This is a genomic window from Kineosporia sp. R_H_3 (genome assembly GCF_002198675.1).
Classification (GTDB): domain Bacteria; phylum Actinomycetota; class Actinomycetes; order Actinomycetales; family Kineosporiaceae; genus R-H-3.
Window position 1 is genome coordinate 1 of sequence record NZ_MWLL01000247.1, and the last position, 112,476, is coordinate 112,476.

Annotated in this window: 99 protein-coding genes, 4 pseudogenes and 1 riboswitch (1 of these 104 only partly in view); of the genes and pseudogenes, 63 read left to right on the forward strand and 40 right to left on the reverse strand. The window is 75.4% G+C overall.

Translation table 11 applies throughout. From position 1 onward, the window contains the following. From ECOMGDLI_RS31055 to ECOMGDLI_RS31075, 5 genes and pseudogenes are all read left to right on the forward strand, one after another. A partial coding sequence (locus ECOMGDLI_RS31055; RefSeq protein ID WP_233153698.1) for a thiamine pyrophosphate-dependent enzyme occupies positions 1-756 on the forward strand: 756 nt, incomplete at its 5' end. 257 nt (positions 757-1,013) lie between these two features. Next, positions 1,014-2,114 (forward strand): Fic family protein, encoded by a 1,101-nt coding sequence (locus ECOMGDLI_RS31060; RefSeq protein WP_198955340.1) that lies wholly within the window; start codon positions 1,014-1,016, stop codon positions 2,112-2,114. Positions 2,115-2,171: 57 nt separating this feature from the next. After that, positions 2,172-3,743, forward strand: a complete 1,572-nt coding sequence (locus ECOMGDLI_RS31065) for a DUF3375 domain-containing protein (protein WP_088320692.1) — start codon at positions 2,172-2,174, stop codon at positions 3,741-3,743. Beyond that, positions 3,740-4,546, forward strand: a complete 807-nt coding sequence (locus tag ECOMGDLI_RS31070; protein WP_088320693.1) for a DUF4194 domain-containing protein — start codon at positions 3,740-3,742, stop codon at positions 4,544-4,546. The genes ECOMGDLI_RS31065 and ECOMGDLI_RS31070 overlap by 4 nt, the downstream gene beginning before the upstream one ends. Before the next feature lie 254 nt (positions 4,547-4,800). Continuing rightward, positions 4,801-7,863 (forward strand): annotated as a pseudogene (locus tag ECOMGDLI_RS31075) (ATP-binding protein); the annotation flags it as partial. Positions 7,864-8,027: 164 nt separating this feature from the next. Here the strand turns inward: ECOMGDLI_RS31075 and ECOMGDLI_RS37090 are convergent. Then, complete coding sequence (locus tag ECOMGDLI_RS37090) at positions 8,028-9,815, reverse strand: phospholipase D family protein (RefSeq protein ID WP_088320694.1); 1,788 nt, start codon at positions 9,813-9,815, stop codon at positions 8,028-8,030. 111 nt (positions 9,816-9,926) lie between these two features. On the opposite strand from ECOMGDLI_RS37090, the gene ECOMGDLI_RS31085 reads away from it, so the two are divergent. The 7 genes from ECOMGDLI_RS31085 (at position 9,927) to ECOMGDLI_RS31110 (ending at position 19,564) form a co-directional block, all read left to right on the forward strand. Continuing rightward, positions 9,927-11,303 (forward strand): alpha-amylase family protein, encoded by a 1,377-nt coding sequence (locus ECOMGDLI_RS31085; protein WP_088320695.1) that lies wholly within the window; start codon positions 9,927-9,929, stop codon positions 11,301-11,303. Between the two features lie 97 nt (positions 11,304-11,400). Then, complete coding sequence (locus tag ECOMGDLI_RS31090; RefSeq protein WP_158221223.1) at positions 11,401-14,112, forward strand: diguanylate cyclase domain-containing protein; 2,712 nt, start codon at positions 11,401-11,403, stop codon at positions 14,110-14,112. 53 nt (positions 14,113-14,165) lie between these two features. Beyond that, complete coding sequence (locus ECOMGDLI_RS31095; protein WP_088320697.1) at positions 14,166-14,822, forward strand: NAD(P)H-binding protein; 657 nt, start codon at positions 14,166-14,168, stop codon at positions 14,820-14,822. A gap of 67 nt (positions 14,823-14,889) precedes the next feature. Continuing rightward, the gene (locus tag ECOMGDLI_RS34165; protein WP_158221224.1) at positions 14,890-16,431 is read left to right on the forward strand and encodes an integrin alpha; all 1,542 of its coding nucleotides are present in this window, start codon (positions 14,890-14,892) and stop codon (positions 16,429-16,431) included. A 112-nt stretch (positions 16,432-16,543) separates the two neighbouring features. Then, entirely contained in the window at positions 16,544-17,497 is a 954-nt protein-coding gene (locus ECOMGDLI_RS31100; RefSeq protein WP_158221225.1) for a MerR family transcriptional regulator, read from the forward strand. A gap of 145 nt (positions 17,498-17,642) precedes the next feature. Beyond that, on the forward strand, positions 17,643-18,494 hold the full coding sequence (locus ECOMGDLI_RS31105; protein ID WP_198955342.1) for a bacteriorhodopsin-like: 852 nt from the start codon (positions 17,643-17,645) through the stop codon (positions 18,492-18,494). A gap of 26 nt (positions 18,495-18,520) precedes the next feature. Beyond that, positions 18,521-19,564 (forward strand): beta-carotene 15,15'-dioxygenase, Brp/Blh family, encoded by a 1,044-nt coding sequence (locus tag ECOMGDLI_RS31110; RefSeq protein WP_088320700.1) that lies wholly within the window; start codon positions 18,521-18,523, stop codon positions 19,562-19,564. Here ECOMGDLI_RS31110 and ECOMGDLI_RS31115 read toward each other — a convergent pair. Together ECOMGDLI_RS31115 and ECOMGDLI_RS31120 are read right to left on the reverse strand one after the other, a co-directional pair. Continuing rightward, the gene (locus ECOMGDLI_RS31115; RefSeq protein WP_158221226.1) at positions 19,539-20,621 is read right to left on the reverse strand and encodes a PP2C family protein-serine/threonine phosphatase; all 1,083 of its coding nucleotides are present in this window, start codon (positions 20,619-20,621) and stop codon (positions 19,539-19,541) included. The genes ECOMGDLI_RS31110 and ECOMGDLI_RS31115 overlap by 26 nt on opposite strands. Positions 20,622-20,693: 72 nt before the next feature. Further along, entirely contained in the window at positions 20,694-21,605 is a 912-nt protein-coding gene (locus ECOMGDLI_RS31120) for a DMT family transporter (RefSeq protein ID WP_088320702.1), read from the reverse strand. A 69-nt stretch (positions 21,606-21,674) separates the two neighbouring features. Between ECOMGDLI_RS31120 and ECOMGDLI_RS31125 the strand changes: the two genes are divergently transcribed. Beyond that, complete coding sequence (locus ECOMGDLI_RS31125; protein ID WP_088320703.1) at positions 21,675-22,553, forward strand: LysR family transcriptional regulator; 879 nt, start codon at positions 21,675-21,677, stop codon at positions 22,551-22,553. 12 nt (positions 22,554-22,565) lie between these two features. On the opposite strand, the gene ECOMGDLI_RS31130 is transcribed toward ECOMGDLI_RS31125, so the two are convergent. Next, a complete protein-coding gene (locus tag ECOMGDLI_RS31130) occupies positions 22,566-23,234 on the reverse strand; it encodes a cyclase family protein (RefSeq protein WP_088320704.1) in 669 nt (222 codons plus the stop codon). 79 nt (positions 23,235-23,313) lie between these two features. Between ECOMGDLI_RS31130 and ECOMGDLI_RS31135 the strand changes: the two genes are divergently transcribed. The 5 genes from ECOMGDLI_RS31135 (at position 23,314) to ECOMGDLI_RS31155 (ending at position 27,714) form a co-directional block, all read left to right on the forward strand. Beyond that, positions 23,314-24,789 (forward strand): hypothetical protein, encoded by a 1,476-nt coding sequence (locus ECOMGDLI_RS31135; RefSeq protein WP_198955343.1) that lies wholly within the window; start codon positions 23,314-23,316, stop codon positions 24,787-24,789. A 68-nt stretch (positions 24,790-24,857) separates the two neighbouring features. After that, on the forward strand, positions 24,858-25,058 hold the full coding sequence (locus tag ECOMGDLI_RS35655) for a hypothetical protein (RefSeq protein WP_088320705.1): 201 nt from the start codon (positions 24,858-24,860) through the stop codon (positions 25,056-25,058). A gap of 75 nt (positions 25,059-25,133) precedes the next feature. Further along, positions 25,134-26,117 (forward strand): ATP-binding cassette domain-containing protein, encoded by a 984-nt coding sequence (locus ECOMGDLI_RS31145; protein ID WP_088320706.1) that lies wholly within the window; start codon positions 25,134-25,136, stop codon positions 26,115-26,117. Beyond that, the gene (locus ECOMGDLI_RS31150) at positions 26,114-26,950 is read left to right on the forward strand and encodes an ABC-2 family transporter protein (protein ID WP_158221227.1); all 837 of its coding nucleotides are present in this window, start codon (positions 26,114-26,116) and stop codon (positions 26,948-26,950) included. Before ECOMGDLI_RS31145 ends, ECOMGDLI_RS31150 begins: the two co-directional genes overlap by 4 nt. Beyond that, positions 26,947-27,714, forward strand: a complete 768-nt coding sequence (locus ECOMGDLI_RS31155; RefSeq protein WP_088320708.1) for an ABC-2 family transporter protein — start codon at positions 26,947-26,949, stop codon at positions 27,712-27,714. Before ECOMGDLI_RS31150 ends, ECOMGDLI_RS31155 begins: the two co-directional genes overlap by 4 nt. A gap of 21 nt (positions 27,715-27,735) precedes the next feature. Here the strand turns inward: ECOMGDLI_RS31155 and ECOMGDLI_RS31160 are convergent, their stop codons facing one another. Next, positions 27,736-28,761 (reverse strand): FkbM family methyltransferase, encoded by a 1,026-nt coding sequence (locus tag ECOMGDLI_RS31160; RefSeq protein ID WP_143448052.1) that lies wholly within the window; start codon positions 28,759-28,761, stop codon positions 27,736-27,738. Positions 28,762-28,956: 195 nt separating this feature from the next. Between ECOMGDLI_RS31160 and ECOMGDLI_RS31165 the strand changes: the two genes are divergently transcribed. Further along, positions 28,957-31,671 (forward strand): glucosidase, encoded by a 2,715-nt coding sequence (locus tag ECOMGDLI_RS31165; RefSeq protein WP_088320709.1) that lies wholly within the window; start codon positions 28,957-28,959, stop codon positions 31,669-31,671. Positions 31,672-31,698: 27 nt separating this feature from the next. Here ECOMGDLI_RS31165 and ECOMGDLI_RS31170 read toward each other — a convergent pair whose 3' ends face one another. The 3 genes from ECOMGDLI_RS31170 to ECOMGDLI_RS31180 form a co-directional block, all read right to left on the reverse strand. Then, positions 31,699-32,079, reverse strand: a complete 381-nt coding sequence (locus tag ECOMGDLI_RS31170) for a hypothetical protein (protein WP_088320710.1) — start codon at positions 32,077-32,079, stop codon at positions 31,699-31,701. A gap of 454 nt (positions 32,080-32,533) precedes the next feature. After that, the gene (locus ECOMGDLI_RS31175; protein ID WP_088320711.1) at positions 32,534-33,346 is read right to left on the reverse strand and encodes a DUF4184 family protein; all 813 of its coding nucleotides are present in this window, start codon (positions 33,344-33,346) and stop codon (positions 32,534-32,536) included. Between the two features lie 92 nt (positions 33,347-33,438). Beyond that, entirely contained in the window at positions 33,439-35,166 is a 1,728-nt protein-coding gene (locus ECOMGDLI_RS31180) for an alpha-glucosidase (protein ID WP_088320712.1), read from the reverse strand. Between the two features lie 92 nt (positions 35,167-35,258). On the opposite strand from ECOMGDLI_RS31180, the gene ECOMGDLI_RS31185 reads away from it, so the two are divergent. Further along, entirely contained in the window at positions 35,259-36,767 is a 1,509-nt protein-coding gene (locus ECOMGDLI_RS31185; protein ID WP_088320781.1) for an NAD(P)/FAD-dependent oxidoreductase, read from the forward strand. Positions 36,768-36,903: 136 nt separating this feature from the next. Then, entirely contained in the window at positions 36,904-37,074 is a 171-nt protein-coding gene (locus ECOMGDLI_RS35660) for a hypothetical protein (RefSeq protein ID WP_198955344.1), read from the forward strand. Positions 37,075-37,106: 32 nt separating this feature from the next. Here the strand turns inward: ECOMGDLI_RS35660 and ECOMGDLI_RS31190 are convergent, their stop codons facing one another. Continuing rightward, entirely contained in the window at positions 37,107-37,754 is a 648-nt protein-coding gene (locus tag ECOMGDLI_RS31190; protein WP_158221229.1) for an ACT domain-containing protein, read from the reverse strand. Between the two features lie 123 nt (positions 37,755-37,877). Between ECOMGDLI_RS31190 and ECOMGDLI_RS31195 the strand changes: the two genes are divergently transcribed. The 5 genes from ECOMGDLI_RS31195 to ECOMGDLI_RS31215 all read left to right on the forward strand — a co-directional run bounded on the left by ECOMGDLI_RS31195 (position 37,878) and on the right by ECOMGDLI_RS31215 (position 42,173). Continuing rightward, positions 37,878-39,110, forward strand: a complete 1,233-nt coding sequence (locus ECOMGDLI_RS31195; RefSeq protein ID WP_088320714.1) for an MFS transporter — start codon at positions 37,878-37,880, stop codon at positions 39,108-39,110. A gap of 72 nt (positions 39,111-39,182) precedes the next feature. Then, entirely contained in the window at positions 39,183-40,367 is a 1,185-nt protein-coding gene (locus tag ECOMGDLI_RS31200; protein WP_088320715.1) for a VIT1/CCC1 family protein, read from the forward strand. 141 nt (positions 40,368-40,508) lie between these two features. After that, positions 40,509-40,736 (forward strand): hypothetical protein, encoded by a 228-nt coding sequence (locus ECOMGDLI_RS31205; protein WP_088320716.1) that lies wholly within the window; start codon positions 40,509-40,511, stop codon positions 40,734-40,736. 28 nt (positions 40,737-40,764) lie between these two features. Beyond that, complete coding sequence (locus ECOMGDLI_RS31210) at positions 40,765-41,631, forward strand: DUF72 domain-containing protein (RefSeq protein ID WP_088320717.1); 867 nt, start codon at positions 40,765-40,767, stop codon at positions 41,629-41,631. After that, positions 41,628-42,173, forward strand: coding sequence for a metallophosphoesterase (locus ECOMGDLI_RS31215; protein ID WP_088320718.1), 546 nt, complete (start codon positions 41,628-41,630; stop codon positions 42,171-42,173). Before ECOMGDLI_RS31210 ends, ECOMGDLI_RS31215 begins: the two co-directional genes overlap by 4 nt. Here ECOMGDLI_RS31215 and ECOMGDLI_RS31220 read toward each other — a convergent pair. From ECOMGDLI_RS31220 to ECOMGDLI_RS31235, 4 genes are all read right to left on the reverse strand, one after another. Further along, a complete protein-coding gene (locus ECOMGDLI_RS31220) occupies positions 42,133-42,348 on the reverse strand; it encodes a DUF3072 domain-containing protein (protein ID WP_088320719.1) in 216 nt (71 codons plus the stop codon). The genes ECOMGDLI_RS31215 and ECOMGDLI_RS31220 overlap by 41 nt on opposite strands. A gap of 158 nt (positions 42,349-42,506) precedes the next feature. Then, on the reverse strand, positions 42,507-43,088 hold the full coding sequence (locus tag ECOMGDLI_RS31225) for a hypothetical protein (protein WP_088320720.1): 582 nt from the start codon (positions 43,086-43,088) through the stop codon (positions 42,507-42,509). 319 nt (positions 43,089-43,407) lie between these two features. Beyond that, a complete protein-coding gene (locus tag ECOMGDLI_RS31230) occupies positions 43,408-44,661 on the reverse strand; it encodes an FAD-dependent oxidoreductase (protein WP_158221230.1) in 1,254 nt (417 codons plus the stop codon). A gap of 105 nt (positions 44,662-44,766) precedes the next feature. Next, the gene (locus ECOMGDLI_RS31235; RefSeq protein WP_088320722.1) at positions 44,767-45,951 is read right to left on the reverse strand and encodes a glutathione-independent formaldehyde dehydrogenase; all 1,185 of its coding nucleotides are present in this window, start codon (positions 45,949-45,951) and stop codon (positions 44,767-44,769) included. 278 nt (positions 45,952-46,229) lie between these two features. Here ECOMGDLI_RS31235 and ECOMGDLI_RS31240 point away from each other — a divergent pair, with 278 nt between their 5' ends. Next, positions 46,230-46,664, forward strand: coding sequence for a hypothetical protein (locus ECOMGDLI_RS31240; RefSeq protein WP_198955346.1), 435 nt, complete (start codon positions 46,230-46,232; stop codon positions 46,662-46,664). A 146-nt stretch (positions 46,665-46,810) separates the two neighbouring features. Here the strand turns inward: ECOMGDLI_RS31240 and ECOMGDLI_RS31245 are convergent, their stop codons facing one another. Together ECOMGDLI_RS31245 and ECOMGDLI_RS31250 are read right to left on the reverse strand one after the other, a co-directional pair. Continuing rightward, entirely contained in the window at positions 46,811-47,530 is a 720-nt protein-coding gene (locus tag ECOMGDLI_RS31245) for a DNA alkylation repair protein (protein ID WP_198955347.1), read from the reverse strand. A gap of 228 nt (positions 47,531-47,758) precedes the next feature. Next, positions 47,759-48,730 carry a magnesium transporter CorA family protein gene (locus tag ECOMGDLI_RS31250; protein ID WP_198955348.1) on the reverse strand — a complete coding sequence of 324 codons (972 nt, stop codon included), beginning with the start codon at positions 48,728-48,730 and terminating at the stop codon, positions 47,759-47,761. A gap of 134 nt (positions 48,731-48,864) precedes the next feature. Between ECOMGDLI_RS31250 and ECOMGDLI_RS31255 the strand changes: the two genes are divergently transcribed. Then, positions 48,865-49,698, forward strand: coding sequence for a MerR family transcriptional regulator (locus tag ECOMGDLI_RS31255; protein ID WP_088320723.1), 834 nt, complete (start codon positions 48,865-48,867; stop codon positions 49,696-49,698). Between the two features lie 21 nt (positions 49,699-49,719). Here ECOMGDLI_RS31255 and ECOMGDLI_RS31260 read toward each other — a convergent pair whose 3' ends face one another. Further along, positions 49,720-52,284, reverse strand: coding sequence for a penicillin-binding transpeptidase domain-containing protein (locus tag ECOMGDLI_RS31260; RefSeq protein ID WP_088320724.1), 2,565 nt, complete (start codon positions 52,282-52,284; stop codon positions 49,720-49,722). A gap of 270 nt (positions 52,285-52,554) precedes the next feature. Here ECOMGDLI_RS31260 and ECOMGDLI_RS31265 point away from each other — a divergent pair, with 270 nt between their 5' ends. Continuing rightward, complete coding sequence (locus ECOMGDLI_RS31265) at positions 52,555-52,953, forward strand: YccF domain-containing protein (RefSeq protein ID WP_088320725.1); 399 nt, start codon at positions 52,555-52,557, stop codon at positions 52,951-52,953. A 24-nt stretch (positions 52,954-52,977) separates the two neighbouring features. Here ECOMGDLI_RS31265 and ECOMGDLI_RS31270 read toward each other — a convergent pair whose 3' ends face one another. Next, positions 52,978-53,490, reverse strand: a complete 513-nt coding sequence (locus ECOMGDLI_RS31270) for a phosphoribosyltransferase (protein WP_088320726.1) — start codon at positions 53,488-53,490, stop codon at positions 52,978-52,980. Between the two features lie 181 nt (positions 53,491-53,671). Between ECOMGDLI_RS31270 and ECOMGDLI_RS31275 the strand changes: the two genes are divergently transcribed. Together ECOMGDLI_RS31275 and ECOMGDLI_RS31280 are read left to right on the forward strand one after the other, a co-directional pair. Further along, a complete protein-coding gene (locus tag ECOMGDLI_RS31275; protein ID WP_088320727.1) occupies positions 53,672-54,493 on the forward strand; it encodes a PadR family transcriptional regulator in 822 nt (273 codons plus the stop codon). 201 nt (positions 54,494-54,694) lie between these two features. Then, positions 54,695-55,681 (forward strand): NAD-dependent epimerase/dehydratase family protein, encoded by a 987-nt coding sequence (locus tag ECOMGDLI_RS31280; protein WP_198955349.1) that lies wholly within the window; start codon positions 54,695-54,697, stop codon positions 55,679-55,681. A 205-nt stretch (positions 55,682-55,886) separates the two neighbouring features. Here the strand turns inward: ECOMGDLI_RS31280 and ECOMGDLI_RS31285 are convergent, their stop codons facing one another. The 4 genes from ECOMGDLI_RS31285 to ECOMGDLI_RS31300 form a co-directional block, all read right to left on the reverse strand. Beyond that, positions 55,887-56,906 (reverse strand): BadF/BadG/BcrA/BcrD ATPase family protein, encoded by a 1,020-nt coding sequence (locus ECOMGDLI_RS31285; RefSeq protein ID WP_158221231.1) that lies wholly within the window; start codon positions 56,904-56,906, stop codon positions 55,887-55,889. Next, positions 56,903-58,105, reverse strand: coding sequence for an ROK family transcriptional regulator (locus ECOMGDLI_RS31290; RefSeq protein ID WP_088320729.1), 1,203 nt, complete (start codon positions 58,103-58,105; stop codon positions 56,903-56,905). The genes ECOMGDLI_RS31285 and ECOMGDLI_RS31290 overlap by 4 nt, the downstream gene beginning before the upstream one ends. A gap of 259 nt (positions 58,106-58,364) precedes the next feature. Then, positions 58,365-58,985, reverse strand: coding sequence for a response regulator transcription factor (locus ECOMGDLI_RS31295; protein WP_088281891.1), 621 nt, complete (start codon positions 58,983-58,985; stop codon positions 58,365-58,367). After that, positions 58,985-60,490, reverse strand: a complete 1,506-nt coding sequence (locus ECOMGDLI_RS31300) for an ATP-binding protein (RefSeq protein ID WP_088320730.1) — start codon at positions 60,488-60,490, stop codon at positions 58,985-58,987. Before ECOMGDLI_RS31300 ends, ECOMGDLI_RS31295 begins: the two co-directional genes overlap by 1 nt. Before the next feature lie 170 nt (positions 60,491-60,660). Here ECOMGDLI_RS31300 and ECOMGDLI_RS31305 point away from each other — a divergent pair, with 170 nt between their 5' ends. The 3 genes from ECOMGDLI_RS31305 (at position 60,661) to ECOMGDLI_RS31315 (ending at position 62,812) form a co-directional block, all read left to right on the forward strand. Next, the gene (locus ECOMGDLI_RS31305) at positions 60,661-61,362 is read left to right on the forward strand and encodes a hypothetical protein (protein WP_088320731.1); all 702 of its coding nucleotides are present in this window, start codon (positions 60,661-60,663) and stop codon (positions 61,360-61,362) included. Positions 61,363-61,470: 108 nt separating this feature from the next. Next, complete coding sequence (locus tag ECOMGDLI_RS31310; protein WP_143448053.1) at positions 61,471-61,812, forward strand: hypothetical protein; 342 nt, start codon at positions 61,471-61,473, stop codon at positions 61,810-61,812. A gap of 73 nt (positions 61,813-61,885) precedes the next feature. Then, the gene (locus tag ECOMGDLI_RS31315) at positions 61,886-62,812 is read left to right on the forward strand and encodes a proteasome assembly chaperone family protein (protein ID WP_088320733.1); all 927 of its coding nucleotides are present in this window, start codon (positions 61,886-61,888) and stop codon (positions 62,810-62,812) included. 27 nt (positions 62,813-62,839) lie between these two features. Here ECOMGDLI_RS31315 and ECOMGDLI_RS31320 read toward each other — a convergent pair whose 3' ends face one another. Together ECOMGDLI_RS31320 and ECOMGDLI_RS31325 are read right to left on the reverse strand one after the other, a co-directional pair. Further along, entirely contained in the window at positions 62,840-63,907 is a 1,068-nt protein-coding gene (locus ECOMGDLI_RS31320) for a phosphotransferase family protein (protein WP_088320734.1), read from the reverse strand. 42 nt (positions 63,908-63,949) lie between these two features. Continuing rightward, positions 63,950-64,378, reverse strand: a complete 429-nt coding sequence (locus tag ECOMGDLI_RS31325) for a pilus assembly protein CpaE (RefSeq protein ID WP_088320735.1) — start codon at positions 64,376-64,378, stop codon at positions 63,950-63,952. Positions 64,379-64,566: 188 nt separating this feature from the next. On the opposite strand from ECOMGDLI_RS31325, the gene ECOMGDLI_RS31330 reads away from it, so the two are divergent. Beyond that, the gene (locus tag ECOMGDLI_RS31330; protein WP_088320736.1) at positions 64,567-66,408 is read left to right on the forward strand and encodes a diguanylate cyclase; all 1,842 of its coding nucleotides are present in this window, start codon (positions 64,567-64,569) and stop codon (positions 66,406-66,408) included. Positions 66,409-66,431: 23 nt separating this feature from the next. On the opposite strand, the gene ECOMGDLI_RS31335 is transcribed toward ECOMGDLI_RS31330, so the two are convergent. After that, positions 66,432-66,827 (reverse strand): hypothetical protein, encoded by a 396-nt coding sequence (locus ECOMGDLI_RS31335; protein ID WP_088320737.1) that lies wholly within the window; start codon positions 66,825-66,827, stop codon positions 66,432-66,434. A gap of 69 nt (positions 66,828-66,896) precedes the next feature. Between ECOMGDLI_RS31335 and ECOMGDLI_RS31340 the strand changes: the two genes are divergently transcribed. Beyond that, positions 66,897-67,898: an alpha/beta hydrolase gene (locus ECOMGDLI_RS31340; protein ID WP_088320738.1), complete on the forward strand. Its 1,002-nt coding sequence runs from the start codon at positions 66,897-66,899 to the stop codon at positions 67,896-67,898. Between the two features lie 141 nt (positions 67,899-68,039). Here ECOMGDLI_RS31340 and ECOMGDLI_RS31345 read toward each other — a convergent pair whose 3' ends face one another. Genes ECOMGDLI_RS31345 through ECOMGDLI_RS31360 form a run of 4 tightly spaced genes read right to left on the reverse strand, consistent with a single transcriptional unit; the run spans position 68,040 to position 71,717 of the window. After that, on the reverse strand, positions 68,040-69,062 hold the full coding sequence (locus ECOMGDLI_RS31345) for a YihY/virulence factor BrkB family protein (protein WP_088320739.1): 1,023 nt from the start codon (positions 69,060-69,062) through the stop codon (positions 68,040-68,042). Then, complete coding sequence (locus tag ECOMGDLI_RS31350; RefSeq protein ID WP_088320740.1) at positions 69,059-70,174, reverse strand: diacylglycerol kinase family protein; 1,116 nt, start codon at positions 70,172-70,174, stop codon at positions 69,059-69,061. The genes ECOMGDLI_RS31345 and ECOMGDLI_RS31350 overlap by 4 nt, the downstream gene beginning before the upstream one ends. Then, on the reverse strand, positions 70,171-70,980 hold the full coding sequence (locus ECOMGDLI_RS31355) for a phosphatase PAP2 family protein (protein ID WP_088320741.1): 810 nt from the start codon (positions 70,978-70,980) through the stop codon (positions 70,171-70,173). The genes ECOMGDLI_RS31350 and ECOMGDLI_RS31355 overlap by 4 nt, the downstream gene beginning before the upstream one ends. Further along, positions 70,977-71,717: a phosphatase PAP2 family protein gene (locus ECOMGDLI_RS31360; RefSeq protein ID WP_088320742.1), complete on the reverse strand. Its 741-nt coding sequence runs from the start codon at positions 71,715-71,717 to the stop codon at positions 70,977-70,979. Before ECOMGDLI_RS31360 ends, ECOMGDLI_RS31355 begins: the two co-directional genes overlap by 4 nt. Positions 71,718-71,818: 101 nt before the next feature. Here ECOMGDLI_RS31360 and ECOMGDLI_RS31365 point away from each other — a divergent pair, with 101 nt between their 5' ends. Next, positions 71,819-72,046 carry a hypothetical protein gene (locus ECOMGDLI_RS31365; protein ID WP_088320743.1) on the forward strand — a complete coding sequence of 76 codons (228 nt, stop codon included), beginning with the start codon at positions 71,819-71,821 and terminating at the stop codon, positions 72,044-72,046. Positions 72,047-72,083: 37 nt separating this feature from the next. Here the strand turns inward: ECOMGDLI_RS31365 and ECOMGDLI_RS31370 are convergent, their stop codons facing one another. The 4 genes from ECOMGDLI_RS31370 to ECOMGDLI_RS31385 all read right to left on the reverse strand — a co-directional run bounded on the left by ECOMGDLI_RS31370 (position 72,084) and on the right by ECOMGDLI_RS31385 (position 78,774). After that, a complete protein-coding gene (locus ECOMGDLI_RS31370; RefSeq protein WP_088320786.1) occupies positions 72,084-73,643 on the reverse strand; it encodes an ATP-dependent DNA ligase in 1,560 nt (519 codons plus the stop codon). A gap of 13 nt (positions 73,644-73,656) precedes the next feature. Next, the gene (locus ECOMGDLI_RS31375; RefSeq protein ID WP_088320744.1) at positions 73,657-75,867 is read right to left on the reverse strand and encodes an ATP-dependent DNA helicase RecQ; all 2,211 of its coding nucleotides are present in this window, start codon (positions 75,865-75,867) and stop codon (positions 73,657-73,659) included. Then, entirely contained in the window at positions 75,864-77,519 is a 1,656-nt protein-coding gene (locus tag ECOMGDLI_RS31380; protein WP_088320745.1) for an ABC-F family ATP-binding cassette domain-containing protein, read from the reverse strand. The genes ECOMGDLI_RS31375 and ECOMGDLI_RS31380 overlap by 4 nt, the downstream gene beginning before the upstream one ends. 70 nt (positions 77,520-77,589) lie before the next feature. Continuing rightward, the gene (locus tag ECOMGDLI_RS31385) at positions 77,590-78,774 is read right to left on the reverse strand and encodes a DUF4432 family protein (RefSeq protein WP_088320746.1); all 1,185 of its coding nucleotides are present in this window, start codon (positions 78,772-78,774) and stop codon (positions 77,590-77,592) included. A gap of 135 nt (positions 78,775-78,909) precedes the next feature. Here ECOMGDLI_RS31385 and ECOMGDLI_RS31390 point away from each other — a divergent pair, with 135 nt between their 5' ends. From ECOMGDLI_RS31390 to ECOMGDLI_RS31425, 8 genes are all read left to right on the forward strand, one after another. Further along, on the forward strand, positions 78,910-80,001 hold the full coding sequence (locus ECOMGDLI_RS31390) for a class I mannose-6-phosphate isomerase (RefSeq protein WP_088320747.1): 1,092 nt from the start codon (positions 78,910-78,912) through the stop codon (positions 79,999-80,001). A 312-nt stretch (positions 80,002-80,313) separates the two neighbouring features. After that, positions 80,314-81,402, forward strand: a complete 1,089-nt coding sequence (locus tag ECOMGDLI_RS31395) for a LacI family DNA-binding transcriptional regulator (protein ID WP_158221232.1) — start codon at positions 80,314-80,316, stop codon at positions 81,400-81,402. Then, positions 81,399-82,925, forward strand: coding sequence for an L-fuculokinase (locus ECOMGDLI_RS31400; protein ID WP_088320749.1), 1,527 nt, complete (start codon positions 81,399-81,401; stop codon positions 82,923-82,925). The genes ECOMGDLI_RS31395 and ECOMGDLI_RS31400 overlap by 4 nt, the downstream gene beginning before the upstream one ends. Then, complete coding sequence (locus ECOMGDLI_RS31405) at positions 82,925-83,824, forward strand: DUF2090 domain-containing protein (RefSeq protein WP_088320750.1); 900 nt, start codon at positions 82,925-82,927, stop codon at positions 83,822-83,824. The genes ECOMGDLI_RS31400 and ECOMGDLI_RS31405 overlap by 1 nt, the downstream gene beginning before the upstream one ends. Further along, positions 83,821-84,654: an ATP-binding cassette domain-containing protein gene (locus tag ECOMGDLI_RS31410; protein WP_088320751.1), complete on the forward strand. Its 834-nt coding sequence runs from the start codon at positions 83,821-83,823 to the stop codon at positions 84,652-84,654. Before ECOMGDLI_RS31405 ends, ECOMGDLI_RS31410 begins: the two co-directional genes overlap by 4 nt. Further along, the gene (locus ECOMGDLI_RS31415; RefSeq protein WP_088320752.1) at positions 84,651-85,778 is read left to right on the forward strand and encodes an ABC transporter permease; all 1,128 of its coding nucleotides are present in this window, start codon (positions 84,651-84,653) and stop codon (positions 85,776-85,778) included. The genes ECOMGDLI_RS31410 and ECOMGDLI_RS31415 overlap by 4 nt, the downstream gene beginning before the upstream one ends. Before the next feature lie 138 nt (positions 85,779-85,916). Further along, on the forward strand, positions 85,917-86,936 hold the full coding sequence (locus ECOMGDLI_RS31420) for an ABC transporter substrate-binding protein (RefSeq protein ID WP_088320753.1): 1,020 nt from the start codon (positions 85,917-85,919) through the stop codon (positions 86,934-86,936). A 281-nt stretch (positions 86,937-87,217) separates the two neighbouring features. Then, on the forward strand, positions 87,218-88,192 hold the full coding sequence (locus ECOMGDLI_RS31425) for a 1-phosphofructokinase family hexose kinase (RefSeq protein ID WP_143448054.1): 975 nt from the start codon (positions 87,218-87,220) through the stop codon (positions 88,190-88,192). 41 nt (positions 88,193-88,233) lie between these two features. Here ECOMGDLI_RS31425 and ECOMGDLI_RS31430 read toward each other — a convergent pair whose 3' ends face one another. Next, entirely contained in the window at positions 88,234-88,695 is a 462-nt protein-coding gene (locus ECOMGDLI_RS31430) for a YdeI/OmpD-associated family protein (protein WP_088320755.1), read from the reverse strand. A gap of 78 nt (positions 88,696-88,773) precedes the next feature. After that, positions 88,774-89,997, reverse strand: a complete 1,224-nt coding sequence (locus ECOMGDLI_RS31435; protein ID WP_088320756.1) for a pyrophosphate--fructose-6-phosphate 1-phosphotransferase — start codon at positions 89,995-89,997, stop codon at positions 88,774-88,776. Positions 89,998-90,191: 194 nt separating this feature from the next. Between ECOMGDLI_RS31435 and ECOMGDLI_RS31440 the strand changes: the two genes are divergently transcribed. Then, positions 90,192-90,683 (forward strand): GNAT family N-acetyltransferase, encoded by a 492-nt coding sequence (locus ECOMGDLI_RS31440; protein ID WP_198955352.1) that lies wholly within the window; start codon positions 90,192-90,194, stop codon positions 90,681-90,683. Between the two features lie 13 nt (positions 90,684-90,696). Here ECOMGDLI_RS31440 and ECOMGDLI_RS31445 read toward each other — a convergent pair whose 3' ends face one another. After that, a complete protein-coding gene (locus ECOMGDLI_RS31445; protein WP_088320758.1) occupies positions 90,697-91,905 on the reverse strand; it encodes a PLP-dependent aminotransferase family protein in 1,209 nt (402 codons plus the stop codon). A gap of 92 nt (positions 91,906-91,997) precedes the next feature. Between ECOMGDLI_RS31445 and mgrA the strand changes: the two genes are divergently transcribed. The 3 genes and pseudogenes from mgrA (at position 91,998) to ECOMGDLI_RS31460 (ending at position 94,082) form a co-directional block, all read left to right on the forward strand. After that, a complete protein-coding gene (gene mgrA, locus ECOMGDLI_RS31450; RefSeq protein WP_088320759.1) occupies positions 91,998-93,038 on the forward strand; it encodes an L-glyceraldehyde 3-phosphate reductase in 1,041 nt (346 codons plus the stop codon). Between the two features lie 97 nt (positions 93,039-93,135). Then, positions 93,136-93,390: pseudogene (locus ECOMGDLI_RS36175) on the forward strand (hypothetical protein); the annotation flags it as partial. A gap of 272 nt (positions 93,391-93,662) precedes the next feature. Next, complete coding sequence (locus ECOMGDLI_RS31460) at positions 93,663-94,082, forward strand: hypothetical protein (RefSeq protein ID WP_088320761.1); 420 nt, start codon at positions 93,663-93,665, stop codon at positions 94,080-94,082. 13 nt (positions 94,083-94,095) lie between these two features. Here the strand turns inward: ECOMGDLI_RS31460 and ECOMGDLI_RS31465 are convergent, their stop codons facing one another. After that, on the reverse strand, positions 94,096-95,121 hold the full coding sequence (locus ECOMGDLI_RS31465; protein WP_088320762.1) for an alpha/beta fold hydrolase: 1,026 nt from the start codon (positions 95,119-95,121) through the stop codon (positions 94,096-94,098). Between the two features lie 163 nt (positions 95,122-95,284). Here ECOMGDLI_RS31465 and ECOMGDLI_RS31470 point away from each other — a divergent pair, with 163 nt between their 5' ends. The 5 genes and pseudogenes from ECOMGDLI_RS31470 to ECOMGDLI_RS37100 form a co-directional block, all read left to right on the forward strand. Then, positions 95,285-97,060, forward strand: coding sequence for a DUF885 domain-containing protein (locus tag ECOMGDLI_RS31470; protein ID WP_198955353.1), 1,776 nt, complete (start codon positions 95,285-95,287; stop codon positions 97,058-97,060). Between the two features lie 7 nt (positions 97,061-97,067). Continuing rightward, positions 97,068-98,153, forward strand: coding sequence for an alcohol dehydrogenase catalytic domain-containing protein (locus tag ECOMGDLI_RS31475; protein WP_088320764.1), 1,086 nt, complete (start codon positions 97,068-97,070; stop codon positions 98,151-98,153). A gap of 185 nt (positions 98,154-98,338) precedes the next feature. Then, the gene (gene sigK, locus ECOMGDLI_RS31480) at positions 98,339-98,917 is read left to right on the forward strand and encodes an ECF RNA polymerase sigma factor SigK (RefSeq protein WP_088320787.1); all 579 of its coding nucleotides are present in this window, start codon (positions 98,339-98,341) and stop codon (positions 98,915-98,917) included. After that, on the forward strand, positions 98,914-99,272 hold a 359-nt coding region (locus ECOMGDLI_RS37095), incomplete at its 3' end, for a zf-HC2 domain-containing protein (RefSeq protein ID WP_369812815.1). The genes sigK and ECOMGDLI_RS37095, both read left to right, overlap by 4 nt. 1 nt (position 99,273) lies before the next feature. Then, a pseudogene (locus ECOMGDLI_RS37100) lies at positions 99,274-99,702 on the forward strand (anti-sigma factor); the annotation flags it as partial. Here the strand turns inward: ECOMGDLI_RS37100 and ECOMGDLI_RS31490 are convergent. Next, positions 99,699-100,532, reverse strand: a complete 834-nt coding sequence (locus ECOMGDLI_RS31490; RefSeq protein WP_143448055.1) for a spermidine synthase — start codon at positions 100,530-100,532, stop codon at positions 99,699-99,701. The pseudogene ECOMGDLI_RS37100 and the gene ECOMGDLI_RS31490 sit on opposite strands and share 4 nt — an antisense overlap. A 456-nt stretch (positions 100,533-100,988) precedes the next feature. On the opposite strand from ECOMGDLI_RS31490, the gene ECOMGDLI_RS31495 reads away from it, so the two are divergent. From ECOMGDLI_RS31495 to ECOMGDLI_RS31510, 4 genes and pseudogenes are all read left to right on the forward strand, one after another. Beyond that, complete coding sequence (locus tag ECOMGDLI_RS31495; protein WP_088320767.1) at positions 100,989-101,351, forward strand: YkvA family protein; 363 nt, start codon at positions 100,989-100,991, stop codon at positions 101,349-101,351. 107 nt (positions 101,352-101,458) lie between these two features. After that, complete coding sequence (locus tag ECOMGDLI_RS31500; protein ID WP_088320768.1) at positions 101,459-102,592, forward strand: DUF4192 domain-containing protein; 1,134 nt, start codon at positions 101,459-101,461, stop codon at positions 102,590-102,592. A 65-nt stretch (positions 102,593-102,657) separates the two neighbouring features. Continuing rightward, positions 102,658-102,774: riboswitch (SAM riboswitch) on the forward strand. Between the two features lie 243 nt (positions 102,775-103,017). After that, positions 103,018-104,334, forward strand: a complete 1,317-nt coding sequence (locus tag ECOMGDLI_RS31505) for a bifunctional o-acetylhomoserine/o-acetylserine sulfhydrylase (protein ID WP_088320769.1) — start codon at positions 103,018-103,020, stop codon at positions 104,332-104,334. Continuing rightward, positions 104,334-105,485, forward strand: a pseudogene (locus tag ECOMGDLI_RS31510) (homoserine O-acetyltransferase); the annotation flags it as partial. The gene ECOMGDLI_RS31505 and the pseudogene ECOMGDLI_RS31510, both read left to right, overlap by 1 nt. A 122-nt stretch (positions 105,486-105,607) precedes the next feature. Here ECOMGDLI_RS31510 and ECOMGDLI_RS31515 read toward each other — a convergent pair. Next, complete coding sequence (locus tag ECOMGDLI_RS31515) at positions 105,608-106,093, reverse strand: NUDIX domain-containing protein (protein ID WP_198955354.1); 486 nt, start codon at positions 106,091-106,093, stop codon at positions 105,608-105,610. Positions 106,094-106,264: 171 nt separating this feature from the next. Between ECOMGDLI_RS31515 and ECOMGDLI_RS31520 the strand changes: the two genes are divergently transcribed. The 4 genes from ECOMGDLI_RS31520 (at position 106,265) to ECOMGDLI_RS31535 (ending at position 109,820) form a co-directional block, all read left to right on the forward strand. Next, complete coding sequence (locus tag ECOMGDLI_RS31520; protein ID WP_088290717.1) at positions 106,265-106,666, forward strand: universal stress protein; 402 nt, start codon at positions 106,265-106,267, stop codon at positions 106,664-106,666. Positions 106,667-106,670: 4 nt separating this feature from the next. Continuing rightward, positions 106,671-107,255, forward strand: coding sequence for an HhH-GPD-type base excision DNA repair protein (locus tag ECOMGDLI_RS31525; protein ID WP_088320771.1), 585 nt, complete (start codon positions 106,671-106,673; stop codon positions 107,253-107,255). A gap of 244 nt (positions 107,256-107,499) precedes the next feature. After that, positions 107,500-109,065: an RNA polymerase sigma factor gene (locus tag ECOMGDLI_RS31530; RefSeq protein WP_088320772.1), complete on the forward strand. Its 1,566-nt coding sequence runs from the start codon at positions 107,500-107,502 to the stop codon at positions 109,063-109,065. A gap of 134 nt (positions 109,066-109,199) precedes the next feature. Then, complete coding sequence (locus ECOMGDLI_RS31535) at positions 109,200-109,820, forward strand: helix-turn-helix domain-containing protein (protein WP_158221233.1); 621 nt, start codon at positions 109,200-109,202, stop codon at positions 109,818-109,820. A 131-nt stretch (positions 109,821-109,951) separates the two neighbouring features. On the opposite strand, the gene ECOMGDLI_RS31540 is transcribed toward ECOMGDLI_RS31535, so the two are convergent. Together ECOMGDLI_RS31540 and ECOMGDLI_RS31545 are read right to left on the reverse strand one after the other, a co-directional pair. Beyond that, positions 109,952-110,401: a DUF456 domain-containing protein gene (locus tag ECOMGDLI_RS31540; protein ID WP_088320774.1), complete on the reverse strand. Its 450-nt coding sequence runs from the start codon at positions 110,399-110,401 to the stop codon at positions 109,952-109,954. Between the two features lie 128 nt (positions 110,402-110,529). Then, positions 110,530-110,760, reverse strand: a complete 231-nt coding sequence (locus ECOMGDLI_RS31545; protein ID WP_088290713.1) for a hypothetical protein — start codon at positions 110,758-110,760, stop codon at positions 110,530-110,532. 624 nt (positions 110,761-111,384) lie between these two features. Here ECOMGDLI_RS31545 and ECOMGDLI_RS31550 point away from each other — a divergent pair. Beyond that, a protein-coding gene (locus ECOMGDLI_RS31550; RefSeq protein WP_088320775.1) for a type IIA DNA topoisomerase subunit B crosses the window boundary here: on the forward strand, positions 111,385-112,476 show its 5' portion. Its footprint extends 1,071 nt past the window's final position; 1,092 of the gene's 2,163 nt are visible here — the first part of the coding sequence; the start codon lies at positions 111,385-111,387; its stop codon lies beyond the right edge, outside the window.

The following is a 112,476-nucleotide window of genomic DNA, read 5'->3' on the forward strand; positions in this document are numbered from 1 at the left end:
CAGTGGGCCGGGCGGGCGGGGAGGGCGCAGGTCGAGCTCGACGCGTTCGTCACGGCGCGGACCGCGCCGGACGGCGCCTGGCCGCCGAGCTACGCGCAGGTCGTCGGCGTGCTCCAGGACGTGGCGACCGCCGACGACTACGTCATGACCGCCGCGGGCGGGCTGCCCGGCGAGCTGAACATCAACTGGCGCAGCCAGGCCGTGGCCTCGTTCGACTGCGAGTACGGGTTCTCGTGCATGGGGTACGAGATCGCCGGCGCCTGGGGCGCGGCGTTCGCCCGCGACCACGGACGGGTCTTCTCGCTCGTCGGCGACGGCTCGTACCTCATGCTCAACTCGGAGATCTACTCGGCCGTCCAGTCCGGCAAGCCCTTCGTCCTCGTCGTCTGCGACAACGCGGGCCACGCCGTGATCTCCCGGCTCCAGCAGGGCCAGGGCGGCCGGTCCTACAACACGATGCTCGCCGACAGCCGGGGGCCGGGCGCGGACGCCCGGGTCCGGTTCGCCGACCACGCCGCAGCGCTCGGTGCGGACGCCGTCGAGGTCTCGTCGCTCGACGACCTGCGGACGGCGCTGCGCGAGGCGAGGGAGTCCGACCGCACGTGCGTGGTCGTCACCGCCGTCCGGGCGGACGACTGGACGCCGGCGGCCGCGTTCTGGCAGGTCGGCGTCCCCGAGGTGAGCGAGCTGGACGGCGTCCGGCAGGCGCGTGCCGCCCTCGACGAGGGGCTGGCCGGGCAGCGCCGCGGGGTGTAGTCCGCCACCCCGGGAGCGCCCGTGGCCGGGACGGCGAGGGTCGGGGCCGGTGTCCGTAGGGCGAGACGGCCGTACCGCAGAACGTCACAACGGCCCGGGAGAGCGCGACACGCCGTGCTGCCGGGGCGTTGGTGCGTCCTGGGGTCCGCGCGTCTCATGATCCGGATGTTCTGCGGCCGACGAGGCGGGCTCCGGGCACCGCGCAAGTGATCCTGTTAAACTAAATAAAACGACGTCCTTCTTAGTATGTTTAGTGGATGGGGTCGGCGTCCGTGAAGTCCTTCGAAGACCTCGACGCTTTGGTGGGGTCCGTGCCGTTCGCCGTGGTCACGGACCTGCGCAGGATCGATTCCGGCTGTGGGAGCGAGGCCCTGTACCGGGACAAGCTGCCCGCGCTCCTGACCAGCCTCGCCGATCGCGCCCGGGTGGCCAGCATCGAGGCGTCGTCCTCGATCGAGGGCGTGGTCGTGCCGGACCGGGCGCGCGCGGCGGACATCCTCGCCGGCAGCAACGAGCACCTGAGGGATCGCAGCGAGCAGGAGCTCGCCGGGTACCGGTCGGTGCTCGACTACCTCTACCGGGAGCAGTGGCGGCCGCTGAACGTCGGTCTCGTGCTGCATCTGCACCGGCTGCTGTTCCAGTACGCGGAGGTCCCGGGCGGGCAGCTGAAGGAGGTCGACAACCTCGTCGTGGACACCTTGCCGGACGGGACGAGGGTCAAGCGGTTCACGCCGGTGTCGACCACGCTCACGCCGCTGTACCTCGACGAGCTGATCGCCCGCTACTCGGCAGCCCAGGCCGCTGGACGTCACCATCCCGTGATCGTCATCGGGCTGTTCGTGCTCGACCTGCTGACGATCCACCCCTTCGTCGACGGGAACGGTCGCATCGCACGGGCGCTCACGAACGCGTTGCTCCAGGACGCCGGGTACGACGTGACCCGCTACGTCTCGTTCGAGACCTCGATCGCCGAGTCCGCCGACGCGTACTACGCCGCCCTGCTGGCATCGACAGCGCAGTGGCACGAGGCGGAGCACGACCCCTGGGTGTGGCTCCGGTACTTCGTCGGGCTGCTGGCACGCTCCTACGACGACTTCGCGACCTTGACCTCGCGCGCCCGCGCGGGCGGCAGCAAGCAGGACCGGGTGCGCGACTACGTGCTGCACCACGCGCCGTCCGTGTTCCAGATCGCGGACGTCCGGACGGCGCTGCCCGGTGTCTCGGACCCGACCATCAGGCTCGCCCTGAACCAGCTCAAGGCCGAAGGGAGGATCGAGCCCGACTCGGTCGGGCGTGCCGCCTCGTGGACCCGGCGCGGCCCCGGGGGCGGCGCCGCGGACCCCCGCGCCGGTTCCTAGGCTGTCGGGGTCGGTCCCTAGGGTGTCCGGCGGGACCGGACGTCGCAGGGGAGGGGCATGAGCCAGATCGCGGGGGAGCTCGCGCGCGTCTCCGGCGCGTTCGAGCAGCCCACCCTGACGCTCCTGCACCGCCGCGACGCCCCCGTGGTCATCTCGCTCTTCCGTGCGGCGTTCGCCCGGGATGCCCGGAACGTGCCGGCGGCGCGGCTGCACGGCATGGTCGAGACCTACACCGCGGAGCTGCGGGCCGCGGGCGCGCCCGACGTGCCTGCCGGGTCGGGCCGCGACCTGTGCCTGAGGTGGATGCGCGGCCGGTGGCTCGTCCGCAGCGTCGAGGACGACGGCACCGAGGTCTACACGCTGACGAGCCACGCCCGTGACGCGCTGAGCCTCGTCGCGAGCCTCATGCGCGAGCGGGCCAGCCTCAGCGAGCACCGGATCGCGACGATCGTCAACGCCGTCCGCCGGTTCAACGCCGAGGCCAACCCCGACAAGTGGGCCCGGGTCGACATCCTCGACGCCGAGATCGACCGGCTCAAGCGCGAGCGCGACAGGCTGCTCTCCGGCGAGGCGCTCCCCGAGGTCTCCGACGACTACATGGCCGAGGGGTACGGCGAGCTGCTCGCCCTCGTCGCCGGACTGCCGAGCGACTTCGCCCGGGTCGAGGAGGCCTTCACCGCGCTGCGCGGGCAGATCCTCGCGTCGTTCCGCGAGGAGGACCGCTCCGCGGGCGCCGTCGTCGACGACTACCTGCGGCGCGCGGAGACCCTGACCACCGCGACCGCCGAGGGCCGCGCGTTCGAGGGCGCCTTCGCGCTCCTGCGGGACGACGACCTGCTCGTCCAGCTCACCGAGGACCTCGGGGCGCTGCTCACCCACCCGATGGCCGAGAGCCTGCTCGACGCGGCCGACCGGCGCGACCTGCGCGGCACGGTGACGCTCATCCGCCGCGGCATGGACAACGTCCTCAACCAGCGCACCCGGGTGACCCGGACCCTGCGCGACTACATCACCACGCACAACGTCGCCCGCGACCGCGAGCTGGACGCCACCCTCCGCCAGCTCGACGGCGAGCTGCAGCGCTGGCTCGCGGCGTCGGGGCCGCGCTCGAACGTCGACCTGCCGCTGCTGCCCGGCCGGGTCGAGGTCGACCACCTCCGCGAGCGCTTCTACAACCCCGCCGAGGACGCCGCCGTCCCCGCCCTGCGCGACCTCACCGACGAGCGCCCCGCCGAGCTCTCCCTCGAGCAGCTCCGGGCCCTCGGCGGCCCGTCACTGGGGCGCCTGCGCTACGTCCTCCAGGAGGCGATCGCCGCCGCCGGTCCCGTCGGCTCGCTCGGCGAGCTGTTCGCCGGCCTCGACGACGACCTTCGGCGGCCGGTCGAGATCCTCGGCCTGCTCCACCTCGCCGCCAACACCAAGGCGCTGCCCGCGGCCGGCGAGGAGCGCGAGACGTTCGTCGCCGTCCGGCCCGACGGCACCCGGCGGGAGCTGCTCGTGCCCCTCGTCCCGCTGCCGACCGACCCGCCGCCGGACGACGGGCCGCCCGGGCGCGCGAGCGCAGGCACCTCGGGCAGGCCCGCGCGCAGGCGCGGACGGACGAAGACCTCTGGAGACGCGACCTCATGACGACCACCCACGACGACCTCGCCGTCGCCGAGCAGGACCAGGAGCCGGACGTGGCCCTGGACGTGGACCTGGACCTGGACGTGGACCTGGACCGGGCCGGGGTCGACCTCGAGGACGACGACCGCGAGCTGACGAGCTCCGTCGTCCTCTTCGAGGGTGACGAGGGCCGGCTCGAGATCGGCCAGCGCCGGACCCTCGTCGCGCTGCTCAAGCACCGGTTCATCACCGCGCGCACCCACCCGGCCGAGTGGCGCGCCCTCGTCGCGGCCCCCGACCTCGTCCGGTCGCGGCTCAACGACCTCTTCCTCGACCTGCACCTCGACCTGCGGCGCGAGGTCGCCTTCAAGCGCCAGGCCGTGCCGGACGGCGGCGGCCGGTTCCCGACGCTGCTCTTCGACACCGCCTGGTCGCGCGAGGAGACGATCCTCATGGTCTACCTGCGCTCGCGCAGCCGCGCCGAGGAGGCGTCCGGGGTGACCCGGGTCTACGTCGACCGCGAGGAGATGCTCGACCACGTCGCCGCCCTGCGACCCGACCACGCCACCGACCAGGCCGCCGACGTCCGCCGGGCCGGGAACGCCGTGGAGAACCTCACGAAGGCGGGCCTGCTCATCGGTCCGCGCGGCGGCGACCGGTTCGAGGTCAGCCCCGCCATCGACGTCGTCCTGCCGCTCGAGCGGCTCCAGGAGCTCCTGCGGTGGCTCCAGGAGCAGAACACGCCGGACGGCGTCCAGGACGCCATCGGCGAGGAGACCGGCGACGTGGCGGCCGACGCCGGCGACCCGACGGAGGAGTCCGCGTGACCGACACCGACCTCGACACCCCGGCGTTCGACACCCCGGCGTTCGACACCCCGGCGTTCGACACCCCGGCGTTCGACACCCTGGCCGACGAGCTGACCCTGCTGCCCGACTACGCGCTGCGGGCGATCGGCCCCGGCCGGCAGCAGAGCGACGCGCCGCTGTTCTACGTCGACGGCGCGACCGAGGGCACGACGCAGTGGAAGGCGCTCACCCTCCAGGTCGTCAACTGGGGCGGTTTCGAGGGCGCCGTCCGGGTGCCGTTCCACGCCGGGTCGACGCTCGTCTCGGGCGCCTCCGGCAGCGGCAAGAGCACGCTCCTCGACGCGTACATCGCGCTCATGATGCCGTCCGACATCGCCTTCAACGGCGCGTCGAACGACGCCGTCTCCGGGCGTGCCCGCAGCGCCGGCCAGCGCAACCTCCTGTCGTACCTGCGCGGGCAGACCGACACCGTGCCCGACGAGTCCGGCCGCGAGCGGCCGAAGCTCCTGCGCGGGGACGGCGTCCCGACGTGGGGCGCGGTCTCGATGACGTTCGTCGACGACCACGGCCACCGCTTCACGGCCCTGCGCGTCTACTACGTCCCCGCCCGTGCCACGGCGTTCGCCGACCTCGTCTCCCGCTTCGCGACGTACGACGGCGACCTCGACCTCGCGGAGCTCGCGCCCCTGGCGCACGAGCAGTTCCAGCCCAAGGCGCTCAAGCTCGCGTTCCCCGGGCTGCTCACCCACGACGGCTACAGCGCCTTCGCCACCCGGCTGCACACCCGGCTCGGCATCGGCGCCAACGGCGACGGGTCGAAGGCGCTCAAGCTGCTCGCCCGGATCCAGGCCGGCCAGCAGATCCGCACCGTCGACGACCTCTACAAGGACATGGTCCTCGAGCGTCCGAGCACGTTCGAGGCCGCCGACCGGGCCATCGCGCACTTCGACGACCTCGACGCCAGCTACCAGGCGATGCAGACCGAGCAGGAGAAGGCCGACCTGCTGGGCCCCATCACGAAGAAGCACGACGACCTGACCCGGGCCCGCGCCGTCATCGAGCAGATCGACACCTTCGGGCTGAGCCGCCCGGGCGGCAACCCGGTGCAGCTGTGGAGCCGGTACCGCGAGCTCGCGCTGCTCGAGGCCGCGGTCACCGACACCCAGGCCCGGCGGCGGACGGCGAGCGAGGACCTCGCGGCGGCCCTCACCACCGAGTCAGGGCTGGAGGCCGAGCTCGCCGGGGCGGTCGAGGAGCACCGGGCCTCGGGCGGCGCGGACCTCTCGAGCCTCGCCGAGCAGGTCGTGGCGGCGACGACGCTGCGCGACACCCGGCTGGCCCGGCGCAGCGCGCTCGCCGACGCGACCGCCGTCCTCGACCTCACGCTCGACGACCCCGCACCGTTCGCCCGGGCCCGGCAGGACGCCGAGGCCTTCCTCGAGGAGTTCGACGCCCGGTCCCAGGCCCTCGTCGAGGAGCGCGAGGCGCTGCGCGACGACGAGTACCCGCTGCTCCAGCGGCGCGCCGACCTCACCCACGAGCGCACGTCGCTCGAGGGCCGGGCCAGCCGGATCCGCGGCCGGCTGCACGAGATGCGGCTGCAGGTCGCGCAGGCGGCCGGGACGGACGTCGAGGACCTGCCGTTCCTCGCCGAGCTCGTCGACCTGCGGGACGGCGAGCAGCGCTGGCGCGGCGCCGTCGAGACGGTGCTCGGCGCGAGCGCCCGCACCCTGCTCGTGCCGCAGGACCGGCTCGCCGCCTTCAGCCGGGCGATCGACCCGGTGCGGCTCGGCGGCCGGCTCACCTTCCAGGGCGTGCCGCTCGACGTCGAGGGTCCGGCCGCCCCCGACGGCGACCACGTCGCGGGCAAGCTCGTCTTCAAGGACTCGCCGTTCTCCGGCTGGGTCCGGCGGCACGTGTCCGACCCGGCGCGCAACGCGCTCTGCGTCGAGACGGCGAAGGACCTCGACGGGCCCGGCTACCGGGTGACGCTCGCGGGGCAGACCCGGCAGGGCAGCCGCGGGACGCACGGGCGCGCCGACGCCGCGAACATCATCGGCTTCTCGAGCGGGGAGGCGCTCGCGGAGATCGACGGGGAGCTCGCCCGGATCGAGGAGCAGCTCGCCGGGATCGGTGCGGCACGGGCCGCCGTCGACGGCCGCCGCCGCGACCTCGACGCCCGCCGCAAGGCCTACGAGGCGCTCCACGCCACGGTCTGGGAGGACGTCGACGTCGCGGGCGCGCAGGCGCACGTCGCCGCGCTCACCCAGGCCCGGGAGGCGATCCTCGGCTCGAACGACCGGCTCAAGGCCGTCCAGGAGCGGATCGACGGCCTGCGCGCCGAGCTCGAGCGGGCGCGGGAGAACCGGTACCGCCTCAAGAGCCTCAGCGAGCGGCTCGACGCCGACCGCGAGCGGCTCATCGACGCGCAGGACGAGGCGACCCGGGACGTCGACCGGCTCGAGGCCGACGAGCGCGTCGGGCTCACGCCGGAGCAGTCGGCGGCCCTCGACGGCTACTTCGTCGAGGCCGTCGGCCCGGCCGACCCCGACTCCCTCGACGCGTTCACCGAGAACCTCGCCCGGCTGCACAAGCAGCTCAGCGAGGCGTTCGCCGCCGCGCAGGCCGCGGCGACCGGCGCCGAGGCCGACCTCGAGGCGATCTTCGGGACGTACCTGCGCCGGTTCCCCGACCCCAACCTCGGGCGCTCGTCCGCGTCCTACCCGGACTACGCGGCGATCCTCGACCGGATCCTCACGACGGGCCTCCACGAGCAGAAGGAGACCTGGCGCGGCAAGCTCATGCAGTGGTCGGGGGAGGACCTCGTCCCGCTCGCCGGTGCGATGGAGTCCTGCGTCCAGGAGATCGAGGAGCGGCTCGAGCCGATCAACGACATCCTCCGCCACCTGTCCTTCGGGGCCACCGGGGACCGGCTGCGGATCCGGCTGCGGCGGGTCGTCCCGGAGACCGTCGTCCTGTTCCGCCGGACGCTGCGCGAGCTCGCCTCGGGCGCGACCCGCGAGCTCACCGAGGAGCAGCTGCAGGCCCGGTTCGCGGCGCTGCAGACGTTCATGGCGCGGATCCGCCGCCGGCAGGACCCGCGGTGGGACGCCGACCACGGGGACCGCGACGCCCTCCTCGACGTCCGCCGGCACGTGTTCGTCACGGCCGAGCGCTACGGGCCGGACGGCGAGGTGCTCAGCACCCACTCGTCGCTCGGCGACAAGAGCGGCGGCGAGAGCCAGGAGCTCGTCGCGTTCATCGTCGGCGCCGCGCTGCGGTTCCGGCTCGGGGACGAGCTGCGCGCCCGGCCCCGGTTCGCCCCGGTCGTCATCGACGAGGGCTTCATCAAGTCCGACTCGGAGTTCGCCGGCCGCGCCGTCCAGGCCTGGAAGGGGCTGGGCTTCCAGCTCATCGTCGGCGCCCCGCCGGACAAGGTCTCGGCGCTCGAACCGCACATGGACGCCATGATCATGGTCACGAAGAACACCCGGACGAGCTACTCCTTCGTGGCGCCGGTCGACGACGCCACCGCGGCGTCGTCGTCCGCGCCCGTGACGTCCGGGGTCGTCAGCTCCTCGAGGTCCTCGTCGCGCAGGACGGTCCCGTCCGGGTCGAAGACCGGGTAGAGCAGCGCGGCCCAGCGTTCCTGCGCGGCGGTGAGCTCCGGCGGGCCGAGCCGGCGCAGCCGCCCCGGCGGCCGGCCGCCGGACCCGTCCGCGCGGCCGAGGAGTGCGTCGGCGCTGCGGGCGGCGCGGACCCGGGCCCGTGCCGACCGCCGGCCGCCGCGGCGCCGGGTGCGGGAGACGACCCGCCCCGACCAGTCGCGCAGCCGGCTGCGCGGCCCGGCCGCCCCGGCGATCCAGGCGTCCAGGGCCGAGGCCGCGGCGACCATGGCGTCGAACAGCTCGACCGGGTCCTCGGGGACGTCCTCGGGCGCGCAGCCGAGGTGCTCGGCGACGAGAGTGCGGCGCAGCACGGACGGGAACCCGTCGTGCGGTGCGGGACCGTCCGCCGGGGTGCGCTCGTCCTGGACGGCGCACGCGATCTCGGAGTCGCTCGTCCAGGACCGGCGGTTGAAGTTGTCGGAGCCGACGCTCGCCCACCGGTCGTCGACGACGCAGACCTTCGAGTGCACGTAGACCGGCAGGCCGCTCTCGTTCGTCAGGCCGAACACGGCGACCCGGTCCCCGCCCGCCGCGAGCACCGCGTCGAGGGCGAGCTTGCGGGCGTAGAGCATCGGGGTCCGGCCGAGCGGCGCGCCGACGTCCGGCGTGATCGGCAGCACGACGACCAGCCGCAGCTCCGGGTTGGCCGCGAGCGCCGTCGCGAAGTGGTTGCCGACCTGCTCGGACCAGAAGTACTGGTCCTCGACGTAGACGAGCCGGCGGGCGTTCGCGACCGCCTTGGTGTTCCCCAGGGCGATGGACCGCTCGCCGTCCGGGGCGAAGTCGTAGCCCTTCGGCAGGATCTTCGGGTACGTCCGGACGACCTGCACCGTGCTCGTCGCGCCCGCCACCGGTGGCGGCGGGGGTGCCTGCTCCGGCAGGGGCGCCGGGCTCTGGTCCTCGCCCTGGAGCGCGGAGGAGAGCGTCCGGCCCGGGTTGAGGGTCAGCGGCGTGCTGTCCGCCCACCGCTCCCGGAACGTCGTCTCGACGTCGTGGACGGCCGGCCCCTGCACCGCGACCTGGACGTCGTGCCAGGCGGGCGTCGGACCGTACTCGGCGGCCATCGGGAGTGCCTGGCTGTCCCCGCGGTGCGCCGCGTCGTCGCGCCGGCTGCGGCACAGGTCGATCCCGCCGACGTACGCGACGTCCCGGGCCGGGTCGCCGGCGTGCCGCAGCACGACGAACTTCTGGTGGTGCGCCCCGAGGGTGCGCACCCGCATGTCGCGCAGGCACTGACCGCCGGCCGCCCCGATCTCCTCGCCGAGGAAGAGCGACTTCTCGGCGTGGAAGCCGAGCCGGCGCCAGTGCGAGCGCCACAGCAGGCCGCGGACGTCGACCCCGCGGCGCGCAGCGGCGGCCAGCGTGGCCGACACGGTGGACCGGGGGTCGTCCGTGAGCTGCTGGTCCGGGTCGCCGCGCCAGTCGACGAAGTACACGAGGTCGCCCGGGCCGGTGGCGCAGATGCGCTCGTGCAGCTCCTCGAAGTAGGGCCTGCCGTGGACGATCGGGCGCACGAGGTTGCCCGTCGTCCAGCCCTCGCCTGGCCGGTGGGCCGCGTCGATGCGCGAGTGCGGGTTCTGCCGTTCCTGCGGGGTCAGGAACCACTGGTCGACGATCACGGCGACATGATCCGGCGATCGCGGCCGGCCGCCTCCCGACCTGCCCCCGGCCGCGGTCCGCCCGCCGGGCCGGGCCCCGTCCGGCGGGTACGTTGGGCGGATGACGACGCGATGCCGGACGGGCCGGCGGTGACGGCCGAGGCGCGACCCGGCTGGGTGCAGCACGCGATCTGGTGGCAGGTGCCCACCCTGGGGTTCGTCGGTGCGGAGCCGACCGCGCTGCCGGCGGGGGCGCCCGTCCGGCACCGGCTGGGCCACCTCGTCGCCTGGCTCGACCATCTCGTCGCGCTCGGCGCCTCGGGACTGCTCCTCGGCCCGGTGTGCGCCTCGAGCAGCCACGGCTACGACACGACCGACCTGCTCGCCGTCGACCCGCGGCTCGGTGACGACGCCGACTTCGACACCCTCGTCCGCGAGGCGCACGACCGTGGCGTCCGGGTGCTCCTCGACGGGGTGTTCAACCACGTCGGCTCCGAGCACCCGATGTTCCGGCAGGCGCTGGCCGGCGGGCCGGGCAGCGCCGCGGCGCAGTGGTTCCACCTGTTCTGGCCGGAGGACGGCGCACCCGTCGGCCCGGACGGCCCCGAGTACGCCCACTTCGAGGGGCACCGCACGCTCGTCACCCTGAACCACGCGTCGCAGGCGGTCCGCGACCACGTCGTCGAGGTCATGTGCCACTGGCTCGACCGCGGCGCGGACGGCTGGCGGCTCGACGCGGCGTACGCCGTCCCGAACGACTTCTGGGCCGCCGTCCTGCCGCGGGTGCGGGAGCGGCACCCCGACGCCTACGTCGTCGGCGAGGTGATCCACGGCGACTACCCGTCGTTCGTCACCGAGGGCGGCCTCGACTCCGTCACCGAGTACGAGCTGTGGAAGGCGGTCTGGAGCTCGCTCAACGACGGCAACTTCCACGAGCTCGCCTGGACCCTCGGCCGGCACGACGCGCTGCTCGACACGTTCGTGCCGCTGACGTTCGTCGGCAACCACGACGTCACCCGGATCGCGTCCAGGCTCGACGACGTCAGGCACCTGCCGCACGCCCTGGCGGCCCTCATGACGCTCGCCGGGACGCCCTCGGTCTACGCCGGCGACGAGTACGCGATGCGGGGCGTCAAGGAGGACAGGGTCGGCGGTGACGACGCCGTCCGCCCTTCGTTCCCGCCGGCACCCGCGGACGACGACCTGCCGGCCGAGGCCCTCGCGGCGTACCGGCTGCACCAGGGGCTCATCGGTGTCCGCCGCCGGCACCCGTGGCTGTCCACCGCCCGGACGGAGGTCCTCGACGTCACCGGCACGAGCCTGGTGTGGCGGTCGCACGGCCAGGACGGTGCCCTGCTCACGGCGCTGAGCGCGGACGACGCGGAGCTCACCGTCGCGGTCCCCGGGGCGACCGGGGTGCTCGCGGGGGACGGGCGGCTCGAGGCGTCCGGGGCGGACGCCCGGGTCACCCTCGCCCCGCACGGGTGGGCGGTCCTCGGCAGCGCCTGACCGGGGCCTCCTGCGGCGTACGATCATGCCCCGTCCGGAGCCGTCGGGGGCCCGGACCAGGGTTGAGGGCGGTCGGTGCGCTGCCGATGACGATGACATGGGTCCGGACGGGATGAGCCTGCCGGCGGCGTCGCGCCGTGCCGGTGCGGGTGCCGTCGCGATCTACGGCAGCTACCGCTACGGGCAGTACTTCGACGACATCCTCACGGGGGTCGTCACCGCGGCGCGTGCTGCGGGCAGCAGCGTCGTCTGCGTGCAGAACTCGCTGGGCGTCCGGCCGTCCAGCGACGAGTCGTCCGTCCAGGACGCGGTGAGCCGCGTCGGGTGGGACCACTTCGACAGCGCGATCGTCGTCCTCCAGGCGGCCTCCCGGGAGTTCGTCGCGCGGCTGCGTGCCGCCGGCAAGTTCGTCGTCGCCATCGGCCAGGAGCCGCGGGGCGCCCACGCGGTGGTCGCGCTCGACAACGCGCGCGGGGTCCGGGACGCCGTCATGCACCTGGCGGGCCACGGGCACACCGCGATCGGGTTCGTCTCGCCGCGGTGGCAGGTCGACACCGCGCAGCGGTACGAGGCCTACGCGGCGCAGATGTCCGAGCTCGGTCTGGAGCCGCGCCCGCTGCTCGGCGGCGACCAGTCCCCGGACGTCACGATGGACGAGCAGGGCTACCTGGCCGGCCGCGAGTTCGTGGCCTCCGGCGACCGGTGCACCGCCGTCATGGTCGGCACCGACCTCATCGCCCTCGGGTTCCTCCGGGCGCTCGCCGAGGCCGGGGTGTCGGTCCCGGGCGACGTCGCCCTCGTCGGCATCGACGACATCGACCAGGCCGCCGTGAGCAGCCCGCCGCTCGCGACCGTCGCGTTCAGCTTCGAGAGCCTCGGTGCGCTCGCCGTCGACATCGCCCGGGAGGGCGGCCGCGGCGGGCCGGTCCGGGAGCGCCATCTCGTCTCCCCGCGCTTCGTCCCCCGCGAGTCGTGCGGCTGCCCGAGCAGCTCGGGGCCTGCCGCCGGCACGGTGCGCGGCACCCCGGTCGAGGTGTTCGGCGCCGCCCTGCACGCCGCCTCCCAGGAGGGGCGTTTCCGGGTCGCCGTCGACGTCCGCGAGGTGGCCCGGCTGGCCTCGGCCGTCCTGGCGCACCTGACGGACCCGCCGTCCGACGCCGCCGCCGGCCGGGCGGCCGCGCTCGCCCTGGCGGCGCGCATCGTGCGGCTGTGCCCGCTGGACCGGTCGGTGGAGTCCGCGCTCCGCGCCGTCCGGGCCGCGGTCGCGGCGGTCGTCGAGGACCTGCCGCAGGACCCGTCGCGGCTGCGCGCGACGTCCGGCGCGGCCCTGGAGCTCTGCGACGCCGTCCGGTCCGAGCAGCTGCAACGACGGATGCGCGAGTACGTCGAGCTCAAGCGCGCGCAGACGAGCCACTACGTCGTCGGGAACACGTTGCTGGGGCACGACCCGGACGCCCTGCGGTCGCTGCGCTGGTTGCGGCACACGGCGACCGAGGCCGGGGCCCTGGGGCTGTGGACGCCGCCGGGCCAGACCGACGCGATCCGCCTCGCGGGTGCCTTCGAGCGCACCGCGGTGCTCGCGGACCCGACCGGCCGGACGACGGCCGGCGCGGACGTGGCCGCGTCACCGGCCGTCCCCGTCGAGTCCTTCCCGCCCGCGAAGCTGCTCGGCGGGTCGTCCGAGGGACCACGGCTCGTCGTCGTCACGCACGTCCGCTTCGGCGACTCCGACTGGGGGCTGCTCGCAGCCGCCGGTGCCGAGGGGATCCGGTCGTCCCTCGTGCACGAGACCTTCCAGCAGTGGGCCGTCCTCATGTCGGCGGCGCTCGACCAGGAGCGGGCCGACGAGGGCCTCGCCCGGCAGGCGGCCGCTCTGACGAGCGCCTACGAGACGGAGGTGGCCCTCCTCGAGGAGGTCCGGATCAGCGAGGAGCGCTACGCCCTCGCCGCCGAGGCGGCCCAGGACGCGCTGTGGGACTGGGACCTCGGTCGGGACGAGGTGTTCTACTCCAGCCGTTGGAAGGCGATGCTCGGCCACCGCGACACCGAGGTCGGGGCCGCACCGGGGGAGTGGCTGGACCGCGTCCACCCCGAGGACGCCGCCGCTCTGCGCGAACAGCTCGCCGAGGTGCTCGACGGGGCGCGGGTCCACCTCGACGTCGAGCACCGGCTGCGGGCGTCGAGCGGTGAGTACCGCTGGGTCGCGTGCATCGCGCGCTCGGTCACGGACGGGGCCGGCCGGCCGGTCCGCCTCGTCGGCACGACGACCGACGTCACCGTGAGCCGCCTGCTCAAGGAGCAGCTCCTCCAGGAGGCGCTCTTCGACAACCTCACGGGGCTCGCGAAGGCCACCCTGTTCCGGGACCGGATCACCCAGGCCGTCGAAGGCCTGCGGCGGCACCCGCGGTCACGGTTCGCGGTCCTGTTCGTCGACCTCGACGGCTTCAAGGCCGTGAACGACACGCACGGGCACGGCGTCGGCGACGCGTTGCTCGCGAGCGTCGCGACACGGTTGCGGGAGTCGTTGCGCGGCAACGACACCGCGGCCCGGCTGGGTGGTGACGAGTTCGGCGTCCTGCTCGCCGACGCCGGCGGGCCCGCCGAGCTCGAGGCGGTCGTGGGCAGGCTGCGGGCCCGCGTGACCGCACCGCACCGGCTCGGCGGGCGGACGCTCCGCGTCGGCGCGTCGATCGGCGTCGCGGTCGCCGGCCCGGACTCCACCGCCGACGCGCTGCTCGAGGCGGCGGACGCCGCCATGTACCGGGAGAAGCACGCGCACGGCAGTGCCGCCGGCGACCACCGGCGCTGACCGGGCCGCCGGGTCGTCCTGCGTCCGGGGCCGTTCGCGGCGACCATGACGCCATGCGCATCGTCGTCGCCGGTGGACACGGCAAGATTGCCCGACTCCTGCACCCCCTGCTCGCCGCCCGCGGGGACACCTCCGTCGGCCTGGTCCGCAACCCCGCGCACGTCGACGACCTGACGTCGGACGGTGCCCGGGGTGTGCTGCTGGACCTCGAGAGCGCGACCGTCGAGGAGGTCGCCGAGGCGCTCGCCGGCGCCGACGCGGCGGTCTTCGCGGCGGGCGCCGGGCCGGGCAGCGATCCGGCCCGCACACTGACCGTCGACCGGGACGGCGCCGTGAAGCTCGCCGACGCCGCCGTGCGCGCGGGCGTGCCGCGGCTCGTCCAGGTGTCCTCGATGGGGACCGACGACGTGGACCGGGACAGCGACGACCGCTTCCAGGTGTACCTGGGCGCCAAGGCCGACGCGGACGCCCACCTGCGCGGCACCGACCTCGGCTGGACCGTCGTGCGGCCCGGCCGGCTCACCGACGAGCCGGGCACGGGGCTCGTCGAGGCGGGCCCGTCCGTGGCCCGCGGCGCCGTGCCCCGGGCCGACGTCGCCGCCGTGCTCGCCGCGGTCCTCGCGGACGACGCGTCGACGCGCCGGCAGTTCGAGGTCGTCGGCGGTCGGACGCCGGTCGGCGAGGCGGTCGCCCGGCTGACGGCGGACTGACCGCGACGGGGACGGGAGCCGGCCGATCCCTCCCCACCGGGCACTGCGCAGGTGCATGATCGTCCGCATGCGTCGACGCATCGCCGGCCGGGGAACGGCCGCACTCCTGGGTGTGCTCCTGCTCGTCGGCGGCGGGCTCGTGGCGGCCGCCGGCCCGGCGGCCGCGGTCGCGTGCGACCCCGCGAACCGGTTGCCCGACAGCGACGTGGACGGGGACTCCGTGCACGACGCCGTCGTCGGGATGCCGGCTGTCGACGACTCCACGGGGGCCGTCGACGTCCGGGGCAGCGGGACGGCGCCGCTCGTCCTCACCGCCGAGGCCCTCGGTGCCGGCACGGGGGAGGGCCAGCAGTTCGGTGCCGCGATCGTCATGACCGACATCGACGACGACGGCTGCTCGGACCTCGTCGTGTCGGCGCCCCGCGAGGGCCAGTCCGCGGCGTCCGACGGCGCCGGCGGCGCCGAGGGCCAGGTGCACATCGTCTTCGGCAGCCCGACCGGGCTGCTGACGACGGGCGCGATCACCGTGCCGCACGCCTCGTCGTCGCTCGACGGGTTCGGCACCTCGCTGGCCGTCGTGTCCCGGACCACCGGCACCGGTGAGGTGCGCGACCTCTACGTCGGCGCGCCCGGCGCCGACGTCGGGACGGCGACGGACGCCGGCGAGGTGTTCCGCTTCGTCGTCCGGCCCGATGCCACGCACCGGATCTCGGTGACCCTCGCCGAGGTCCGGCACCAGGGGTCGCCCGGTGTCCCCGGCGTCGCCGAGACGGGGGACCGGTTCGGCTCCGTCCTCGCACCGGCCCGGGGCGGGGTCCTCGCCTCCGCCCCGCTCGAGGACATCGGCACCGTGACCGACGCCGGTGCGGTCTGGCACCTCGCGGTGACCGACGACGGCGCGCCGACGACCTCGCGGAGCTGGTCGCAGGACACCGCGGGCGTCCCCGGGACGGCGGAGGCGGGGGACCGCTTCGGCTCCTCGCTCGACGCCCGCGGGCTCACCGCCGTCGTCGGCGTGCCGCGCGAGAACGTCGGACGGCTCGTCGACGCCGGCTCCGTCCAGGTCCTGCGCTTCAGCCCCGGGACGGCGCGCTACGTGCCCGGCCCCGGCCTCACCCAGGACTCGCCCGGCATCCCCGGCGCCGCCGAGGCGGGTGACCGCTTCGGGGAGGCCGTCGCGGCAGGCGTCTGGTTCCTGTGCCAGGAGAACGTCGACCTCGCGATCGGGGCGCCCGGCGAGGACGTCGGCACGAGGACCGACGCCGGCACCGTCACCCTCGTCGCGGACGGCGTCCCCGCTGGGGCGGGCTGCGCGCCGAAGGTGATCCGGCAGGGCTCCGGACTCGCCGGGGCCACCGAGGCCGGGGACGGCGTCGGCTCCGTGCTGGGGCACCTCACGTCCCCGAACGACGTCGACGAGGACGCCCGGGACCCGTTGCTCCTCGGTGTCCCGCTCGAGGACGTCGGAGCGGCCCCGGACGCCGGGATGGTCCAGCCGGCGCTCGGCGGGCTCGTCGCGAACGGCGTGCTCAGCCCGACGCTCACGTACTCCGGCGGGGCCCTGCTCTCGCAGCGCTACGGCACGGTCCTCAGCCGCCCCGCCGGGTAGCCCGCGGCCCCGGGAGCGGCGTCTAGAGTGCAGGCACGGAGGCGACGGCGTCCGTCACGGTCCGGCAAGCAGGAGTCGCAAACTTGTTCAAGCGAATCGGTCGGAGCCGGCGGTGACCGCAGCCGCCGAGCTGCTCGCGATCGGTGCCGCGGCCGCCCGGATCGGCGTCGCCGCGTCGACGCTGCGGACCTGGGAGCGTCGCTACGGGCTCGCCCCGACCGGGCGCAGCGCCGGCGGCCACCGGCGCTACACGGGTGAGGACCTCGCCCTGCTCGAGCGCATGCACGCCCTCACCCTGGCCGGTCGCACCCCGGCCCGCGCCGCCCTCGAGGCGCTGCGCCACGACGACCCGGACGACGACCCCGGCGTCGGCGCGCCCGACGACGAGGGGGAGCAGGACGCCGGCGGGCCGCCGTCCGCGCGCACCGGCGGTCCGGGCGGGCGCGTCCTCGCGGTCCCGGGGGCGGGGCCTCGCGTGCAGGGGCTGGCCCGCGCGGCCAGTCGGCTCGACGTCGACGCCGCCGCGGAGATCATCGAGGAGGCGCTCGCCGCCGACGGTGTCGTCACGACCTACGACACGTTGCTGCGCCCCGTTCTCGTCGCCGCGGGGGAGGCCTGGGCGAGGACCGGCACCGGCATCGAGGTCGAGCACCTCTTCGCCGAGGCCGCCGTCGAGGCGCTGCGCCACCACCGGCGCAGCCTGCGCGGCCGGCTCGGCGCCGGGCCGCCGGTGCTCCTCGCGTGCGCGCCGCGGGACCACCACGTCATCCCGCTGCACGTGCTCTCGGCGGCGCTCGCCGAGCGCGGCGTGCGGACCCGCGTCCTCGGGTCGAGGGTGCCGCCCCCGGCGTTGGCGGCGGCCGTCACCCGGACCGGGGCCCGCGCGGTGTTCGTCTGGGCGCAGGTCCCCTCGTCCGCGCTGGCGTCGGTGCCGGCCGCGGTGCCGGCCCGCAGGCCGCCGGTGCGCCTCGTCGTCGGCGGACCGGGCTGGGCCGCCGTGGCGCTGCCGGAGCGCGCCGTCGTCGTCACCTCGCTCGCCGATGCCGTCGGAGCGCTCTCCGACTGACCTCGGAACGCATCCTCAAACTTGTTCAAGTTGCGCCGCGAGTGGGTTGGTCGTCCACTGGTCGCAGCGTCGGATCCCACCGTCGCCGCCGCGGGGCACCGATGCCGCGCGGCCCTGCCCCATGGGTCGAACCGAGGAGTCCGTCGTGGCCTTCAACGCTGCCGCGGAGTTCGTGCCGTCGCTCTCCGCGGCACAGTTCTCCACCGTCTACAACCTCTTCTCCCTCGTCATCGCCTCCATGCTCTTCACGGCGATCTACCTGCTCGTCAGCCAGCGCCGGGTGGCGCCGCGCTACCGCAACGCCCTCGTGGTGTCCGCGATCGTCTGCGGCATCGCGGCGTACCACTACATCCGGATCTTCAACAACTTCGGCGAGGCCTACCCCGCCGGGGCGACCGTCGACGACGCGCACCTCGCGTCGAACGTCGTGTTCAACGAGGGCTACCGCTACGTCGACTGGCTGCTCACCGTCCCGCTGCTCCTCATCGAGACGGTCGCCGTCATGGCACTGGCCCGCGACACCCAGCGCAAGCTCCTGTTCAAGCTCGTGCCGGCGTCCGCCCTGATGATCGTCCTGGGGTACCCGGGGGAGATCAGCGGCGACTTCGGCACCCGGGCGCTGTGGGGCTTCCTGTCGACGATCCCGTTCGTCTACCTGCTCTGGGTGCTCTTCGTCGAGCTGTCGCGCTCGCTCGACCGGCAGCCGCCGGAGGTCGTCCACACGATCAAGATGCTGCGCATCTCGCTCGTCGGGCTGTGGGGCGTCTACCCGATCGCCTACATGTTCCCGATGATCGGCGGCGACTTCTTCGGCGGCCCCGACGGGTTCGTCCTGCGGCAGGCCGGCTACTCGATCGCGGACATCCTCGCGAAGGCCGCGTACGGCCTGGCCATCTACAAGATCGCCCGGGTGAAGAGCCGCCTCGAGGACCCGGCGTACGACGACGACCACGCGTCGACGCCCGTCGCCGCCGACCCGCGCCCCGTCGCGGCCTGACGGCCCGGCACGGTCAGGACGTCGTCATGGCCGTCCACCTGCCCCCGCCCCGGGTGCACGCACCCGGGGCGGGGGCGCCCGGTCCGGCGGCGCCCGGTCCGGCGTCGTCGCCCGCCCGGGCGCTCCGCGGCACACCCGCCCGGTTCGCGACCGCGGTGCGCGGCGCCGGCGTCGCGGGCGTGGTCTGCGTGCTCGTCGCCGACGCGGTCGCGCCCGCGGCCGTCGCGGGCGCGGGGATCGCGATCGCCCTCGTCGGCATCGTGCTGGGCATCCCGCACGGGGCCGTCGACCACCTCGTGCCGTTCTGGGCGCACGGCCGGCGGGTTCAGGCGGGTCCGCTCGCCCGCGGGCTGGCCGGGTACGTCGCCACCGGTGCCGCGGCCCTGGCCGCCGTCCTGCTCGCCCCGCTGCCCGTCACCTGGCTCTTCCTGCTCGTCTCCGCCGCCCACTTCGGTCGCGGCGAGGTCGTCGTCCAGGCCGAGCTCGCCGGGCGCCGTCCGCCGGGCCCGCTGCACGACGCCCTGCCCGCCGCCGCCCACGGCGCCGTCGTCGTGGCCCTGCCGCTCGCGCTGCACCGGGACGTGTCGCTCCGCGTCCTCGACCGGGTCGCCCCCGGGTTCGCCGCCACCTCGGGCGCCGTGCTCGACGCGCTCGTCGTCGCGACCGCCGTCCTCGTGGTCGCGGCCCTGGCCGCCCTGCTCGCGGGTCGCCGGCCGGGGGAGGCCGCCGAGCTCGCCCTCCTCGCCCTGCTCTTCGTGCTCGTCCCGGCGACCGCGGCCTTCGGGGTCTACTTCGGCCTCTGGCACGCCGCCCGGCACACGCTGCGGCTCGTGCTGCTGCCCGGCGCCGACGGCCAGGTGCCCGCCGTCGGCGCCGGCCTGCGCCGGTACGCGCGCGGCGCCGCCCTGCCGAGCCTGGCCGCCGTCCTCCTGCTGTGGGTCGTGTCCGCGACGGCGAACCCGTCGGTGCTCGCGGCCGCGCTCGTCGCGCTCGTGGCGCTGACGGCACCGCACCTCGTGGTCGTCGACGCGCTGGACCGCGCGGTCAGACCTGCGGCTGGTACTCGATGAGGACGAGGGCGATGTCGTCCGACAGGCTCCCGCCGCTCCAGTCGACGACCTCGTCGCGCAGCAGGTCGAGCACCTCCGTCGCCGTGCCCCCGGTCGTCAGGGTGCCCGCGATGGTGCGCGCGGAGAAGAACGCGCGGCTGCGCGGGTCCCGCGCCTCGGTGAGCCCGTCGGTGTAGAGCAGCAGCCGGTCCGACGGGGCCATGGTGATCTCGACGGTCGTGGTCGCCCCGCCGAGCCCGAGCGGCGGGTGCGGCGCCGGCATGTGGAGCAACCGGGTCCGCCCTCCCGAGAGGACGAACGGCGGCGGGTGCCCGGCGTTCGCCACCTGGACCCGGCCGTCGTCCGCGATCTGCAGCAGGAGCGCCGTGACGAACTCCTCGTCGGAGGCCGCCGCGCGGGCGACGGCACGGTCGACGAGGCCCATGAGGGTCGGCAGGTCGGGCGCGTCCGAGGCCCGTTCCCGGAACGCGGAGAGCACCTGGGCCGACATCCGGACGGCGTCCAGGCCCTTGCCGCGCACGTCGCCGACGAGCACGCGCACGCCGGCAGGGGTCGCCACCACCGCGTAGAGGTCGCCACCGATGAGCGCGTCCGATGCCGCGCTCTCGTAGTGCACGGCGACGAGCGCCGGCCCGACGCGCTCCGGGACCGGCAGCAGGATCGCCCGCTGCGCGGCCTCGGCGACCTTCGTGACCCGGCTGAGCCGGTCCTCCCGGACGACCCGGTCCTGCGCCGCGAGGACGGCGGCGGCACCGCCGAGGGCGACGACCACGAGCCGGACCAGCTGGGCCGTGAGGGCGTCCCCGGGGGTGTACGCGTGGTTCCAGACCCCGAGCAGGGCCGCGATCGTGAACGCGGCCGCGGCGAAGGACGCGGTGACCCGGGGGCCGTGCGTCGTGGCCGCGAGCAGCGGCGCGACGACGACGAGGCCGAGCACCGGGTTGCCCCGCCCCGTGGCGACGTCCGCCACGGAGAGCACGACGAGCAGGACCGCCGGGGAGGCCGCGACCACCTGCGTCCGCCACCCGGTCGTCGTCCCGTCGCTCGGCCGCCTCACGCCTGCGATCCCAGCAGCAGGCGGCCGGGCTGTCCACGTGACCGGGCCCGCCGCGCCGCGGGGAACGTTCTCTCAGCCGTCCTGCGCGGTCGTGACCGCCGTGGCGTTCGCGAGGACGATGACGACGAGCCCCGCCCACTCGTGCCCGTCCAGGAGCTGGCCGAGCATGACTGTCCCGACGAGGGCCGCGAGCACCGGGTGCATGCTCATGAAGACGCCGAAGACGCGGGGCGGCACGTGCCGCAGGACGACGAGGTCGCCCGCGTAGGGCACGGCCGACGAGAGCAGACCGGCGACCACCGCGAAGCCGAGGGCGGCCCAGCTCATCCGCCCGGTCGCGACGAGCACCGCGACGACGGGCAGGTAGGCCGCGGCCGCGAGGGACGCGGCCACGGCCGGCGCCTGCAGCCCGGGCAGCCGGGTCCCGAGGAGCCGGTTGAGCAGGATGTACGCCACCCAGAGGCCGGCCGCGAAGAGCGCGAGCCCGATGCCCGGCCAGTCGCTGCTGGGGCCCGGCAGGATGAGGACGTAGACGCCGGCGCCGGCGACGACGGCGATCCCCGCGTGGAGGAGCCGGCGCGACCGGACGACGGCGACGGACAGCGGCCCGAGGAACTCCAGCGTCACCGCGAGCCCGAGACCGAGCCGGTCGATGGCCGTGTAGAGCGACAGGTTCATCACCGCGAAGACGCCGGCGAGCAGCAGTGCGGGCCACCATTGGCGCCACGTCATCGTCCGGACCGGCGGGCGGGCGAGCGGCACGAGCACCGCCGCCGCGACGAGCTGGCGGACGGCGACCACCCCCGCGGGGCCGATCGTCGCGAAGGCGTGGGCGCCCGTTGCGGCGCCGACCTGCGCGCTGAGCGCCGTGCCGAGCATCGTCGCCACGTGGACCGGGCGGGTCCGCCGGTTCCCGGCCCGGGCCGGCGTGCCGCTCCCCGCCCGGAGCGTGCCCGGGCCGGCGGCGTCGGTGGCGGCGGTCATGCGCCCCAGTGTCGACGCCCGGCACTCATACGAGAAATGCAGCCTGCGGTTGACTTGTACGCTGTACGTATGGATCGCGAGGCGCCGGGCGTCGACGTGCGGATGCTCCGGGCCCTCGTCGCCGTCGTCGACGAGGGGTCGTTCACGGACGCGGCGATCGTCCTCGGCGTCTCCCAGGCGTCCGTCAGCCGGGCGGTCGCCGCCCTCGAGACGACGCTCGGCGCCCGGCTGCTCCAGCGGACGACCCGGCACGTGGGGCTCACGGTCACGGGCCGCCGCGTGCTCGCGCACGCCCGGCGGGCGCTCGACGAGGTCGCGGCAGTGCGCCGCGTCGCGCAGGACGGCGGGGGTGAGCTCCGCGTCGGCTACGCGTGGTCGGCCCTGGGCCGGCACACGACCGCCGTCCAGCGCCGCTGGGCCGCCGAGCACCCGGGCTCGGCGCTCGTCCTCGTCCAGTCGAACACCCGGACGGCGGGGCTCGCCGACGGGATCGCGGACCTCGCCGTGCTGCGCCGGCCGGCGGACGACGACCGCGTCGCCGGCGTGGTCGTCGGGCTGGAGCGGCGGTACGCCGCGGTCGCGGCCACCGACCCGCTCGCCCGCCGCCGCCGGGTCCGGCTCGCGGACTTCGCCGGGCGGACGATCGGCGTCGACGCCCTCACCGGGACGACGTCGGAGGAGCTGTGGTCCAGTGGCGTCGCGCCGGCCGGTACCCGGGAGGTCCACGGGGTCGACGAGTGGCTCACCCTCGTCGCCGCCGGCCAGGCCGTCGGGATCACCTCCGAGGCGACGATGCGGCAGCACCCCCGCCCGGGGGTCGTGTACCGCCCCGTCGAGGACGCGCCACCGGTCGCCGTGACGCTCGCCTGGTGGCGGGACGACCCGCACCCGCAGCTCGCCGCCCTGCGCCGGCTCGTCGTCGAGGCCTACGGGACGTCGTCCGACTGAGCGCGCGTGCCCTCAGTCCCCGAACCGGACCGCGACCGCGCGGACGGGGGCGCCGTCCGCCCCGACGAACGCGACCGGCAGGAGCATGACGAACGGGTCCGCCCAGTCGACCGCCCCGAGGTTCGTGAGGTTCTCGGCGATGACGCCGTCGACGGCTGCGACGAGATGGTGGACCGGGAACCCGACGCCGGGATGGTCGTCGTCCGGGGTCTCGTCGATGTTGATCGCGTCGATGCCGATCGTCCGGACGCCGAGGTCGAGCAGGCGCCGGCAGCAGTCCGCGTCGAGGTAGGGGTGGTCGAAGTACGCGGGGGTCCCGTAGTGCCGGGACCAGCCGGTGCGCAGCAGGACGACGGTGCCCGGGGTGATCCGGTCGGCGACGGGTTCGACGAGGTCCCAGGTGAGTGCGCCACGGGCGGGCAGCGCGGCCGCGTCGACGACGACCGCCGGCCCGAGGAACCGCTCGAGCGGGACGGCGTCGATCCGGAGCCCGCTCTCCTCGAAGTGGTACGGCGCGTCGACGTGCGTGCCCGACTGCGACCCGAGGTGCACGTCGAGCAGGTTGAACCCGTGCTCGGCGACCGTGCTGTGCACCTCGAACCGCGGCACCGGGTCACCCGGGTAGACGACCGTGCCCGGGCCGACGGGGACGGACAGGTCGACGATCCGGCTCACGCGCATCGGTCAGGTGTACCGCAGCGACGGTGCCGGTGCGCATATGCGGTTGGCCGTGGCGCGCCCGGTTGGGAGGCTTGGCGGCGTGGACCACGGATCCGGCGCCGGGCTGCTGCACCGGCTCACCTCGTACACGCCGACGCGGGGCTGGGACGTCCCGGTGGACGACCCGCGGGTGCGGCACGACCTCGCCCCGAACGACCCCGCGACCCGGCCGCCGCAGTTCAAGGGCTACCCGGGCGACCTGCCCGCCGTCACCCTGCCGACCGGGCTCGCCCCGCCGGACGCCGCCGCGGTCGACGTGCTCGCCGGCCGGGTGCCGGACGCGGTGGCCGGGCCCGACCTCGCCGCGCTCGGGCGGGTGCTGTTCCTCGGGGCCGGCGTCGTCCGCACCGCGCGCCGGGGCGACGGCGAGCCGTTCGCCTTCCGGGCGTCCGGGTCGGCCGGTGCCCGGTTCCCGCTCGAGGTCTACGTGAGCGCGGTGGACGTCGACGGGTTGCCGGACGGCGTCCACTGGTACGACGCGCAGCGGCACGCCCTGGTGCGCGTCGGGCCGCCGGCGTCCGGCCGGGCGACGACGCTCGTCGTCACCGGCGTGCCGTGGCGCACCGGCTGGCGGTACGCCGAGCGCGGCTGGCGGCACCTGTACTGGGACGCCGGGACGCTCGTCGCCCAGCTCGAGGCGGCCGCCGCGAGCGCCGGTCTGTGCCCGCGGCTGCGCACGCTCTTCCCGGACGCCGCCGTCCGGGCGCTCGTCGGGGCGGACGGCGTCCACGAGTACCCGCTGGCGCTCCTGACGTTCGGCGACGACGCGCCCGCCGTGACGCCCGCTGCGACCGCGACGTCCGGCGCGTTGCCGGAGGTCGAGCTGCCGCTGTGCACCGCGGCGCAGCGGGCCGGGGAGCGGGACGTCCTCGGTGACCCCTGGCCGGTCGGCGCGCAGGTGCCGGCGGACGTCCCGGTCCCGCTCGCCGGCGCGGCGGACGCGGCCCCGCCGACCCTCGACGAGGTCATCCTGCGCCGCGGCTCGCAGCGGCTCATGGACCGGGGCCGCACGCTCCCGCGCGCGCACCTCGAGTGGTCGACGGCCGTCGCGACGCGCGGCGTCGACGTCCCGCACCACGTCGCCGCCCACGGCGTCGACGGCCTCGCACCCGGGCTGTACCGCTGGCCGGACCTCGGGTCGCCGCTGCGCGCCGGCGACCTGCGCGACGAGCTCTACCGGCTCGCCCTCCGCCAGGACCTCGCCGGGGACGCGGCCTACGTCGTCCTGTCCTCCGCTGACCCGCTGACCCTCGACGACCGGACCTACCGTGACGCCCAGCTCGCCGCCGGGATCGTCGAGGGCCGGCTGCACCTCGCCGCCTACGCGCTCGGCGCCGGTGCCTCCGGGATGACGTTCTACGACAGCGACCTGCCGGCCCTGCTCGGCGGCCCGGACGACGTCGTCGGCCTGCTCCTCACCTGCGTCGGCGTGCCGGAGTACGCCTCGCGCCCGGGCGGCGGCCCCGGCGCGCCGGTGGAGGTCCGGATGGTCACGCCGCGGATGGGGGACCTCTGACGATCGAGCTGCGCCCGCTCACGCACGCCGACGCCCCGGCGCACTGCGCCGGCGAGGACGACGAGACCGTGCGCTGGCTCACGGGCGGGTACGGCACCGTCGGCGCGGTCGGCACCCGGGCGGCCCTGCGGATCGAGCCCGGGAACAGCGCGTCGCTGCGCGTCGCGGAGAAGGCCGGGTTCGCGCTCCTGCGGGAGGTCGTGCCGGCGACGGACACCCACCCCGACGGGGCGCCGGTCACCTTCCGGGTGTTCGTCCGCGACCTGTGACCCGCGGACGACGCCGACCGCGCCGCGCGCCGAATTGCCTGGCCCCGAAGGGCTCCGGTCGGGCACGGTGGGGTGATGGTCCTCCCCGCCGAACGGCCCCGCCGCACCGACGACGTCGACCCCGCCACGCTCGCGATCCGGGCCACGGGCCTCGTGAAGCGCTTCGGGTCCGGGCCGCACGCGGTGGACGCCGTCCGTGACCTGTCGGTGAGCGTGCGGCAGGGCGAGCGGGTGGCGTACATCGGGCCGAACGGCGCCGGGAAGTCGACGTCCATCAAGATCCTCACGGGCATCCTGCGGCCGACGCACGGCTCGGCGACCGTGCTCGGGCTCGTGCCGTGGCAGGACCGCCGCCGGCTCGCCGCGCGGACCGGCACCCTCTTCGGCCAGCGCTCGCAGCTGTGGTTCGAGCTGACGCCCCGGCAGTCGTTCCGGATGCTCGCCGCGATCTACGGCCTCGACCGGGGGCGTGAGCAGCGCCGCGTCGCCGAGCTCGGCGAGCTGCTCGACGCGGCCGACCTCTTCGACGCCCCGGTCCGGACCCTCTCGCTCGGCCAGCGGATGCGCTGCGAGCTGGCGGCCTGCCTGCTCCACGAGCCGGAGATCCTCTTCCTCGACGAGCCGACGATCGGCCTCGACCTGCTCGCCAAGCGCCGGCTGCGCGAGCTGCTCGTCGAGCTCAACGAGGCGGCCGGGACGACGGTCTTCCTCACCTCGCACGACGTCGCCGACATCGAGCACGTCGCCGAGCGGGTCGTCGTCATCGACCACGGCCGGGTCGTCTACGACGACGACGTCCCGACGCTGCGGCGCAGCCTGCTCGCGACGAAGCTCGTCGACGTCGGGCTCGGCGGCCCGGCACCGGTCATCGTGCTGGACGGCGTCCGTGAGGTCGCACGGGACGACGCCCTGCTGCGGCTGTCGGTCGACACGACGCGGACGTCGATCCGGTCGGTGCTCGACGTCGTCCTCGACCGGTGCGACGTCGTCGACATCTCGGTCGTCGACCCGCCGCTGGAGCAGGTCATCGCGGAGATCTTCGCGGCGGAGCAGGTGTGAGCGCGCCCGTCCGGGGCCCGGCCGTGCCGACCTCCCCGGGCCTGACACCGGCCCTCGTGCTCCGCCGGCTCGCCGTCCCGGCGGCGACGGCGAGCCGGCGCGTCCTCGCCGACCGCGGCGGCCTCGTCACGTCCGTCGTCTTCTTCCTCCTCGTCTCGGTCGTCCTCTCGGCGCTCTGGCGCGCCGCGGCGGGCCCGTCGGGCACCGTCGTCGGGTACACGGCGGCCGAGCTCACCTGGTACGCGTTCGCCGCCGAGGCCGCGGTGTGCACGATCGACCTGCGGCTCATCGAGCGGATCGGCGAGGACATCTCCTCCGGCTCGGTCGCGGTGGAGATGCTCCGGCCGCTGCCGGTCGTCGCCGTCCGGCTCGCGGTCGAGGCCGGGCGCGCCCTGGGCCGGCTCGTCGCCCTGGTCGTCGTCGGGTCGGGGGTCGCCTGGCTGCTCGCCGGACCGCCGCCGGACGCCCTGCACGGGCTCCTCGCGCTCGTGTCGCTCGTGCTCGGCGTCGTCGTCAACGTCGCCGCGCAGCACGTCGTCGCGTCCGCGGCGTTCCGGCTGCGGGACGTGCGGGCGACCTGGTTCCTCTACCAGAAGACGGTCTTCATCCTCGGCGGCATGCTCCTGCCGCTCGAGGTGCTGCCCGGCGCCCTGCGGACGCTGGCCCTGTGGTGCCCGTTCATGGCGATGGCGTACGCCCCGGCGCGCCTGGCCACCGGTCACGGGACGGCGCTGCTGCTGCTCGTGCAGGTCGGCTGGCTCGTCGTCCTCGTGGCCGCCGCGGCGTTCGTCTTCGCCCGGGGCCAGCGCCGGCTCGAGGTCGTGGGCGGATGAGCCAGACCCTCGCCGTGGTGCGGGCCGCGTTCACCGACGCGACCGCGCGGCCCGCGGCCTTCTGGACCCAGGTCGGCGCGATGATGGCGAACGACCTGGCGATGATCGCGTTCTGGATCCTCTTCTTCCACCAGGTCCGTTCCGTGCGGGGCTGGGACGCCGACCGGGTCTTCCTGCTGTTCGCGATCCTCGCGACCGCCGCCGGCATCGTCCTGGGCTTCCTCTCGAACGCCCGCCGGATCCCCGAGCTCGTCGAGACCGGCTCCCTCGACGAGGCGCTTTCCCTGCCCATGAGCCCGCTGCGCTACCTGCTCGTGCGGCGCGTCGACACGGTGAACGTCGGCGACGTCGTCTTCGGGGTCGTGCTCTTCCTCGTGACCGGGCACCCGACGCCGCAGCGGGCCGCGCTCTTCGTCGGGGGCGTCGTCGTCGCCGCGACGCTGCTCACGGCGTTCCTCGTGACCCTCGGCTCCGTCGTGTTCTTCACCGGCCGCGGCGAGCCGGGCGCACTGGGGATGCACGCGATCCTGCTGCTCGCCGGCTATCCCGTCGACATCTTCACCGGCGCCGCGAAGGGGCTGCTCTACACCCTCGTGCCGGCAGCCTTCGTCGCCGCCGTCCCGGCCCGGATCGTCGACGCGCCGTCCTGGCGGGACGTCGCGCTCATGCTGCTCGCGACGGTGGTGTTCGTCCTGCTGGCCCGGACGGCGTTCGGTCTGGGGCTGCGGCGTTACACGTCCGGCTCGGCGTGGGGCCGGGCCTGAGCACCCGGCCCCACGACCGGCTCAGGCGGACGGGACCGCGGGCTCGCTCGTGCGCAGGTCCGCGACGGCGGGGACGGTGTCCGGCGCCTGCGACGGGCGGCCCTGCGTGAGGTGCTCGGGGAGGAACAGGACGTCGGTGGTGCGGCTGATCGTCGTGACGTCGACCGGGGCGCCGGCCAGGTCGTGCGCGGTGTAGCCGAGGCCGGCGAGCCGGTCGAAGGCCGCGAGCTCGGCGTCCCAGTCGGGGTGCTGGGTGCCCCAGCCGATCTCGCAGAGGATCGCCGGCCGCGGCGACCACCGCTCGAGCGCCGCGAGCATCCCGCCGAAGACCCGCCACTCGGCGCCCTCGACGTCGATCTTCACCAGGCACGGCGTGCCCTCGACGCCGACGCCGTCGAACGTGTCCACCGCGACGGTCACGGGCACCATGTCGGCGCTCGTGCGGCCCTTGACCATCGTGTTCCACCCGAGGTTGCCCTGCGCCGCGACGTAGAGCTCGACGTCCGCGGCGGCGTCGCTCAGCCCGACCTCGTGGACGACGGCGGTGCACGGCAGCCGCTCCGCGGTGACCCGGCACAGCTCGGCGAGGTGCGGCAAGGGCTCGAACAGGTGGACGGTGCCGCGGAAGCGGGCCTGCTCGCAGAGCGTCTGGCTGAAGTAGCCGATGTTCGCCCCGACATCGAGCACCAGCCCGTCGGGGTCGACGTAGGGCGCGACCGCGCCGATGAGGCGTTCGTAGTTCGGCCGGCGCCGCTCGAACCAGGCGAGGGCGTCGGCGTAGCTGACGGACGTCGCCTGGTGCACCGGCGGCGCGGGCGGGGCCGGCTTGGGCTTCGGCGGGGCCGGCTTCGGGGGCGCCGGCTTCGGCGCGGCAGCAGCCGTCGAGGAGACCGTCCGCAGGGTGCCCGGCCACACGAGACGGGCGACCTGGCGGCGCCCCGAGCGCACCAGCTCGGCCGGTCCGCCGCGCCGGTAGGCACGGACGAGCCGGCGTGCTGCTGCATGCGCCCGGGTACGGACGGCGCTCACGGACCCTCTGTCGGACACCCTCGTCACCTCGACATCAACGATTCCGGGCACGCCAAGCATGTCGCTCAGCGTGTTCGATCAACAGCGGAATGTAGTGCATTCTGTCGTCGGGCGGGCGGCTCACGGCGGAGAGGGGCCGACCGGTGCCGGGACCCGTCGACGGGCCGGACCGCACGAAACACGCGTGACACCTGACGACGGGACGCTATCGACGTGACGGCAGCCGACAGCAGCGGGCGCTGGTCCCCGCCCCGGGACACCGCGGAGCACGCACGCCTCGCGGAGGCGGCGGGCCCGGACGCGCCCTGGCGGCTGTGGGGCCCCTACGTCGCGGGGCGGCAGTGGGGCACGGTCCGGGAGGACTACTCGGCGTCCGGCGACGCGTGGAACGCCTTCCCGTTCGACCACGCGCACAAGCGCGCCTACCGCTGGGGCGAGGACGGGCTCGGCGCGGTCTGCGACCGGTTCGGCTTCCTCAACCTCGGCGTCGCGCTGTGGAACACCCGCGACGACCGGATCAAGGAGCGGCTCTTCGGGCTGGCCAACGGCGAGGGCAACCACGGCGAGGACGTCAAGGAGTACTGGTGGGCCGTCGACGGCACCCCGACGCACTCCTGGATGCAGTGGATGTACCGGTACCCGCAGGCCGCGTTCCCGTACGAGCAGCTGCGCGCGGAGAACGCCGCACGCGGCCGTGACGAGCGCGAGTACGAGCTCGGCGACACGGGTGTCCTCGACGGCAACCGGTTCTTCGACGTCCTCGTCACGTACGCGAAGGCGGACCCGGACGACCTCTGCGTCGAGATCACGGCGACGAACCAGGGCCCCGACGCCGCCCCGCTGCACCTGCTGCCGCAGCTGTGGTTCCGCAACACGTGGGCCTGGGGCCGGGACGGCCGCAAGCCCACGATGCACCAGCTGCTGCCGCCGACGTTCACGGTGACCGGGCTGGAGGCCGTCGAGGTCGAGCACGCCCACCTCGGCCGCTACCACCTCGCGGCCGAGGGCACGCCCGTGCTCCTGTTCTGCGACAACGAGACCGACGCCGTCGAGCTCTTCGGTGCCGCCCGGAACGCGACCCCGTACCCGAAGGGCTCGGTCGACAGGCGGGTCGTCCACGGGGACACGAGCGTCGTCAACCCGTTCGACGAGGGCACCAAGGTCGCCGTCTGGTACGTCTTCGACGCGGTCCCGGCAGGCGAGTCGGTGACGGTCCGGCTCCGGCTCGGCCGTGCGCTGCCGACGGCCGCCACGTTCGGTCCGGAGTTCGACGCGGTGCTCGCCGCGCGCCGGCAGGAGGCGGACGACTTCTACGCGCAGGTCGTGCACCCCGACATGCCGGACGAGGACCGGCACGTCGCCCGTCGGGCCTACGCCGGCCTGCTGTGGACCAAGCAGGTCTACCGGTACGACGTCCAGGAGTGGCTCGAGACCGACCCCTCACCGGACCCCGCCCCGGGCCGGCGCGACACGCCGGGCGTGCGGAACACCGGGTGGAAGCACCTGTACCTCGCGGACGTGCTCTCCATGCCCGACGAGTGGGAGTACCCGTGGTTCGCCGCGTGGGACCTCGCGTTCCACGCGATCCCGCTCGCGCACGTCGACCCCGGCTTCGCCAAGGAGCAGCTGCTCCTCATGTGCCGTGAGTGGGCGATGCACCCGAACGGCCAGCTCCCGGCGTACGAGTGGGCGTTCGGCGACGTCAACCCGCCCGTGCACGCGTGGGCCGCCTGGCACGTCTACCGGATCGACGGCTACCGCGACAAGGACTTCCTCATCCGGGTCTTCACCAAGCTGCTCCTCAACTTCTCCTGGTGGGTCAACCGCAAGGACGCCAACGGTTCCAACGTCTTCGAGGGCGGCTTCCTCGGGATGGACAACATCGCGCTGTTCGACCGGTCGGCACCGCTGCCGCCGGGCTTCCGCCTCGAGCAGTCGGACGCGACGAGCTGGATGGCCTTCTACTGCCAGCAGATGTTCAAGATCGCGCTCGAGCTCGCGCGCACCGACAAGGCGTGGGACGACGTCGCGACGAAGTTCTTCGAGCACTTCCTCGCGATCGCCCAGGCGATGCGGTCGTTCGGCTCGCAGGGCGAGAGCCTGTGGCACGAGGAGGACGGCTTCTTCTACGACATGCTCGTCGCCCCCGACGGCTCGACCCAGCCGCTGCGGGTGCGTTCGATGGTCGGGCTGCTGCCGATCCTCGCGGCGACCGAGGTGCCGGCCTGGGTCGGCGAGGAGTGCCCGGATCTGTCCGCCCGGATGCGCTGGCTGCAACGCCGCCGCCCCGAGCTGGTCCGCCCGCTGCTGTTCTCCAAGGGGGCGGGGGAGCGCAAGATCCTGCTCTCCCTCGTCGACCCGACCCGGCTGCGGCGCATCCTCGAGCGGGTCTTCGACCCCGAGGAGTTCTTCTCCCCGTACGGGATCCGCTCGCTCACGGCGTCCTGCCGGCAGCCGATCACCGCGCACGTCGCGGGCCGGGACGCCTCGATCGAGTACGAGCCGGGGGAGTCCCGGACGAACCTGTTCGGCGGCAACTCGAACTGGCGCGGGCCGATCTGGTTCCCGGTGAACGTCCTGCTCGCCGACAAGCTCCGCACCATCGGCCGGCACTTCGGCGACACGTTCCAGATCGAGATCCCGACCGGCTCGGGCAAGCTCCACACCCTCGTCGAGGCCGCCGACATCATCGACAACGGCCTCACGGCGCTGTTCCGGCCGGTGGCGGGCCGCCGCCCCGCGGACGGCGACCGGATCGAGGCCTCGCCCGACCCGCTCTGGGCCGACCACCCGACGTTCAGCGAGTACTTCGACGGCGACACCGGCGAGGGCCTCGGGGCGAGCCACCAGACCGGCTGGACGGCGCTCGTGGCGCACCTGCTGAACCCCAGGCTGCCCCCGGACCCGCGGCGCAAGGGCTGGGCCTGAGACCGCAGCCCCGGGCGCTCGCGGGCCTCAGCTCGCGAGCGCCTGCCCGCCGCCCGTGAGGTACCGCAGCGCCGAGGCGGTGTCGGGGCAGGCCTGCGCCCGCACCCCGCCGCCCACCGTGCCCCAGCCGCGGACGACCACCGCGACGAGCCCGTTCGCGCCGACGACCGCGACCCGGCAGCGCCGCGGGCCGTAGGTGCGCCGGTTGGCGAGCTTGGCCTCGGACAGCAGGCGCGGCGACGGGAGCATGCCGTGGATGTCGACGAGGACCAGCGGTGTGCCCTCCGCCCGCGCCACCTCCTGCTCGCTCGCGGCGACCCGGGCAATCAGGGTCGCCTCGTCGGTGCTGCGCAGGTCGACGTACAGGTAGGGGACCCCGCCGTGGTCGCGCCACTCGCACCCGTCCATGCCCACCTCCTCAGAACCGGCCGCGCGCAGGCGGTCGGGCCGGCCCCGGCGGCCGGCATGTCCATGATCGGCGGACCCGACCCGGTCCGGGAGCCGCCGCCCGGTCGACGGCCGCACGGGTGAGCCGTCACCGGTCGTGACCGGTCGGCGCACGGGCGACGGTGCGACGTCCGGTGCTCCGGCCCGGGCGCAGGGACCGGTGCCGGTCGCAGCCCGCCGCGCGGATGCTCGGGTCGATGCTCGGGTCCGGATGGCCGTGATCACGACGCAGGGGACCCGAGCGCGGACCCGAGCTCGCCCCGTCACGGCTGCGTCTGTCGTCGCAGGGGTGGTGCACGTCAGGGCGTGCGCCCGGGCGGCGGCGCTGCGGGCAGCGTGGCTCGCTGGTGATGGCAGAGCAAAGCACCCGGCAGTGGAGCGGTGACCTCCGGCGCCCGGCGTCGGGAACCGGGGGTCAGCGGACGGCGGACGGTGCCGGCCGCCGTGAGCTCAGGAGCAGCGTCGCGGCCGCGACGGCGAGCGCCGCGGCGACCCCCGCCGAGCCGCCGCCGGTGAGCACGTGCCACGTGAGGCTGTGGCCGCCGCCGCCCGCGAGCAGGGCGGCGACGCCGTCGTGCGCCGCGCCCGTGAGCGCGGCACCGAGGACGGCACCGGCTGCGACGGCCCGCAGCCGCAGGCCGGGGAGGCGCCGCCCCCGCGCCGCGGCCGGCTCGACGGGGGCCGGGGCGGCGCGGCGCCACCGCAGGACCAGGTCGACCACGAGGACGACGAGCCCGAGCGCGCTGCAGACGACCTGGGCCCACTCGGCGCCGGAGTACCGGCCGTGCACCTGCGCGAGCCAGGGCACGTGCTCGGAGCCCCAGTGGCCGTCGTGCGTGAAGCCGTCCCAGAGCACGTGCGTCGCCGCGCCGACGACGAGCGAGACGACCGTCATGCCGAGCGCCGCGGGCCGCAGGTACCGGCGCAGCCCGCTGCCGGCGTCCGGGTGCAGCCGGCGGCGGACCGCCGCCGGGGCCAGCAGGACGGCCGCCGGGGCGAGCAGCGCCTGCCACACCGCGAAGACGGCCAGACCGAGGACGACGTCCGCGCCGAGGACGCCGGCCACCGCCTCGTGGGTGAGGCCGGAGCCGAACGGCGACGGGACGTAGTACGGGATGTCGGGCGCCATGCTCCCGATGACGAGCGCGGCCGGGACGAGCGCGACCCGTCCGCGGGTCCAGCGCATGAGCGGCAGGACGGCGGCGGGGTGGCTCCCGGTGAACGGCATGCACCCACGCTAGGCAGACCGGCGGCGCCGACGCCCCGCCGTCGCGGTGCGTCCACGGGGTCTCCACGGGATCCCCACACCCGGGCGGCGCGCTACACCGTGCGCCGGTAGGCCCGCCCCTCCCACGGCCCCAGCCGCAGGCCGCCGTCCGGCGCGGCGTCGCCCGCGACCACCTCCGCGCCCGACCACAGGTGCGCCTGCGGCACGTCGGGCTCCCGCTCCTGCGCCGTGAAGTTGCCCAGCACGAGGATCTCGGTGGGCCCGAGCCGCCGCGTGAACGCGTACACGTGCGGGTCGTCGGGCAGGAGCATCGTGAAGTCGCCGAGCGCGACGGCGGGCTCGGTGTGCCGCAGGTCCGCGAGCCTGCGGTAGTGGTGCGCCACGGACGACGGGTCGGCCCACGCGGCGGCGACGTTGATGTCGGTGTGGTTCGGGTTCACCGCAATCCACGGCGTGCCGGTCGTGAACCCCGCGCCCGGGCCGTCGTCCCACTGCATGGGGGTGCGGGCGTTGTCCCGGCTCATCGGCCGCAGCGCCGCGAGGACGTCGTCCGGGTCCTGCCCGGCCGCGACCGCCTCGCGGTAGTGGTTGAGCGACTCGACGTCCCGGAAGTCGGTGATCGCGGGGAACGGCGCGTTCGTCATGCCGATCTCCTCGCCCTGGTAGACGTAGGGCGTGCCGCGGTGCAGGTGCAGGACGGTCGCGAGCATCTTCGCCGCGGCGACCCGGTGCTCGCCGTCGTCGCCCCACCGCGACACGATCCGCGGCTGGTCGTGGTTGTCCCAGTAGAGGCTGTTCCAGCCGGTCTCCGCGAGCCCGGTCTGCCAGCGCCCGAAGGTTGCCTTGAGCGCGCGCAGGTCGAAGGGGACCGGATCCCACTTCGAGGCGCCGTGGTCGATCCCCACGTGCTCGAACTGGAACACCATGTCGACCTCCGCCCGCGCCGGGTCGGTGAACAGCCGGGCGTCCTCGACCGTGACGCCCGGCATCTCGCCGACGGTGAGCAACCGGTCGGACCGGCCCGCGAAGACCTCGCGGTGCATCTCGGCGAGGAACTCGTGGATCCGGGGCCCGCACGTCCAGTGCGGGGACCCGTCCCCGAGCGCCGCACCGCCCGCGCCGGCCGCGGCCGCGACGTGCCCCTCGGGCAGCGACCCGTCGTCGCCGACCGCCTTGCTGATGAGGTTGACGACGTCCATCCGGAAGCCGTCGACGCCGCGGTCGAGCCAGCGCCGCATCATCGCGTAGACCGCCTGCCGGACCTCCGGGTTCTCCCAGTTCAGGTCCGGCTGCTGCGTCGCGAACAGGTGGAGGTAGTACTCCCCGGTCGCCTCGTCGTACGTCCAGGAGGGGCCGGAGAAGAACGACGCCCAGTTCGTCGGCTCCGCGCCGGGAGCACCGGGGGTCATGCCCTCGCGGGCGGGCCGCCACCAGTACCAGTCGCGCTTCGGGTCGTCGCGCGACGAGCGGGACGCGACGAACCACGGGTGCTCGTGCGAGGTGTGGTTGACGACGAGGTCCATGACCAGGCGCATGCCCCGCGCGTGCAGCCCCTCCACGAGGGCGTCGACGTCCGCGAGCGTGCCGAACGTGGGGTCGACGTCCTCGTAGTCGCTGATGTCGTAGCCGTTGTCGTGCTGCGGCGACCGGTACACCGGCGACAGCCACACGACGTCGACGCCCAGCCGCTCGAGGTGGTCCAGGTGGTCGATGACGCCGCGCAGGTCACCGATCCCGTCACCGTCCGAGTCGGCGAAGCTGCGCGGGTAGACCTGGTAGACGACGGCGGAGGTCCACCAGGGCGGGGCTGCGGGGTCCATGCCCGAACGGTCCCAGCCGTCCGCGGGCGGGGCAAGGCGCACGGGCCGGGGTCGACGAGCGGCGGCCGGTGATCGACGGCAGGCTGACGGCCATGACCTCGTCGCAGACACCTGCCCCGCTGGAGACCGACGTCGTCGTCATCGGCGGCGGACCGCCCGGGGAGAACGTCGCGGGCACGGTCCGCGCCGCCGGCCTCGAGTGCGTGCTCGTCGAGCGCGAGCTGTTCGGCGGCGAGTGCTCGTACTGGGCGTGCATCCCCAGCAAGGCCCTGCTCCGCCCGCTCGACGTGCGCGCCGCGGCGACCCGGCTGCCCGGGCTCACCGTCGGCGAGGTCGACGCCGCGGCCGTCCTCGCACGGCGCGACTGGTTCACCGGCCGTTCGGGCGACGCCCCGTTCGTGCACGACGACGCGTCCCAGGAGTCGTGGGTCGCGAGCACCGGGGCCGTCGCCCTGCGCGGCGACGCACGGCTCGACGGGCCGCGCCGGGTCGTCGTCGAGACCTCCGACGGCGCCCGCACCGTGCTCGCCAGGCAGGCCGTCGTCCTCGCCGTCGGGACCGACGCCGCGGTCCCGGACGTCCCGGGGCTGCGGGCCGCCGCGCCGTGGACGAGCCGGGAGGCGACCGACGCCCGGGCCGTCCCGCGCCGGCTGCTCGTCCTCGGCGGCGGGGTCGTCGCCTGCGAGATGGCGCAGGCGTTCCGCGGTCTCGGCGCCGCCGAGGTCACCGTCGTCGAGCGCGGCGAGCGGCTGCTCGGACGGTCCGAACCCGTTGCGGGAGAGCTGGTCCGGGCCGCGTTCGAGGAGGCGGGCATCGACGTCCGCACCGGCACCGGCGTCGTCCGGGTGAGCCGCCCGCAGGCCGGCGGCGAGGTGAGCGCCGAGCTGGACGACGGCACGACCGTCGTCGCGGACGAGATCCTCGTCGCGACCGGCCGGTCGCCGCGGACGGCCGGGCTGGGGCTGGAGTCGGTGGGGCTGACCGCCGAGCACCTGCAGCGCGGCTACGTCCCCGTCGACGACACCCTCGCCGTGACCGGGCCGGCCCTCGACCCGGCGGCACCGTGGCTCTACGCCGTCGGTGACGTCAACGGCCGGAACCTGCTGACCCACATGGGCAAGTACCAGGCCCGGGCCTGCGGTGCCGCCGTCGCCGCCCGCGCCGCGGGGCGCACGGTGGCCCCCGACGCACGGTTCACCGCCGCCACCGCGACCGCCGACGGGCTCGGTGCCCCCGCCGTCGTGTTCACCGACCCGCAGGTCGCCTCCGTCGGCCTCACCGAGGCGGCGGCGCGCGACCGCGGCCTCGACGTGCACGTCGTCGAGTACGACCTCGGGTCGGTGTCCGGCGCCGCCCTGCTCGCGGACGGCTACCGGGGGAGCGCCCGGATCGTCGTCGACCGGGCCCGCCGGGTCGTCGTCGGCGCGACCTTCGTCGGCCAGGACGTCGCCGAGCTCCTCCACTCCGCGACGGTCGCCGTCGTCGGCGAGGTGCCGCTCGAGCGGCTCTGGCACGCGGTCCCGTCGTTCCCGACGATCAGCGAGGTGTGGCTGCGGCTGCTCGAGGCCTACCCGGACGCGGCGGCCGCCGACCGGGTCTGACGCCGTCCCCGGCACATCCTTCGCGCACGGTCACGGATCCCGGCATCCGGGATGATCCCCAGGAACGCGAATGGGTCCTCGCTCGTCGGGCAGTGCAGGCGCACGTACCGACCGACGACACGAGAAGGAGACCCCCATGGGCCTGTTCAAGGGTGCCGCCAAGGCCGGGATCGCTGCCAAGGCCATCCAGGTCGTCCGCCGCGAGGCGGCCAAGCCGCAGAACCAGGCGAAGGCCAAGGAGCTGTTCGCCAAGCTGCAGAACCGCCGCCGTCCGAACGGCACGCCGCCGGCGAACCGTCCGCTCTGACGCGGCCGCAGGGCCGCGGCCGGTGATGACCGTCAGACGCTGACGGTCATCACCGAGCCGAGCACGCTGCCCACCTGCGCGAGCCGGTAGAGCTCGCTGCGGTGGAAGTCCACGCCCTCCTGGCGGACCAGGAGCAGGCCCAGGGGACCGTTGCCGATCGGCACGAGTGCGGTCCCGCTGTACGCCCGGTCGGTCGCCGGATCCGTGAGAGTCACCGAACCCAGGCGCAGCGGCGCGGTGATCCGGACGGCGTCCGGGGCCGGCGCGTCGCGGCTGACCGCGAGCACGTCCTCGTGGGCCCCGGTCGCGTCGAAGACGAGGACGGCGGCCCAGTCGGCGCCGAGCGCCCCCGGCGCGCCGTCGACGAGCGTCCGCACGGCGCGGTCCGGTTGCGCGAGAACCTGCTGGCACAGCTCGAGGTCGGTGTGCCCGGTGACCGGCGGGACCGGCTGCTGGACGCCCGCGACCTGGATCCCGGGCTCCGCGCTGACCGCCGAGGTCACCGCCGCGAGGTGGACGGCGTCCCGCACGTTCACGAAGACGTCGTCCAGGGCGCGGCCCGCCTGGCTCTCGAGCACGTCCACCGCGGCGATGTCGCCGCCGGCCGCGCCGATGGCCGTGGTGACCCGGCCCAGCGTGCCGGGCGAGTCCGGGACGCTGATCCTCAACCGCGCGAGCACGTCGCCTCCTCGGATCCGTTCACCTGGTGCTTCGGGTCAGCCAAGCATCTCAGAGCCGCGTTCCGAGGGTGTTTCACCGTCCCGTCATGATGGGGCCGTGACCGGTGACGCCTGGGCGAGTGCGTGAGGGGCACCGCCGTCACGCTGCGGTCGATCGCCGTCCCGGCCTACGGCCCGCCGCTGCTCTACGGCATCGGCCAGGGCGCCGTCGCTCCCGCGATCGCGCTCTCGGCCCGCGACCTCGGGGCCTCCGTCGGGGTCGCCGGACTCGTCGTGGCGGTGCTCGGCGTCGGGCAGATCGCCGGCGACGTCCCCGCCGGGGCGCTGGCCGCCCGGATCGGCGAACGCCGGGCCATGCTGCTCGCGGTCGCCGTCGCGGTGGCCGCCCTCGTGGGCTGCCTGCTCGCGCCGACGGTCGCCGTCCTCGGCACGTCGGTGTTCGTCCTCGGCCTCGCGAACAGCGTCTTCGGGCTCGCCCGCCAGACGTACCTGTCGGAGGTCGTCCCGCTGCACCTGCGCGCGCGGGCGCTGTCGACGCTCGGCGGCACGCTGCGAATCGGGATGTTCGCCGGGCCGTTCCTCGCGGCGCCGGCCATCCGGGTCGGCGGCACCGACGCGGCGTACGCCCTGCACCTCGTCGTCGCCGTCCTCGCCGCCGTGGTGCTGCTCGTCGTCCCCGACCTGACCCGGCCTGCCGACGGCCGCTCCGCGAAGCCGCGGCAGGCCCGCCCCGCGGGGGTCGCCGCCGTCGTCCGGAGGCACCGGCGGGTGCTCGTGCACCTGGGGACCGCCGTCCTGCTCGTCGGGGCGGTCCGGGCGTCGCGGCAGGCTGTCATCCCGCTGTGGGCCGACCACCTCGGGCTCGACGCGGCGACGACGAGCCTCGTCTACGGCGTGAGCGGCCTGCTCGACACGCTCCTGTTCTACCCGTCGGGCAAGGTCATGGACCTGCGCGGCCGGGCCTTCGTCGCCGTCCCGTCGATGGCGGTGCTCGGGCTGGCGCACCTGCTGCTGCCGCTCACCGGCGGTCTGCCGTCGCTCGTGGCCGTCGCCGTCCTCATGGGCGTCGGGAACGGGATGGGGGCCGGCGTGGTCATGGTCGTCGGCGCGGACGTCGCCCCGCCGCGCAGCCGGGCGGAGTTCCTCGGAGTCTGGCGGCTCTTCCACGACGCGGGCAGCGCCGCCGGGCCGCTCGTCGTCTCCGCCGTCACGGCCCTGGTCGCCCTCGGACCGGCGGTCGCCGTCATGGGGCTCGTGGGGGTCGGTGCCGCCGGCCTGCTCGCCCGCAGGCTGCCCGGCGTCGCGCCCGGCGGGGCCGCCCCGGCAGGTCGGGCCGGCCCGGATGCCGGACAATGACGTCGAGAGCGATGCGTGCCGGACGGCGCGGCGCACCGGTCGGGTGACGCCCGCACCGGCAGGAGGGGTGGCATGACCGACCGGCGGACCGTGGACCGAGCGACGGCCAAGAAGTGGAAGGACCTGCTCGCGAGCGAGCGGGAGGCGGCCCAGCTGTACGAGCGTCTCGCCGCCGGCGAGAGCGGTGAGCGGGCCGACATCCTCCGCGAGCTCGCGGAGGTCGAGCGGCGGCACGCGGCGCACTGGGAGAGCCGGCTGCGCGAGGCCGGGCAGAAGGTGCCCGAGCCGACCGGTCCGGGGCTGCGGACGCGCACCATGGGCCTGGCCGCCCAGCGGCTGTCCCTCGACGCCGTGCTGCCGCTCATCGAGCGGGCCGAGCGCGGCGACGCGGGCATCTACGACGCGGACCCGGACGCCGCCCCCGGCATGGCGGACGACGAGCGCGGCCACGCCAGGACCCTCGCCGCGCTGCGGGACGGCGGCAACGGCGGGGGAGCGGACGGCCGCGCGAAGGGCGGCCCGGGAGGGCGGCCCCAGGACGCCCCCGGCCGGATCAACCGCCGTGAGCCGTGGCACCGCGGCGACCGCTCCGGGGCGCTGCGGGCCGGCATCTTCGGGGTGAGCGACGGGCTCGTCTCGAACACCGCGCTCGTCATGGGCTTCGCCGGCTCCGGCGCGTCCCGGTCGGCGGTGCTGCTCGCCGGGGTCGCCGGTCTGCTCGCCGGCGCGTTCTCGATGGCGGCCGGGGAGTACGTGTCGATGTCCGGCCAGCGGGAGATGTTCGAGCGCGAGATCGAGCTCGAGGCCACGGAGCTGCGGGACAAGCCGGAGGAGGAGCTCGAGGAGCTCGTCCTCATCTACCGCGCGAAGGGCCTGCCCAGGGAGCAGGCCCGCGAGGTCGCGACGAGCATCATGAGCGACAAGGACGTCGCGCTCGACACGCTCGCGCGCGAGGAGCTCGGGCTCGACCCGGACGCCCTGGGCTCGCCGTGGGGCGCCGCGTTCTCCAGCCTGGTCGCCTTCGCGATCGGCGCGGTCGTCGTCATCGTCCCCTACCTGTTCGGGGGCGGGACGACGGCGTTCGTCACGGCGGTCGCCCTCGCCGTCGCCGCGATGGCAGCCGTCGGCGCCGGGATCGGGGTGCTCAACGGGCGCTCGCCGGTCCGGTCCGCGGTCCGCCAGGTCGCCGCCGGCACGCTCGCGGCCGGGGTCACCTACGTCGTCGGCGCGATCATCGGGACGACCGTCGCGGGCTGACGGCGCGCGGGGACATCGCGGGGACCGAGGTCGCCGGGCGCCGCGGGCGGACCGAACTACACTCGTGTCATTCGAGGCGAACCGGACGCCCGGGCACGGTGGGGCCGTGCGGACGGCCGCCACGACCCGAGGGAGGCGGTCATGGCGTCCTGCCGCCGCTGCGCGACCGATCTGGTGCACTGCCACGGCACGCTCGTCCGGCACACCCGGGGTGACGTCGAGTGCAGCGACCCCGGCTGCGAGGGCCGGGTCGCGGTCCACGACTTCGTCATCCGCTGCGGCGACGTCGAGTCCGGCTGCTGCGCGCAGCAGACCGCGCGGGTACCGCTGCCCGCGCGCGGGCGGTTCGCCCCGGCCCGCAGCGCCTGAGACCGCCCGGGCTCCGCGGCACCGTACGGTGACCTGCGTGGGTACCGTACGGGTCGGCATCTCGGGGTGGCGCTACCCGCCCTGGCGGGGGGCGTTCTACCCGCCGGGCCTGCCGCAGCGCCGCGAGCTCGAGCACGCCTCCCGCCTGCTGTCGAGCATCGAGCTCAACGGCTCGTTCTACGCGCTGCAGCGCCCGGAGTCGTACGCCGGCTGGGCGCGCGAGACCCCTGCCGGGTTCGTCTTCTCGGTGAAGGGTCCGCGCTTCGTGACCCACCTCAAGAAGCTCGCCGGTGTCGACGTGGCGCTCGCGAACTTCTTCGCCTCCGGCCTGCTCGCGCTCGGCCCGAAGCTCGGTCCGGTGCTGTGGCAGCTGCCGCCGAACCTCGGCTTCGACGCGGCCCGGCTGGACGCCTTCCTCGCCCTCCTGCCCCGGACCCACGGGGAGGCCGCGGCGCTCGGCGCCGGGCACGACGAGAAGGTCGAGGGCCGGGCGCTGACGACGACGGCCACGCCCGACCTGCCGCTGCGGCACGCCCTGGAGGTCCGGCACGCGAGCTTCGGGGACGCCGCCGCCGACGGGCGGCTGCTCGACGTCCTCACCCGGCACGGGGTCGCCCTCGTCACGGCGGACACGGCCGGCAAGTGGCCGTGGCTGGCGCACCTGACGAGCCCGGACCTCGCCTACGCCCGGCTCCACGGGGACGCCGAGCTCTACGTGAGCGGGTACGACGACGCCGCGCTCGACCGGTGGGCGGAGCGGGTGCGGGAGTGGGCCGCGACCGGGCGCGACGTCTTCGTGTACTTCGACAACGACGTGAAGGTCCGCGCCCCCGACGACGCCCGGGCGCTCGCGGCGCGGCTCGGCGTCGCCTGGCCGCCGCCGGAGGGCCCGTGACGGTACGGCTGCTCCTCCTCGCGGACACCCACGTGCCGGCCCGGGCCCGCGACCTGCCCGCGCAGGTGTGGCGCGAGGTCGCGGCGGCGGACGTCGTCGTCCACGCCGGTGACTGGGTGGACGTCGGTCTGCTCGACCGGCTCGAGGCGGCCGCCGCGCGTCTGGTCGCCGTGCACGGCAACAACGACCACGGCGCTCTGCGCGACCGGCTGCCCGAGGTCGCCCGGGCCGAGGCCGGGGGAGTGCGGCTCGCGGTCGTCCACGAGACGGGCGCGGCGGCTGGCCGGGACGCCCGCTGCGACGCCGACCCGCGGTTCGCCGGGGCCGACGTCCTCGTCTTCGGGCACTCGCACATCCCCTGGGACACCGTGACCCCCGGCGGGCTCCGCCTGCTCAACCCGGGGTCGCCCACCGACCGGCGCCGGCAGCCACGGTGCACGTACATGACGGCGACGGCCGACGACGGGGTGCTCCGCGACGTGCACCTCGTCGCGGTGCCGCTCAGGCCCCCCGGCCGGTCTTCTCCTGCAACCGGTCGATGAGCTCGGACGCCTGGGCCTTGGTGAGGCCGTCGGGGACCTCCTCACCGGCCTCGCGGGCGAGGGTCGTCAGGTAGCTGTGCTGCGGACCGGTCATCGGCTCGTCGCCGGTGACCCACTGCTCGACGGGCTTGCTCGCGTCGTCCGCGCCGGACTGCTGGTCGGGTGCCTGGCTCATACCGGAACGCTATGCACGCCCCGCGACCGCGCACGGCGACCTTGCCCCGGCCCGGCACGCGACGAGGCCCGCACCGTGGGGTGCGGGCCTCGTCGCGTCCGGGGGAGGAGCCCCGGGTCGTGCGGTCGGCGGTCGTCAGGCCGCCGGGGTGCGGAAGGTCAGGCCTTGACGGGCTCGATCCGCTCGTGGACGCCACCGACGACCGCGTCGGCCGGGGTACGCCGCGAGTGGACGATGCCGAGGATCGACAGGAGGAACATGAGCGCCGCACCGACGTAGGAGACGGCGGCCGCGATGCCCGCGATCTGGCCCATCTTGCCGAACGCGTAGGCGTTGAGGAGCAGGCCGCGGAGGGTCTCGCCGCGGAAGACGGTCTGGACCTTGCCGGCCAGCTCGGTGTCCTGCGGGTTGGCGCGGGACTCGGTGCTCAGCTCGGAGTAGGTCTTGCCGCCCGCGATCTCCTCGAGGTGCTTGGCGATGAACTGGTCGGCGTAGGCGCCCGCCTGCTCACCGGTCGTGAGCTGCTGGCCGCCGTACTGCTGGAGCCCGGGGTAGGTCTTCGCGTCCAGACCCTCGCTGCCGGCCGGCGGGAAGAAGATCTTCTGCGCGGCGAGCTGGTCGTGGACCTGCGTGTTGACGAAGGAGGAACCCCAGGACAGGAGCGCGCCGGCGACGAGAAGGATGACCGCGACGACGAGGCCGGCGGCGGTGAGCAGTGTGTCGAACGTCTTGCGTCGCATGACGATCTCTCCTTGTGGGTGAAGGCATCTTGCAGGTGGACCGACACCTGGTGGGCGGCGGGAGAATCGCTTCTCGGGGTAAAGCATCGCCCGCCTGTGCGCGGCCTGTGCGGGTCGTACGTCCCGATGGTTGAAGTCTCATCTCTTTGTGGTTGAGATCTCATCTCTTGGCGCAGGGCATCGATCAGTCGGCCGGAACCCCTTGGCGCGGAACGGGTTCTGCGGAACCATGCCGGGGCCGGTGGCGGATGCGGCCGGCACCTGGCTGCGCCGCACGACGGACGCGACGGCGAGCCGCGCGCTGCGGGGCGAGCCGGCGTCACCGCCGGGGGTGGAGTCCGTCCCGGTGCTCGTGACGACCGTGCTCGGCGTCGTCGCGCGGTACCGGCGGGTGGAGCAGGTGTTCCTGGACCCCACCGCCCGGGCCCAGGGCCCGCATGAACGGGCGCACGGGTAGCCCGCGGACGAGCCGGGCGTCGTCCGCCCAGGTCGTGCCGTCGTCGAGGAACCGCAGCACCCGCAACGGGTCGTCGCCGCCGAACATCGCGACGAAGGCGGGCCCCAGCACCGCGGGCTCGCGGGCCAGGGCCCGGAGGAACACGGCGTCGAGCCAGCGGTGCCGCCACGGCCGGTGCGGCACGGCGAACGGGTGCCCGTGCTCGACGAGGGAGCGGACGACGGCCGCGGCGTCGCGCTGGATCGCCCCGAACCCGTAGCCGCTGCTCGCGCGTACGAGCCCGCCGGCCGCGCCGACCGCGAGCACCCGCCGTCCCCGGCGGTGCGGTGCGCGCGGCCGCAGGTCGATGGTGCCGTGCTCGACGCGGCCGACCCGGAACCGGCCGGCGGCGAGCACGCCGCGCAGGTAGGCGGTGAGCTCCTGGCCGGCCTCGGCCGGTATCGGGCCGGGGACGCCGGGCGGCACGTAGGCCGTGTGCTCGACGAGCGCCGTCCGCCGGTCCTGCGGCAGGACGTGGACGAAGGCCGCGCGGCCGCCGGGCAGCCGGGCGTCGCAGAGCACGGCGACGTCGGGGTCGAAGGCGTTGCGGTACGTCCGCACCTCCCAGCCGGTGAACCGCATCCGGTGCCCGGCCCCGGCCGGCCGCGGGCCGCGGGCACCCGGCCGCCGGCCCGGCCAGGTGCCGGTGCTGTCGAAGACCCAGGCCGCCTCGACGGTCTCGCCGTCGACGACGACGCGGGCGCCCTCGCGGCCGTCCACGACCTCGCTCGCGCGGGCGCGCACGATCTCGATGCCGGGCGTCCGGGCGACCGCGGCCGCGGTCACGGCCCGCAGCGCCCGCAGGCTCACGACCCGGTAGCGGTACGGCGCGAGGTCGACGAGCCGGGTCGCCCGGTCGGTGACGACGGCCACGCTGTCGTAGGCCCGCTCCGCGGCCGCCTCGACGGGGCCGTGCTGCGCGCTCCACCAGCCCCACGAGCGGTCCGCGGACCGGTCGTGGTCGAGGGGCACCTCGTCGACGACGAGCACGCGCCGGTCGCCCCAGCCGTCCGTCGCGAGGCGGGCGGCCAGGGACAGGCCCGCTGCTCCGCCGCCGACGACGACGGCGTCGAGCACGGGTCCATTCCAGACGCGCAGCGGTGCCCCGGCCCGGGACCGAGGTCGCGGGCCGGGGCACCGGGGCCGCACCCCGCGTGCGGATGCGGCGGGACGGCGGTGCGGTCAGGCCGTGTGCGGGTGCAGCACGACCTTGGTGTAGCCGTCGATCCGCTTGTCGAACTTGTCGTACGCGTCCGGGGCGGCGTCGAGCGGCAGCTCGTGGCTGACGATGACGCTGGGCTCGGCCCGGCCGGAGACGATGAGGTCGCGCAGGTAGCGGTTGTAGTTCTTGACGTTCGCCTGCCCGGTCGCGAGCGAAAGGCCCTTCTCGAAGAGCTTGCCGAAGGACAGCGCGAGCCTGCCCTGCTTCGTGGCCTCGTCCGCACCGCCCGGGTCGCTCGGCACGTAGAGGCCGGGGATCCCGAGGCGACCGGTCGGGTTGACGACGTCGATGAGTCCCTCGAGGACGACGTTCGCCTGCTCCTGGTCGTTCGCGCCGGTGGTCTCCGCACCGTCCTGGGACGGCGTGCCCCCGCTGTGCGCGACGGCCTGGTAGCCGACGGCGTCGATGCCGCGCATGACGCCGTCACCGCCGCGCAGGTCGCGGATCTGCTCGACCGGGTCACCCTTGCCGAAGTCGACCGGCACGCAGCCGAGCTCCTCGGCGGCCTTGAGCCGCTCCGGGACGCGGTCGACCACGTACACGACCGACGCGCCCTTGATGAGGCTCGAGTAGGCGGCCATGATCCCGACCGGCCCGGCACCGAAGACGGCCACCGTGTCGCCCGGCTGCACGCCGGCCATGTGGGCGCCGTGGTAGCCGGTGGGGAAGATGTCCGACAGCATCGCGAAGTCGGCCTCGTGCTCGGTGCCCTTCGGGAGCTGCAGGCAGTTCCAGTCCGCGAACGGCACGCGCAGGTACTCGGCCTGGCCGCCGGTGTACGGCCCCATGCTCACGTAGCCGTAGGCACCGCCGGCGAAGCCGGGGTTCACCGTGAGGCAGAAGCCGGTGTAGCCCCGCTCGCAGTTGAAGCAGAAGCCGCAGCCGACGTTGAACGGCAGGTTGACCCGGTCGCCCTTCTTGACCGTCGCGACGCCGGGACCGACCTCCTCGACGACGCCCTGGTTCTCGTGGCCGAACACGATGCCGGGCTCGGCACCGGTGCGGCCCTCGTACATGTGCAGGTCGGAGCCGCAGATGCACGTGGAGGTGACCCGGACGATCACGTCCGTCGGGGCCTGGATCCTCGGGTCCTCGACCTCTTCCACGGCGACCTCGAACGGACCTTTGTAGACGACTGCCTTCATGGGAGCGCGTCCCCCTCTCGCTGAGTCCCTCGCGGGCTGACCCTCTGCCCCTGCCCCCGGCCCATGGTCGTCATGTGCCGTCGGCCGGCCCGTCTGCAGCGGGGCGTGCGGCGGGACCTCCGACCCGGTCGGGCGCGGCTCGTTCGGGTCCGTCCGGGCGACACGCCGTCCGGTCGGCGCAGACCTGGCGGAAGGACTTGTGATGCGTGCCGAAGAGGAGTCGACTGGGGCCAGCCGGCTCCGCGACCGGAGCCGGTCCAGCGGATCGAGGAGGCGCGATGTCGACCAGCGTGGAGTCGGAGGCGCAGACCGTCGGGAAGCCCGACGGCCCGCAGACACCGGCAGCCGTCACAGCGAGCGCAGCGGTGTCCGCACCGCTCACCCATGTGTGGGAGGTGCTCGTGAGCCCGGCCGGCTCGCAGGCCCTGCTCGGCGACGGTGCGGTGCTCGGGGCCAAGGGCGAGCCGTACCACTGCGAGGACGGGACCTACGGGGTCGTCCGCAGCTACCACCCCCTGGAGCAGCTACGGGTCTCGTGGCACTCCGCGCCGGACAGCCCGGCGACGATCGTCGAGGTCGACCTCCGCGCGGACGGCGACACCACGGTCGTCGACCTCAGCCAGACGCATCTGCACGACGGCCTCGACCTCGCCGCGCTCGAGGAGCGCTGGACGCAGGCCCTGGCCTCGGTCGCCGGCGCCGCGCAGGCCTGACCCGCGGCGCCGTCCTGACGTCGCCTCGCGGGCCCGGTCCTCGACAGAGCAACGGCCCGGACGACGTCGCAGCCGCCTCCTGACCCGGGGAGCGGTGACCGCCGGCACGGTCGCCCTCCCCGGTCGGGAGGCCGGTGCGCTCGGGCTCAGAGGTGCTTGAGGGCCTCGCGCCGTGCGAGCGGGGTCAGCTCCGGGTGGTCCTCGCAGAACTGCCGGACGGCGTCCGGCCGGTGCCGCGCGTGGGTGCGCAGCGCCCAGCCGATCGCCTTGGCCACGAAGAACTCGCGGTCGTCCGCGTGTCGTGCGCACAGCTCGAGGAGCAGTGCCTCGTCGGTGGCCCGGCCGTAGCCGAGCTGGTGGATGATCGCCGAGCGCACGAGCCACGGGTCGTCGTCCTCGACCCACGCGCGCATCGTCGCGACGAGCCCGGGGTGCGCCGCGACGAGCGGTCCGACGGCGACCGCGCGCAGGCTGTCCACGGTGTCCCACCACTGCTTGCTCGTGAGCAACGGCAGCACTGCCGTCGTGAGGAAGCCGGGGCCGAAGCGGTGGGCGCGCCGCGGCGTCCCGAGGAAGCGGCCGAGCAGGTCGCACGCCGCGTACTGGTACTCCCGGCCGGCGAGCCGCCACAACTGGCCCGTGGCCGCAGCGAGCTCCTCGGGCGAGGGCTCGGGCAGGTCGCCCCACGACTCGGCGAGCAGTCCGCGCCGGCGCGGGGTCGGGATCCCGATGAACGGGAACCGGTCGCGCATGTACGCGCTCATGTCGCGCGCGCGGCCGGCGTCGCCGGCCGGCTCGAGGACGAGCATCGAGCGGACGACGACCTCGTCGACCCAGCCCAGGGCCGCGGTGGGGCGCTCTGCCACGTCGACCACCGTGCCACGCGCACGCGGTGCGGTCACGAGCGCAAGGTCCGCCCCGTGCACGTCGCTGTCCGTGCCGTCCATGCCCATCTGCGGTCCGACCTCACCCTCACGTGATCCCTGACCGTCACTCTAGAGAGTCGCGTGGTCACATGTGGTGAGTTCGAGTGGAGACACCGAGGGTCGTTCGACACCGTGCCCGCCGTGCCCGGCCCGGTGCGGGCGTCGCCGCTAGAGCCAGTCGCGCCGCTTGAAGACCGCGTAGAGGCCGCCGCTCAGGCCGACCATGACGAGCAACGACGTCCAGAAGCCGCTCGCGTGGGCGAAGCCGGGATAGGGCACGTTCTGCCCGTAGAACCCCGTGACGGCCGTCGGGACGGCGATGATCGCCGCCCAGCTCGTGACCTTCTTCATGATCCCGTTGAGCCGGTTGCCCTGGATCGTCAGGTTGGTCTCGAGGATCGTGCCGACGAGGTCGCGCAGCGACTCGGTCCACTCCGTCGCCCGCAGCACGTGGTCGTAGACGTCCTGGTAGTACGGCGCCATCGCCTCGTCGACGACCTGCAGGTCGCGTCGCAGGAGCGAGTTGACGACCTCCCGCATGGGCAGCACGACCCGGCGGGCGAGGACGAGCGACTTGCGCAGCTCGAACGAACGCCGCTGCACCTCCGCGGAGTGCGGGCGCTCGTCGAAGAGCAGGTCCTCGAGGTCCTCGATCTCGTCGTCCAGCCCTTGCACGGTGGCGAAGTGGCTGTCGACGACGACGTCGAGCAGGCCGTGGAGGAGGAACGCGACGCCGTGCTTGGCGAGGTCCGGCGAGGAGTCCCAGCGCTCGACGACCGCGTCGACGTCGAAGCCGTCGGCCGGGCGCACCGTGACGAGCGCCTGGGACGTGACGAACGCGAGGACCTCGTCGACGCCGATCCGGCCGGTGGCGCGGTCGAGCTCGACGCCGTACGCCGCGATGAACAGGTGGCTCGCGTACCGGTCGAGCTTGGGTCGCTGGCGGGCGGAGACGGCGTCCTCGACGGCCAGCCCGTGCAGGTCGAGCTCGCGGGCGACGAGCTCGAGCTCGGCGGCGGGCGCGTGGCACAGGTCCGCCCAGACGACGGCCGACGGGTCGGACAGGTGCTCGGAGATCTCCTCGAGGGGGAAGTCCTCGGCCTCCAGCACCCCGCCGCGGTACAGCCGTGTGCGCGCCACACGCCCACGGTAGCGCCGGGGTGTCACGCCACCGGGCGACGTCCGGCCCGGATCGGGCTGGACCCTCACGCGACGTGACGCCCTAGCGTCGTCCCCGCGGCCGGACGACGGCCGGGGACGAGGCGGGAGGCGGCATGGACGGCACGGACGGCACGGACGGCACGGAAAGCGCCCCGGACGGGCGTGGGCTGCCCGTCGGCGAGGTCGCCCGGCTCGCCGGGGTCACGGTGCGGACGCTGCACCACTACGACGAGATCGGGCTGCTGCGCCCGCGCGGCCGCACGGCGGCCGGGTACCGGCTCTACGACGCGCAGGACCTGCTGCGGCTGCAGCGGGTGCTCGCCTACCGCGAGCTCGGGTTCTCGCTCGAGGAGGTCGCCCGGCTGCTCGCGCCGGGCGCCGCGGACGGCGGGACGGCGTCCCCGGACGACGAGCTGGCGCTGCTGCGGCGCCAGCGGGACCAGCTCGCAGCACGGATCGAGCGGCTCCGGACGGTGCTGCTCGCGGTCGAGACGACGATGGAGGCACGGACCATGGGCATCGAGCTCACCCCGCAGGAGATCCTCGAGGTCTTCGGCGACGACGACCCCACGCAGTACGCCGACGAGGCGGCCGAGCGCTGGGGCGACACGGACGCGTACAAGCAGTCCCAGGCCCGGGCCCGCGCGTACGGCAAGGCGGACTGGGCGCGGATGAAGAGCGAGCAGGAGGCGTGCACCACGGCCTACGCCGACCTGTTCCGGGCCGGTGCGGCCCCGACGGGCCCGGAGGCGATGGATGCGGCGGAGGCGCACCGGCAGCTCGTCACCCGGTGGTTCTACGACTGCGACCACACGATGCACCGGGGCCTGGGCGACATGTACGTCGACGACCCGCGCTTCACCGCCTACTACGACGCGCACGCCCCCGGCCTCGCCGCCTGGGTGCGCGACGCGGTGCACGCGAACGCGGACCGCGCGCAGGCCTGACCGTGCCGGTCGGTGCGGGCGTCAGCCGCCCAGGGCCGCCGTCGCCGCACCGCAGGACCGGGCGGGGGCCGGCCGCGCGCCTGCGTTGACCCGGGAGAGGAACGACCGCGCGACGGGGACCGCGGCCCCGGCCCCGGAGCCGCCGCGCTCGACGACGACGGCGAACGCGAGGTCGCGCTGGTAGCCGGTGAACCAGGCGTGCGCGCCGACCGGCTCGGGCTCGCCGTACTGCGCGGTCCCGGTCTTGCCGGCGACGGCGGCGCCCGCGGCCGACCGCAGCGCGCGCGCCGTGCCGGACCGGACGGTCTCGCACATGAGCGCCCGCAGGGTCGCGACCCGGGCCCCGTCGAGCGGCGGCCCGGTGACCGGGGCGGGCGCCCCGGTGCCGAGCAGCAGCGTCGGTGCGCGGTACCGGCCCTCGGCGACCGTCGCGGACGCCAGCGCCATGCTCAGCGGGCTCACGACGACCTCGCCCTGGCCGATGAGCGACGCGGCGTGGACGGCGGTCGTCCGGGTCGGTGGCACGGAGCCGGAGAACGCGCCGAGCCCCAGGCTCGGCACCGGGACACCGATCCCGAGGTCCTTCGCGGCGGTCTGCAGGTCGCGGTCGCTGACCTGCGCCCCGAGCCCGGCGAACGCCGTGTTGCAGGACGTCGCGAACTGCCGGGCGAGCGACGCCCGCCCGTGAGGACGACGGTCGGCGTTGCGGAAGACGTTGTCGCCCACGGTGATCGAGGCCGGGCAGTCGTAGCGCTCGGCGACCGTGCGGCCGTGGCCGGTGAGCGCCCAGGTCGTGACGATCTTGAACGTCGAGCCCGGCGGGTAGGCGCCGAGCAGCGGGCGGTCCCACTCCTCGGTGACGTTGCTCGCGACCGCGAGCACGTGCCCGGAGCGGCGGTCGACGGCGACGAGCGAGGTCCGGCCGCCGGCGCGGTCGACGGCCTGCTGGGCGGCGGCCTCGACGCGGGCGTCCAGGGTCAGCCGGACGGGCGTCCCGGGGGCCGGCCGGCCGAGGACGGCGAGCACGGCACCGCCGGGGCCCGCGTCCGCCGCGACCGGGCGCGGCGCGAGGGTGCCCTCGCCGGGCAGCGGGACGACGACGACGCGCTGGCCCGGTGTCCCGCGCAGCCGCCCGTCGTAGGACCGCTGCAGGCCCGTCGTCCCGACGAGCTCGCCCGGGACGATCCGCCCGCCGGACGCCCGCGCGGTCGCCTCGGTCGCGGGCAGCGCCTCGCCGAGCAGCGCCCGGCCGTACGTCGGCGTGCGGGGGACCGCGGCCGGCGTCCGCGTCGCCGTGACCCCCTTGATCCGCAGGGCCTCGCTGCTCACCTCGCGCCAGCGCGCGGTCCGCAGCATCGCGACCTCGACGGTCGTGCCGCGCCGCACGGAGCCGACCTTCGCGACGAGGGCCTTCGGGCTGACGCCGGTGAGGCGCGCGAGGCGCTGGATGTCGCCGCGGGGCCGGATGAGCGCGTTCGTCGCGTAGCGGACGCGGACGACGGTCACGGTGCTCGTCAGCGGTTCGTCGCGGGCGCCGAGGATGGCGGCGCGGGCGCCCTGGACGCGCTCGGTGAGCAGGGCGCCGTCGGCCGTGAGGGCGGGGTGCACGGTCTGCGGCGACCAGACGACCCGCCACCGGCTGCCCCGCTCGCGCAGGGTCACCGTCGTGTCGTAGGCCCAGGTCCGGCCGCCGTCCACGGTCCACACGACGTGTGCCCGCTGGGTCGCCGTCCGCCCGTCCGCACCGCGGCGCAGCACAGGGGAGCCGACGAGCGCGACGTCGGAAGGGCTGTCCGGGGAGCGGGTCGTCAGGCCGGCGGTGACCGCCCCGGCGTGCCGCGCGACCGCCGCGGAAAGGGCGTCGGCGTCCGCCGCCGGGGCGCCGCCCGTCGTCGAGCCGCGGTCGTAGGTGACCCGGTCGAGGCGGCTGCCCTCCCAGGCCCGGGCGAACGCGGACGCGGCCTGCTGCACGCGCTGACGGGTCATCCAGTCGCCGATCGCGCCGTGGTAGACCGCCGCGGCCAGCCCGAGCAGCGCGACGAGCGCGATGGCGACACCGGCGAGGACGTCGTCCCGCAGCCGGCGGGGCGGCGCGGACCCCGGGCCGTCGCCGCCGTCGGCGCGGTGCTCGGCCCACGCGTCGCTGCCGTCGCCGCCCGCACCGCCGGACGCCGGTGGCGGTGCCGCCGGGTCGGCGGGGCCGCCGTCCGGTCGGTCCGTGTCGTCGTCCGGTACCGCGGCGCCCGCCGTGGGGTCGTCCTCGACGACGCCCTCGACGACGCCCTCGACGACTCCCTCGACCACGTTGCTGCCCGCGGGCGCGGTGCCGACGACGGTGACGCCGACCTTGTCGGCCGCCGCAGCGGCCCGCCGGACGTCCTCGGCGGACGGCGACCGGTCCGGGACGGCGCCCCCGGGCTGCGGCACCGGGGAGCCCGTGAGCCGGTCGGGGGACTGCCAGGACTGTGACCACCGCGACGGCGGCCCCCACGCGTAGGAGCGCCCCGACCGGTCGGCGGCACGCCCCGGGGACGGCAGCAACCGGTCGAGGAGGGCACCGAGGAGGGTGCTCGCCTGCGACGCCACGGTGCCCTCCCGAGATCCCGGCGGACCGGCGGACCGGCCCACGAACGGCGGACCGGGGCGACGCTCCGCGACGGGGCGTCAACGGTCCGGGGTGAATGATCACAGTGCGTGCAGTCCGCAGGCAACACATACCAGCAGATCGTCGTGCGATCGCGACCCGGCGGTGCCGGTCGGCCGCCGGCGGCCGCCGGTCTGTCACCGGCGGGTCGCCGGTCGGGCGCAGGACCGTCGCCGGTCGTGCCGCGGGGGAGCGGTCCTTAGGCTGGGGGCATGCCCGCGCTCCGCCTGGTCCTCAACATCCTGTGGCTCGTGCTCGTGGGGTGGGCGTCCGCGCTCTCCTTCGCGATCGCGGCGCTCGTCATGACGATCCTCGTCGTGACGATCCCGTTCGGCATCGCGTCGTGGCGGCTCGCCGTCTACTCGCTGTGGCCCTTCGGGCGCACCGTCGTCCCCAGCCCGACCGCCGGGACGGCGAGCACGCTCGGCAACGTCCTGTGGTTCGTCCTCGCCGGGGTCTGGATCTTCCTGTCGCACATGGGGGCGGCCATCGCCTTCTGCGTGACGATCATCGGGATCCCGTTCGGTGTCGCGGCGTTCAAGATCGGGCTCGCGGCGCTCGCGCCGCTCGGCAAGCAGATCGTCGACACCGACCGGCTCATCGCCCTCTGACCCGGCCGGCCGGGCGGCGCCGGGTCAGGGCGCCTTCGCCGGGCTGTTGACGACGGGCGGCAGCGCCGACCAGGGGAACTCGATCCACCGGTCCGTGCGGCGCCAGCTGTAGTGCGGCCGGACGACGCTCGCGGGCTTGTCGTAGATCACCGCGCTGCGCACCTCGGCCACGTGCCGGCCGACGAGGTCGAGGACGAGCTCGAGGGTGCGGCCGGTGTCGGCGACGTCGTCGACGAGGAGCGCCCGGGACCCCGCGAGCTGGGAGAGGTCGAAGATCGGCGGCAGGATCACCGGCTCGTCGAGACGCGCGTCGACGCCGGTGTAGAACTCGACGTTCAGCGTGCCGACGACCTTCGCGCCGAGCGCGTAGGCGATGCCGCCCGCGATGGGCAGGCCCCCGCGTGCGATGCCGAGCACGAGGTCGGGGACGTAGCCGTCGTCCGCGACCTGCTGGGCGAGGTCGCGCACGGCCGTGCCGAAGAGCTCCCAGGTGAGGATCTCGCGCGCGGGCGTCGTGTCGACGGCTGCCGTGGTCATCGGGTCTCCCTGCGGTGGCCGGCCGCGGCCGGTGATCCGGGTCGTCCCGGCCAGCGTCCCACCCGGGCGGCCCCCGTAGGTGTCGGCGCTGTGACAAAAGCCGGGGTCCGGGCCCGGGAACACAGCTGCAGCGATGTGCGTTACCGATATATCGTCAACGCATCGACATGGAGGCATCATCATGAAGCGACCGTTCATCCCCCAGTTCGCCGGCCCGTTCGGCGGACGCCCCTTCCCGGCACCCTTCGGCCGCCCGTCCGGCATGTTCTCCGGTCCGCACCGGATGGCCCACGAGCCCGGTGACGAGCACGAGCACGGCCACGAGCACGGCCGCGGTCGCGGTCCCGGTCGTGGTCCGCGCGGCGGCCGTCGCCGCGGCGGTCCCGGCTTCGGTGCCGGCTTCGGCCCGGGCTTCGGTCCGGGTTTCGGCCCCGGCGGTCCGGGCTTCGGCCCGGGCGGCCCGGGTTTCCCGCCGGGTGGTCCCGGCGGGCCCGGTGGCCACGACGGCCCGCCCTGGCGGCACCGTCGGCGGCGGCGCGGCAACGTCCGGGCCGCGATCCTCGCCCTGCTCGCCGAGGAGCCCCGGCACGGCTACTCGATCATGAACGAGCTCGCCGAGCGCAGCGGCGGCCTCTGGCGGCCGAGCCCCGGCTCGGTCTACCCGGTGCTGTCCCAGCTCCAGGACGAGGGGCTCGTCGCCGTCTCGGACGCCGAGGGCCGGCGGGTCTTCTCCCTCACCGACGCGGGCCGCGCCCACGTCGAGGAGCACGCCGAGGACCTGCACGAGCCGTGGGTGGTCGCCGGCGAGGGTCCGCGCGAGCGGGTCCAGCGGCTCATGCAGGGCATGGCCGGCCTCGGCGCGGCCGTCGAGCAGGTCGCCCGGCTCTCGGACGACGCCCAGGCCGCCCGCGCGACCGAGGTGCTCGACGAGGCACGCCGGGCGATGTACCGGATCCTCGCGGGCGACGAGCCCGCGGGCCCGCCGGAGCCCGAGGAGCGCTGACCCGGCAGCGGTGGCGGCGCCGGTCCGTGCGTCGACGGCCCGTGCGGTGCCGGCCCCTGCGGCCGGGCTGCACGCGTCGACGCGCACCGGGCTGCGCGGCTCCGTACCCTCACGGGGTCAGGCCGGGGACGACGACCACGCCGTCCCCGGCGTACCCGTGCCCGGACCCCGCGGTCCGGCACCGCAGGAGGAGGAACCCGCGTGCGGCTGCTCGTCATCGGAGGGACCCGGTTCGTCGGCCGGCACATCGTCGACGCGGCGCTCGCCGCCGGCCACGAGGTGACGCTCTTCCACCGCGGCGCCGCGGACGACCCGTTCCCGCAGGCCGAGCACCGGCACGGCGACCGCGACGGCGACCTGGCGGTGCTCGCCGAGGGCGAGTGGGACGCGACGATCGACGTCTGCGCCTACGTCCCGCGCCAGGTCCGTGCCCTCGGCGACGCCCTGGGGCTGAGCGGCGGCCGCGGCGGCCGCTACGTGCTCGTGTCGTCCGTCTCGGTCTACGCGGACGCCGAGGGCCCGGGGGCCACCGAGGACGCACCGCTCGCCGTCCTCGAGGACGAGGACACCGAGGAGGTCACCGGCGAGACGTACGGCGGCCTCAAGGCGCTGTGCGAGTACGCCGCCGTCGAGGTCTTCGGGACCTCCGCCCTCGTCGTGCGCCCGACGTACGTCGTCGGGCCGTACGACCCGACCGGCCGCTACACCTACTGGGTGCAGCGCCTCGCCCGCGGCGGCGAGGTCGTCGCCGTCGGTCCGCGCGAGCAGCCGATGCAGGTCGTCGACGGCCGCGACCTCGGGGCGTTCGTCGTCCGGCTCGTCGAGGACGGCGCGAGCGGGGCCGTCCACGTCGCCGGACCGCGCAGCCCGTACACCCTCGAGGACCTGCTCGAGGAGACCCGGGCGGCCGTCGCCCCAGAGGGCACGACGATCACCTGGGTGGACGGCGCCGCGGCGGCCGCCGCCGGGGTCACGCCCGCGGACCTGCCGCTGTGGCACGGCCCCGACCTGGACTGGCTCGGTGCCGTCGACCCGGCCGCGGCGTTCGCGCGCGGCTTCGCCCCGCGGCCCGTCGGCGAGACCGCCGCGGACGTCCTCGCCGAGCGTGAGGTCACTCCGGTCCCCGACGGCACGGGGTTCTCCCCGGAGCGTGAGGCGGAGCTGCTCGAGGCCGCGGAAAGCCTTTAGTCCCAAGGCGTCCCGGGCCGACCGGGCCAGAATCTCCAGTGCGGCTCGAAGCCGGCTCACCCAGGAAGGTGACCTAAAGCCACGAACCACCCCGACAGCCCGGCGGCGTCTGGGGCGGACAGGCGAAGGCCCTGGTGAGTCAACCGGCTTCGGGCCGCACAGTCTTGTGCGGCCGGGCCCGGTCGGGGCGGTCGGGCCCGGCCGCTCAGGCGGGCGGGCGCACCGCCGGCATCCTGCGACCGGCCGCGGCCCGCGCCGCGCGCGCGGCCCGCCGGCCGGCCTCGTCGAGGTGCTCGACGAGCAGGTCCAGCGCCCCGGTGACCGCGGGCCGGGACGCCGTCCTGACGACCGCCTTGGGCGCGACCTGGGCCAGCCTTTCGTGGACACCGTCGACGAGGGGGCCGGCGTCCGTCTCGAGCACCCCGCCGCCGAGGACGACGACGCTGCCCGTCGTGAGCCGGCCGCTGCGGTCCAGCGCCATGTGCGCCGTGAGGGCCAGCTCGGCCGCCTGCCGGTCGAGGAGCTGCAGCGCCACCGAGTCGCCCGCGGAGGCCGCACGCATGACGACGGGCGCGATGTCGGCGATCCGCCAGCGGGAGAGCTCGCCGCGGCGCAGCGCGCGGGCCACCGAGGCGCACGAGGGGTGGCCGAGCGCGAGCGGGGCGAGGCGCTCGAGCATCGTCGGGACCCCGCGGCCGTCACCGGCGCGGGCCGCCCACCACAGCGCCTCCTCGCCGAGGCCGACGCTGCCGCCCCACTCGCCGCCCACCCGGCCCAGCGACGGGAAGCGCTGCCTGAGCCCGTCGTGGGACGACGCGCACCCGGTGACGGCGCCGCAGCGGACCGCGACGCCCTCGCCGCCCGGGGCACCGGCGTACAGGAGTGCGAGCGCCGGGTCGTCGACGACGATCTCGCGGGCCTCGACGACCTCGGCGAGCGCCTCGGAGAGCTGGTCGGCCTCCTCGTCGAGCTCGAACCCGCTGACGAAGACCCCGAGGCCGGCCAGCCGCAGCCGGCCCCCGTCGGCGAGCCCGGCCGCTCCTGCGGTGCGGGCGAGCAGGGCGGCGACGTGCCGGGCGGCCTCCCGGTGGCCACCGGGCTCGGCCCCGTCGCCAGGGCCGGAGAGCGTCGAGAGGATCTCGCCGGTGCGGCTCGCGAGGACCGCCGTGAGCCCCTCCGGGCCGCCCTCGACGGCGGCGACGACCGCGTCCCCGGCGGCGCTCACGTGGCGACCTGCTCGGTGGCCCGGCCGACCCGCTCGAGGAGCAGGTCGCGGGCGAGCCGGGTCGCGACGGTCCGGCCGCCGGCGAGGACGGCGTCCGGTCCGGAGCGCGGGCCGCGGACGTGGCCGAACCACCGGCCCCGCGCGCGCAGGTCGGCCTCCACGAGGTCCGCCAGCATCGCCCCGCCGCTCGCACCGCCGGGGCCGCCGAGGACGACGAGCGCGGGGTCCAGCACGCCGATGACGGGCTCGAGGGCGTCGGTGACGAGGGCGGTCACATCGGCGAGGAAGGCCCGCGCACCGCGGCCCCGCTCCTCGCTGCGGGCCAGGACGACGGCCTCGGTGAGCCCGTCCGGCCCCGCCGTCAGGGCGTAGCCGGCCGCGAGGCTCTCCAGCCCGGCGCCGCCGAGGACCGCCTGCAGGTCGCGGCGGCCGTCGCCCTGCGGCGGCCGGGCCCGCACGTAGCCGATCTCGCCGGCCCGCCCCGTGGCGCCGCGATGGACGACCCCGCCGACCTCGACGGCCAGCCCGACGCCGTCCCCGAACCACAGGAGCACCGTGCCGTCGCGGACGGCCTCCGGGTCCGCCGCCTGCTCGCCGACGAGCGCGAGGTTGGCGTCGTTCTCGACGACGACGGTGACGCCGAGCCGGCGGGACAGCGTGCGGGACAGCGCCGGCCCGGCCCAGCCGGGCAGGTGCTCGGCGTTCGCGAGCCGGTCGGTGCGCCCGTCGTAGGCGCTGCCGATGCCGACGACGACGTGCGCGAGGTCCGTCGCGGCGATCCCCGCGGACGGGCAGACCGCGGCGAGCAGGTCGCGCAGGGTGCGGGCGGCCGGCGTCCGCGCGCAGGTCGGCAGCGTCGCGGCGGCGACCGTGCGGCCGGTCACGTCTAGCACCTCGACGCGGGAGGTGTCCCGGGCGACGTCGACGGCGGCCGACAGGACGGTCCGCGGCGGCACGCCGTAGAGCGCCGCGTGCGGCCCGCGGCCCGCGGGCGTCGAGTCGCCGGTCGGTGCGACGAGACCCACGGCCTCGAGCCGGCAGAGCATGAGGGACGCCGTCGGCCGGGAGAGCCCCGTGAGGTCGCTGATCTGCTGGCGCGTCAGGGGGCCGCTGTCGAGGAGGACCTCGAGCGCGAGCCGGTCGTTGAGCGTCCGCAGCAGGCGTGGGCGGCCGGCCGGCTGGCCACGGTCCTCGCGCATCCTGCTCCGATCACGGGTGTCTGCGACGGCCGCCGGAGCGGGTCGCCGGTGGGACGGCGCGTCCCGGCCCCCGGGTGGACCAGACCCGGCCGGGACTCGAAACAAGGTTTCGTGATCGTGAGCATCGTGCCGGTCACCCGCCGTGTCAACGCGATCGGGCAGACATCGTCCGATGGGACGATGTTCGCAAAAATGTCAACGTCGCGTCACCGGGGCGTCGAACAAGGGGTCCGCAGGCCCGGTCGCGGGCCGGCGGAGGTCAGCCCTCGGCGAGGTTGCGCTGGACCCAGAGCGCGGCCGACGTCCGGTCGGCGACGCCGATCCGGCCGAACGCGTTCGTGAGGTGCGCCTTGACGGTGCGCTCGGAGATGCCGAGGACGCGCGCGATCTGCTTGTTCGCCAGGCCCTGCCCGACGAGCCGGAGCACCTCGGTCTCGCGGCCGGTGAGCTCGGTCGTCTGGGTCCGGGGCCGGTGCGTGAGCACGGTCCGGGCCACCCGCGGGTCGAGCGGGGCGCCGCCGGTGACGACGGAACGGATCCCCGCGACGAGGTCGTCCGGGTCGGTGTCCTTGAGCAGGTAGCCGACGGCCCCGGCGTCGAGGGCGTCGTGCACCCGCTCGGCGTCCGCGAACGACGTGAGGACGACGACCTGGACGTCCGGGTGCGCGGCGACGATCGAGCGGGTCGCCGAGACGCCGTCCGTCTTCGGCATCGACAGGTCCATGAGGACGACGTCCGGCAGGGTCGCGGCGACCACCTCGAGCGCCTCCGAGCCGTCCTGCGCGGTGCCGACGACCGTGAGGTCCTCGTGCGCCTCGAGGAGGGACACCAGGCCCGCCCGGACGATCTTGTGGTCGTCGACGAGAACGATCCTGATCACTACCAGCCCACCTCCACGCGGACACTCGTCCCGGCGCCCGCGGCGCTCGAGACCTCGAGCCGGGCCCCCGCGCTGCGCGCCATGTCGGCGAGCAGCGCGAACCCCAGGTGCGACCCGTCCTCCCGCTCCACCGGCTCGGCGAGCCGGTCGGCCGGAGGCAGCACGAACCCGTGGCCATCATCGACCACTTCGAGGGCCGCGGTGCGCGCGACGCGGTCGACGTCGACCCGCAGGTGCACCGTGGTCGCCGACGCGTGCTTGGACGCGTTGCGCACGGCCTCCTGCGCGACCCGGAAGAGCAGCGACTCCACGGTCGGCGGCAGGTCGATGCCGTCCGGGACGTCGAGCAGCACCGTCGTGCCCCGGGTGCGCAGCGGTGCGACGAGGTCGGTGAGCGCGCCGTCCAGACCGGCCTGCCGCAGCGCCGGCGGGTAGATCGAGACCAGGGTCGAGCGCAGGCTGCGCAGGCCCTCCCGGACCGTCGCGGCCGCGCCCGAGATCTCGCCGGCGAGGGTCTCGGAGCCGCTGCGGCGGGCCGTCGCCGCGGCGGCCGCGACGACGAGCGAGGCGCCGGTCAGGTCCTGGACGACGCCGTCGTGGAGGTTCGCCGCGATCCGGCGCCGCTCCTCGTCCGCCGCCGCGAGGGCCCGCTCGAGGAGCAGCTCGCGCTCCCGGCGGACGACCTCGAGCTGGGTCGTCGTCCAGCGGATGAGCGGCCACTGGGCGAGCGAGAGGAGCAGCGCCGTCCCGAGGGTCACCGGGGTGAACGTCTTGAAGATGTCGGCGGCCCGGTCGCTGACGCTGCTGAACTTCGAGTACGTCTCGAAGAGCAGGGTGTCGCCGTCCCGGGTCCAGATCGGCCGGTAGACCTCCAGGAGCGTGCCGAGGTTGCGCTCGTACTCGTTCTCGGGCTTGCCCAGCTCGGAGATCTCGGCGTCCGACTGGGACCGCTCGATGGCCTCCTTCTCCTCGTCCCCGAGCACGAAGGTGCGCTCGACGATCCGGGGCTCGTCGGAGTAGACGATCATCCCGTCCGGGCTCCAGATCTTCACCCGGACGAGGTCCGTCGACAGCACCCGGGTCTCGATGATCTTCCCGAGCTCGGCGCGGGCCGCGGCCCGCACGGCCGGGTCGTCCGAGACCAGCCCTGGCGGGACGTCGTCCGCCTGGAGCACGCTCTCGGCGAGGATGTTCGTCGCGCGCACCGCGTCGTTGATCGCCTCGCGGCGCGCGGCGGCCAGGGACAGCGCGATCCCGAGCCCGGCGAGGACCACGAACGTCGCGAGGTTGAGGGCGACGAAGCGCAGGAGGATCCGGCGCCGGGAGAGGCCGCGGACCGGGGTGGTCCGGGTGCCGTCGGCGAGCACCGCCCGGTCGACCCGGCCCAGTGCCAGCCCCATGGCCGGCGTGCCCGTGAGGGTCGCCTCCCAGCTCACCTCGGGGCGGCCCGACACGACGGGCCACGGCGCGAGGCCGGTGTCGCCGTCTGGGGTGTTCGCGGACATGCAGTCGCCCTCCGGGGTGTGGAGACTCCAGGGTGCCGTGCGGCGGCGACCGGTGGCGAGGTGTCCGAACGTTCTAGTACCGGCACGCAGGGTTCGTGTCACGCACGGTGGCGGTTCGCCACGCCCCGGTGGCGCAGTCCGGTCGGGGAGCGGCCTGGGACACTGGCGTCGTGCCGTTCCTGAGCCCGGACGACGACCGGCTGCGCCGCGCGCGCGAGACCGCCGACCGGCTGCGCGGCGAGGCGGACCTCGAGCGGCGGCTGGCCCGCGGCGAGCGCTCCGGGGGGCCACCGTCCGGGGCGGAGGCCCCGGTCCCGGCCGGGACGGCCGTGCGCGGCCGGGTCGTCGGCGGCGACCTCGCCGGCCCGCTCGCGGCGCTCGAGGCGGCCGGCTGGCGGCTGCTCCACGACGTCCGCCGGCGTGCCTCGCCGCTGGCCCGGCTCGACCACGTCGCGGTCGGCCCGCAGGGTCTCGTCGTCGTCCAGCAGGTCGTCTTCGAGGGCGTCGTCACGGTCGAGGACGGCGCGCTGCGCCTCAACTCCTCGTCCTACGCGTTCGAGACCCGGGAGGTCGCGACCGCCGCCGCCGGGTTGCTCGTCGGGCCGGCCGGCTTCCGGGGCCGGCGCGACGACCCGGACGGCGTCGCCGGCGTGCCGCTGCGGACGGTGCTGTGCGTCGTCCCGGCGGAGCCCCCGCCCGCGGTCGTCCGGCCGGGCGTGCACGTCGTCGGCCGGGCCGGGCTCGGGCCGCTCGTCGCCGACGCGCCCGCCGTCCTCGACCCGGACGCCGTCGCCCGCGTGCACGCGGCGCTGGCCCGGGCGCTGCGGGCCGGTGACGGACTGCGCCGTCCGCGGCACCCGCTGCCCGGCTGAGGACGACGCCCGGGGACGCAGCCCGGGACGCAGCCCGGCCCGCAGCCCCGGACGCACCCTGTGGACGACGCGGGCGGCGTCCGGCCCGGTCCGGCTACCGTGCCGATCATGACCGACGCCTACGCCGTCGACCCCCGGGCGCTGCTCGCCGCCGGGGAGGTCCTCGCGACGACCGCCCGCCTCGCGCACACCGCCCGGGGCACGGCCGCGCGGGCCGCGGCGGGGGAGGGGTGGGCGCTCGACGGCCCGCTGCCCGCCGCGGCCGACCGGTTCGCGGCGACCCTCGACGCGGCGCTCGCGCGGCTCGTCGACGACGCCCGCGAGGCGGGTGCGCTGCTCGCGCTCGCGGCGTCCCGGTACGCGCAGGCCGAGCAGGCGGCGACGGCGCCGGGCGGCCCGGGCGTAGCGTCCGGCGCGTCGCGGGATGCGTGGGCGGCCCCGCGGGGTTGACCATGGGGAGAGCAGGTCGGTCCGGTCACGTGACCGCCCGGATCCTGCCGGACCATGTCGAAAGGGTGTGACAGTGCTCGACCCCCAGGGCCTCTTCGAGCTCGACCCCGACCAGCCGTCGGCGGAAGAGCTCGGGACCCCGCTCCTCGTCCACGCCATGAGCGGCTTCATCGACGCCGGGCACGCCGGCCGGCTCGCCGCGGCGCACCTGCGCGACGGGCTCCCGAACCGCGTCGTCGCCCGCTTCGACCTCGACCAGCTCTACGACTACCGGGCCCGGCGCCCGGTCATGACCTTCGTGGAGAACCGCTGGGAGGACTACGAGGAGCCCACGCTCGAGCTGCTGCTCGTCCAGGACACCAAGGGCACCCCGTTCCTCCTGCTCACCGGGCCCGAGCCGGACGTCCAGTGGGAGCGGTTCACGGCCGCGGTCGCGGCCCTCGTGGAGCGCTACCGGGTGCGGGCCACGGTCGGTGTCCACGCGATCCCGATGGCCGTCCCGCACACCCGTCCCGTCGGGGTGACCGCGCACGCCACCCGGCCCGAGCTCGTCGAGGGCTTCCCGCCGTGGGTCGGCCGGGTCCAGGTGCCGGGCAACGTCGGCGGGCTGCTGGAGTTCCGGCTCGGGCAGGCCGGCCGGGACGCCGTCGGGTACGCCGTCCACGTGCCGCACTACCTGGCGCAGACCGAGTACCCGGAGGCCGCCAAGGCCCTCGTCCAGCACGTCGGCACGCTCGGCGGGCTCGACCTGCCGACCGCCGCGCTCGACGCGGCCGCGGCCGACGTCCGGGCCGCGGTCGAGTCGCAGATCGAGGACCAGCCCGAGGTCCGGGCCGTCGTCGCGGCGCTCGAGGAGCAGTACGACGCGTTCGTCGCCGGCCGCGGCCGCTCGCTGCTCGCCGACGAGACCGCGGCGCTGCCCACGGCCGACGAGCTCGGCGCCGAGCTCGAGCGGTTCCTCGCGGAGGAGAACGAGCGCCGGGGCCGCGGCGACGACTGACGGCCGGGCGCCTGCCGGGCGGCCCGCTCAGCCCTGCGCCGGGATCTCGTCCCGGCGCAGGGCGGCCAGGCCGCCGGCGACGAGCGGCTCGACGAGCAGCCCGATCCGGTCGAACCCGGCGCCGACGGTCTGGCCCTGGACGAACCGGTAGTGGATCCCCTCGAGGACGACCGCGAGCTTGAAGAACCCGAGCGCCGCGTACCAGGACAGGTCCGACACGTCGGTGCCGGTGCGCCGGGCGTAGTGCGCGACGAGCTCGTCGGCCGTCGGGAAGCCGGGCGCCGCCATCGCGTCGGAGACCGGGTCGCCCGGCGTCGAGGGCCGGTTCCGGTAGACGACGAGCAGCCCGAGGTCGGCGAGCGGGTCGCCGAGCGTGGCCATCTCCCAGTCGAGGACGGCGACGACGCGGCGCAGGTCGTCCGGGGCGACCATGACGTTGTCGAGCCGGTAGTCGCCGTGGATGACCGTCGGCGCCGGGGACACCGGGACCGCGGCCGCCAGCCCCTGCCGCAGGTCCTCGATGCCCGCCACGTCGCGGCTGCGCGAGGAGTCGAGCTGGCGGCCCCAGCGCCGGACCTGCCGTTCGAGGTAGCCGTCGGGCCGGCCGAAGTCCGCGAGGCCGTGCGCCTCGACGTCGAGCAGGTGCAGGTCGGCGAGGACGTCGACGAGCGCGCCGCCGAGGGCACGGACGTCGTCCGCCGACAGGCCCGCGAGGTCGCCGGTGTCGCGCAGGACGCGACCGTCGACGAGCCCCATGAGGTAGAACGGCGCGCCGAGCACGGCGTCGTCCGCGCACAGCGCGAGCGCCTCGGGCACCGGGACCGCGCTGCCCGCGAGCGCGCTGACGACCCGGTACTCCCGGCCCATGTCGTGCGCCGTCGCGAGGACGTGCCCGAGCGGCGGGCGGCGCAGCACGAAGGGGACACGGCCGCCGTCCACCCGGTAGGTGAGGTTCGACCGGCCGCCGGCGATGAGCGCGGCCCGCAGCGGGCCGTCCGCGAGGAGGTCCGGCCGGGTGCCGCGCAGCCACGTGGTGAGCGCCGCGAGGTCGACGCCCGGCGGGTCGGGGGGTGCGGCGTCGTGCGTCGGGGTCATGAGACGGACCTTAGCCATGTCTCGTCGGAGCCGGGAGCCTCGTCACACCCGGGAGGCGACGTCCTCGAGCACGTCGACGAGGGCGAGGCCGTACGCCTCCTCGGCGCTCGCGGCGGTGACGACGTGCTCGCGCGGGCCGGTCTCGGCGTCCGGCAGGGCGAGGACGACGGCCCAGTCGTCACCGTCCCGGCGCAGCGCGCGGAACAGCCCGCCGAGCAGGTCGCGGAGCTGGTGCTCGGCGGGCAGCCACAGCGCCTCGTGCTGCTCGACGGAGTCCAGTGCCCACTCAGTGGTGCCGTTGAAGCCGATGACGGTCGCGTTCGGGAACCGGTGGACCTCGACCGTCATGTCCGAGATGACGAAGACCTCCTCGTCCATGCCGCGGTCGGGCAGGACGAACCGGTCCCCGGGGGCCGGGGTCCAGCGCAGGCCGGCGAGGTCGAGGCGCCGGGCGGTCGCGACGGTGAGCACGGTCCATTGTCGGCACGGCCGCGGCCGGACGGCGACCCGTGGCCGCCCGGGCCGGGCCGGCGGCCGCGACGCAGGGCCGCTGGGACGAACGGGTAGCGGGCAGCACCTGCCGCTCAGGTGCCGGTCGACGGCTGCCGACGAGATCCCGGACGCCGAGGGACGGACGCCGAGGGACGGAGCTGACGGACGTGGTGCACCGACCGGGCCCCCGACGGGGGCTGGACCTGAGGCGACGGCTGGTCGTCGTCGCCGGGTTCGGGGTCGCGATGGCCGTCGTCTTCGGCGGCCTGGCCCTCGCGGGCAGCGCCCGCACCCTGGCGGCGCACGAGCAGGTCGACCGGCTCGAGTCCGTCCGGGCCGCGGAGCTGTCGATCGACGAGCTGTCCGAGTCGCTGCGCGGCGACGTCCTCGCGCACGTCGCGGGGATCGCGGCCGCGCCGCGCACCGCGCACACCGAGGACCTCGACGCGATCCGCCGGGAGGCCGCCCTGCTGCCCGGGTCGGCGCAGGGCTCCGGCGTCTCGCAGGACTCCCTCGCGACGGTCGCCGGGGCCGCGCTCGACCTCGCCGAGGAGACCGAGGCCCTGCTCTCGACGCCCGCGAGCAGCGTGACCGGCGCCGACCTGGCCCGGTTCGACGCCGCGAGCGCCCGGCTGGAGGCGCTCGTCGACCGGCACCGCACCGAGCTCGACGCCAGCGCCGCGGCCGCCGAGGTGGCCGCCGAGGGCCGCCGCCAGCACCTCACCTGGTTCCTCGTCGCGGTGGCCGTCGTCGGCCTCGGCTGCGTCGGTGCGGCCACGTGGTGGGTCGCGAACCGGACGGTCCGCTCGCTCGAGCGGCTCGGCCGGGTGGCCCGCAGCGTCGCCGACGGCGACCTCACCGCCCGGGTGTCGAGCGACGAGGCGAGCGAGATCGGCGACCTGGCCCGGGTCTTCGACGACATGGCCGAGGAGCTGGAGAACGCGTTCCTGCGACTGGCCCAGGAGCGGGCGCACCAGGAGTTCCAGGCCCGTCTGGACCGGGCGTTCGAGCACCTCGACTCCGAGGACGACCTGTCCGCCGTCCTCGCCCGGGCGATGTCCGTCGTCCACCCGTCGCTGCCGATGGAGCTGCTCGTCGCCGACTCCAGCGAGTCGCACGTCGCGCGGATGACCGTCAGCGAGAGCGCGGGCGCCGCGTGCTGCCCGGTGGACTCGCCGTGGGCCTGCCCGGCGGTGCGGACCGGCCGCACCCTCGTGCACACCTCGAGCGAGGACCTCGACGCCTGTCCGCGGCTGCGCGGGCGCCCCGACGGCCCGCACTCGGGGGTGTGCGTCCCGGTCGCGTTCATGGGCCGTTCGCTGGGCGTCCTGCACGCCGCCTCGCCGTCCGAGCGGACCCCGCCCGACGCGGTCGTGGAGAACATGCGCGTCCTCGCCGAACGCACCGGGTCGCGGCTGGGCACCCTGCGCGCGTTCGCCCGGGCGGAGCGGCAGGCCTCGACCGACGCCCTCACCGGGCTGGAGAACCGCCGCTCGTTCGAGGACCGGCTGCGCGGCCTGACGGCGTCCGGACGCGGGTACGCGCTCCTGCTCGCCGACCTCGACCGCTTCAAGCAGCTCAACGACACGTACGGCCACGAGACCGGCGACCGCGCGCTGCGCCTGTTCGCCGACGTGCTGCGCGCGACGCTGCGCTCCGGGGACGTCGTCGCCCGCTACGGCGGCGAGGAGTTCGTCGTCGCGATCCCCGACCGCGACGTCGAGGCCGGTCTGCAGGCCGCCGAGCGGCTGCGCGCGGCGCTCGCCGAGGCGGTCCTCGGCCCGGACGTCCCGACGTTCACCGTGAGCGTCGGCATCTCCGACTCGACGCTCGGCCCGACGCTCGCGGCCCAGCTCCGGGTCGCCGACGCCGCCCTGCTCACCGCCAAGCGCGAGGGCCGGGACCGGTGCATCGTCGGCACCGAGGGTGCGGGCAGCGTCCGGGAGGGCGAGCCGATCCTGCCCCCCGAGCAGCGCCGCTCCGAGGACGACCCGGCCGCGGTCGGCTGACGCGCCGCCGACCCGCCTCGCGGCTACCGGCCGCCGAGGACGACGCCGAGCAGCAGCGCCACGAGCGTCGCGACGAGGCCGACCGCGCCCCAGATCCCGGTCCAGGCCTTCGAGGCCGCCTTCTCGTGCGCGTAGGCCGCGGCCCCGGAGACGACGACGGCGACGAGCTTGGCGACGAGCACGCCGCCGCCCTCCTCGCCCTCCTCGGAGAGCTCGGCGATGTTCCAGGCCCCCGTGACGAGCAGGACGGCGAACGCCGGCCAGGCGATCCGGCGGAAGGCCCGGGCGGCCTTCTTCGGGGCCTCGCCCCCGACCTCGCGGAGCACGGGCAGCAGCGCGAGCAGGGTCAGCTGGCCGCCGACCCAGACCGTCGCGGCGAGGACGTGGAGGAACAGGCGGATCGTCTCGGGCGTGGACACGGCGCCATCCTGCCCGCCGTCCGGCGGCTTGCCGCACCCGGGGCGGCACGCCAGGGTGGCGGGGTGCGGATGAGGCTGCGCCTTCGGGCGTTCACGTGGCTCCTGGACCATCTCGGCCGCGGGGAGGTCGCGACACTGACCCCCAAGCAGCTCGCCGCGCGCCGGACGCCGGTGCCGGCGTCCGGTCTGACGGCGCTGTTCGTCGGCCGCGCCGAGCGCGGCGTGCGGACGACGACCGGCACCGTCGAGGGGGACGGCGGGGTCCGGCTGCCGGTGACGTTCTACCGGCCGGACGGCGCCGCGGGCCCGGGCGTCGACGCCTCGGGCCGCCGTCCGCTGCTCGTGTACCTGCACGGCGGCGGCTGGGTCGGCGGCAGCGCGGACGGCTACGCGTGGCTCTGCACGGGGATCGCGGCCGCGACCGGAGCGGTCGTCGCGTCGGTCGAGTACCGGATGGCGCCCGAGCACCTGTTCCCGGTGGCGGCGCTCGACTGCTTCGCGGCGGTCACCGACCTCGTCGCCGACGCCGACCGGCTCGGCGTCGACCCGGCCCGGGTCGCGGTGTCGGGGGACAGCGCCGGCGGCAACCTCTCGGCGGTCGTCACGCTCCTTGCCCGGGACGCCGGCGGCCCGGCGATCGCCGGTCAGGCGCTCATCTACCCCGCGACCGACGCGACCCTGTCGTCGCCGTCGATCCGCCGCCTCGCCGACGCCCCGGTCCTCGACCTCGACGACATCCACGGCTTCCTCGGCCTCTACCTCGGGCACGACCTCGGCCCGGACGGCGCCGGCGGCGCGAGCGACCGGACCGACCCCCGACTGTCGCCGCTGCTCGCGGCCTCGCACGCCGGGCTGCCGCCGGCCCTCGTCCAGACCGCCGAGCACGACCCGCTCGTCGACGACGGCCGCCGGTACGCCGACGCCCTCGCCGCGGCCGGCGTGCCGGTCCGCTACACCCGCTACGAGGGGGTCCCGCACGGCTTCGTCTCGTTCGCGGGTGTCGTCGGTGCCCCGGCGTTCCAGGCCCGGGCCGAGATCAGTGCCTTCCTCACGGAGGTCTTCACCCCCTGACCGCTCCCGCCTGACCGCTCCCGCCCGACCGCTCATGCTCGCGCCGTGCACCGGAAAGTGCTCCCCGACGGCCGGTTCGCGGTACGCGGCGCGAGCATGAGCGGGTCCCCGGGGGACGTCAGCCCGGCCGCGGTGGGCGGGTCACCCGGAGGGTGGGGCCGGGCGCGGTTCGGGGGCCAGGACGACGACGGCGTGGTGGCCGCCGTGCGGGGCGGCCTCGGGGTCGACGGCGACGGGTGAGGGGACGCCGGCCCGCACGGCCTCGAGCTGGGCGCCGAACGAGACGCCGAGGAGCAGGGCGACGGACGTCAGCTGCGACCACAGGAGCAGGGCGACGATGCCGGTGAGCGGGCCGTAGACCTCGCCGAAGGAGCCGGACGACGTGACGTAGAGCGCGAAGAGCCCGGTGAAGAGCAGCCAGAGCACGAGCGCCAGCCCCGCGCCGAACGCGAGCCACGACATCTGGGGCTGCTTGCGGCGCGGCGCCCAGCGGAAGATCACCGTGATGGCGAGCAGGTCGAGGAGCGCGCCGAGCGGCCAGCGGACCCACTCGCCCACGGTGTGCAGCCCGTCGCCCCAGTCGTAGACCGCGTCGAGGCTGTCGAGCAGCCGGCCGCCCGCGACGAGCACGAGGAACCCGAGCATCGCCGGGATGCCGCCGCCGACGGCGAGCAGCGCCGCACGCAGGTACTTGCGGCCGGTGGGCCGGTCGCGCTGGATGCCGTAGATCCGGTTGGCGGCGCGCTCGAGCTGGCCCATCGACGTCGTGAGCGCGACGAGCGCGGTGACGAGGCCGACGGCCAGGGCCACCCGGCCGCCGCTGCCCTCGGCGGAGGTGCCGCGCTCGAGCGCCTGCGTGACGGCGTCCGTGCCGTTGCCGGGGGACAGCTCGAGCAGGGTGCGGCGGAGGGCTTCGGCGAGGCTCTCGGTGCGGATCGACGACGACAGGCCGACGAACGCGATGACGAGCGGGATGAACGAGAGCACGAACTGGAAGCCGAGGGCCCGCGCCGACGTGAAGCCGTCGGCGTAGCGGAACCGGCGGAACGAGTCACGCAGCAGGTGCACCCGGCCGACCCGGCGCAGGACGGCGGCCGCGTCGTCCGCGGAGAGCTCCTCCGCCGCCTGCCGGGACGTCTCCGGGACCCGGGTGGCGGTGCTCACCGGGGTCCGGCCTGCCCGTCACCGCCGGGCCGGTCGCCGACCGGGCCGTCGACCGGGCCGTCGCCCGGGCCGTCGCCCGGGCCGTCGTCGGCGGACGTCGTCACGTCGATCGCGTCCTGCGCCGTCTTCGGCACCCGGACGACGAGCGCCCCGGGCTCGACCCGGATGCTCAGCCGGTCGCCGTCCTCGACGAGGTCGCCGTCGACCTGGCGCGGCTGGGCGCGGTGCATGACGACCTCGACCTCGCGGCCCTGCCACGTCCGCAGCGTGCGGTCGTTGCTCTGGTGCCGCCCGCTGAGGCCGCGGAAGAGCAGCCGCACCCAGCCGACGGGCCCGCGCGGGGCCACGAGGGCGATGTCGAGGAGGCCGTCGTCGGGGCGGGCATCGGGGAGCAGGTCCATGCCGCCCTGGAGCTTGCCGAGGTTGCCGACGAGCACCGTGCGGACCCGGGCCTGCACCGGCGTCCCGCCGTCGACGCACAGCTGGACGCGCGCGTGCGCACGGCGCATGCCGCGCGCGCCGCCGACGATGTACGCCGGCCAGCCCACGGCGGCCTTGAGCCCCTCCGGGGCCTCGCGCATCATCGCGGCGTCGAAGCCGGCCCCGGCCATGATCGTGAAGACGGTGCCCTCCTCGGAGCCGTTGCCGGCCACAGGGCGCGAGCCCGTGCCGTTCACGAGCCGACCGACGTCGACCCGGCGGTCGGTGCCGTCGAGGACGGCGTCGAGCGCGGCGTCGACGTCGAGGGGGAGTCCGAGGTTGCGGGCGAGCAGGTTGCCGGTGCCCTGCGGGACGACGGCGAGGGCGACCCCGGTGCCGGTGAGGCCCTCCGCCACGGCGCGCACGGTGCCGTCGCCGCCCGCGGTCGCGACGACCCGGGCGCCGGCCTCGACCGCGCGGCGGGCCATCGAGTATCCGGGGTCCTCGGCGGTCGTCTCGAGGACGAGCGGCTCCCCGAGCCCGGCCTCGGTGCAGCGCCGCGTGAGGTCGGCGCGCAGCGCGTCGGCGTCGGCGACCTTGACCGGGTTGAGGATCAGCGCGACCTGGGCCGTGACGGGCTCGGTCGCGGGCGTCGTGTCGGCCGGTGGGACGACCGGCTCGGTCGCGGTCACGCGGTCACCCCCGGGGTGCGGTGCGCCGGGGTGCCCCGGTCCGTGCCCGCGGTCGTCCCGGAACCCGCGAGCGAGCGCCGGGGGCCGGCGACCCCGTGCCGCGGGACGTCCCCGTCGTCCGGGAGCGGCGTGGCCCGCAGGAGCCGGTCGGCGAGGAAGATCTGGAGCCCGGCGTTGACGAGCGACCCCACGACGTCGCTCGGGTGGTGCATGCCGCGGTAGAGCCGGCCGGTCGCGACGAGCGCGGGCAGGCAGAGCAGCAGGACCACGAGGAGCCGGCGCAGCCAGGTCGGCCGCACCCGGCGGTGCACGACGACCGCCAGGCTCGTGTAGAGCGCGATCGCCGCGCTGGTGTGGCCGCTCGGGAACGAGGACGTCGGCGGCGACTGGTCGAGCTGCTCGACGTCGGGCCGGTTGCGGTCGATGGCGAGCGTCGTGAGGAGGAAGACGACCGACTGCCCGAGCGTCACCGTGACGACGAGGATCGACTCGCGCCAGCGCTTGAGCGCCAGGCGCAGCACGACCGCCATGAGCAGGCACAGCGGCACGATCGTCGAGGTGTTGCCGAGGCCGCTCATGAAGAGCGTGGCGGTGTTCCCCGCGGCGGTGCGGGCGTTCTCGAAGGCGCGGTTGACGTCGTCCTCGACGGTGAACGGCCACACCGTGTCGGCGATCTTCGTCACGAGCAGGCCGAGGCCGACGAGCACGACGAGGATCGCGAGCCAGCGCAGGAGCAGGCCGCCGGCGAGCCGGGGCAGGACGTGGCGCCAGGTGGTGCGTGGAGCGGGTTCGGCGGGGGAGGTCATTCGGTGCTCCTCGGGGGTTCCAGGCCGGTCTCGGGGGAGGACGGGGGGAGGCCTTCTTGGGCCCGCCAGACGGCGAACGCGGCGGTCGTGCCGCAGACGGTGGCCAGCGCCACGACCCACCCGGCGAGCACGTCGCTCGCGAAGTGGACGCCGAGCGCGAGCCGGTCGACTGCGGTGACGAGGACGATCACGACGGCGACGGCCCAGACGAGGGCCCGGCGGGCACCGCGGGTCGCGGGGTGCGCGAGGACGACGAGGACGGCCGCGAAGAGCATCGAGTTCAGCGCGTGGCCGGAGGGGAACGAGTAGCCGCTCGCGGTGCTCACCGGGTCGGCGAACGTCGGCCGGGCCCGGGCGACGAGCTCCTTGAGGAGCGGGCCGAGGAGCCCGCCGACGACCATCGTCGTCGCGAGCCAGTAGACGAGCCGGCGCCGGCCGCGCCGCCACAGCACGACGGCGAGGACGAACGCGAGGACCCGCCACGTGTTCGGGTCGGTGACCGTCGCGAGGACGTCGAAGGTTCGGGCCAGCCAGGGCCGCGGCAGGACCTGGGCGTTGAAGGCGTCGGCGACGGCCCGGTCGGCGCGCTCGAGGGTCTCGTACTTGCCGAGCACGAGGACGGTGAGCAGCGTGAACGGCACGGCGACGAGCACGGCGGCGGCCGCGCCGAGCCCGAGCCGCAGACCGAGGCGGCGGCTCTGGCGCGCGGTGGCGGAAGGGTGCACGTCGGAGGACATCACCGCAGATGGTCCCCGGACGCCGTCCGGTCCACCCGTCGAGATGGCCTCGGTGCGCCGGGCGACTGAAGTCGCGGCCCGGACGCGCCGATGTGGTGGGCATGGTCTTCGACGTCCTCGCGCTGGCCCTCGTCGTGGCCGGCGCCTACGCCTTCTGGCAGGAGGGGCGCCGCGCGCTGGCCGTGCTGCCCCCGGACGACCTGCCCCCGGAGGCCGCGCGCACCCCGCTGCCGCGGCACGCCCGGCTCCACGGCTACGTCGCCGAGGGGCTCGACGACATCGACGACTTCCTCGCGGGCAGCGAGCGGGACCGGGACCAGCCCGCCTGACCGTCGTCCCGCCGCGGTCCTTCCGCCGGCCCGGCGGTCAGACCGGCCGGTACGACAGGACGGTGTCCACGGTGTCCGCCTCGGCCGCCGGCTTGTCGGGCCGGTGCGCGATGACCCGGGCGAACCGCAGCGCGACCCCGGCCGGGTAGCGCGACGACGTCTGCACGCCGTCGAAGGCGATCTCCACGACGAGGGTCGGCTCGACGTCGACCCGCCAGCCGTTGCTGCTGCGCTCGATGCCGCGCAGGTGCTCCGTCTGCCACGCGAGCATCGCGTCGGTGAGCCCCTTGAACGTCTTGCCGAGCATGACGAAGCCGCCCGGCGGACCGAACCGGCCGTCGGGGTCGCGGGCGCCCAGGTGCAGGTTCGAGAGCAGCCCGGTGCGCCGCCCGTGCCCCCACTCCGCGGCGAGCACGACGAGGTCGAGGGTGATCCGCGGCTTCACCTTGACCCAGCCCGCCCCGCGCCGGCCCATCGCGTAGGCGCCGGCGAGCGCCTTGACGACGACGCCCTCGTGCCCGCGGGCCAGGGCGTCGGCGGCGAACGCCTCGGCCGCGGCGGCCTCGCCGGGGTCGGCGGCGTCCTCGACGACGTGCCGCGGGACGAGCAGGCCCGCGGGGGCCACCGTGGCCAGGGCGGCGCGCCGGGTCGGGCCGTCGGCGTCGAGCAGGTCGGTGCCGTCGACGTGCAGGGCGTCGAACAGCACCGTCGTCAGCGGGCGTTCGGTGTCCGCGCGGGTGTGCCGGGCGACGAGGGACGACGTGACCTGGAACGGCTCCGGCCGCCCGTCCGGGCGCAGCGCGAGCACCTCGCCGTCGACGACGAACCGGCCGGCCGGCCAGGTGCGGGCCTCGGCGACGAGCCCGGGCAGCCGGGCGGTCACGTCGTCGAGGGTGCGGGTGAAGACCGCGACGTCGTCGCCGTCCCGGTGCACCTGGACCCTCACCCCGTCGAGCTTCCACTCCACCCCGGCCGGACCGGTCTTCGCGAACGCCTCGGTCAGGCTCGGTGCGGACGCCGCGAGCATCGGGGACAGCGCCGTCCCGACCCGCAGCCCGAACGCCGCCAGCGCCGGCTCGCCACCGTCGAGGGCGGCGACCGCGACGGCCGCCGGGTCCCCGGTGAGCGTCACGGCGCGGCGGACCGCGGCCGCCGGGACGGCTGCGGCGAGCGCGATCGCGTCGAGGAGCAGCCCGGCCTGGGCACCCTGCCGCAGCTCGCCGGTGACGAGCCCCGCGAGCAGGCGCCGTTCCGGCCCGGTCGCGGCGAGCACGAGGTCGCGCAGGAGCGTGGCCCGGGCCGCCTGCGACCCGGCGCCGCCGGCGTCCTGGAGCGCCTCGAAGGCGCGTTCGACCCCCTCGACGGTGAGCGTCGCCGTGGCGGGCTCGGGCGGCCCGCCGTCGAGCAGCGCCGAGACCGCCGCCCAGCCGACGCCGAGCCGGCGCTGGCGGGTCTGCCCCGACAGCCACGCCGCGACCGACGGGACCTCCGCCGCCGTCGCCGCGCGCAGCGCCCCGGCGAGCAGCTCGACCTTGGCCTTCTTCCCGCTGACGGCGGCGACGGCCTCGGAGGCCGCGGCGACGTCGGCGAGCAGCATCCCGGTCACCGCGTCACCCCACGCTCGCGAGCGCGAACGGCAGCACCTCGTCCGCACCGGCGACCCGCAGGGCCCGCCCCGCGACCGTGAAGGTCCAGCGCGAGTCGACGAGGTCGTCGACGAGCAGGACGGGGCCGTCGAGCCGGGCGAGCGCCTCCTGCATCGCGGCCGGCGCGACGAACTGGTCCCACACCCCGGCGAGCCGGAACGCGCTGTTGCCGCCGGGCTCCCCGGTCGGCCCGTCGAAGGCGAACGCGAGCGGCCCGAGCCACTCGAGCCGGCCGCGCTCGGCGAGGTGCCGGGCGACGGAGGCGACGAGCTGGGGACGCCGCCGGCTCGGCACCGCGGCGACCGCGACCGGCCGCCGGGCCCAGCCCCAGCCCTTGAGCACGTCGATGCAGGCCCCGAGGAGCGCCTCGTCCGCGGGGGCGTCCGGCGCGTTCGGGTCGAGGAGGGTGCGCAGCCGGTTGCCCCAGCCGAGGTCGGTGAGCCGGGCGACCACCCGGCCCTCGCCGACCCGCTCGGGCTCGGGGATCTTGCCGCTGGCGCTCACCCCGAGCCGGTCCATCCCGGACGGCCACTGCGCGCGCGGCGGGACCTCGACCCCGACGTGCCGCAGCCTGTCCCGGGCGGCCGACCGGGCGACGTCCGGCACCTCCGACGGGAACCACGCGACGCCGCCGGCGTTGATGACGCAGCGGTCGCACTTGCCGCAGTCGGCGGCGGCCGGGTCGTCGAGGGCCTCGGCGAGGAAGCGCATCCGGCAGCCGGTCGACCGCTCGTAGGCGAGCATCGAGGCGGCCTCGCGCTCCCGGGCCTGGGCGACCCGGCCGTACCGCTCGGCGTCGAAGACCCACGGCTGGCCGGTGGAGACCCAGCCGCCCGACACCCGGTTCACCGCGCCGTCGACGTCGAGCACCTTGAGCAGCAGCTCGAGCTTCGTCCGCCGGACGTCGGTCACGGTCTCGAGCGCCGCCGTCGACATCGGCCGGCGGGCCGCGGCGAGCGCGGCGAGGACGGCGGACGCCTGGTCCTCGCGCGGCATCGAGGACGTCGCGAAGTACCGCCAGATGTCACGGTCCTCCGGGCCGGGGAGCAGCAGGACGTCGGCCCGTTCGGTCGCGCGCCCGGCACGGCCGACCTGCTGGTAGTACGCGACCGGTGAGGACGGCGCCCCGAGGTGGACGACGAACCCCAGGTCGGGCTTGTCGAAGCCCATCCCGAGGGCGCTCGTCGCGACGAGCGCCTTGACCTCGTTGCGGCGGAGCAGGTCCTCGGCGTGCTCGCGCTCGGCGGTGTCCGTGCGCCCGGTGTAGGCGAGCACCCGGTGCCCGGCGGCGGACAGCAGCGAGGCGGCGTCCTCGGCGCCGGACACGGTGAGCGCGTAGACGATCCCGCTGCCCGGCAGGTCGGGCAGGTGGGCGGCGAGCCAGGCGAGCCGCTCCTCGGCGCTCGGCAGCGGCAGGACCCCGAGCCGCAGGCTCTCCCGCGCGAGCGGGCCGCGCAGGGTCCGCACGGCGTACCCGCCGCCGTCGGCGACCTCCCGGGCGGGGGCGTCGGCCCGGACCAGACCGTGCCGCGAGACCGCGAGCTGCTCGGCGACGTCCTCGACGACGCGCGCGTTCGCCGTCGCCGTCGTCGCGAGCACCGGGGTGCCCGTCGGGAGCTCGGCGAGCAGGTCGCGGATCCGCCGGTAGTCGGGGCGGAAGTCGTGCCCCCAGTCGCTGATGCAGTGCGCCTCGTCGACGACGAGCAGCCCGGCCCGGGCCGCGAGGCCCGGCAGCAGCTCCTCGCGGAAGCGCGGGTTGTTGAGCCGCTCCGGGCTCACGAGGAGGACGTCGACGGTGTCGTCCGCGAGCGCGGCGGTGACCTCGCCCCACTCGTGGGCGTTGGCGCTGTTCATCGTCACCGCGCGGACCCCGGCCCGGGCGGCGGCCGCGACCTGGTCGCGCATGAGGGCGAGCAGCGGCGACACGATGAGCGTCGGCCCGGTGCCGCGGGCGCGCAGCAGGGCCGTCGCGACGAAGTACACCGCGGACTTGCCCCAGCCGGTCCGCTGGACGACGAGCACCCGCCGGTGGTGCGCGACGAGGTCGGCGATGGCGTCCCACTGCCCGTCGCGGAAGTCCACGTCGTCGCGCCCGACGAGCCGGCGCAGCGCCGTCCGGGCCTCGTCGTGGAGCGCGTCGAGGTCGTCGGGCGCGGCCGTGCCGACGGGCGTCATGCCTGCACCTGCGCGACCCGGCCGGCGTCGACGGCGAACCGCCGCGTCACGTGCACCTCGTCGAGCAGCCGCCGGTCGTGGCTCACGAGCAGCAGCGTGCCCGGGTAGGAGTCGAGCGCCTGCTCGAGCTGCTCGATGGCCGGCAGGTCGAGGTGGTTCGTCGGCTCGTCGAGGACGAGCAGGTTGACCCCGCGGGCCTGGAGCAGCGCGAGCGCCGCTCGGGTCCGCTCACCCGGCGACAGGCTGCCGGCGGCACGCATGACGTGGTCCGCCTTGAGCCCGTACTTCGCGAGCAGGGTGCGCACCTCGGCGTCCGGCCGGTCCGGCACCTGGTCGCCGAAGGCGCGCATGAGCGGCACGTCGCCGGCGAACAGGGAGCGGGCCTGGTCGACCTCGCCGACGACGACGCCCGGCCCGAGGCCGGCGGTGCCCTCGTCGGCCGCGAGGCGGCCGAGCATCACGGCGAGCAGGGTCGACTTGCCCGAGCCGTTCGGCCCGGTGATCGCGACCCGGTCCGCCCAGTCGACCTGGAGCGTGACCGGCCCGAGCGTGAAGCCGCCGCGCCGGACGACGACGTCCCGCAGGGTCGCGACGACCGCACCCGCGCGCGGCGCGACCGCGATCTCCATCTGGAGCTTCCACTCCTTGCGCGGCTCCTCGACGACGTCGAGCCGCTCGATGAGGCGCTCGGTCTGCCGGGCCTTGGCGGCCTGCTTCTCGGTGGCCTCGGTGCGGAACTTGCGGCCGATCTTGTCGTTGTCGGGCGCCTTGCGCCGGGCGTTCTTGACGCCCTTCTCCATCCACGCCCGCTGCATCCGGGCCCGCTCGCCGAGGTCGGAGACCCGGCCGGCGTACTCCTCGTACTCCTCGCGCGCGTGCCTGCGGGCGATCTCGCGCTCCTCGAGGTAGGCGGCGTAGCCGCCGCCGACGACCCGGACCTGCTGCTGCGCGAGGTCGAGCTCGACGACCCGGTTCACGGTCCGCATGAGGAACTCCCGGTCGTGGCTCACGAGGACCACGCCGGCGCGCAGGCCGGTGACGAACCGCTCGAGCCGGTCGAGCCCGTCGAGGTCGAGGTCGTTCGTCGGCTCGTCGAGGAGGAAGACGTCGTAGCGCGACAGCAGCAGCGACGCCAGGCTCGCCCGGGCGGCCTGGCCGCCGGACAGCGCCGTCATCGGGGTCGTCAGGTCGACGCCGAGGCCGACGTCGGCGCACACCTCGCCGGCACGCTCCTCGAGGTCCGCGGCGCCGAGCGCCAGCCAGTGCTCGAGCGCGAGGGCGTACGCGTCGTCCGCGGGGACGCCGTCCACCGGGCTGCCGTCGGCGAGGGCCTCGGACGCCCGGTCGAGGGCGGTCTGCGCGGCCGCGACCCCGGTGCGCCGCGCGAGGAACTCCGCGACGCTCTCGCCGGGCCGCCGTTCGGGCTCCTGCGGGAGCAGCCCGACGGTGGCCGACGCGGGCGAGAGGGTGACGGCGCCGTGCTCGGTCACGGCGAGGCCGGCGAGCAGCCGCAGCAGGGTCGACTTGCCGGCGCCGTTGGCACCGACGAGACCGACGACGTCCCCGGGCGCGACGACGAGGTCGAGGCCGGAGAAGAGCGTGCGGTCACCGTGGCCGGCGGCGAGGTCTCGGGCGAGGAGGGTGGCACTCATGATGCGACGACGCTACCGGCGCGCCCCGACAACCCCCTTCTGAGTATCCACAGGTCAGGTCGTCCACAGGTCACACGAAGAGCTCACCTGCGGCGGCGACGTCGTCCGCGCCGTGCAGGAGGGTGAGGTCGACGCCGAGGAGCGCCTCCTCGCCGTGGCCGAGCACCCGGGCCGAGCCGGCGGCCTCCGCCGCGGCGACCCCGCCGAACCCGACGGTCGAGGGCTCGAGGCCGACGACGTACATGCCCTCGCCGGGCATCATCCACTCGATCATCCAGGGCATCGCGGCGGCGTCCCACGAGACGAGCAGGCCGGCGGCGCGGCCGTCGCCGACGTCGTCGGTGAGCACCGCGGCATGTGCCGCCCCGTCGCCGCCCGGCTGCGCGGGCAGCTCCCAGACCCCTTCCACCCCAGCGGGTTCGGGGACGCCGACCCGGTCACGACGCTTGCCGGCGACGTCCCCGCCGGTGGCGGTCGGGGCACCGGTCGTCGAACGGATCCGGGCGTCGGGGGAGAGCACCGGCCACCCGACGTTCACGTGGTAGAGCACCGCGAGCGGGGTCGGGGCGAAGCCGTCGTTGCGGACCCGGTCGACGATCCGCACGGTCCGGCCGCCGACCTCGACCTCGACCCGGCGGGTCAGCACGAGCTGCTCGGCGAACGGCGCGGCCTGCCGGACCTCGCCCTCGACGACGAGCACCTCGCGGACGCCGCCCGGTGCGTGCGCGTCGGGCACCCGCTCGCGGTCGAGCCGGGTCAGCCGGGCGGGCAGCGCTGCGACCCGGCCGTGCATCGGGTGGTCGGTCGTCGTGATGCCGGGGTGCCCGAACCGGTGCGGCTCGGACGACGGCCCGTGGACGTGGTCGAGCCCGCAGGTCTGGACGAGGCCGCCGGTGAAGGTCCGCATCGGTCCCCAGCCGGCCGGCTCGGCGAACGCGGGGTGCCGCAGGCCGGCGGGGGAGAGCCAGCCGACGGGGACGCCGCGCACGCTCGCCCGGACGACGTCGAGCGCCCGGTCGACGGCGAGGTCCACCTCGATCTCGCCCGACCGCAGCCGGACGAGCCGGACCCCGCGCGCGTCGCCGTCCGCCACCTCGACGAGCTCGACGCCCGCCACCTGGTCCGGGTGGCCGAGCCAGGCCCGCAGACCGACGTCGGCCGGCCGGCCGAAGAGGGTCGCCGGGCCGGTCCGCCGGCGGGCCGCCGGACGGTCCGGTCGGGAGGTCCCGGCGTCCTCGACAGGGGTCGGTGCCATCCTTCTCCTCGGCTCGCGCGACGTCGGGCGGGTGCGAACGGTCACGATGCCATGCGGCGCGGCCGGGCGCGCTCTGCGGTCGGGCGCCGCGCCGCCGCGTCGTCCCCGCCGTCCCGCCGTCCAGGAAGGACCGCCATGCGCCCCGCACCGCTGCTGCTCCCGCCCAACCAGTTCGACCACTTCTACCGCGGGGGCGACCGCATCGGCGCCCTGCGTGGCGGCCCCGGGGGCCCGCAGCGGCCCGAGGAGTGGGTGGGCAGCGCGACGACCCGCTTCGGCGAGACCGAGCAGGGCCTGTCCCGGCTGCCGGACGGGTCGTTCCTGCGCGAGCGGGTGCTCGCCGACCCGGTCGCCTGGCTCGGCCAGGACCACGTGCGCCGCTACGGCGGCGACAACGTCGAGATCCTCGTCAAGCTGCTCGACCCCGGCCAGCGGCTGCCCGTGCACGTCCACCCGCAGCGGGCGTTCGCCCGCGAGCACCTCGGCCTGGCGCACGGCAAGACCGAGGCGTGGGTCGTCGTCGAGGCCGACCCGGGGGCGGTCGTCGGGCTCGGCTTCCGCCGCGCGGTGAGCCCCGAGGAGGTCGCCGGTCTGGTGTCGGCCCACGACAGCGCGGCGCTCGTCGACCTGTGCGTGACGCGGTCGGTCCGGGCCGGGGACGGCGTCCTCGTGCCGTCCGGGACGCCGCACTTCATCGGCGAGGGCGTGCTCATCGTCGAGGTCCAGGAGCCGACGGACCTGTCGATCCTGCTCGAGTGGGACGGCTTCGCCGTGGACGGCGACCGGGACGGTCACCTCGGCCTCGGGTTCGACCTCGCGCTGCGGGCCCTCGACCTCACGCCGTGGACGTCGGCGGACCTCGAGCGGCACCTCGTGCCGGCCGAGAGCCTCGTGGACGCCGCGGGCCGCGCGGTCTCGCCGCTCGCCGCCGCGCTGCCGGCCGACGCCGAGCCGTACTTCCGCGCCCACCACGTCGACGCGACGGGCAGCCCGGACGGCGACGCCGGCTGCGTCGACGTCCCGGCCGGCCTCGCGGTGCTGCTCGTCCTCGACGGGGCGGGCCGGGTCGACACCACGGACGGCGGCGGCCTCGCCGTCGAGCGAGGGGACGCCGTCCTCGTGCCGTGGTGCGCGGGCGACTGGACGCTCACGGCGAGCGCCGCGGGCTCGGTCCGCGGCGTGCTCTGCCGTCCGCCGGCGCCGGACGCCCCCGAGGCGCCGCGCTGAGCCCCGCCGCTCGTCGCGGACGCCGGGGAGAACGCTACGCAGCGTCACCCCGGGACGGCCGGTGCCCGCCGGGGCACCGGCCGTCGCCGTCCCGGCGCGGAACGCCGGCCGGAGCCCGCGCGGCCGCCCGAGAACGCTTACTCGGGATCGGGTCGGACTCAGGCCAGTAACGAATACGTAACCTTCCCGTTCGTCCCTTGAGGGTGGCCCGGATCACGTCTAAGTTCTCCGACAGCGCTGTCTGACAGCGCTGTCGAAAACATGGCCAGCCGGTCGGGCACGACCGGGCGGATGTGACGGGAGGTGACCTGCGTGAGCTCCGGCCGCCCGACCCTCGCGGACGTCGCCGCCCGCGCCGGGGTGAGCCTCAAGACCGCGAGCCGTGCCCTCAACGGCGAGTACGGCGTCGCCGCCGAGACCGCGCGCAGGGTCCTGGAGGCCTCCCGGGAGCTCGGCTTCCGGCCGAACCACCTCGCCCGCTCGCTCGCGTCGGGGCGGCAGAGCGCCGCCGTCGGCCTCGTCGTGTCGAGCGTCTCCGACCACTTCATGGCCGCGATCACCGGCACCGTCGAGGGCATCCTCGCGCCGCGCGACCTGCAGCTCGTCACGGCGAGCCACGGGGACGACCCGGACCGGCAGCGCCGCCTCGTCCGCACGCTCGTCGAGCGCCGGGTCGACGCGCTCCTGCTCGTCCCCGCACCCGGTGACGCCACCTACCTGCAGCCCGAGATCGAGCACGGCCTCGTCGTCGTCGCCGTCGACCGGCCGCTCGAGGGCGTCGAGGTCGACACCGTGACCGTCGACAACCGCGAGGGCGCCCGCACCGCCGTGGCCCGGCTCATCGCCGCCGGCCACCGCCGGATCGCCATGCTCGGCTGGGACCGCCGCGTCTGGACCGTCGCGGAGCGGCACGCCGGCTACCTCACGGCGTTCGACGAGGCCGGCCTGCCGGTCGACCCCGACCTCGTGCTGCTCGACTACGCCCTCGCCGACGACCCGGAGGCGGCCCTCGAGGCGCTGCTGTCCGGGCCGGACCCGGCGACCGCGGTGATGTCCGCGCAGCACTCCGCGGCCCGCTCCGCGCTGCGGGTCGCGCAGCGGCTCGGGCGGGACGTCGACATCGCCGTCTTCGACGAGATCCACGACGCGGACCTGCTCGTCCGGCCGCCGCTCGTCGTCGTCTCCGGGGCCGAACGCCTCGGCGCCGCCGCGACGACCCTGCTCCTCGAGCGCCTGGACGGCGCGGCCGGTCCCAGCCGCCGCGTCGTCCTGGCCCCCGAGTACGTGGACGCCGGTGCGGCCGACGCGCACGCCCGGTTCCAGGCCGTCGAGCCCACCCCGCTGCGGCCGTTCGGCGGCAGCACCAAGGCCGCGGACCGCCCGGCGGAGGTGACCTCGTGACCGGCCGCGACCTGCTCGTCGGCGTCGACGTCGGGACGACCCGGGTCAAGGCGGTCCTCCTGGACCTGGCCGGCAACGAGCTCGCGGACGCCGCGGAGCCGACCCCGTGGCTGCGCCTGGAGGACGGCTCCGACCTCGACCCGTCGACGCTCGCCGACCTCGTGCGCACCCTCGTCGGCCGGGTCGGGCAGGCCGCGGCCGACCTCGACGGGCGGGTCGTCGGCGTCGGCACCACCGGGATGGGCGAGGCCGGCGTCGCCGTGGACGCCGACGGGGCGCCGCTGGCCCCGATCCGCGCCTGGTTCGACCGCCGCGCCGACGTCGACGCGGTCCGCGAGGCGGTCGGCGAGGACGCCTTCCACCGTGCGGTCGGGATGCCGCTCGACGCGCAGCCGTCGCTGCCGAAGCTCGTCCGGATGCAGCGCGAGCACCCCGCGCTGCGCTCCGCCGTCCGGTTCTACTCCGTCCCCGAGTGGGCCGCGGTCGCGCTCGGCGGCAGCCCCGGCAGCGAGGTCTCGCTCGCGAGCCGCACGGGGCTGCTCGACGTCGCCACCGGCCGGTCGTGGACGGCGGCCGCCGACCTGCTCGGGGCGGACCTGCTCGGCGAGCCCGTCCTCGCGGGCGCGCACGCCGGCCACGTGGACGCCGCGGGCCTGCCGGCCGCCGTCCTCGGGGCCGTCCTGTCCGTCGGCGGCCACGACCACCAGACGGCCGGCATGGTCGCGGGCGCCGCCCGCGACGGGATGCTCTTCGACAGCCTCGGCACCGCCGAGGCGCTGCTCCGGTTCGCCCGGCTCGTGCCGACGCCGGACCTCGCCGCCGCGGCCGTGGCGGCGGGGCTCACGCTGGGCCGCACGGTCGTCGGCGGCCACGCCTGCCTGCTCGCCGGGCTGCGGACCGGCTTCGGTCTCGAACGCGTCGCGGGTGCCCTGGGCCTGACCACCCGCGAGACCCGGGCCGCCCTGGCGGCCGAGTCGCTCGCCCTGACCGGCCGCCGGCTCGCGTCGGTGGCCCTCGAGGGCGAGGCCGTCGTCCTGCGCCTGACGGACGGCGTCACACCCGCCGAGGTCTGGCGCTCGGCGGTCGGCGACCTCGTCGACGCCTCGGCCGACGTCACCGACCGGATGGCGGCGCTCGTCGGCCCGCACTCCGGCACCGTCGCGACCGGGGGCTGGCTCGCCAACCCGATGGTCCGGCACGCCAAGGCCGCCCAGCTCGCCGGTCTGCGCGTCGTCCGGCTCCACGAGGCGGGCGCCGCCGGCGCCGCCTACTTCGCGGCCGTGGCAGCGGGCGCGATGCCGGAGCCGGCGGCGCTCGACGGCCCGCCCTGGCCCGTCGGCGACGACCCCGCCGACGAGCCGACGGCACCACCCTCACCACCCGCACCGACCCGCACGACGGGCGAACCGGCCACCGCCGGGGGAGCCACGACCGACGGGGCGCCCGACCGGGCGCCCCACCCGACGGACGGCTCCGACGCCGGCCGTCGCGCAGTGCCAGTTCCCGAGAGAGAGGTTCCGTGATGTCCCGCAGCGGTCTGGACGCCATCGCCGACGCCAACGGTCGGTTCGCCGTCCTCGCCATGGACCAGCGCGGCACGCTGCGCCGGATGCTCACCGGCGCCGGCAGACCGGCCGAGGACGACGACCTGAAGTCGTTCAAGGTCGACGTCATCTCCGCGCTCGCCCCGCTCTCGAGCGGCGTGCTCACCGACACCGAGTTCGGCGTCTCCGCCGTGCGCGCCGCCGGCGCCATCCCGGAGGGGGTCGGCCTGCTCATCGCCGCCGAGCCCGTCGAGAAGGAGAAGTACGGCGAGGAGTACCGCAACGTCCGCGACCCGCTGCGCACCGCGGCCTGGGTCCGGGAGAACACCGGCGACGCCGTGAAGTTCCTCGTCTACTGGCAGCCGGACCGGGTCGCCCAGGAGGGCGAGCCCGACCTCGCGGCCGAGACGATGGACGTCGTCCGCGCCGTCGTCGAGGACTGCCGTGCCGAGGGCGTGCCCTCGGTCATCGAACCGCTCGTGAGCTTCGCGCCCGGTCACACCCCGACCGACGAGGAGCGCTTCGAGGCGGTCATCCTCTCCGCGAAGCGGCTCGCGACGCTCAAGCCGGACCTGCTCAAGCTCGAGTGGCCGGGCGGGGCCGACGGCTGCCGCCGGGTCACCGAGGCGCTCGGTGACGTCCCGTGGGCGCTGCTGTCCGCCGGGGTCGGCTACGAGGCGTTCGTCGAGCGGTGCATCACCGCCCTGGACGCCGGCGCGAGCGGCATCATCGCCGGCCGCGCGATCTGGAAGGAGGCCGTCGACCTCGACGGCGACGAGCGCCGCGCGTTCCTCGCCGACGTCGCCGTCCCCCGCCTGCAGGGCCTCGTGGACGTCCTCGCGAAGCACGGCACGTCGTGGCGGGAGGTCGGCGCATGAGCCAGACGCCTGCCGGCGCGTCGCCGGCCGGGACCGCCGCGGGGCGGGTCCCCGCCGTCGCCGCCTACGGCATCGAGAAGCAGTTCGGCCAGGTGCGCGCGCTCCGGGCGGCGTCCTTCGAGGCCTTCCCGGGCGAGGTGACGGCCCTCGTCGGTGACAACGGCGCGGGCAAGTCCACGCTCGTCAAGTGCCTGGCCGGCGTCATCCAGCCCGACGCCGGCCGGATCCAGGTCGCGGGCCGGGACGTCGTCATGCACAACCCGGTGCAGGCCAACGGCTTCGGCATCGAGACGGTCTACCAGGACCTCGCCCTCGCACCCGACCTCGACGCCGCGGCGAACGTCTTCCTCGGCCGCGAGCTGCGGCGCTGGAAGGTGCTGCACAACGCCAAGGAGATGCGGCGGCGGACGGCCGAGAGCTTCGCCCAGCTCGGGGTCGGCATGGTGCAGGACCTGCGGGTGCCGGTCGCGTCGTTCTCCGGCGGCCAGAAGCAGTCCGTGGCCATCGCCCGTGCGGCCATGTGGGCCAAGAACGTCATCCTCATGGACGAGCCGACGGCGGCGCTCGGCGTGATCCAGACGAAGAAGGTCCTCGAGCTCATCGAGCGGGTGCGGGACAGCGGCCTCGCGGTCGTCTTCATCTCGCACAACCTCCCGCAGGTGCTCGAGGTCGCCGACCGGATCGAGGTCATGCGGCTCGGCGCCCGCGTCGCGCGGTTCTCCCGCGACGACGAGGGCCTGAACGTGGACCGGCTCATCGCGTCGATCTCCGGCGCGTACCGCAACGAGCCCGAGGCGGGCTCCGAGAACGGGCAGGGGGCAGCGGCATGAGCGACGAGGCCAAGACCGCGGTCGAGCTGGTCGCAGAGCAGCGCACGGAGGCCGAGAAGGCGGCCGTGCAGCAGCAGGCCGACGCGCTCGTCGAGGGCGCCGGCATCAGCGTGGACAAGGCCGCCACCGTCTGGCAGCGGCTCATGGGCACGCAGGCGACGTTCACCTTCGTCGCCCTGCTCGCCCTCGTCATCGGGTTCTCGGTGATGGGCGCCGGCAAGTTCAACACCGGCTCCAACTTCGTCAACCTCGCGCAGAACGTCGCCATCCTCACGGTCCTGTCCATCGGGGCGACGTTCGTCATCGTCACCGCGGGCGTCGACCTGTCGGTGCCGAGCGCCGTCATCCTCGGCGAGGTCTTCGCCGTCAAGGCGCTGTCGTTCGTCACCGTCGGGGACGGCACCGGCGTCGACGTCAGCGGGGAGAACACGACGGCCACGCTGCTGCTCGTCGCCCTCGCCGGCTCGTTGTTCGCCGGGCTCACCGTCGGGCTCATCAACGGGTTCGTCGTCGGGTACCTCAAGGTGCCGGCGCTCATCGCGACCCTGGGCACGCTCGGGGCCGGGCTGGGCGTCGCGTTCCTCATGCAGAACGGCGTCAACGTCGCGACCTACGCGCTCGCCCCGGTCGCGACCGGTCAGCTCATCCCCGGGCTGCCCAACCTCGTGCTCGTCGCGGTGTTCGTGGCCCTCGGCGGGGGAGTGCTGCTCCACCTGTCGGTCTTCGGCCGGCACACCTATGCGATCGGCTCCAACGAGGAGGCGGCCCGCCGGTCCGGCATCAAGGTCGAGCGGCACCTGCTCAAGGTGTACGCGTTCGCCGGTCTCATGTCGGGCCTGGGCGGCTACCTGTCGGTCGCCTACTTCTCGACGACGTCGGTCGCCGGGCACTCGACCGACAACCTCAACGCCATCACGGCCGCCGCCCTCGGCGGCACCAGCCTCTTCGGCGGCATCGGGACGATCGTCGGCACCGTCATCGGCGTCTGGATCCCGGCCGTGCTCAACAACGGACTCATCATCGTCGGCGTGCAGGCCTACTGGCAGCTCGTCGTCGTCGGGTTCGTCCTCATCCTCGCGGTCTGGTCCGACCAGCTGCGACGTCGGTCGCGCAGCAGACGCTGACCGGGCCGGACGGCGCCGCGCCCACGAGGCGGTGCGTCGTCCGGTGCTCCACCGTCCACCGGAACGGCACCACCCAGCACCACCGCACCACCGCACCGAACGCACCACCGTCCTACCGACCCCCTAAGGAGCACATCAGTGAAGACGACTCGACTCATCGGCGCGTCGACGTTCGCTGTCGCTGCGCTCGTCCTGTCCGCCTGCGGCGGCGGGTCCAGCGCCGGCACCACGTCCAGCGACACCGGCACCGCCGGTGCCTCGTCCTCCGCCGCGACGGGTGGCAAGAACATCACCCTCATGGTCGGCGTGAAGGGTGACCCCTTCTACGTCTCCATGGAGTGCGGCGCCAAGGAGGCGGCGGCCGCGGCCGGTGCCACCCTCACCACCCAGGGCCCGGACAAGTTCGACGCGACCCTGCAGAACCCGCTGCTCGACGCGGTGGCGGCGTCCAAGCCCGACGCGCTGCTCGTGGCCCCGAACGACGTCAAGGCGTCGGTCGGCCCGCTCAAGAAGATCCAGGACGCCGGCTCGAAGGTCGTCCTCGTGGACACCGTCGTCGACGACGCCTCGATCGGCGTCTCCCGGATCGCGACCGACAACAAGCTCGGTGGCGTGAAGGCCGCCGAGGCGCTCCAGACGCTGGGCGTCGCGGCCAAGGGCAAGGTCCTCGTCATCTCGACGAACCCGGGCGTCTCCTCGGTCGACGCGCGCGTCGACGGCTTCAAGGAGAAGGCGGCCGAGCTCGGCTACACGCTGGTCTCGGACACGCAGTACTCGAACAACGAGGCCGCCAAGGCCGCGCAGATCATGTCCGCTGCGCTCGCCAAGGACCCGGACATCGCGGGTGTGTTCGCGACGAACCTGTTCACCGCGCAGGGTGTTGCGACCGGTGTGAAGCAGGCCGGCCAGTCCGGCAAGGTCAAGGTCGTCGGCTTCGACGCGGGCCCCGACCAGATCAAGCAGCTCGAGGCCGGCGACGTGCAGGCCCTCGTCGCGCAGAAGCCGTTCGACATCGGCGTCCAGGGCGTCGAGCAGGCCATCGCGGCGCTGTCCGGCGGTTCGGTCACCGCGAACATCCAGACCGAGTCCCTCGTCGTGACGAAGGACAACATGGCGCAGCCGGACGTCGCGAAGTACATCTACAAGTCGAGCTGCTGACCCCCGGGTCGTAGCGACACCGAACAGGTCGCTGCGCCGCTCTGCCCCGCGCGGGCGGCGCAGCGACCGCACCACCCGATCGACCGCACCACCTGATCCGCCGCACCACGTGATCCACCGCACCACTGCCGCCGCCCGGCGGGGTGCACCGCCCGACGGCGGTGCACCTGCCAGGGTGGCAGCAGCCAGATCCCGGTGGCCCGACCCCTGCGGGGCACCGGACAGGCGCCCCGGCCGTCCTCGGACGCGCCGGGGCGTCGCCGCGAACCGAGGAGGACGTGTTGCTCGTCGTCGGAGCCAACCTGTGCATGGACCGCACGCTGCGGATGGAACGTCTCGTCCCGGGCGCGGTGCAGCGGCCGCGGACGGCGGACCTCACGGCGGGCGGCAAGGCCGTCAACGTGTGCCGCGCGGCCAAGGCGCACGGCGTCCGGACCCGGCTCGTCGGCAACCTGCCCGGGGTGCTCGGCCGCTACGTCGGCGACCTGCTCGACCGGGAGGGCCACGACGTCCGCCGGGTCGTCACGAGCGGGGAGATCCGGTCGGCGACGATCATCCTCGAGGACGACCTGCGGGCCACGGTGCTCAACGAGCCGGGCCCGCCGCTCGCCGAGCCCGACCGCAGCATCTTCCTCTCGGCGGTGGGGGAGGAGCTCAGCGGCCACCGCGTCGTCGTCATGTCCGGCAGCCTGCCGCCGGGCCGGCACCAGGACCTCTACGGCGACCTCGTCGAGCTGGCCGGCGCCCGCGGCGTCCTGAGCGTCGTCGACGCCGCCCGCGACGCGCTCGTCGCCGTCCTGCCGCACCACCCCGACGTCGTCACCCCGAACCTGTCCGAGGCGCAGGCCGTCGTCGCGGTGCTCACCGGTGCTGCGCCGTCCGCACCCGTCGACGAGTCCGTCGAGCCGGCGTCCGGCGACGTCCGCGCGGAGGCCTTCGCCGCCGCCCGAGCGCTGCGCGCCGCCGGGGCCCGGGCCGCCCTCGTCACGGCGGGCCGTCACGGCGTCGCCGCCGCGCACGCCGGAGGCGAGTTCTGGGTGCCCGCGCCCACCGTCGTCGAGGTGAACCCGATCGGCGCCGGTGACGCGTTCGCGTCCGGTCTCGGCGCGGGCCTCGAGCTGGGCGAGCCGCTCGAGCGGGCGACCGTCCGCGCGGTCGCCAGCGGGTCGTCGTCCGTGACCCGGCCGCTCGCCGGCGAGGTCGACCCGACCCTGGTCGCCGCGCTCATGGAGCAGATCGCGCCGCAGCCCGCCTGACCGCCGGCTGCGGCCACCCCGTGGGGCCCCGGCGGTGCGTCCTAGCGGGTCTGCCCCGCGCGGACCATCTCGACGGTCTTCGCGACCCGGTCGGCCCGGGTCTGCTCGCGCTTGGCCTCGGTGACCCAGCGGACGTACTCCTTGCGGTGCGAGTACGCGAGCGCCGTGAAGGCGGCCTGCGCCGCGCCGTCCGCCGCGAGCGCCGCGGCGAGGTCGTCGGGCACCTCGACGGTCCGCTCGCCCGCGTCCGCGCTGACCTCGACGGTATACATGCCCTCGACCTCGACGCCGGCCTCGGCCCGGACCGCCTTGTTGAGGCCGATCATGTTCTCCCCGCCCATCCGGGCCAGCCGCAGCGCGAGCGTGGTCCCGTTGACGGTCACGCTCACCGGGAACGTCTTGCGCCCGTCGCCGACCGCCGCGACCTGCTCGTCGGTCAGCAGGAACGCCCCCGCCGGCCCCCGCTTCTCCAGCACCGCCTCGAACCGCAAAGTTTCACCCATGCCCCCAGAACTTACTAGCGCGTATGACCCGGTCGACGGGTCATACGCGCTGGTAAGTCGGAGTCGGAGGTGGGGCGGTCAGTGCTCGGGGTGGAGGCGCTCGCCCTTGGGCTGGCCGATCTCCTTGAGCAGGTCGGTGAACCACTCGACGTCCGTGTCGAACGCCTTGCCGCCCTTGATCCGGGGGAACTCGACGGCGCGCAGCGCGTCGCCGGCCTCCTCGTCCTGTCCGACGACACCGCTCTCGCCGCGCAGCGCGGCGTCGACGGCGTAGTCGGTGCAGCGCTTGATGAGCGCGAGGTCGGCGTCGTTCGCCGCGGCGGAGCGCGAGTAGTAGCCGCTCTTCTGGACCATCGTCTTCTCGGCGCCGACGAGGCCGGCGAACTGCTTGGCGAACCAGGCGCCCGGGTTGATCGTGTCGATCTTCACGTGACCGAACGCGTCGCGCTGCGGCTCCTCGCCGCGGGCGATCATCTCCTCGACGATCGTCTCGACGCCGGCGCCCTCGGAGAGGAACAGGTTGACGCAGCCGACCTCGTCCATGACGGCCTTGAGGCGCTCGGCCTCCTCGGCGATGTCGAACGACAGCTCCGGGACGAAGACGCCGTGGACGTCCCACTTGCGGGCCTCGTTGCCGAAGCCGGCGAACTCCTGGCGGCCGAGCCACTCCCGGTAGGCGACGGCGGTGGCGCCGGTCAGCCAGCCGCAGTGCCGGCCCATGACCTCGTGGACGATGAGCATCCGTGGGTTCGACGAGTGCTCGGCGACGATGTTCTTCGCGAAGATCGCGCCCTGCTCGGCGGCGGTCCAGGCGCCGAGGCTCTGCCGGATCGGGATGACGTCGTTGTCGATCGTCTTCGGCAGGCCGACGACGGTCAGCTCGTAGCCGTTCGAGTGCAGGTACGCGGCGAGGTCGGCCGCGGTCGTGTTCGTGTCGTCGCCGCCGATCGTGTGCAGGACGTCGACGCCGTCGCGCGTCAGCTGCTCCGCCGCGACGTGCAGCGGGTCCTGGCCCTCGGTGACGAGGCCGCGCTTGACGCAGTCCTTGACGTTCGTCAGCTTGACCCGGCTGTTGCCGATCGGGCTGCCGCCGAACTTGTGGAGCAGGTGCGCCTTCTGCCGGACCTCGGGGGTGACGGTGATGTAGCGGCCGGCGAGCAGGCCCGCGTAGCCGTCGAGGTACCCGATGATCTCGATGTCGGGGGCGACGGCGCTGTAGCGCTCGATGAGCCCGCCGACGGCGGAGGAGAGGCAGGGAGCGAGGCCGCCCGCGGTGAGCAGGGCGACGCGGCGAACGGTCATGACGACGGGACTCCGTGGGTCGACGACAGGTCGGTGGACGCCAATGTCCCGCGGGCCGCGGCCGATGGCCGGCTGCCGCCCGCGCGGCACAACCCTAGTGCGCCGGTCGGGCCGCCCTGGCCGCGATGGTCCCGCCCGCCGACCTCAGGCGCGGACGACGACGACCGGCGCCCGTCCGTGGTGAGAATACGCACGTGGAGATCACGCTGCCGCGGCCCGCGACGAGCGCCGACGTACCCGCCGTGGAGGCCCTCGTCGCGGCCGCGTACGGGCACTACGTGGCGCGGATCGGGGTGCCGCCGCTGCCCATGGTGGACGACTACCCGGCCCGGGTCGCGGCGGGCCAGGTGTGGGTCGTCGACGCCCCGGACGGCGGGGGACCGGATGACGCGGCGGGTCCGCTGCTCGCGGTCGTCGTCCTCGAGGAGGAGCCCGACCACCTCGAGGTCGACAACGTCGCGGTGCACCCGGGCGCCCAGGGCCGGGGGCTCGGCCGGGCCCTGCTCGACTTCGCGCACGCGCGGGCGCTCGCCGCAGGGCTGCCCGAGCTGCGGCTCATGACGAACGAGCTCATGATCGAGAACCAGGCCATCTACGAGCACCTCGGCTGGCGGCGGGTCGGCGGGGTCGTCCGGGAGGGCCGGCGCGCCGTCCGGTACGCGAAGCCGGTCACGCCCGGCGCCTGAGCGGGAGCGCGCCTCAGCCCCGGACCGTCGCGAACGCCCGCCCCAGCGCGCCGACCGCGCGGACGATCGTCTCCTCGTCGTAGTACGCGAAGCTCAGCCGGAGCCGGTCGGTCTGGCCGCCGTCCACGGAGAACAGCGTGCCGGGGCGGAAGTCGACGCCCTCGTGCTGCGCCGCCGCGCGCAGCACCGTGAGGTCGACGTCCGCCGGGACCCGGAGCCAGAAGAAGTAGCCGCCGCCGGGGGGCGCCCACGTGACGTCGGCGGGCAGGTGCTCGCGCAGCGCGGCGTCCATCGCGGCGGCCCGCCCGCCGAGGATCCCGCGCAGCCGCGCCAGGTAGGCCGCCGCCGACCCGTCGGCGAGCGCCCGGGCGACGACCGCGCAGACGAGCGGGTTGAGGCCGCCGCCGGAGACGACGAAGCCGCGGTCGGCGAGGCGCAGGGCGAGGTCGGGGGAGGTGTGCACCCAGCCGAGCCGCAGCCCCGGGGCGAGGATCTTGGAGAACGTCCCGAGGGAGAGCACCGCCCCGGTCGACGCCCACGCCGCCATCGGCCGCGGCATGCCGGACCCGTTGCCGGGCGACGGGTCCCGCCCCGGCCCGGGCGTGGACAGCAGGTGGTAGACCTCGTCGGCGACGACGAGCGCACCGTGCTCCGCGGCGAGCGCGACGACCTGCTCGCGGCGCCGGTCGTCGAGCGTCGCGCCCGTCGGGTTGTGGAACGACGGGACGACGTAGACGAGCTTCGGCCGGTGCGCGCGCAGCGCCTCCTCGAGGGCCCCGGGGACGATCCCGCCCTCGTCGACCGCGACCGGGACGACCCGGACGTGGTGGTTCGCGAAGATGTCGAGCGCGAGGAAGTACGTCGCCTCCTCGACGAGGACGACGTCCCCCGGCTCGGTGAGCGTGCCGACGACGAGGTCGATCGCCTGGCTGTTGCCGTTCGTGACGAAGGCGGCCTCCGGGTCGGGGCAGAACCCGTACTGCGGCTCGAGGTAGTCGCTCACCGCGACGCGCAGGTCGCCGTCGCCGGGCTCGATGCCGTACTGCAGCGGGTGCGGGCGCCCCGCGGCCGCGGTCGCGGCGAGCGCGGCGGACAGCACGTCGACGGGGAGGATCGCGTCCTGCGGCTGGCCGATCCCGAGGTCGACGACGCCGTCGGCCGCCCACAGCTGCGTCGTCCGCTCGTGCAGCCGGGCGCGGACGTCGTCGGGTACCGGGGTCATGCGGGGCTCCCTCCGCGGGCTCGGTCCGCGTGCCGGACGTGTCGCGGCCACCCACCCTGGCCGCGCGGGCGGGTGCGTGCAAGCATGCGCGCATGCCCACCCTGGACACCTACGTCGCCGCCTCCGACCGCTACGACGACACCATGGCCTACCGGCGCACCGGCCGCAGCGGCCTCCTCCTGCCCGCCGTGTCGCTCGGGCTCTGGCACAACTTCGGTGACGACAAGCCGATCGAGACGCAGCGCGCGATCCTGCGCCGCGCGTTCGACCTCGGGATCACGCACTTCGACCTCGCGAACAACTACGGTCCGCCCTACGGCAGCGCCGAGAAGAACTTCGGGTCGATCTACGCCCAGGACTTCCGGCCGTACCGGGACGAGCTCGTGCTCTCGTCGAAGGCCGGCTACGACATGTGGCCGGGCCCGTACGGCGACCACGGCTCGCGCAAGTACCTGCTCGCGAGCCTCGACCAGTCGCTGAAGCGGATGGGCGTCGACTACGTCGACATCTTCTACAGCCACCGGTTCGACCCGGAGACGCCGCTCGAGGAGACGATGGGCGCCCTCGACACCGCGGTCCGCTCCGGGCGCGCGCTCTACGCGGGCATCTCCTCGTACTCGCCCGAGCGCACCCGGGAGGCCGCGACGATCCTGCGGTCCATGGGGACGCCGCTGCTCATCCACCAGCCGAGCTACTCGATGCTCAACCGCTGGATCGAGGAGGGCCTGCTCGACGTCCTCGGCGACGAAGGGGTCGGCTGCATCGCGTTCTCGCCGCTCGCTCAGGGCATGCTCACCGACCGGTACCTCGGGGGCGTCCCGTCGGACTCCCGGGCGGCGCAGGGCAAGTCCCTCGACCCGGGGATGCTCGACGAGCGGGCGCTCACGCACGTCCGGGCGCTCAACGACATCGCGGCGTCGCGCGGGCAGACGCTCGCCCAGCTCGCGCTCTCCTGGGCGCTGCGCGACGACCGGGTGACGAGCGTGCTCATCGGCGCCAGCAGCGTCGCCCAGCTCGAGGGCAACGTGGCGGCCGTCTCCGCACCGCCGTTCACGGACGACGAGCTCGCGCAGATCGACCAGCACGCGGTCGACGCGGGGATCAACCTCTGGAAGCGGTCCAGCGACAGCTGACCGGCACCACGGGACGTGCCCGGAAGGGCAATGGCCCTTCGTACCCCCGGCGGCGCACCCTGGCAGGGTCCGGTCCGTGCCGTCGGGGGAGTCCGCCGTGGAACCGTCCTGTGCCAGCACCGCGCCCGGCGACCCCGGGGAGAGCACGGAGACCCTGCGGACCGCCGTGCTGGGCGCCGCGGTGCTGCTGCTCGCGGCCACCGGCGCCGGGATGGCGCTGGGGCGCAGGTGGTTCGGCCTCGGCGAGGTCCTCGCCTGGGCCGGCCTGGGGATCGCGGCGCTCGCGGTCGTCGCGGTGCTCGGGGCCCGCGGACCGGCGGGGGTCGCCGGGCGCGGTGCTGGCACAGGACGGNGGGTCGCCGGGGCCAGGGTGCTCGCCGGGGCGGGCGCCGTCCTCGGCGGCCCGGCCGTCGCGGCGGCCTGCCTCGTCGTCGCGGTGGCGACCGTGCGGCACCCGGCGTCCCGGGCCGTCCCGGCGGGCCTGCGCAGCCTGCCGCCGTCCCGGGCCCGGCGGCGCCCCCACGGCGAGCCCGCGCACGCCGCCGGGCCGCCGACGGCCCCGCTGCCCCCGCTCGGGGACCTGCCGACGGAGCGGCTCCCGGCCGTCCGGGACCAGGTGCGGCGATGAGGGCGCCGCGCACCCTGCGCTGGACGAGCGCGATGCTCGCGGTCGCGTCCGCGGCGGTGGTGACGGGTGCCTTCGCGGCCTGGCTGCAGGGCCTGGACGACGGCGTCGTCGCCGCCGTGGACCGCCCGCGCGCCGTGGCACCGCGCCCGCCCGCGGCGGTCGCGCAGCCGCGTCCGGCGGCGACCCGGGCCGTGGTGACGCGGGTCGACACCGGCGCCGCCGGGGCGGTGCTCCTCACGGTCTCCGGCGGCTCGCTCGTCGTCCGGGGCGTCGAGCCCGGGCCCGGCTGGACCGTCGAGCGGGCCCGTGCGGGCGGGCGGGTCGACGTGCGGCTGCGGAACGGCCGGGCCGAGACCCGGGTCGAGGCCTCGCTCGTCGGCGGCGAGGTCGTGCCGCGGGTACGGACGAAGAGCTAGCCGCGAGGGGGCCTCAGGTCGCCGTCCGGTGGCTCTGCGCGAGGACCTGGTCGGCGAGGTGCGCGTCGGCGTCGGTCGCGCCGTCCCCGCGGCCGTACCGCAGCAGCCGGCGCCAGGCGTCCGTGTCGTGCCCGGCCGGCTCGGTCGTCGCGAGGAACTCCTGGAGCACCCCGAGGAACCGGGCGGGCTCGCAGTGGTGCGGGAAGTGGCCCGAGTCCTCGAAGACCTCGAGCCGGCTGCCGGGCATCGCCGCATGCGCCACGAACGCGTGGTCGACCGGCACGATCGTGTCGTGCCGGCCCCACACGAGCAGGGTCGGCACCGCGCGGGCGAGGTAGCAGCGGTCGAGCATCGTCACGACCTGCCCGCGCCAGTCGACGACGGCGCGCAGCGTCCGGGTGACCGCCGACCGGGCCCGTGCGTCGGGCAGCGCCTCGAAGATGCGCATGAGGTCGTCGACGTCGTACCGCAGGTCGAGGGGCAGCCGCCGGACGGCCGCCGCCCCGGCCCGGCCCACGACCTTCGCCGTCGGCAGCCGCAGCAGGTGCATGAGCTGGTCCATGTACGGCAGGGAGACCAGCCGCAGCACCGGGTTGACGTCACGGCCGACGCCGCCGGTGCTCACGAGGACGAGCCGGTCGACACGCTCCGGGTACTGGTAGGCGAACTGCATCGCGACGCCGCCGCCGAGGCTGTGCCCGACGAGGGTCACCCGGTCGACGTCGAGGATGCCCAGCAGGTCACGCATCGCGTTGGCGTAGGCGGCGACCGAGTAGTCGGCGCGGGGCTTGTCGGAGCGGCCGTGCCCGAGCAGGTCCGGAGCGATGACCGTGTGGTCGCGGGCCAGCACGGGGATCAGGTCGCGCCAGGTGTCGGCGGAGTCGCCGATGCCGTGGACGAGGAGCAGCACGGGCCCGCTTCCGGCCCGCAGGAACGCCCGGCGGTACCCGTGCACGGTCCGGTACTCCACGCGGACCGGCTCGTCGAGGGCGGCGACCGGACGACGGGCGGCCGGTACGGCGTTCCCGGTGGGCCTCATGGCGGGATCGTCCCTTCCCTCGCGTCCGATGGCAACGTTCACACCTCGGCGGCCGCGCCCGGACCCTCCCCCGGCCGGAGCACGACCGGTCTCCAGTGTCCTCCACCCCCCTCGTCGGGGATGCGACCCACATCCCGGGTCGGGCGTCCGGCAGGATGCTGCCGTGCCTTCCGACGCCGCTGTGCCGACCACCGCCCCCGGGCCCGGCGGGGCGTCCCCCGCGCCGGCGACGCCCCGCGAGATCGCCGACCGGTATGTCCGGCGGCTCGTCGCGATCAACCCCGTGCTCGCGACGAGCCTCGGCCTGCCCGACCGTGCGGACGAGATGCCCGACTTCTCGCCCGACGGGCTCGCCGCCGAGGCCGCCGTCCGGCGCGAGACGCTCGCCGAGCTCGACGCCGCGGAGGCGGCCGCCGGCGGGCTCGCGGCGCTCGACGCGACCGAGCGACGGTGCGCGCGGCTGCTGCGCGAGCGGCTCACGGCGTCGCAGGCGCTCGAGGAGGCGGGGGAGCAGTACCGCTCGCTGTCCACCCTCTTCTCGCCGCTGCACTCGACGCGCCAGGTGTTCATGCTCATGCCGACGGCGACGGACGACGACTGGGCCACGGTCGCGCGCCGGCTCGGGGCGGTGCGCGGCGCCCTCGCCTCCTACCGCGCGACGCTCGACCTCGGCCGCGAGCGCGGGCTGCTCGTCGGCCCGGCGCAGGTCGACACGGTGCTCGACCAGCTCGGCCAGTGGCTCGGCGGCGGCGCCCCCGACGGCGTCCCGTTCTTCGCCGGCTTCGCGGCGAAGGGCCCGGACGTGCACCGGACGGCGCTCGACACGGCGGCCGCGGACGCGGACGCCGGGGTCACCGAGTTCCGGGACTGGCTGCGCGACACCTACGCGCCCGCCGCGCACGCCGACGGCCGGGACCCGGTCGGGCGCGAGCGCTACCGGCGCGCCGCGCGGTACTGGACCGGCTCCGACCTCGACCTCGACGAGGCCTACCGCTGGGCGTGGGGCGAGTACGCCCGGCTCGACGCCGAGATGCGGGCGGAGGCCGGACGGGTCCTGCCCGGGGCGACCGTCCGGGAGGCGATGACCTGGCTCGACACCGACGGCCCCGCCATCGAGGGCGTCGAGGAGGTCCGGCAGCACCTCCAGGGCCTCATGGACACGGCGATCGCAGACCTCGACGGCACGCACTTCGACCTCGCCGAGGAGGTCAGGCGCGTCGAGGCGATGATCGCGCCGCCCGGCGGTGCCGCCGCGCCCTACTACACGCGACCGGGCATCGGGTTCTCCCGGCCGGGCCGGACCTGGCTGCCGACGATGGGCGAGACCCGGTTCTCGCTGTGGCAGCTCGTGAGCACCTGGTACCACGAGGGCGTCCCGGGCCACCACCTGCAGCTCGCGCAGTGGGTGCTCGTGGCGCCCCAGCTCTCGCTCTACCAGACGAGCATCGGGTCGGTCGGCGCGAACGTCGAGGGCTGGGCGCTGTACGCCGAGCGGCTCATGGACGAGCTCGGCTACCTCACCGACCCCGGCGCCCGGCTCGGCTACCTCGACGCGCAGCAGATGCGCGCCGTCCGGGTCATCATCGACATCGGCATGCACCTCGAGCTGGAGATCCCCGCGGCCGCCGACCAGGGCGTCCCGGTGCCCTTCCGGCCGGGGGAGCGGTGGACGCCGGCGTACGGCCGGGAGTTCTTCGGCCTCAACAGCGGCCGGCCGGGGGACTTCCTCGACAGCGAGCTCGTCCGCTACCTCGGGATGCCCGGCCAGGCGATCAGCTACAAGCTCGGCGAGCGGGCGTGGCTCGAGGGTCGGGCGCAGGCCCGGGCGGCCCACGAGGCACGCGGCGAGACGTTCGACGCGAAGGCCTGGCACATGGCCGCCCTCTCCCAGGGCTCCCTCGGGCTCGACGACCTCGTCGCCGAGCTCGCGGCCCTGTAGGCCTGCCGTGCGCGCCGTCCTGCTCGAGGAGTACGGGGTCGTCCCCCGGGTCGCCGACGTTCCCGACCCGGTGTGCCCGCCGGACGGCGTCGTCGTCCGCGTCGAGGCCACCGGTCTGTGCCGCAGCGACTGGCACACCTTCGAGGGGCACTTCCCGGACATCCCGCTGCCGCACGTGCCCGGTCACGAGTTCGCCGGGGTCGTCGAGACCGTCGGCGCGGACGTCACCGGCTGGCGTCCCGGCGACCGGGTCACGGCCCCCTTCGTCAACGCCTGCGGCACGTGCCCGACCTGCCGCCGGGGGGACCACCAGGTCTGCGAGCGGCAGACCCAGCCCGGCTTCGACGGCTGGGGCTCCTTCGCCGAGCTCGTCGTCGTGGAGCGCGCGCCGGTCAACCTCGTCGCGGTGCCGGACGGCGTGGACTCCGCGACCGCGGCCGCGCTCGGCTGCCGGTTCGCGACCGCGTACCGGGCCGTCGTCGAGGTCGGCCGGGTCCGCGCGGGGGAGTGGGTCGCCGTCCACGGGTGCGGCGGGGTCGGCCTGTCCGCGGTCATGGTCGCGGTCGCCGCCGGCGCCCGTGTCGTCGCGGTCGACGTCCGGCCCGGGCCGCTGGCGCTGGCGACGGCGCTCGGCGCCGAGGCCGTCGTCGACGCCCACGCCCTCGACCTCCCGTTCGACCAGCAGTCCGGTGCCACGGCGGGGCCGCTGGCCGTCGGCGAGGCCGTCCGCGCGGCGGCCGGCGGCGCCGTCGACCTGTCGCTCGACGCGCTCGGCAGCCCCGCCACGTGCGCCGCCTCGATCGCCGGGCTCCGGCCCCGCGGCCGGCACGTCCAGGTCGGGCTGCTCCCGGCGGCGGTCGGCTGGCCGCAGGTGCCGATGCACCTCGCGGTCGCCGGCGAGCTGGAGCTCCTCGGCAGCCACGGGATGGCCGCCCACTCCTACCCGGGCATGCTCGGTCTCGTCGTGGCCGGCCGGCTGAGCCCGCTCGACCTCGTCACCGGCCGGGTCGGCCTGGACGACGTGCCGGTCGGGCTCGCCTCGCTCGGCACCGCCCCGCCGACCGGGATGACCGTCGCCCTGCCGAACGGCTGACCGGCCGGTCGACGTGCCGGCGCCGCGCTCGTGCGACAGGGTGGGGGCGTGCCGGAACGACCAATCCGCTCGGCCGCCCGCGCCGAACACCGGACGTGGAACCCAGCCAGAACCTCCCGGGCGGGGCGCGGCATGCCCGGCCGGTCCGTCTCGTGCCGCGGTCGGGCGCCGCGCCGGACCTGCGCATGAGCGACGGGCCGCCCGGCGTCGCGGACGTCACGGCGTCCCCCGAGGCGCTCCTCGCCCGGGTCGCGCGCGGCGACGAACGCGCCTTCGAGCAGCTGTACGACACCCTCGTCGGGGCCGTCCACGGGCTGGTCCTCCAGGTGGTGCGCAACCCGGCGCACGCCGAGGAGGTCACCCAGGAGGTCTTCGTCGAGGCCTGGCGCACCGCCGCCCGGTTCGACCCTGGGCTGGGCAGCGTGCGGGCCTGGATCACGACGATGGCGCGCCGGCGTGCCATCGACCGCGTCCGGGCGGCGCAGGCCTCCACCGACCGGGACGTCCGGGTCGGGACGTCGTCCATGGAGCGCGACGTCGACGTCACCGCCGACGCCGTCGAGGTGCGCCTGGAGCAGCAGCAGGTGCGCCGGTGCATGGGCGGGCTCACCGACCTCCAGCGGGAGGCCGTGACGCTCGCGTTCTACCGTGGCCACACGCACCGCGAGGTGGCCGGGCTCCTCGACGTCCCGCTCGGCACCGTGAAGACCCGGTTGCGCGACGGGCTCATCCGGCTCCGCGACTGCTTGGGGGTGGCGTCATGACCGACGACACGACGACCGCCGGCCCCGGCGACGCCGCGGACCTGCACGCGCTGACCGGCGCCTACGCGCTCGACGCCCTCGACGACCTCGAGCGCCGCACGTTCGAGCGTCACCTCGCCGGCTGCGCCGCGTGCCGCGACGAGGTCCGCGGCTTCCGCGAGACCGCGGCCCGGCTCGCCGACGGGGTCACGCTCGCGCCGCCGTCCGGGATGCGGGACCGGGTGCTCGCCGAGGTCCGGCAGACCCCGCAGCTGCCGCCGCTGCAGCGCGACGGGGACCAGCAGGACGCCGCACCCGCCGGGCGGCGCACCGGTCGCGCCCCGCGACGGGGCGCCGGGCGGCCCCCCGCCCCGGGNCGCGAGGACGGCGGCGGCACGTTCGGCGCCGTCGAGTGGCGGGCCGCGCAGGACGCCAGGGCCCGGCAGGACGCCGCCGTCGCCCGTGAGCAGCGGATCGCGACGGTGCTCGCCGACCCGGCGCGGCGGCTCGTCAGCGCCCCGGTGAGCAGCGGGGGCACGGTGACGCTCGCCGTCGCCGGTGACCGCGCGGTGGTCCTCACGGCCGGGGTGCCGGGCCTGCCGGCGGACCGGACCTACCAGCTCTGGGTCGTGCGCAGCGACGGGATCAGCTCGCTGGGTCTCGGGCCGGCGGCGGCCGAGGCGGCCGGCAGCTGGGCCCGGCCCGTCGACGGGATCAGGCCCGGGGACACGGTCGCGGTCTCGGTCGAGCCGCAGGGCGGCTCGCAGCAGCCCACGACCGAACCCGTCGCCGCGGTGAAGGTCTAGGCCGGCGGGTCGCCCATCGGCCGCGCGGCGGACGCGAAACCGCGCACCTCGGCGTCCACGAGGAGCCGGGCCCGGACGGCGCCGCTCGCCAGCCGGCGGCCCAGCGCCGCCGCGGGCAGCGGCCGCACCGACGCGGCGAGGACGACGTTGCCGTACCGGCGGCCGTGGAACTGGCCGGGCTCGGCCGCGAGGGCGACGTGCGCGAAGACCGCGAGCGCGCTCGCGGCCTCGGCGCGGGCCAGCGACATCCTCGGGGTGTCGGCGACGTTCGCCAGGTAGACGCCGTCCGGTGCGAGGACCCGCCGGACGTCGCGGAGGAACTCGACGGTCGTGAGGTGCGGCGGCACCTGCGTGCCGTCGAAGGCGTCCCGGACGACGACGTCCTGGCTCGCGTCCGGGAGCCCGGCCAGACCCGCGCGGCCCTCGGACACGCGCAGCCGGAGCAGCTTGGACGAGCGCAGCCCGAGGGCGTCCCGCGCTGCGTCGAGGACCGCGCCGTCGATCTCCAGGACGGTCTGCCGGGAGCCCGGCCGGGTCGCGGCGACGTAGCGGGGGAGGGTGCAGCCGGCGCCGCCGACGTGCACGGCCCGGACCGGCTCGCCCGGCGGGAAGGCCACGTCGAGGACGTCGCCGACCCAGCGCATGTACTCGAAGTCCAGGCGGGTCGGGTCGTCGAGGTCGACGTGGCTGCTCGGGACGCCGTCCACCTGCATCGTCCAGCCGCGCCGACCGTCGCCGTCCGGGACGAACACGACCCGGCCACCGGCGAGCGGGTAGGGCCGCGGCGGGGCGGACTCCAGCGCGCCTGCCGGTTCCCCTCGCCTGGCCACCCGGACACCCTGCCACGGGCGGCAGGGGCCCCGTCGGGCGGTCCGCGTGGCCCCTGCTCGCGGGCCGCCCGACGGGACCGGCGCGTCGTGCACCCCCGTGGTGCACCAGGCGCCGGTGAGAGGACCGTGCCGCCGCCCCGCGCCCCGGCTCTCTCGCGGGGCAGAACCCGTCCGGGGCGTCCGTGATACGTCCCGACCGGGTCCCGGGCCCGTGGCGTACCTCACGCGGTCCGGACGTATCAGAGCCTCCGTCCCGCCCCTCCGGGGCGGCCGGCGCGGCCTCGGGCAGGGGCCGCTGGACGTGGCGCAGGCCTCACCTCGGCCGCGGAGCCGACGCGGCCCGGGCGCCGTCCGACGCGCCGAGGGACCTCAGGGGTGGCGGAACACCGCACCCATGGGCGACCGTTGAGAGGTCGGGGGCCGGGTCCGGTCCCCACGGCGACACGAGGGGTCGGCATGAAATCGGTGCGGCGCGCCGCGGCGCTCAAGGTCTTCTGGCAGACGATGCGCGGCTCGCGCGCGGCGGGGGCGCCCACCGCGGGCGCCCGCCTCGGGGCCGTCCCGCGGATGGTGGCCCAGGGGATGCGCGGCACGTACCCGCACCTGGACCGCGGCCGGATCCTCGTCGCCCTGCTCGGGCTGGTGTACGTGCTGTCCCCGGTCGACGCGATCCCGGAGATCATCGTCCCGATCCTCGGGTTCGGGGACGACGCCGTCGTCGCCGCGTTCGTGTTCGGCTCGCTGCTCTCCGAGGCGGACGCATTCCTGGAGTGGGAGGCCGAGAAGAGCCGGACGGTCGCGGGCCAGGTCATCGGCTGACGTCCGGTCGGGCTCGACCCGTCCACAGGGCGCGCGTTCGTCCCACCGTCCACAGGCGGCGACCGCGGCCGCGCGGGAGGTCACCGGTCCGCGCCACGGTGGGCGCCATGACCTCAGTGATCAGCGGGGGCGCCCCGCAGGACCTCATCGCGTACGCCTGGTTCGTCATGGGCTTCCGGCCCCGCGAGAGCGTCGTCGTCGTGGGGCTGTCCGGCGACGGCCTCACCTCCGGCCTCGTGGCGCGGCTCGACCTCCCGGCCGAGCGGCACGCGGCCCGCGCCGCCGTGATGTTCGCCGAGATGCTCGAGCGCACCGGTGACGACGCGTGCCTGGTGCTGGTCACGTCGGACGCCGCGGGCGACGCGCCGCTCCTCGACGGCGACGGCGCGATGCCGCACGACGGGCTGGCGATGCGGCTCGGCGCCGCGCTCGCCGCTGCGGGCGTCCACGTCGTCGACGCACTGCTCGTGGGGACGTCGACGTACCGCTCGTACCTGTGCGAGGACGACGGCTGCTGCCCGCCCACGGGCCGGCCGCTCACCGACGTGACCGGGAGCCGGGTCGCGGCGGCGATGGTCCTCGAGGGCCGCTGCGTGCTCGACGACGAGCAGGACCTCGTGGCGGACGTCGACCCGGGTGCCGCCGCGGCCCGCGGCGAGCCGGTGCTCGTCCTGCCGAAGGGCCGCCCCGGCCGCGGGCGCAGGCGGGCGGCGTTCCTGCGCTGGTGCGCTGACCTCGACGCCGACGCCCAGGAGCCGACCCGGGCCGACGACCTGCTCGCGGCCCTGACGGCCGACCGGGACCTGCGCGACGCCGTCCTGTTCAGCCTCGTCCCCGGCGGGCGGACGACGGCGCTGCAGCTCCTCGAGGGCCGCCGGCCCGGCCCGCTCGGGCCGGACCGCGACATACGGCCGCAGGGCCCGCTCGTCCGCGTCGGCGACCGGCTGCTGGCCTGCCTGGCGCGTCGCGCGCCGGCCGGCTCCCGGGCGGAGCCGCTCGCCGCGCTGGCCTGGCTGGCCTGGTGGTCCGGGGACGCCGTCCGGGGCCGGCTGCTCGCCGACCGGGCACTGCAGGACGTCCCCGGGCACCGGCTCGCCGGGCTTGTCCACGCGCTGCTGGAGGGCAGCGTCCCGCCGCCGTGGACGGACGTCGCGCAGCCGGCCGCGCGACCTCGACCCCGCGCGGCCGCAGCGGTGAGCACGGGTGCTCCGGACGGGGGACCGGGCCCGGCGAGCGGGTGAGACGCGCGGATCGGATGGTGAGACGGGTGGTCCGCCCCCGGGGGTGTGTCCTAGGATCGTGGACAGGTCATGAGCGCCAGCGTCAAGCCCCGGCTCGCTGGCCGGCAACCCTCCTAACCGCGGTGGGGTGCCCCGGGTGATGACCAGGCTGACCGCCGAGGTGGCGGAGGCAAGCGCGGGTCCCCTGGGGCCCCGGTTCCGAGGAGCGCACCATGACCTGTCGAATGTGTCGCTGAGCAGCAGTCCCGACGCTCCCTGACCAGGGCACCGCCGCCCGGTACCCCCGGCGGCCGCACGTCCCGAGCGTCGTCGACGTCCCGTCGGGCGCGCCCTGCGCCCGTGACGTCCCGGCAGATGCCACCCCACGACCGACGACCGACGACCGAGGCCGCGCCGTGCGCGGCACCGACCCTCCGGGAGACACCATGAACGACGGCTGGTCCTTCGAGACGCGCCAGATCCACGCCGGCCAGACCCCCGACCCCACGACCGGGGCCCGGGCGCTGCCGATCTACCAGACGACCTCCTTCGTGTTCAAGGACGCCGACCACGCGGCGAACCTGTTCGCGCTCAAAGAGCTCGGCAACATCTACACGCGGATCATGAACCCGACCCAGGACGCCGTCGAGCAGCGCCTGGCGAGCCTCGAGGGCGGCGTCGGGGCGCTCCTCGTCTCGAGCGGGCAGGCCGCGGAGACGATCGCGATCCTCAACGTCGCCGAGCACGGCGACCACATCGTGTCGAGCCCGAGCCTCTACGGCGGCACGTACAACCTCTTCCACTACACGCTGCCGAAGCTCGGCATCGAGGTCACGTTCGTCGAGGACCCGGACGACCTCGACTCGTGGCGCGCCGCGGTCCGCCCCAACACGAAGGCCTTCTTCGGCGAGACGATCTCCAACCCCAAGCAGGACCTGCTCGACATCGAGGGCGTCGCGGGCGTCGCCCACGAGGTCGGCGTCCCGCTCATCGTCGACAACACTGTCGCGACCCCGTACCTGGTGCGCCCGTTCGAGTGGGGCGCCGACATCGTCGTCCACTCGACGACGAAGTACCTCGGCGGCCACGGCACCTCGATCGGCGGCGCGATCGTCGACTCCGGCCGCTTCGACTTCGCGCAGTACCCCGAGCGCTACCCGAACTACAACCAGCCGGACCCGAGCTACCACGGCCTCGTCTACGCGCGGGACCTCGGCGTCGGCGGTGCGTTCGGGGTGAACCTGTCGTTCATCCTCAAGGCGCGCGTCCAGCTCCTGCGCGACCTCGGGTCGGCGACCACCCCGTTCAACGCCTTCCTCCTGGCGCAGGGCCTCGAGACGCTCAGCCTGCGCGTCGAGCGGCACGTCGCCAACGCGAAGGCGGTCGCCACCTGGCTCACGGGCCGCGACGAGGTGGCGAGCGTCGCGTACGCCGGCCTGGAGTCGAGCCCCTGGTACTCCGCGGCCCAGAAGTACGCGCCCAAGGGGCCGGGCGCCGTGCTCGCGTTCGAGATCAAGGGCGGTGTCGAAGCCGGCAAGCGCTTCGTCAACGCCCTCCAGCTGCACAGCCACGTCGCGAACATCGGCGACGTCCGCAGCCTTGTGATCCACCCCGCCTCGACGACGCACAGCCAGCTCTCCGAGGCCGAGCAGCTCGCCGCCGGCGTCACGCCGGGCCTCGTCCGGCTCTCGGTCGGCATCGAGCACGTCGACGACATCCTCGCCGACCTCGAGGCCGGGTTCCGGGCGGCGAAGGTCGACTGATGGTGGCCGCTCAGGAGCTTCCCGTACCCGCCGCGCTCCCGGTGTCCGGGGCGTGGCGGGTGGGGGACCCCCCGGGCGGGCGCCGGTTCGCCGACGTCGGCCCCCTGCCTCTCGAGGCCGGGGGCCGGCTCGACGGCGTCACGGTCGCGTACGAGACGTGGGGCCGGCCCTCGGCGGCGCGGGACAACGCCGTGCTCGTGCTGCACGCCCTCACCGGCGACAGCCACGTCGTGGGCCCGCAGGGGCCGGGGCACCCGACGCCGGGCTGGTGGGACGGCCTCATCGGTCCCGGCCAGATGCTCGACACCGACCGCTGGTTCGTCGTGGCGCCCAACGTCCTCGGCGGCTGCCAGGGGACGACGGGCCCGTCGTCGGCGCACCCCGACGGCCGGCCGTACGGCAGCCGGTTCCCGTTCGTCACCGTGCGGGACCAGGTCGCGGCCGAGGCCGCGCTCGCCGACCACCTCGGCGTCGACCGCTGGGCGCTCGTCGTCGGCGGGTCGATGGGCGGGATGCGGGCGATCGAGTGGGCCGTCTCCTACCCGGAGCGGGTCGAGCGGCTCCTCGCGCTCGCCACCTGCGCGGCCGCCACCGGCGACCAGATCGCCTGGTGCTCGCCGCAGCTCGCCGCCATCCGCAGCGACCCGCACTTCGCCGGCGGCGACTACTACGAGGCCCTGCCGGGCCAGGGGCCGCAGAACGGGCTCGGCATCGCGCGCCGGATCGCCCAGGTGACCTACCGGTCGGGCAACGAGATCAACATGCGGTTCGGGCGCAGCCCCCAGCTCGGCGAGAACCCGGTCGGCGGCGAGGGCCGCTACGCGATCGAGTCCTACCTCGACCACCACGCGGACAAGCTCGTGAGCCGCTTCGACGCGAACTCGTACGTCGTCCTCACCGAGGCGATGAACTCGCACGACGTCGGTCGCGGGCGGGGCGGGGTCGCCGCCGCGCTGGCCCGGGTCACGGCACGCACCACGGTCGTCGCCGTCGACAGCGACCGGCTCTACCCGGTCGAGGTCAACGCGCTCGTCGCCGCCGGGATCCCGGACGCCGCGCCGCTGCAGGTCCTGCACAGCCCCTACGGCCACGACGGGTTCCTCGTGGAGTCGGCCGCGGTCGGCCGGCTCGTCGCGGCGCTCCTCGAGGAGCACGAGCCCGACGACGCTGTGGACGCCGAGACCGCGGCCACCGAGGCCGAGGCCACCGAGGCCGCCGACGCCGTGGGGCCCGAGACCGCCGACGCGCCCGTCGCAGGCGCCTGACCCGAGGGTCAGCCGAGCTCGCCGCGCAGCCCCGGCCAGGCCCGGGCGAACGCGGGGTGCAGCGGCAGCGCGGTGACGTCGTCCAGGCCGACCCAGCGCAGCTCGTCGCTCTCCGCCGTGCGGGGCGCGACCGCGACGTCGGCCGGGGCCTTCGCGAGCACGTACGTGTAGCGCCAGTCGACGTGGTCGACGCCGAGCCGGGAGCCGATGACGGCGACGGCGTCCGCCGGTACCGCCGCCTCCTCCCACGCCTCGCGCAGCGCGGCGGTCACGACGTCCTCGTGGCTGTCCCGGGCGCCGCCGGGCAGGCCCCACGACCCGCCCTCGTGGGTCCACCCCGCGCGCAGCTGGAGGAGCACGTCGGTGCCCGGGCCGCCGTCCGCCGGGTCGCGCCCGCCGTCCCGCAGGAGCAGCAGCCCGGCCGCGCCGTGCAGGCCCCAGTGCCGGTGCCCACACCGGCACTCCACCCACCCGTTGCCGTCGTGCAGAGCCACGGGTCCCACCGTAGGCGGTGGGTGCCGGGTCCGCCGCGGCGGACCGGGACGAACCGACCCGCTGCAAGCGGTCGTCATCGGGTAGCGTGCCCGGCACCAGTCGTGGCCGCGCCGCCCGCGGGCCACGTCCCGGGCGCGCAGGCACCGGATCGTCGCAAGGAGGAGGGCGATATGGCCGTCGTCGTGGGCTACGTCCCGACAGCAGAGGGTCGTGCGGCCCTGCACCGGGCCGCCCTGGAGTGCCGGCTGCGGAGCACGAACCTCGTGGTCATCAACTCCAACCGCGGCGGCAAGGACCTCGACGCCGCCGAGGCGGCCGCCTACGAGGCCGAGCTCGACGCCGTCCGCGCCGAGCTCGACGCCGCAGGGATCGCGCACGAGGTGCGCCAGCTCGTCCGCGGCCTCGAGCCCGCCGAGGACCTCATCGCCGTGGCCGAGGAGGTCAAGGCGGACTTCATCGTCATCGGCCTGCGCCGCCGCACCCCCGTCGGCAAGCTCATCCTCGGCTCCAACGCCCAGCGCATCCTGCTCGAGGCACCCTGCCCGGTGCTCGCCGTCAAGGCCGAGGGCTGAGCCTGTGGCGGCGCTGTGCATCGCCGGTGACCCGCAGGCCGACGCGCTGCTGAGCACCGACCCGTTCGCCCTGCTCGTCGGCATGCTGCTCGACCAGCAGATCCCCATGGAGAAGGCGTTCTCCGGTCCCGCCGTGATCGCCGCCCGGATGGGCACCGCCGGCCTCGACCCGCAGGCGGTCGCGGACTGCCCGCCCGAGGAGTTCGAGACGCTCATGGCGGGCCCGCCCGCCGTGCACCGCTACCACCGCAACTTCGCCGGCCGGGTGCAGACCCTCGCGAGGTTCGTCGTGGACACCTACGGCGGCGACGCGGCGGCGATCTGGGCGGACGTCGAGGACGGGCCCGCGCTGCTCGCCCGGCTCAAGGCGCTGCCCGGCTTCGGGGAGCAGAAGGCGAAGATCTTCGTCGCCCTGCTCGGCAAGCAGCTGGGCGTCGAGCCCGCCGGCTGGCGCGAGGCGGCGGGCGACTACGGCACCCCGGGCAGCCACCGCTCGGTCGCGGACGTCGTCGACGGCGAGAGCCTGCTCAAGGTCCGGGAGTTCAAGAAGGCCATGAAGGCCGAGGCCAAGGCGAAGGCGGCGCGCTGACGACGACCCCCACGACACACCGGAGCGGCCCGCTCCGCGCGGGCCGGTCGCGCCCCCGGACGGCACAACGTCATCCGTACGGACGACCGTGACCGAGCCGTCCGTTTGCGACCGCATACCTCCGGGCATGCAACAATGAGCAGTTGACCGGCTCAGTCGGGCACAAGTTCGTGCCCGCCGCCGTTGGAACCTGTGTCCTTTCCCCGGGACATCCACGTAGCTTCACCACGACGAAAGGTTGTCCGTGTCGTCGGTCCCGACCTCCCGGCCTCTCCCGTCCGAGTTCACCCACCCCGCGCTGCAGGAGCTCCTGCGGCTCGGCAGCACGCGGGGCAGCGTCGACGCCGTTGCCCTCCGCTCCGCCTGCGAGCAGGCGGAGGTCCCGATGGCCCGGATGAAGGCTGTCCTGCGCGCCATCGACGACGCGGGGATCACGGTCGAGCTGCCCGACACGCCCGCCGCCCGGCGCGCCGTCGCCGCGACGAGCACCCGCAGCGGTGCCTCGGCGTCCGCGACGGCGACGGCCAAGCGCCCGGCCAAGGCCGCGGCGAAGACCGCCGCCCCGGCCGCGGACGGGGACGAGCCGCCCGCCGCGCCCGCCAAGAAGGCCGCCGCCAAGAAGACCGCCGCCAAGGCCGCCGCCGCCAAGGGCGACGACGTGGACGTCGAGGGCGAGGTCGAGGACCTCGAGCTGGACGCCGACCTCGTCGAGCCCGGTGACGACCTCGTCGTCGAGGAGGTCGTCGTCGAGGAGGTCGTGGTCGAGGAGGTCGAGGTCGAGGTCCCCGCGGTCGAGGCCGAGGCCGCCGTCGCGGAGAAGCCCGAGGAGGAGAGCGAGGACGCGTTCGTCCTGACGGACGACGACGACGACGCTCCCGCCCAGCAGGTCGCGACCGCCGGTGCCACCGCGGACCCGGTCAAGGACTACCTCAAGCAGATCGGCAAGGTCGCCCTCCTCAACGCCGAGCAGGAGGTCGAGCTCGCCAAGCGCATCGAGGCCGGCCTCTTCGCCGAGGAGCGGCTCAACTCCGGCGAGAAGATCGAGGCGAAGCTGCACCGCGAGCTCCGCTGGATCGCCGAGGACGGCCGCCGGGCGAAGAACCACCTGCTCGAGGCCAACCTGCGGCTCGTCGTCTCGCTCGCCAAGCGGTACACCGGCCGCGGCATGCTGTTCCTGGACCTCATCCAGGAGGGCAACCTCGGTCTGATCCGCGCGGTCGAGAAGTTCGACTACACCAAGGGCTACAAGTTCTCGACCTACGCGACGTGGTGGATCCGCCAGGCCATCACGCGAGCCATGGCCGACCAGGCCCGGACCATCCGGATCCCGGTCCACATGGTCGAGGTCATCAACAAGCTCGCGCGCGTGCAGCGGCAGATGCTCCAGGACCTGGGCCGCGAGCCCACGCCCGAGGAGCTCGCCAAGGAGCTCGACATGACCCCCGAGAAGGTCATCGAGGTCCAGAAGTACGGCCGTGAGCCGATCTCGCTGCACACCCCGCTCGGCGAGGACGGCGACAGCGAGTTCGGTGACCTCATCGAGGACTCCGAGGCCGTCGTCCCGGCGGACGCCGTGTCGTTCACACTGCTCCAGGAGCAGCTGCACTCGGTCCTCGACACGCTCTCCGAGCGCGAGGCGGGCGTCGTCTCCATGCGGTTCGGCCTCACCGACGGCCAGCCGAAGACGCTCGACGAGATCGGCAAGGTCTACGGCGTCACGCGTGAGCGGATCCGGCAGATCGAGTCCAAGACGATGTCGAAGCTGCGTCACCCGAGCCGGTCCCAGGTGCTGCGGGACTACCTCGACTGATCGCGGCACGAACCACGCACGACGACGGCGGCCGGCCCCTCGAGGGCCGGCCGCCGTCGTCGTCCCGGGGGCCCGGGCCGCAGGACAGCAACGCCGGTCGAGCGCCGGGCACCGCGGGCGCGCAGGATCGTCGGGTGACCAGCGCCGACCGGACCTTCCGCGCCTTCCTCGACGTGCTCGGGGCGACGCTGGACGAGCCGGACCTCAGCGGCGCCGACCTCGCTGCGCGCCTGCACCTGTCGCGGTTCCACGCCGACCGGCTGGTGGCCGCCGCGGCGGGTGAGCCGCCGGGTGCCCTGCGGCGGCGGATCCTCCTCGAGCGTGCCGCCTACCGGCTCGCGACCGCGGCGGAGTCCGTGCGGGTCGTGGACCTCGCGCACGAGGCGGGGTTCGACACCCACGACGGCTTCACCCGGGCGTTCACCCGGGCCTTCGGCGCGCCGCCGTCGGTGTGGCGCAGGGTCCCGAGGTCGCACCTGCTCCCGGCCCCGAGCAAGGTCCACTTCCAGCCGCCGGGCTCCCTGCGGCTGCCGTCCGACCGGAGGATCACCGCGATGGACCTCGTGACGCGCATGACCGAGCACCACGTCTGGCTGGTGGGGGAGATGCTGGAACGCGCGGGGCGGCTCGACGCCGATGTCCTCGACCGGCCCGTCACGCTGTCGGTCGGCAGGTCTGCGCGGGGGACGGTCTCGACGAGACGTTCGTCGACGCGACGTGCGAGCCGCCGCAGGTGTTCACCTACGGCGGCATGATCGCCCACGTCCTGACCTTCGCCGCGCACCGGCGCACGCTCGTGTGCGGGGCGCTGCACGACGCGGGCGTCACCGACCTCGCGGCCGGTGACCCGATGACGTGGGTCTCGGCCTGACCCGGGCCGTCGTGCTCAGCCGAGGACGAGGCCGACGACCCAGACCGCGGTGACGAGCAGGGCCGTCGCGAGCTCGATGAGGATCGACCAGCCGACGGCGGCGAGCGCGCGTCGGGTCGACGGCCAGGCGGCGGCGGTGTCCTTGAGGCGGAGCCACTCGGCGAGGAAGACCCCGAGCACGAAGCCGAGGACCACCCCGACGACGGGGACGACGAAGAAGCCGGCGATCCCGAGGACCGTCCCCAGGCCCACCGTCGTCCAGGGCACGCCCGACTCCTTGAGCCGGCGGCCGGGGAGCAGGTACTTGACGACGCTCCCGCCGGCGGCGACCAGGGTGGCGACCGCGAGCACGGTCCACGCGCCGGTGTCGTGCTCGGCGACGGCCCAGACGGCGACACCGCCCCACACGAGCAGGAGGCCCGGCAGGACCGGGACGACGATGCCGACGAGGCCGATGACGATCATCAGCCCCGACAGCAGTGCGACGCCGGTCAGCCGGGCCTCCGTGCTCGTGTCGGGTCGTTCAGGTCGGGAGAGGGACGGTCAGGTACGTCCGGGGGCCGCGCTGTCGGCGGCGCCCGGCCTGGGACAGGTCAGCGCTCTTCGTCCGGGGCGATCGCCGGTGTGACGCTGGTCAGGGCGTGCGACTCGTCCTGGATCTCGACGGCCTTCTCACGGAGCGCGTCCTGGTGGGCGCGCCCGTGGTGGGCACAGAACAGGAGCTCGCCACCCTTGGGGAGCAGGACGCGCACGTAGGCGCGTGCTCCACAACGGTCACAACGGTCGGCAGCGGTCAGGGCCGCGGGGGCAAGGGTTGCGTTCACGGGGCGACCTCCTCCAGGCGGTGGGCCGGCGCAGGGGTGTTGCAGGGGGTGGAGCGGGTGGTGCGTGCGGTCGTCGATCTCGACGTCCTTGTCGGTCGCCCGCGGCGGTTCAGTAGCACTTGCAGGGATCCTCGTGCGGGTGGTGCTGCGGTGCCGGGTGGTACTCGGCGGTACTGACGGTGCGTGGTCACTCTTCGTTCCCTGGTAAGACACGGACGTCGCCGCTGNTCAGCGGCGACGCCTGTTCCAACAGTGAAGCAGCCCTACCCGTTCCCGGTCAGCCCCCACGCGTGCGTTCGCTCTCCGCGTAGCGCTCAGCGACATGCGTGATGTGGCACACGTCACGACGCATACCGGACGTCACGACATCACGCGCGGATCGTGCTCCGACCCCCGCGCTCGGGCGTTGCGCCGCAAGGGTTTTCGAGGCCGCGATCACGCAACGTCACCGAGCGTGACGTTGCATGGCCGGGACCCGGCCGCGTCGCGGCCCTTCCCGGCGTGCCTCAGCAGGTGCGGGCGGCCCGCGGGGTAGCCTCGATCAGACGTACGAACGAAACGCCCTGCGGCGTGCCCGACGACGGGGGCGCCGGGGGCCGTCCTGAACGCGAGGAGCGCGCCCCCGTGGCCCAGCCGACGACCGACCGCAGTGCCCGTGCGCAGGCCGACGTCCGGACCGCGGCCGCCTCCGGGTACACCGCCCGGCACCTGTCGGTGCTCGAGGGGCTCGACGCCGTCCGCAAGCGCCCGGGCATGTACATCGGCTCGACCGACTCGCGCGGGCTCATGCACTGCCTCTGGGAGATCATCGACAACGCGGTCGACGAGGCCCTCGGCGGCTTCTGCCACACGATCCGCGTCGTCCTCCACGCCGACGGGTCGGTCGAGGTGCACGACGACGGCCGAGGCATCCCGGTCGACGTCGAGCCGAAGACGGGCCTGTCCGGCGTCGAGGTGGTCTTCACCAAGCTGCACGCCGGCGGCAAGTTCGGCGGTGGTTCGTACACGGCGTCCGGCGGTCTGCACGGTGTCGGTGCGTCCGTCGTCAACGCGCTGTCCGCGCGGCTCGACGTCGAGGTCGACCGCTCGGGCAAGACGTGGATGATGAGCTTCCGTCGCGGCGAGCCCGGCATCTTCGGCGACGGCAACGGCGGGCCCGACCCGGACGCGGAGTTCACCCCGTTCGTCGAGCGCTCCGAGCTGCGCGCCCGCGGCGGGGTCAAGCGCGGCGTGACCGGCACCCGGGTCCGTTACTGGGCCGACCGGCAGATCTTCCTCAAGGACGCCGCGTTCGCCTACGACGAGCTCGTGACCCGGGCCCGGCAGACCAGCTACCTCGTGCCCGGGCTGAGGATCGTCGTCCGGGACGAGCGCGGCCTGCCCGGCACGCCCGGCGAGAACGGGCCGGTCGAGGAGGTCTTCCAGCACGACGGCGGGATCGGCGAGTTCGCCGAGTTCCTCGCCACCGACCCCGAGGTGACCTCGGTGTGGCGGCTGCAGGGCACCGGCACCTTCCGCGAGACCGTCCCGGTCCTCGACTCCCGCGGGCACATGACCCCGACGGAGGTCGAGCGCGAGTGCTTCGTCGACGTCGCGATGCGCTGGGGCACCGGCTACGACACCGAGGTCCGGTCGTTCGTCAACATCATCGCGACCCCCAAGGGCGGCACCCACCTCGCCGGCTTCGAGCAGGCGCTCGTCAAGACCTTCAAGAAG

What these genes read in the sequence shown, in the direction of transcription:
- ECOMGDLI_RS31060 (WP_198955340.1), top strand. Translation starts at nt 1,014, where the DNA reads ATGGGGTCGGCGTCCGTGAAGTCCTTCGAAGACCTCGACGCTTTGGTG.
- ECOMGDLI_RS31265 (WP_088320725.1), top strand. Translation starts at nt 52,555, where the DNA reads ATGCCCGCGCTCCGCCTGGTCCTCAACATCCTGTGGCTCGTGCTCGTG.
- ECOMGDLI_RS34165 (WP_158221224.1), top strand. Translation starts at nt 14,890, where the DNA reads ATGCGTCGACGCATCGCCGGCCGGGGAACGGCCGCACTCCTGGGTGTG.
- ECOMGDLI_RS31070 (WP_088320693.1), top strand. Translation starts at nt 3,740, where the DNA reads ATGACGACCACCCACGACGACCTCGCCGTCGCCGAGCAGGACCAGGAG.
- ECOMGDLI_RS31360 (WP_088320742.1), bottom strand. Translation starts at nt 71,717, where the DNA reads ATGTCCTCCGACGTGCACCCTTCCGCCACCGCGCGCCAGAGCCGCCGC.
- ECOMGDLI_RS31170 (WP_088320710.1), bottom strand. Translation starts at nt 32,079, where the DNA reads ATGGACGGGTGCGAGTGGCGCGACCACGGCGGGGTCCCCTACCTGTAC.
- ECOMGDLI_RS31465 (WP_088320762.1), bottom strand. Translation starts at nt 95,121, where the DNA reads ATGAGGCCCACCGGGAACGCCGTACCGGCCGCCCGTCGTCCGGTCGCC.
- ECOMGDLI_RS31415 (WP_088320752.1), top strand. Translation starts at nt 84,651, where the DNA reads ATGAGCGACGAGGCCAAGACCGCGGTCGAGCTGGTCGCAGAGCAGCGC.
- ECOMGDLI_RS31445 (WP_088320758.1), bottom strand. Translation starts at nt 91,905, where the DNA reads ATGACCCCGGTACCCGACGACGTCCGCGCCCGGCTGCACGAGCGGACG.
- ECOMGDLI_RS31145 (WP_088320706.1), top strand. Translation starts at nt 25,134, where the DNA reads ATGGTCCTCCCCGCCGAACGGCCCCGCCGCACCGACGACGTCGACCCC.
- ECOMGDLI_RS31495 (WP_088320767.1), top strand. Translation starts at nt 100,989, where the DNA reads ATGAAATCGGTGCGGCGCGCCGCGGCGCTCAAGGTCTTCTGGCAGACG.
- ECOMGDLI_RS31255 (WP_088320723.1), top strand. Translation starts at nt 48,865, where the DNA reads ATGGACGGCACGGACGGCACGGACGGCACGGAAAGCGCCCCGGACGGG.
- ECOMGDLI_RS31155 (WP_088320708.1), top strand. Translation starts at nt 26,947, where the DNA reads ATGAGCCAGACCCTCGCCGTGGTGCGGGCCGCGTTCACCGACGCGACC.
- ECOMGDLI_RS31175 (WP_088320711.1), bottom strand. Translation starts at nt 33,346, where the DNA reads ATGCCGTTCACCGGGAGCCACCCCGCCGCCGTCCTGCCGCTCATGCGC.
- ECOMGDLI_RS31085 (WP_088320695.1), top strand. Translation starts at nt 9,927, where the DNA reads ATGCCGGACGGGCCGGCGGTGACGGCCGAGGCGCGACCCGGCTGGGTG.
- ECOMGDLI_RS31390 (WP_088320747.1), top strand. Translation starts at nt 78,910, where the DNA reads ATGCGCCCCGCACCGCTGCTGCTCCCGCCCAACCAGTTCGACCACTTC.
- ECOMGDLI_RS31540 (WP_088320774.1), bottom strand. Translation starts at nt 110,401, where the DNA reads ATGATCGTCATCGGCCTCGTCGGCATCGTCGTCCCGGTCCTGCCGGGC.
- ECOMGDLI_RS31460 (WP_088320761.1), top strand. Translation starts at nt 93,663, where the DNA reads ATGAGGGCGCCGCGCACCCTGCGCTGGACGAGCGCGATGCTCGCGGTC.
- ECOMGDLI_RS31320 (WP_088320734.1), bottom strand. Translation starts at nt 63,907, where the DNA reads ATGACCCCGACGCACGACGCCGCACCCCCCGACCCGCCGGGCGTCGAC.
- ECOMGDLI_RS31300 (WP_088320730.1), bottom strand. Translation starts at nt 60,490, where the DNA reads ATGTCCGCGAACACCCCAGACGGCGACACCGGCCTCGCGCCGTGGCCC.
- ECOMGDLI_RS31365 (WP_088320743.1), top strand. Translation starts at nt 71,819, where the DNA reads ATGGTCTTCGACGTCCTCGCGCTGGCCCTCGTCGTGGCCGGCGCCTAC.
- ECOMGDLI_RS31405 (WP_088320750.1), top strand. Translation starts at nt 82,925, where the DNA reads ATGTCCCGCAGCGGTCTGGACGCCATCGCCGACGCCAACGGTCGGTTC.
- ECOMGDLI_RS31235 (WP_088320722.1), bottom strand. Translation starts at nt 45,951, where the DNA reads ATGAAGGCAGTCGTCTACAAAGGTCCGTTCGAGGTCGCCGTGGAAGAG.
- ECOMGDLI_RS31500 (WP_088320768.1), top strand. Translation starts at nt 101,459, where the DNA reads ATGACCTCAGTGATCAGCGGGGGCGCCCCGCAGGACCTCATCGCGTAC.
- ECOMGDLI_RS31355 (WP_088320741.1), bottom strand. Translation starts at nt 70,980, where the DNA reads ATGACCTCCCCCGCCGAACCCGCTCCACGCACCACCTGGCGCCACGTC.
- ECOMGDLI_RS31310 (WP_143448053.1), top strand. Translation starts at nt 61,471, where the DNA reads ATGACCGACGCCTACGCCGTCGACCCCCGGGCGCTGCTCGCCGCCGGG.
- ECOMGDLI_RS31290 (WP_088320729.1), bottom strand. Translation starts at nt 58,105, where the DNA reads ATGCGCGAGGACCGTGGCCAGCCGGCCGGCCGCCCACGCCTGCTGCGG.
- ECOMGDLI_RS31270 (WP_088320726.1), bottom strand. Translation starts at nt 53,490, where the DNA reads ATGACCACGGCAGCCGTCGACACGACGCCCGCGCGCGAGATCCTCACC.
- ECOMGDLI_RS31435 (WP_088320756.1), bottom strand. Translation starts at nt 89,997, where the DNA reads ATGACCGTTCGCCGCGTCGCCCTGCTCACCGCGGGCGGCCTCGCTCCC.
- ECOMGDLI_RS31275 (WP_088320727.1), top strand. Translation starts at nt 53,672, where the DNA reads ATGAAGCGACCGTTCATCCCCCAGTTCGCCGGCCCGTTCGGCGGACGC.
- ECOMGDLI_RS31505 (WP_088320769.1), top strand. Translation starts at nt 103,018, where the DNA reads ATGAACGACGGCTGGTCCTTCGAGACGCGCCAGATCCACGCCGGCCAG.
- ECOMGDLI_RS31065 (WP_088320692.1), top strand. Translation starts at nt 2,172, where the DNA reads ATGAGCCAGATCGCGGGGGAGCTCGCGCGCGTCTCCGGCGCGTTCGAG.
- ECOMGDLI_RS31430 (WP_088320755.1), bottom strand. Translation starts at nt 88,695, where the DNA reads ATGGGTGAAACTTTGCGGTTCGAGGCGGTGCTGGAGAAGCGGGGGCCG.
- sigK (WP_088320787.1), top strand. Translation starts at nt 98,339, where the DNA reads ATGAGCGACGGGCCGCCCGGCGTCGCGGACGTCACGGCGTCCCCCGAG.
- ECOMGDLI_RS31375 (WP_088320744.1), bottom strand. Translation starts at nt 75,867, where the DNA reads ATGACGCCCGTCGGCACGGCCGCGCCCGACGACCTCGACGCGCTCCAC.
- ECOMGDLI_RS31240 (WP_198955346.1), top strand. Translation starts at nt 46,230, where the DNA reads ATGTCGACCAGCGTGGAGTCGGAGGCGCAGACCGTCGGGAAGCCCGAC.
- ECOMGDLI_RS31125 (WP_088320703.1), top strand. Translation starts at nt 21,675, where the DNA reads ATGGATCGCGAGGCGCCGGGCGTCGACGTGCGGATGCTCCGGGCCCTC.
- mgrA (WP_088320759.1), top strand. Translation starts at nt 91,998, where the DNA reads ATGCCCACCCTGGACACCTACGTCGCCGCCTCCGACCGCTACGACGAC.
- ECOMGDLI_RS31380 (WP_088320745.1), bottom strand. Translation starts at nt 77,519, where the DNA reads ATGAGTGCCACCCTCCTCGCCCGAGACCTCGCCGCCGGCCACGGTGAC.
- ECOMGDLI_RS31225 (WP_088320720.1), bottom strand. Translation starts at nt 43,088, where the DNA reads ATGCGACGCAAGACGTTCGACACACTGCTCACCGCCGCCGGCCTCGTC.
- ECOMGDLI_RS31090 (WP_158221223.1), top strand. Translation starts at nt 11,401, where the DNA reads ATGGGTCCGGACGGGATGAGCCTGCCGGCGGCGTCGCGCCGTGCCGGT.
- ECOMGDLI_RS31520 (WP_088290717.1), top strand. Translation starts at nt 106,265, where the DNA reads ATGGCCGTCGTCGTGGGCTACGTCCCGACAGCAGAGGGTCGTGCGGCC.
- ECOMGDLI_RS31370 (WP_088320786.1), bottom strand. Translation starts at nt 73,643, where the DNA reads ATGCTGCTCGCCGACGTCGCCGCGGCCTCCGAGGCCGTCGCCGCCGTC.
- ECOMGDLI_RS31410 (WP_088320751.1), top strand. Translation starts at nt 83,821, where the DNA reads ATGAGCCAGACGCCTGCCGGCGCGTCGCCGGCCGGGACCGCCGCGGGG.
- ECOMGDLI_RS31340 (WP_088320738.1), top strand. Translation starts at nt 66,897, where the DNA reads ATGAGGCTGCGCCTTCGGGCGTTCACGTGGCTCCTGGACCATCTCGGC.
- ECOMGDLI_RS31185 (WP_088320781.1), top strand. Translation starts at nt 35,259, where the DNA reads ATGACCTCGTCGCAGACACCTGCCCCGCTGGAGACCGACGTCGTCGTC.
- ECOMGDLI_RS31205 (WP_088320716.1), top strand. Translation starts at nt 40,509, where the DNA reads ATGGCGTCCTGCCGCCGCTGCGCGACCGATCTGGTGCACTGCCACGGC.
- ECOMGDLI_RS31200 (WP_088320715.1), top strand. Translation starts at nt 39,183, where the DNA reads ATGACCGACCGGCGGACCGTGGACCGAGCGACGGCCAAGAAGTGGAAG.
- ECOMGDLI_RS31120 (WP_088320702.1), bottom strand. Translation starts at nt 21,605, where the DNA reads ATGACCGCCGCCACCGACGCCGCCGGCCCGGGCACGCTCCGGGCGGGG.
- ECOMGDLI_RS31110 (WP_088320700.1), top strand. Translation starts at nt 18,521, where the DNA reads ATGGCCGTCCACCTGCCCCCGCCCCGGGTGCACGCACCCGGGGCGGGG.
- ECOMGDLI_RS31385 (WP_088320746.1), bottom strand. Translation starts at nt 78,774, where the DNA reads ATGGCACCGACCCCTGTCGAGGACGCCGGGACCTCCCGACCGGACCGT.
- ECOMGDLI_RS31095 (WP_088320697.1), top strand. Translation starts at nt 14,166, where the DNA reads ATGCGCATCGTCGTCGCCGGTGGACACGGCAAGATTGCCCGACTCCTG.
- ECOMGDLI_RS35660 (WP_198955344.1), top strand. Translation starts at nt 36,904, where the DNA reads ATGGGCCTGTTCAAGGGTGCCGCCAAGGCCGGGATCGCTGCCAAGGCC.
- ECOMGDLI_RS31130 (WP_088320704.1), bottom strand. Translation starts at nt 23,234, where the DNA reads ATGCGCGTGAGCCGGATCGTCGACCTGTCCGTCCCCGTCGGCCCGGGC.
- ECOMGDLI_RS31220 (WP_088320719.1), bottom strand. Translation starts at nt 42,348, where the DNA reads ATGAGCCAGGCACCCGACCAGCAGTCCGGCGCGGACGACGCGAGCAAG.
- ECOMGDLI_RS31180 (WP_088320712.1), bottom strand. Translation starts at nt 35,166, where the DNA reads ATGGACCCCGCAGCCCCGCCCTGGTGGACCTCCGCCGTCGTCTACCAG.